Annotated in this window: 102 protein-coding genes and 4 pseudogenes (2 of these 106 running past the window's edge); 62 read left to right on the top strand and 44 right to left on the bottom strand. The window is 56.5% G+C overall.

The features are described 5' to 3' along the window. Both ACSQ3H_RS29420 and ACSQ3H_RS29425 read left to right on the top strand, forming a co-directional pair. On the top strand, positions 1-2,371 hold the 3' portion of the coding sequence (locus tag ACSQ3H_RS29420) for a phosphoketolase family protein (RefSeq protein WP_436120574.1). 62 nt of this gene lie to the left of the window's left edge; only the last 2,371 of its 2,433 coding nucleotides appear in the window; the start codon falls outside the window, past its left edge; it ends in the stop codon at positions 2,369-2,371. Positions 2,372-2,430: 59 nt separating this feature from the next. Further along, entirely contained in the window at positions 2,431-3,618 is a 1,188-nt protein-coding gene (locus ACSQ3H_RS29425; protein ID WP_436120575.1) for an acetate/propionate family kinase, read from the top strand. A 140-nt stretch (positions 3,619-3,758) separates the two neighbouring features. Here the strand turns inward: ACSQ3H_RS29425 and ACSQ3H_RS29430 are convergent, their stop codons facing one another. From ACSQ3H_RS29430 to arcD, 5 genes are all read right to left on the bottom strand, one after another. Continuing rightward, positions 3,759-4,592 carry a universal stress protein gene (locus ACSQ3H_RS29430; RefSeq protein WP_436120576.1) on the bottom strand — a complete coding sequence of 278 codons (834 nt, stop codon included), beginning with the start codon at positions 4,590-4,592 and terminating at the stop codon, positions 3,759-3,761. 325 nt (positions 4,593-4,917) lie between these two features. After that, entirely contained in the window at positions 4,918-5,844 is a 927-nt protein-coding gene (gene arcC, locus ACSQ3H_RS29435; RefSeq protein ID WP_436120577.1) for a carbamate kinase, read from the bottom strand. 2 nt (positions 5,845-5,846) lie between these two features. Continuing rightward, positions 5,847-6,848, bottom strand: a complete 1,002-nt coding sequence (gene argF / locus ACSQ3H_RS29440; RefSeq protein WP_436120578.1) for an ornithine carbamoyltransferase — start codon at positions 6,846-6,848, stop codon at positions 5,847-5,849. Between the two features lie 13 nt (positions 6,849-6,861). Further along, complete coding sequence (locus ACSQ3H_RS29445) at positions 6,862-8,079, bottom strand: arginine deiminase (RefSeq protein WP_436120579.1); 1,218 nt, start codon at positions 8,077-8,079, stop codon at positions 6,862-6,864. An 11-nt stretch (positions 8,080-8,090) separates the two neighbouring features. Continuing rightward, on the bottom strand, positions 8,091-9,557 hold the full coding sequence (arcD, locus tag ACSQ3H_RS29450) for an arginine-ornithine antiporter (protein WP_436120580.1): 1,467 nt from the start codon (positions 9,555-9,557) through the stop codon (positions 8,091-8,093). Positions 9,558-9,810: 253 nt separating this feature from the next. Between arcD and ACSQ3H_RS29455 the strand changes: the two genes are divergently transcribed. Genes ACSQ3H_RS29455 through ACSQ3H_RS29470 form a run of 4 tightly spaced genes read left to right on the top strand, consistent with a single transcriptional unit; the run spans position 9,811 to position 15,979 of the window. Further along, positions 9,811-10,845, top strand: coding sequence for an HlyD family secretion protein (locus tag ACSQ3H_RS29455; RefSeq protein WP_436120581.1), 1,035 nt, complete (start codon positions 9,811-9,813; stop codon positions 10,843-10,845). Next, positions 10,845-13,556, top strand: coding sequence for a ribosome-associated ATPase/putative transporter RbbA (gene rbbA / locus ACSQ3H_RS29460; RefSeq protein ID WP_436120582.1), 2,712 nt, complete (start codon positions 10,845-10,847; stop codon positions 13,554-13,556). Before ACSQ3H_RS29455 ends, rbbA begins: the two co-directional genes overlap by 1 nt. Positions 13,557-13,560: 4 nt before the next feature. Then, positions 13,561-14,679, top strand: coding sequence for an ABC transporter permease (locus ACSQ3H_RS29465; protein WP_436120583.1), 1,119 nt, complete (start codon positions 13,561-13,563; stop codon positions 14,677-14,679). A 58-nt stretch (positions 14,680-14,737) separates the two neighbouring features. Then, complete coding sequence (locus tag ACSQ3H_RS29470; protein WP_436120584.1) at positions 14,738-15,979, top strand: MgtC/SapB family protein; 1,242 nt, start codon at positions 14,738-14,740, stop codon at positions 15,977-15,979. A gap of 41 nt (positions 15,980-16,020) precedes the next feature. On the opposite strand, the gene ACSQ3H_RS29475 is transcribed toward ACSQ3H_RS29470, so the two are convergent. After that, entirely contained in the window at positions 16,021-16,425 is a 405-nt protein-coding gene (locus ACSQ3H_RS29475) for a c-type cytochrome (RefSeq protein ID WP_436120585.1), read from the bottom strand. Positions 16,426-16,428: 3 nt separating this feature from the next. Next, entirely contained in the window at positions 16,429-17,994 is a 1,566-nt protein-coding gene (locus ACSQ3H_RS29480) for an AAA family ATPase (RefSeq protein ID WP_436120586.1), read from the bottom strand. 203 nt (positions 17,995-18,197) lie between these two features. On the opposite strand from ACSQ3H_RS29480, the gene ACSQ3H_RS29485 reads away from it, so the two are divergent. The 3 genes from ACSQ3H_RS29485 (at position 18,198) to ACSQ3H_RS29495 (ending at position 20,854) form a co-directional block, all read left to right on the top strand. Beyond that, positions 18,198-19,034 carry a universal stress protein gene (locus ACSQ3H_RS29485; protein WP_436120587.1) on the top strand — a complete coding sequence of 279 codons (837 nt, stop codon included), beginning with the start codon at positions 18,198-18,200 and terminating at the stop codon, positions 19,032-19,034. A gap of 98 nt (positions 19,035-19,132) precedes the next feature. Continuing rightward, positions 19,133-19,783, top strand: coding sequence for a BON domain-containing protein (locus ACSQ3H_RS29490; RefSeq protein WP_436120588.1), 651 nt, complete (start codon positions 19,133-19,135; stop codon positions 19,781-19,783). A 66-nt stretch (positions 19,784-19,849) separates the two neighbouring features. After that, the gene (locus tag ACSQ3H_RS29495; protein WP_436120824.1) at positions 19,850-20,854 is read left to right on the top strand and encodes a zinc-dependent alcohol dehydrogenase family protein; all 1,005 of its coding nucleotides are present in this window, start codon (positions 19,850-19,852) and stop codon (positions 20,852-20,854) included. Between the two features lie 54 nt (positions 20,855-20,908). Here the strand turns inward: ACSQ3H_RS29495 and ACSQ3H_RS29500 are convergent, their stop codons facing one another. Together ACSQ3H_RS29500 and ACSQ3H_RS29505 are read right to left on the bottom strand one after the other, a co-directional pair. Then, positions 20,909-21,097, bottom strand: a complete 189-nt coding sequence (locus tag ACSQ3H_RS29500) for a hypothetical protein (RefSeq protein ID WP_436120589.1) — start codon at positions 21,095-21,097, stop codon at positions 20,909-20,911. Between the two features lie 54 nt (positions 21,098-21,151). Further along, positions 21,152-21,682 carry an Hsp20/alpha crystallin family protein gene (locus ACSQ3H_RS29505; RefSeq protein ID WP_436120590.1) on the bottom strand — a complete coding sequence of 177 codons (531 nt, stop codon included), beginning with the start codon at positions 21,680-21,682 and terminating at the stop codon, positions 21,152-21,154. Positions 21,683-22,628: 946 nt separating this feature from the next. Here ACSQ3H_RS29505 and ACSQ3H_RS29510 point away from each other — a divergent pair. Together ACSQ3H_RS29510 and ACSQ3H_RS29515 are read left to right on the top strand one after the other, a co-directional pair. Then, positions 22,629-24,488, top strand: coding sequence for a heavy metal translocating P-type ATPase (locus tag ACSQ3H_RS29510; protein ID WP_436120591.1), 1,860 nt, complete (start codon positions 22,629-22,631; stop codon positions 24,486-24,488). A gap of 79 nt (positions 24,489-24,567) precedes the next feature. Then, positions 24,568-24,765: a hypothetical protein gene (locus tag ACSQ3H_RS29515; RefSeq protein WP_436120592.1), complete on the top strand. Its 198-nt coding sequence runs from the start codon at positions 24,568-24,570 to the stop codon at positions 24,763-24,765. A 53-nt stretch (positions 24,766-24,818) separates the two neighbouring features. On the opposite strand, the pseudogene ACSQ3H_RS29520 reads toward ACSQ3H_RS29515, so the two are convergent. Beyond that, a pseudogene (locus ACSQ3H_RS29520) lies at positions 24,819-25,480 on the bottom strand (type IV secretion system protein VirB10); the annotation flags it as partial. Positions 25,481-25,744: 264 nt separating this feature from the next. On the opposite strand from ACSQ3H_RS29520, the gene ACSQ3H_RS29525 reads away from it, so the two are divergent. Beyond that, positions 25,745-25,966: a hypothetical protein gene (locus ACSQ3H_RS29525; protein ID WP_436120593.1), complete on the top strand. Its 222-nt coding sequence runs from the start codon at positions 25,745-25,747 to the stop codon at positions 25,964-25,966. 196 nt (positions 25,967-26,162) lie between these two features. Beyond that, on the top strand, positions 26,163-27,188 hold the full coding sequence (locus tag ACSQ3H_RS29530) for a DUF1194 domain-containing protein (RefSeq protein WP_436120594.1): 1,026 nt from the start codon (positions 26,163-26,165) through the stop codon (positions 27,186-27,188). A 38-nt stretch (positions 27,189-27,226) separates the two neighbouring features. On the opposite strand, the gene ACSQ3H_RS29535 is transcribed toward ACSQ3H_RS29530, so the two are convergent. The 3 genes from ACSQ3H_RS29535 to ACSQ3H_RS29545 all read right to left on the bottom strand — a co-directional run bounded on the left by ACSQ3H_RS29535 (position 27,227) and on the right by ACSQ3H_RS29545 (position 29,716). Beyond that, a complete protein-coding gene (locus ACSQ3H_RS29535) occupies positions 27,227-27,850 on the bottom strand; it encodes a methyltransferase family protein (RefSeq protein ID WP_436120595.1) in 624 nt (207 codons plus the stop codon). A 215-nt stretch (positions 27,851-28,065) separates the two neighbouring features. Next, positions 28,066-29,541, bottom strand: a complete 1,476-nt coding sequence (locus ACSQ3H_RS29540; protein WP_436120596.1) for a cation diffusion facilitator family transporter — start codon at positions 29,539-29,541, stop codon at positions 28,066-28,068. Further along, positions 29,450-29,716, bottom strand: a complete 267-nt coding sequence (locus ACSQ3H_RS29545; RefSeq protein WP_436120597.1) for a metal-sensing transcriptional repressor — start codon at positions 29,714-29,716, stop codon at positions 29,450-29,452. The genes ACSQ3H_RS29540 and ACSQ3H_RS29545 overlap by 92 nt, the downstream gene beginning before the upstream one ends. A gap of 1,091 nt (positions 29,717-30,807) precedes the next feature. On the opposite strand from ACSQ3H_RS29545, the gene ACSQ3H_RS29550 reads away from it, so the two are divergent. From ACSQ3H_RS29550 to ACSQ3H_RS29560, 3 genes are all read left to right on the top strand, one after another. Then, positions 30,808-32,541 (top strand): ABC transporter permease, encoded by a 1,734-nt coding sequence (locus ACSQ3H_RS29550; RefSeq protein WP_436120598.1) that lies wholly within the window; start codon positions 30,808-30,810, stop codon positions 32,539-32,541. 30 nt (positions 32,542-32,571) lie between these two features. Further along, positions 32,572-33,882: an ABC transporter ATP-binding protein gene (locus ACSQ3H_RS29555; protein ID WP_436120599.1), complete on the top strand. Its 1,311-nt coding sequence runs from the start codon at positions 32,572-32,574 to the stop codon at positions 33,880-33,882. A 370-nt stretch (positions 33,883-34,252) separates the two neighbouring features. Next, entirely contained in the window at positions 34,253-34,336 is an 84-nt protein-coding gene (locus ACSQ3H_RS29560) for a hypothetical protein (RefSeq protein WP_436120825.1), read from the top strand. Here the strand turns inward: ACSQ3H_RS29560 and ACSQ3H_RS29565 are convergent. After that, on the bottom strand, positions 34,309-35,307 hold the full coding sequence (locus ACSQ3H_RS29565; RefSeq protein WP_436120600.1) for a magnesium transporter CorA family protein: 999 nt from the start codon (positions 35,305-35,307) through the stop codon (positions 34,309-34,311). The genes ACSQ3H_RS29560 and ACSQ3H_RS29565 overlap by 28 nt on opposite strands. Positions 35,308-35,698: 391 nt before the next feature. Between ACSQ3H_RS29565 and ACSQ3H_RS29570 the strand changes: the two genes are divergently transcribed. Together ACSQ3H_RS29570 and ACSQ3H_RS29575 are read left to right on the top strand one after the other, a co-directional pair. Further along, on the top strand, positions 35,699-36,985 hold the full coding sequence (locus ACSQ3H_RS29570; protein ID WP_436120601.1) for an NRAMP family divalent metal transporter: 1,287 nt from the start codon (positions 35,699-35,701) through the stop codon (positions 36,983-36,985). Positions 36,986-37,042: 57 nt separating this feature from the next. Then, positions 37,043-37,237 (top strand): hypothetical protein, encoded by a 195-nt coding sequence (locus ACSQ3H_RS29575; protein ID WP_436120602.1) that lies wholly within the window; start codon positions 37,043-37,045, stop codon positions 37,235-37,237. 184 nt (positions 37,238-37,421) lie between these two features. On the opposite strand, the gene ACSQ3H_RS29580 is transcribed toward ACSQ3H_RS29575, so the two are convergent. Both ACSQ3H_RS29580 and ACSQ3H_RS29585 read right to left on the bottom strand, forming a co-directional pair. Continuing rightward, positions 37,422-37,907 (bottom strand): sodium-independent anion transporter, encoded by a 486-nt coding sequence (locus ACSQ3H_RS29580; protein ID WP_436120603.1) that lies wholly within the window; start codon positions 37,905-37,907, stop codon positions 37,422-37,424. A 70-nt stretch (positions 37,908-37,977) separates the two neighbouring features. Next, the gene (locus tag ACSQ3H_RS29585) at positions 37,978-38,682 is read right to left on the bottom strand and encodes an IS6 family transposase (RefSeq protein ID WP_436120604.1); all 705 of its coding nucleotides are present in this window, start codon (positions 38,680-38,682) and stop codon (positions 37,978-37,980) included. Between the two features lie 205 nt (positions 38,683-38,887). On the opposite strand from ACSQ3H_RS29585, the gene ACSQ3H_RS29590 reads away from it, so the two are divergent. Next, complete coding sequence (locus tag ACSQ3H_RS29590) at positions 38,888-39,265, top strand: hypothetical protein (RefSeq protein WP_436120605.1); 378 nt, start codon at positions 38,888-38,890, stop codon at positions 39,263-39,265. A 460-nt stretch (positions 39,266-39,725) separates the two neighbouring features. Here ACSQ3H_RS29590 and ACSQ3H_RS29595 read toward each other — a convergent pair whose 3' ends face one another. Next, positions 39,726-39,926, bottom strand: a complete 201-nt coding sequence (locus tag ACSQ3H_RS29595) for a hypothetical protein (protein ID WP_436120606.1) — start codon at positions 39,924-39,926, stop codon at positions 39,726-39,728. 537 nt (positions 39,927-40,463) lie between these two features. Continuing rightward, entirely contained in the window at positions 40,464-40,826 is a 363-nt protein-coding gene (locus ACSQ3H_RS29600; protein WP_436120607.1) for a hypothetical protein, read from the bottom strand. 79 nt (positions 40,827-40,905) lie between these two features. On the opposite strand from ACSQ3H_RS29600, the gene ACSQ3H_RS29605 reads away from it, so the two are divergent. The 5 genes from ACSQ3H_RS29605 (at position 40,906) to ACSQ3H_RS29625 (ending at position 45,196) form a co-directional block, all read left to right on the top strand. Further along, a complete protein-coding gene (locus ACSQ3H_RS29605) occupies positions 40,906-41,610 on the top strand; it encodes an IS6 family transposase (RefSeq protein ID WP_436120604.1) in 705 nt (234 codons plus the stop codon). A 180-nt stretch (positions 41,611-41,790) separates the two neighbouring features. Continuing rightward, on the top strand, positions 41,791-42,441 hold the full coding sequence (locus tag ACSQ3H_RS29610; protein ID WP_436120608.1) for a hypothetical protein: 651 nt from the start codon (positions 41,791-41,793) through the stop codon (positions 42,439-42,441). 15 nt (positions 42,442-42,456) lie between these two features. Next, positions 42,457-43,002, top strand: coding sequence for a hypothetical protein (locus tag ACSQ3H_RS29615; RefSeq protein ID WP_436120609.1), 546 nt, complete (start codon positions 42,457-42,459; stop codon positions 43,000-43,002). Positions 43,003-43,100: 98 nt separating this feature from the next. Continuing rightward, positions 43,101-44,387 carry an ATP-binding protein gene (locus ACSQ3H_RS29620; RefSeq protein ID WP_436120610.1) on the top strand — a complete coding sequence of 429 codons (1,287 nt, stop codon included), beginning with the start codon at positions 43,101-43,103 and terminating at the stop codon, positions 44,385-44,387. A gap of 134 nt (positions 44,388-44,521) precedes the next feature. Beyond that, positions 44,522-45,196: an FkbM family methyltransferase gene (locus tag ACSQ3H_RS29625; RefSeq protein ID WP_436120611.1), complete on the top strand. Its 675-nt coding sequence runs from the start codon at positions 44,522-44,524 to the stop codon at positions 45,194-45,196. Here the strand turns inward: ACSQ3H_RS29625 and ACSQ3H_RS29630 are convergent. The 3 genes from ACSQ3H_RS29630 to ACSQ3H_RS29640 form a co-directional block, all read right to left on the bottom strand. Continuing rightward, a complete protein-coding gene (locus ACSQ3H_RS29630) occupies positions 45,165-45,683 on the bottom strand; it encodes a hypothetical protein (protein WP_436120612.1) in 519 nt (172 codons plus the stop codon). The genes ACSQ3H_RS29625 and ACSQ3H_RS29630 overlap by 32 nt on opposite strands. A gap of 593 nt (positions 45,684-46,276) precedes the next feature. Beyond that, positions 46,277-46,726 carry a hypothetical protein gene (locus ACSQ3H_RS29635; protein ID WP_436120613.1) on the bottom strand — a complete coding sequence of 150 codons (450 nt, stop codon included), beginning with the start codon at positions 46,724-46,726 and terminating at the stop codon, positions 46,277-46,279. Further along, positions 46,716-46,916: a hypothetical protein gene (locus ACSQ3H_RS29640; protein WP_436120614.1), complete on the bottom strand. Its 201-nt coding sequence runs from the start codon at positions 46,914-46,916 to the stop codon at positions 46,716-46,718. Before ACSQ3H_RS29640 ends, ACSQ3H_RS29635 begins: the two co-directional genes overlap by 11 nt. A 431-nt stretch (positions 46,917-47,347) precedes the next feature. Here ACSQ3H_RS29640 and ACSQ3H_RS29645 point away from each other — a divergent pair, with 431 nt between their 5' ends. Continuing rightward, positions 47,348-48,229 carry a hypothetical protein gene (locus tag ACSQ3H_RS29645; RefSeq protein WP_436120615.1) on the top strand — a complete coding sequence of 294 codons (882 nt, stop codon included), beginning with the start codon at positions 47,348-47,350 and terminating at the stop codon, positions 48,227-48,229. 107 nt (positions 48,230-48,336) lie between these two features. Here ACSQ3H_RS29645 and ACSQ3H_RS29650 read toward each other — a convergent pair whose 3' ends face one another. Continuing rightward, positions 48,337-48,801 carry a helix-turn-helix domain-containing protein gene (locus ACSQ3H_RS29650; RefSeq protein ID WP_436120616.1) on the bottom strand — a complete coding sequence of 155 codons (465 nt, stop codon included), beginning with the start codon at positions 48,799-48,801 and terminating at the stop codon, positions 48,337-48,339. Positions 48,802-48,937: 136 nt separating this feature from the next. On the opposite strand from ACSQ3H_RS29650, the gene ACSQ3H_RS29655 reads away from it, so the two are divergent. The 4 genes from ACSQ3H_RS29655 to ACSQ3H_RS29670 all read left to right on the top strand — a co-directional run bounded on the left by ACSQ3H_RS29655 (position 48,938) and on the right by ACSQ3H_RS29670 (position 50,724). After that, the gene (locus ACSQ3H_RS29655) at positions 48,938-49,477 is read left to right on the top strand and encodes a hypothetical protein (RefSeq protein ID WP_436120617.1); all 540 of its coding nucleotides are present in this window, start codon (positions 48,938-48,940) and stop codon (positions 49,475-49,477) included. Positions 49,478-49,580: 103 nt separating this feature from the next. Then, complete coding sequence (locus tag ACSQ3H_RS29660; protein WP_436120618.1) at positions 49,581-49,910, top strand: single-stranded DNA-binding protein; 330 nt, start codon at positions 49,581-49,583, stop codon at positions 49,908-49,910. A 131-nt stretch (positions 49,911-50,041) separates the two neighbouring features. Continuing rightward, positions 50,042-50,287, top strand: a complete 246-nt coding sequence (locus tag ACSQ3H_RS29665; protein ID WP_436120619.1) for a type II toxin-antitoxin system VapB family antitoxin — start codon at positions 50,042-50,044, stop codon at positions 50,285-50,287. Continuing rightward, complete coding sequence (locus ACSQ3H_RS29670) at positions 50,287-50,724, top strand: type II toxin-antitoxin system VapC family toxin (protein ID WP_436120620.1); 438 nt, start codon at positions 50,287-50,289, stop codon at positions 50,722-50,724. Before ACSQ3H_RS29665 ends, ACSQ3H_RS29670 begins: the two co-directional genes overlap by 1 nt. Positions 50,725-50,779: 55 nt before the next feature. Here the strand turns inward: ACSQ3H_RS29670 and ACSQ3H_RS29675 are convergent, their stop codons facing one another. After that, complete coding sequence (locus tag ACSQ3H_RS29675; protein ID WP_436120621.1) at positions 50,780-50,941, bottom strand: hypothetical protein; 162 nt, start codon at positions 50,939-50,941, stop codon at positions 50,780-50,782. 752 nt (positions 50,942-51,693) lie between these two features. On the opposite strand from ACSQ3H_RS29675, the gene repA reads away from it, so the two are divergent. The 3 genes from repA to repC all read left to right on the top strand — a co-directional run bounded on the left by repA (position 51,694) and on the right by repC (position 55,366). Continuing rightward, positions 51,694-52,917 carry a plasmid partitioning protein RepA gene (gene repA / locus ACSQ3H_RS29680; RefSeq protein ID WP_436120622.1) on the top strand — a complete coding sequence of 408 codons (1,224 nt, stop codon included), beginning with the start codon at positions 51,694-51,696 and terminating at the stop codon, positions 52,915-52,917. Then, on the top strand, positions 52,914-53,930 hold the full coding sequence (gene repB, locus ACSQ3H_RS29685) for a plasmid partitioning protein RepB (RefSeq protein WP_436120623.1): 1,017 nt from the start codon (positions 52,914-52,916) through the stop codon (positions 53,928-53,930). Before repA ends, repB begins: the two co-directional genes overlap by 4 nt. Before the next feature lie 218 nt (positions 53,931-54,148). Further along, positions 54,149-55,366: a plasmid replication protein RepC gene (gene repC / locus ACSQ3H_RS29690; protein ID WP_436120624.1), complete on the top strand. Its 1,218-nt coding sequence runs from the start codon at positions 54,149-54,151 to the stop codon at positions 55,364-55,366. Positions 55,367-55,399: 33 nt separating this feature from the next. Here the strand turns inward: repC and ACSQ3H_RS29695 are convergent, their stop codons facing one another. Both ACSQ3H_RS29695 and ACSQ3H_RS29700 read right to left on the bottom strand, forming a co-directional pair. Next, a complete protein-coding gene (locus ACSQ3H_RS29695) occupies positions 55,400-55,549 on the bottom strand; it encodes a hypothetical protein (protein ID WP_436120625.1) in 150 nt (49 codons plus the stop codon). Positions 55,550-56,217: 668 nt separating this feature from the next. Further along, positions 56,218-57,117 carry a recombinase family protein gene (locus ACSQ3H_RS29700; protein ID WP_436120626.1) on the bottom strand — a complete coding sequence of 300 codons (900 nt, stop codon included), beginning with the start codon at positions 57,115-57,117 and terminating at the stop codon, positions 56,218-56,220. Between the two features lie 1,235 nt (positions 57,118-58,352). Here ACSQ3H_RS29700 and ACSQ3H_RS29705 point away from each other — a divergent pair. Continuing rightward, positions 58,353-59,050, top strand: a protein-coding gene (locus ACSQ3H_RS29705) for an IS6 family transposase (RefSeq protein WP_436120627.1) whose coding sequence is annotated in 2 segments (ribosomal slippage) — positions 58,353-58,380 and positions 58,380-59,050 — 699 coding nt in all. Because the reading frame shifts where the segments join, the coding sequence is not laid out codon by codon here. 61 nt (positions 59,051-59,111) lie between these two features. Beyond that, positions 59,112-59,450, top strand: a pseudogene (locus ACSQ3H_RS29710) (isocitrate lyase/phosphoenolpyruvate mutase family protein); the annotation flags it as partial. Positions 59,451-59,683: 233 nt separating this feature from the next. Here the strand turns inward: ACSQ3H_RS29710 and hisD are convergent. Beyond that, positions 59,684-60,967 carry a histidinol dehydrogenase gene (hisD, locus tag ACSQ3H_RS29715; protein ID WP_436120628.1) on the bottom strand — a complete coding sequence of 428 codons (1,284 nt, stop codon included), beginning with the start codon at positions 60,965-60,967 and terminating at the stop codon, positions 59,684-59,686. A 179-nt stretch (positions 60,968-61,146) separates the two neighbouring features. Between hisD and ACSQ3H_RS29720 the strand changes: the two genes are divergently transcribed. The 9 genes from ACSQ3H_RS29720 (at position 61,147) to ACSQ3H_RS29760 (ending at position 69,016) form a co-directional block, all read left to right on the top strand. Beyond that, on the top strand, positions 61,147-61,695 hold the full coding sequence (locus ACSQ3H_RS29720) for a cupin domain-containing protein (RefSeq protein ID WP_436120629.1): 549 nt from the start codon (positions 61,147-61,149) through the stop codon (positions 61,693-61,695). A 111-nt stretch (positions 61,696-61,806) separates the two neighbouring features. Continuing rightward, on the top strand, positions 61,807-62,847 hold the full coding sequence (locus ACSQ3H_RS29725; RefSeq protein ID WP_436120630.1) for an ABC transporter substrate-binding protein: 1,041 nt from the start codon (positions 61,807-61,809) through the stop codon (positions 62,845-62,847). Between the two features lie 123 nt (positions 62,848-62,970). Further along, positions 62,971-64,038, top strand: a complete 1,068-nt coding sequence (locus tag ACSQ3H_RS29730; RefSeq protein WP_436120631.1) for an ABC transporter ATP-binding protein — start codon at positions 62,971-62,973, stop codon at positions 64,036-64,038. Between the two features lie 95 nt (positions 64,039-64,133). After that, positions 64,134-65,216, top strand: coding sequence for an ABC transporter permease (locus ACSQ3H_RS29735; protein WP_436120826.1), 1,083 nt, complete (start codon positions 64,134-64,136; stop codon positions 65,214-65,216). Next, positions 65,213-66,001: an ABC transporter permease gene (locus ACSQ3H_RS29740; protein ID WP_436120632.1), complete on the top strand. Its 789-nt coding sequence runs from the start codon at positions 65,213-65,215 to the stop codon at positions 65,999-66,001. The genes ACSQ3H_RS29735 and ACSQ3H_RS29740 overlap by 4 nt, the downstream gene beginning before the upstream one ends. A gap of 86 nt (positions 66,002-66,087) precedes the next feature. Continuing rightward, a complete protein-coding gene (locus tag ACSQ3H_RS29745; protein ID WP_436120633.1) occupies positions 66,088-66,789 on the top strand; it encodes an IS6 family transposase in 702 nt (233 codons plus the stop codon). A 172-nt stretch (positions 66,790-66,961) separates the two neighbouring features. Beyond that, positions 66,962-67,552 (top strand): TetR/AcrR family transcriptional regulator, encoded by a 591-nt coding sequence (locus ACSQ3H_RS29750; protein ID WP_436120634.1) that lies wholly within the window; start codon positions 66,962-66,964, stop codon positions 67,550-67,552. Between the two features lie 75 nt (positions 67,553-67,627). Further along, positions 67,628-68,257: a hypothetical protein gene (locus tag ACSQ3H_RS29755; RefSeq protein WP_436120635.1), complete on the top strand. Its 630-nt coding sequence runs from the start codon at positions 67,628-67,630 to the stop codon at positions 68,255-68,257. Positions 68,258-68,440: 183 nt separating this feature from the next. Next, the gene (locus tag ACSQ3H_RS29760) at positions 68,441-69,016 is read left to right on the top strand and encodes a DUF308 domain-containing protein (RefSeq protein WP_436120636.1); all 576 of its coding nucleotides are present in this window, start codon (positions 68,441-68,443) and stop codon (positions 69,014-69,016) included. 274 nt (positions 69,017-69,290) lie between these two features. Here ACSQ3H_RS29760 and ACSQ3H_RS29765 read toward each other — a convergent pair whose 3' ends face one another. Next, the gene (locus tag ACSQ3H_RS29765) at positions 69,291-69,443 is read right to left on the bottom strand and encodes a WGR domain-containing protein (protein WP_436120637.1); all 153 of its coding nucleotides are present in this window, start codon (positions 69,441-69,443) and stop codon (positions 69,291-69,293) included. A gap of 682 nt (positions 69,444-70,125) precedes the next feature. Between ACSQ3H_RS29765 and ACSQ3H_RS29770 the strand changes: the two genes are divergently transcribed. The 4 genes from ACSQ3H_RS29770 to ACSQ3H_RS29785 are packed head-to-tail and all read left to right on the top strand — an operon-like array spanning position 70,126 to position 73,083. Next, positions 70,126-70,944 carry a transporter substrate-binding domain-containing protein gene (locus ACSQ3H_RS29770; protein WP_100001857.1) on the top strand — a complete coding sequence of 273 codons (819 nt, stop codon included), beginning with the start codon at positions 70,126-70,128 and terminating at the stop codon, positions 70,942-70,944. A gap of 54 nt (positions 70,945-70,998) precedes the next feature. Next, positions 70,999-71,646: an amino acid ABC transporter permease gene (locus ACSQ3H_RS29775; RefSeq protein WP_100001856.1), complete on the top strand. Its 648-nt coding sequence runs from the start codon at positions 70,999-71,001 to the stop codon at positions 71,644-71,646. Then, the gene (locus ACSQ3H_RS29780; protein WP_436120638.1) at positions 71,646-72,308 is read left to right on the top strand and encodes an amino acid ABC transporter permease; all 663 of its coding nucleotides are present in this window, start codon (positions 71,646-71,648) and stop codon (positions 72,306-72,308) included. The genes ACSQ3H_RS29775 and ACSQ3H_RS29780 overlap by 1 nt, the downstream gene beginning before the upstream one ends. A 1-nt stretch (position 72,309) precedes the next feature. Further along, positions 72,310-73,083, top strand: coding sequence for an amino acid ABC transporter ATP-binding protein (locus ACSQ3H_RS29785; protein WP_100001854.1), 774 nt, complete (start codon positions 72,310-72,312; stop codon positions 73,081-73,083). A gap of 545 nt (positions 73,084-73,628) precedes the next feature. On the opposite strand, the gene ACSQ3H_RS29790 is transcribed toward ACSQ3H_RS29785, so the two are convergent. Both ACSQ3H_RS29790 and ACSQ3H_RS29795 read right to left on the bottom strand, forming a co-directional pair. Beyond that, positions 73,629-74,648 (bottom strand): IS110 family transposase, encoded by a 1,020-nt coding sequence (locus ACSQ3H_RS29790; RefSeq protein WP_436120639.1) that lies wholly within the window; start codon positions 74,646-74,648, stop codon positions 73,629-73,631. Between the two features lie 140 nt (positions 74,649-74,788). Beyond that, on the bottom strand, positions 74,789-74,983 hold the full coding sequence (locus ACSQ3H_RS29795; RefSeq protein WP_436120640.1) for a hypothetical protein: 195 nt from the start codon (positions 74,981-74,983) through the stop codon (positions 74,789-74,791). A gap of 492 nt (positions 74,984-75,475) precedes the next feature. Here ACSQ3H_RS29795 and ACSQ3H_RS29800 point away from each other — a divergent pair, with 492 nt between their 5' ends. Both ACSQ3H_RS29800 and ACSQ3H_RS29805 read left to right on the top strand, forming a co-directional pair. Continuing rightward, positions 75,476-76,120, top strand: a complete 645-nt coding sequence (locus tag ACSQ3H_RS29800) for a DUF47 domain-containing protein (protein WP_436120641.1) — start codon at positions 75,476-75,478, stop codon at positions 76,118-76,120. Continuing rightward, positions 76,120-77,124 carry an anion permease gene (locus ACSQ3H_RS29805; protein ID WP_436120642.1) on the top strand — a complete coding sequence of 335 codons (1,005 nt, stop codon included), beginning with the start codon at positions 76,120-76,122 and terminating at the stop codon, positions 77,122-77,124. The genes ACSQ3H_RS29800 and ACSQ3H_RS29805 overlap by 1 nt, the downstream gene beginning before the upstream one ends. An 83-nt stretch (positions 77,125-77,207) precedes the next feature. On the opposite strand, the gene ACSQ3H_RS29810 is transcribed toward ACSQ3H_RS29805, so the two are convergent. Next, positions 77,208-78,260, bottom strand: a complete 1,053-nt coding sequence (locus ACSQ3H_RS29810; protein WP_436120643.1) for a LacI family DNA-binding transcriptional regulator — start codon at positions 78,258-78,260, stop codon at positions 77,208-77,210. 163 nt (positions 78,261-78,423) lie between these two features. Between ACSQ3H_RS29810 and ACSQ3H_RS29815 the strand changes: the two genes are divergently transcribed. The 6 genes from ACSQ3H_RS29815 (at position 78,424) to ACSQ3H_RS29840 (ending at position 85,715) form a co-directional block, all read left to right on the top strand. After that, the gene (locus tag ACSQ3H_RS29815) at positions 78,424-79,452 is read left to right on the top strand and encodes an ABC transporter substrate-binding protein (protein WP_436120644.1); all 1,029 of its coding nucleotides are present in this window, start codon (positions 78,424-78,426) and stop codon (positions 79,450-79,452) included. 94 nt (positions 79,453-79,546) lie between these two features. Continuing rightward, the gene (locus ACSQ3H_RS29820) at positions 79,547-81,775 is read left to right on the top strand and encodes an ABC transporter permease (RefSeq protein WP_436120827.1); all 2,229 of its coding nucleotides are present in this window, start codon (positions 79,547-79,549) and stop codon (positions 81,773-81,775) included. Continuing rightward, entirely contained in the window at positions 81,772-82,833 is a 1,062-nt protein-coding gene (locus tag ACSQ3H_RS29825; protein ID WP_436120645.1) for an ABC transporter ATP-binding protein, read from the top strand. The genes ACSQ3H_RS29820 and ACSQ3H_RS29825 overlap by 4 nt, the downstream gene beginning before the upstream one ends. 28 nt (positions 82,834-82,861) lie before the next feature. Further along, positions 82,862-83,662 carry an inositol monophosphatase family protein gene (locus ACSQ3H_RS29830; protein ID WP_436120646.1) on the top strand — a complete coding sequence of 267 codons (801 nt, stop codon included), beginning with the start codon at positions 82,862-82,864 and terminating at the stop codon, positions 83,660-83,662. Between the two features lie 395 nt (positions 83,663-84,057). Then, positions 84,058-84,621, top strand: coding sequence for a nucleotidyltransferase family protein (locus ACSQ3H_RS29835; protein ID WP_436120647.1), 564 nt, complete (start codon positions 84,058-84,060; stop codon positions 84,619-84,621). A 170-nt stretch (positions 84,622-84,791) separates the two neighbouring features. Then, the gene (locus ACSQ3H_RS29840) at positions 84,792-85,715 is read left to right on the top strand and encodes a DMT family transporter (RefSeq protein ID WP_436120648.1); all 924 of its coding nucleotides are present in this window, start codon (positions 84,792-84,794) and stop codon (positions 85,713-85,715) included. 254 nt (positions 85,716-85,969) lie between these two features. On the opposite strand, the gene ACSQ3H_RS29845 is transcribed toward ACSQ3H_RS29840, so the two are convergent. Further along, positions 85,970-87,079 (bottom strand): ElyC/SanA/YdcF family protein, encoded by a 1,110-nt coding sequence (locus ACSQ3H_RS29845; RefSeq protein WP_436120649.1) that lies wholly within the window; start codon positions 87,077-87,079, stop codon positions 85,970-85,972. A 576-nt stretch (positions 87,080-87,655) separates the two neighbouring features. Here ACSQ3H_RS29845 and ACSQ3H_RS29850 point away from each other — a divergent pair. Beyond that, positions 87,656-87,864 (top strand): annotated as a pseudogene (locus ACSQ3H_RS29850) (cold-shock protein). Between the two features lie 271 nt (positions 87,865-88,135). Here the strand turns inward: ACSQ3H_RS29850 and ACSQ3H_RS29855 are convergent. From ACSQ3H_RS29855 to ACSQ3H_RS29905, 11 genes are all read right to left on the bottom strand, one after another. Then, entirely contained in the window at positions 88,136-90,502 is a 2,367-nt protein-coding gene (locus ACSQ3H_RS29855) for a beta-glucosidase family protein (protein ID WP_436120650.1), read from the bottom strand. Positions 90,503-90,554: 52 nt separating this feature from the next. After that, positions 90,555-91,046, bottom strand: a complete 492-nt coding sequence (locus ACSQ3H_RS29860) for a MarR family winged helix-turn-helix transcriptional regulator (RefSeq protein WP_436120651.1) — start codon at positions 91,044-91,046, stop codon at positions 90,555-90,557. 55 nt (positions 91,047-91,101) lie between these two features. Further along, positions 91,102-91,704 (bottom strand): cysteine hydrolase family protein, encoded by a 603-nt coding sequence (locus ACSQ3H_RS29865; RefSeq protein ID WP_436120652.1) that lies wholly within the window; start codon positions 91,702-91,704, stop codon positions 91,102-91,104. A 4-nt stretch (positions 91,705-91,708) separates the two neighbouring features. Next, the gene (locus ACSQ3H_RS29870) at positions 91,709-92,758 is read right to left on the bottom strand and encodes an ABC transporter ATP-binding protein (protein ID WP_436120653.1); all 1,050 of its coding nucleotides are present in this window, start codon (positions 92,756-92,758) and stop codon (positions 91,709-91,711) included. After that, positions 92,745-93,524 carry an ABC transporter permease gene (locus ACSQ3H_RS29875; RefSeq protein WP_436120654.1) on the bottom strand — a complete coding sequence of 260 codons (780 nt, stop codon included), beginning with the start codon at positions 93,522-93,524 and terminating at the stop codon, positions 92,745-92,747. Before ACSQ3H_RS29875 ends, ACSQ3H_RS29870 begins: the two co-directional genes overlap by 14 nt. An 8-nt stretch (positions 93,525-93,532) precedes the next feature. Next, positions 93,533-94,447 carry an ABC transporter permease gene (locus ACSQ3H_RS29880; protein ID WP_436120655.1) on the bottom strand — a complete coding sequence of 305 codons (915 nt, stop codon included), beginning with the start codon at positions 94,445-94,447 and terminating at the stop codon, positions 93,533-93,535. Beyond that, complete coding sequence (locus ACSQ3H_RS29885) at positions 94,437-95,513, bottom strand: ABC transporter substrate-binding protein (protein ID WP_436120656.1); 1,077 nt, start codon at positions 95,511-95,513, stop codon at positions 94,437-94,439. The genes ACSQ3H_RS29880 and ACSQ3H_RS29885 overlap by 11 nt, the downstream gene beginning before the upstream one ends. Before the next feature lie 367 nt (positions 95,514-95,880). Continuing rightward, positions 95,881-98,136 carry an MGH1-like glycoside hydrolase domain-containing protein gene (locus ACSQ3H_RS29890; protein WP_436120657.1) on the bottom strand — a complete coding sequence of 752 codons (2,256 nt, stop codon included), beginning with the start codon at positions 98,134-98,136 and terminating at the stop codon, positions 95,881-95,883. Between the two features lie 7 nt (positions 98,137-98,143). Further along, positions 98,144-100,837, bottom strand: coding sequence for a carbohydrate-binding protein (locus ACSQ3H_RS29895; protein ID WP_436120658.1), 2,694 nt, complete (start codon positions 100,835-100,837; stop codon positions 98,144-98,146). Positions 100,838-100,851: 14 nt separating this feature from the next. Next, positions 100,852-104,400, bottom strand: coding sequence for a molybdopterin cofactor-binding domain-containing protein (locus ACSQ3H_RS29900; protein ID WP_436120659.1), 3,549 nt, complete (start codon positions 104,398-104,400; stop codon positions 100,852-100,854). Next, positions 104,397-104,966: a (2Fe-2S)-binding protein gene (locus ACSQ3H_RS29905; protein WP_436120660.1), complete on the bottom strand. Its 570-nt coding sequence runs from the start codon at positions 104,964-104,966 to the stop codon at positions 104,397-104,399. The genes ACSQ3H_RS29900 and ACSQ3H_RS29905 overlap by 4 nt, the downstream gene beginning before the upstream one ends. Before the next feature lie 362 nt (positions 104,967-105,328). Between ACSQ3H_RS29905 and ACSQ3H_RS29910 the strand changes: the two genes are divergently transcribed. The 6 genes from ACSQ3H_RS29910 (at position 105,329) to ACSQ3H_RS29935 (ending at position 110,486) form a co-directional block, all read left to right on the top strand. After that, positions 105,329-106,465, top strand: a complete 1,137-nt coding sequence (locus ACSQ3H_RS29910; RefSeq protein ID WP_436120661.1) for an FAD-dependent monooxygenase — start codon at positions 105,329-105,331, stop codon at positions 106,463-106,465. Beyond that, on the top strand, positions 106,462-107,262 hold the full coding sequence (locus ACSQ3H_RS29915) for an alpha/beta fold hydrolase (protein WP_436120662.1): 801 nt from the start codon (positions 106,462-106,464) through the stop codon (positions 107,260-107,262). Before ACSQ3H_RS29910 ends, ACSQ3H_RS29915 begins: the two co-directional genes overlap by 4 nt. Positions 107,263-107,356: 94 nt before the next feature. Beyond that, the gene (locus ACSQ3H_RS29920; RefSeq protein WP_436120663.1) at positions 107,357-108,109 is read left to right on the top strand and encodes a maleate cis-trans isomerase family protein; all 753 of its coding nucleotides are present in this window, start codon (positions 107,357-107,359) and stop codon (positions 108,107-108,109) included. A gap of 12 nt (positions 108,110-108,121) precedes the next feature. Further along, on the top strand, positions 108,122-108,775 hold the full coding sequence (locus tag ACSQ3H_RS29925; RefSeq protein WP_436120664.1) for an N-carbamoylsarcosine amidohydrolase: 654 nt from the start codon (positions 108,122-108,124) through the stop codon (positions 108,773-108,775). 51 nt (positions 108,776-108,826) lie between these two features. After that, positions 108,827-109,855 (top strand): leucyl aminopeptidase, encoded by a 1,029-nt coding sequence (locus ACSQ3H_RS29930; RefSeq protein ID WP_436120665.1) that lies wholly within the window; start codon positions 108,827-108,829, stop codon positions 109,853-109,855. A 160-nt stretch (positions 109,856-110,015) separates the two neighbouring features. After that, on the top strand, positions 110,016-110,486 hold the full coding sequence (locus tag ACSQ3H_RS29935) for a MarR family winged helix-turn-helix transcriptional regulator (RefSeq protein ID WP_436120828.1): 471 nt from the start codon (positions 110,016-110,018) through the stop codon (positions 110,484-110,486). Positions 110,487-111,006: 520 nt separating this feature from the next. Here ACSQ3H_RS29935 and ACSQ3H_RS29940 read toward each other — a convergent pair. Further along, on the bottom strand, positions 111,007-112,908 hold the full coding sequence (locus ACSQ3H_RS29940) for an ABC transporter ATP-binding protein (protein ID WP_436120666.1): 1,902 nt from the start codon (positions 112,906-112,908) through the stop codon (positions 111,007-111,009). Beyond that, positions 112,905-114,507 (bottom strand): annotated as a pseudogene (locus ACSQ3H_RS29945) (ABC transporter ATP-binding protein); it runs 270 nt beyond the window's last position. The gene ACSQ3H_RS29940 and the pseudogene ACSQ3H_RS29945 overlap by 4 nt, the downstream one beginning before the upstream one ends.

The following is a 114,507-nucleotide window of genomic DNA, read 5'->3' on the forward strand; positions in this document are numbered from 1 at the left end:
TGTGTATTGGCGGGCCGCCAATTATTTGACGGTGGGGCAGATATACCTCCTCGACAATCCTTTGCTTAGAAAGCCGCTGAAACTTGAGCATGTAAAGCCGCGGCTGCTCGGTCACTGGGGAACGTCCCCGGGCTTGAGTTTCATCTACGCTCACCTGAACCGGATCATCCGAAAGCAGGACGCCAATATAGTTTATATATGCGGGCCGGGGCACGGTGGGCCCGCAATGGTTGCGAACGCCTATCTCGAAGGGAGCTATACCGCCCGTTACCCGGACGTCACCCTCAACGAAAAAGGCATGGGCAAGCTGTTCCGGCAGTTTTCGTTTCCCGGCGGCATTCCGAGCCACGCCGCGCCGGACGTGCCGGGTTCCATTAATGAAGGCGGCGAGCTGGGGTATTCATTGTCCCACGCCTTCGGCGCGGCCTTCGACAATCCGGATATTGTCGTCGCGTGCGTCGTGGGGGACGGCGAAGCTGAAACAGGACCGCTCGCCGCAGCTTGGCACTCCAACAAGTTCCTGAATCCGCAGCGCGACGGTGCCGTTCTGCCTATACTGCACCTGAACGGCTATAAGATCGCCAACCCGACGGTACTGGCGAGAATTCCGCATGAAGAACTACGTTCGCTTTTTGTCGGATATGGCTACGATCCGATTTTTGTGGAGGGAGACGATCCGGCGCTGACGCATGAGCTGATGGCGGCGGCGCTCGATGAGGCTATGGACAAAATCCGGTCGATCCAGACAGCATCGAGGCAAGACTACGATGCCCATGCGAAACGTCCGATTTGGCCGATGATCGTACTGCGCAGTCCCAAGGGATGGACAGGACCCAAAGAGGTCGACGGCTTGAAGACCGAAGGGTTCTGGCGTTCCCACCAGGTCCCGCTGTCCGGGTTCGTCGACAATCCGGAACACCTCAGGCTTCTCGAGGAATGGTTGCTCAGCTATCGGCCGGAAGAACTCTTTGATGCGAGGGGAGCGCCCATCGCCGAGATTGTTGAAACCACCCCTCGTGGCAGCCGCAGGATGGGCTGCAACCCCCATGCCAACGGCGGAATGTTGCGCCAGTCGCTCGAGATGCCCGACCTCGAAACCCATGCGGTGTCCTTGTCGGAGCCAGGCGCTGTGAAGGCGGAAGGCACTAAAGTGATGGGTGCGTTTTTGCGCGACGTGATGCAGGCAAACGTAACATCAAGAAACTTCCGGATGGTAGGGCCCGACGAAACCGCGTCGAACCGCCTTCAGAACGTGTTCGAAGTCACAGACCGCACCTGGATGGCTACGGTATTGCCGGAGGACACCAATCTTGGTCCCAACGGGAGGGTGATGGAAATCCTGTCCGAGCACACCTGCCAAGGATGGCTTGAGGGTTATCTTCTCACGGGAAGGCACGGCTTTTTTTCGTGTTACGAGGCCTTCGTCCACATCGTCGATTCAATGTTCAACCAGCACGCAAAATGGTTGGACGCGGCTCGAGACATTCCTTGGCGTCAACCGATCTCCTCCCTCAACTATCTCCTCACCAGCCATGTTTGGCACCAGGAGCACAACGGCTTCAGTCACCAGGATCCGGGTTTCATCGACGTCGCCCTCAACAAGAAGGCCGATGTCGTGCGCGTTTATCTTCCCCCGGACGCCAACACGTTGCTTTGCATAACCGATCACGTGTTGCGCACCTGGGATCGGATCAACATCATCGTCGCGGGAAAGCCGCCACTGTGGCAGTGGCTGTCGCTGGAGGAGGCTCGTGTCCACTGCAAAGCAGGCCTGGGGATATGGCACTGGGCTTCGAATGAGGGCGGCCTTGAGCCCGACGTTGTCATGGCATGTGCGGGCGATGTGCCGACGCTCGAAACACTTGCGGCCGTCAGCATCTTGCGGGTGTTCATGCCCGAGCTTCGTGTTCGGGTGGTCAATGTTGTTGACCTCATGGCGCTGCAGCCAAAGGAACGCCATCCGCACGGGCTTGCCGACGACGAGTTCGATGCAATGTTCACCAAGGACAGGCCTGTCATCTTCTCCTATCACGGCTATCCATGGACGATCCATCGTCTGACCTACCGCAGGACCAATCACGACAACTTCCATGTGCGCGGCTATAACGAGGAGGGCACGACGACGACGCCGTTCGACATGACGGTGTTGAACGGCCTCGACAGGTTCAGCCTTGTTCTGAGCGTGATCGAACAGGTTGCTTCATTTGACCCTCAAGCAGCGGAACTGAAACAACTCATGCAAGCAAATTTGTTGGCCCATCATGACTATATCCGCGAGCATGGTCAGGACATGCCGGAAATCCTGAACTGGAAATGGAGCACAAATGTCGACCAAGCGGTGCCTGCATCACCGTCCTCCAATCCGCATTGAAAAACCGTCAGTCTGCTACTGTGAGGACAAACCGCAATAACCCCGATACTGCTGACATCATGGCCAACGCGATCCTCATTCTCAATGCCGGGTCTTCAAGCCTGAAATTCGCAGTCTTCCAACAGAAGAAAGGGTTGCCGGCCCTTCTGCGCGGTAACATTTCGTCCTTGGGCAAGAATCCGCAGATGAAGGTTATGGTTGGCGACAACACGCAAGCGGAACACGTTCGGCTGGATATGGAATCGAGCGACATCAAGGGTGCGATGGAGCTTGCCGTTGACGATATTTCCAACCGCAGCCTCACCCCTGCCATCAAGGCGGTTGGACACCGGATTGTCCACGGAGGTTCGGAGTTCACCCGGCCCACAGTGCTAGACGCTTCGGTGATCGAAAAATTGCTTAGCCTTGTGCCGCTGGCACCTATGCACCAGCCGCGAAACCTCGAGATTATCGATGGCGCAGCAAAAGCTTTCCCGAAAGCCGTCCAATTCGGATGCTTCGATACGTCTTTTCACTTCGGCCGTCCAAGATTGGCGACACTCTACGGCCTTCCACGCGCGCTGGAACAGGAGGGCTTGAAGGCCTACGGGTTCCACGGGATTTCCTACGCCTATATCGCGTCGCGGCTGAAATCGCGACACGGCGCGAATGCTGGAGGAAGGGTCATTGTTGCCCATCTCGGCAGTGGTTCGAGCTTGTGCGCCATGGAAGGCGGCAAGAGCGTTGCAACGACGATGGGTTTCTCGACCTTGGATGGTCTTGTAATGAGTACGCGCTGCGGATCGGTTGATCCTGGGCTTGTCTTGCATTTGTTGCAGCAGCGCGGCATGTCGATCGAACAGGTCGTTCAGATGCTCTACAATGAATCCGGCATGCTTGGCGTCTCCGGCGTCTCGGGAGACATGCAGGCGCTGATTGAGTCCGATGAACCATCTGCCAAAGAAGCAGTCGATCTCTTTGTCTACCGAGCGGGCAGGGAGATTGGATCCATGGCCGCCGCTTTGTCCGGATTAGACACATTGGTTTTCTGCGCGGGCATAGGCGAGAACTCACCGCTTATCCGCCAAAGGATCGGAGAGGCTGCTCGATGGCTTGGCGTGGAGATCGATGCGCAACGCAACTGGCGCGGCGATGAATTGATCAGCGCCTCACACTCCGCAGTCCAGGTGCTCGTCATCCCAACCGATGAAGAAAGGGCCGTGGCCGTTCAACTGATGAAATTGCCGTCAGACAAACTCGGTGCTTGATGTGTGACCAGGGTCTATAGGGGCGACCCATCCGCGTCCATCTCTATTGGCGATGATCACACCGCCGATCGCGGAACCACCTCCAGCGCGGGTAGGCCGCTGTCACGCGCAGGGTGCCTGGTCTCGCCCCACGCAACCAATCAGTGTGAAAGCAGGATTGGCAGGCGCACATGGTTGAAAACGTCCGCAGTCGCGCCACCCAGGACGAAATCTCTGATCCGCGAATGACCAAACCCGCCCATGACCAGAAGCTGCGCTCCAAATTCCAGCGCATGTGCCTGAAGGGCCTCGCCTATCGCGCGGCCCCCGATGTTGAGAGTGAGAACCTCAGCGGCGAGACCACGCCGTTGTAATGCAAGCGCTAGTCGTTCGCCGATGTTTTTGTCGATGGGCTTTTCATCCAACACCGTCGCAACCGAGATTCGCTTCGCGCGCAGCAAGAATGGCGTTGCGTCGGCGAGGGCACGCGCGGCGACCCGGCTCCCGTCCCAAGCGATCATTATATGGTCGATAACTCCAACCGTCATGGAAGTAGGAAGGAGAACGACAGGACGGCCGGAGCTGAAGAGGACTTCCTCAGCTACTACCCGTGCCGAAGAGCCAGCGGTATCCCATTCCATCATCGAAAGATCACCGTAGCGTGCCTGTGAGGCAGCAACCTCGCCGATCCCATAAGGAGGCGCGTTGGTTTCTTCTGTCGTTACGGATACATCCGCTTCTGTGGCGGCCTTCGCCACGGCCTCCAGCAACTTTTCTCCCGCCTTTCGGCTCTTGTTTTCGGCTTCCCGGATCATCTCAGGTACGTTCAACAAAACGCCGGAGAACGCATTGGAAACGTCAGGAATGTCCACGTAAATGCATTGTGCATACACATCCGCATCAAGGTGTTTCGCAACCGCCATGGCGTTCATCACGAACTTTTCTGAACTCGCATCGGGGTGAGTCAACAACGGCACAAATCCCAGTGTACGCATTTTTTTGTCCTATTCGGTCAGGCGACCGACGACCGCAATACGGTACGCGTCGTTTCCTTTAAGTGTGAGCTTATGACGTGCCATTTGCCTGTGCTTTGATCTATCGCAATTGCCACAACGGACATGATTGTTACGGATGAGCGAAGTGATCGGACTATCGATTATCGGGTTGTTTCATTCACCGGAGCTGGAGGGCAGCCATTCAGTCAGGTCGTTGCGCCAGCTGAATAACTATGAAGCGGTCCCAAGGATACATGTGCAAGGGGTTCGAACGCTCGGCCCCTTCCACATTGTGTCAGGCGTATGAACGGGTGCGGCGGCTCGCTCAAGATGGGCAAGAAGGTGCTCGAGGGGCGATGCGCGTGCCGTCCTCACCTTGCAGGATGGCGACAGCGTCTCCAAGAGAACCAATGTATGCGGATTTTCCGGTGGTCTGGGCGAATTCGGCGGCCGCGGCGATTTTGGGACCCATTGATCCGGACGCGAAGTCTGCGGCTTTCACTGACCCAGCATCAATGGTTTCAAGCTTGCGAGCATGTATTGTCCCATAATCGGCATAAACCGCGTCGACATCCGTCAACATCAGCAAAGCGTCTGCGCGAAGTTGCCGAGCCAACAAAGCACTGGCCAAATCCTTGTCGATCACCGCCTCCACACCCACCAGGCTGCCGTCCGGTTTTTTAACGACAGGAATACCGCCTCCACCCGCGCAGATGACAATGACGTCATGTTCGACGAGGATACTGATCACTTCGGTTCCGAGGATGGTCAGAGGTTTTGGGGAGGGAACCACGCGTCGCCATCCTGAACCGTCCGGTGCGATTCTCCAATGGCGGGTTGCCGCCAGCGCCCTGGCAGCTGCTTCATCGTACATTGGACCGATGGGTTTGGTCGGTGTGGAGAACGCCGGATCGCCGGAATCGACCTTCACCTGGGTAAGCAGGGTTGCAAACCGTCTGTCTTTCAGAACATTGCCGAGTTCCTGTTCAATGACATAGCCGATCATGCCTGCACTTTCGGCGTCCAGCACGTCGAGTGGAAACTGGCCTTCCTCCGGCGTGGCGGCCGCCTGCATGGCGAGCAGTCCAACCTGCGGGCCATTACCGTGCGTGATCACAAGCATATGTCCTTTGGCAATGACGTCTGCCAGGGCCAGCGCGGCACCCCGAATGTTGGTGCGTTGGTTTGCGGCCGTCATCGGTTCCCCACGTTTCATCAGCGCGTTCCCGCCGAGCGCAACCACGATCAACATGGTCAGTTTCCGATTGTGGCGACGAGAATCGCCTTGATCGAGTGCATGCGGTTCTCGGCCTGGTCGAAGACGATTGAAGCCTTCGACTCGAAAACCTCATCGGTGACTTCCATGCAATTGATACCGTATTCCTTCGAGATGCGCGCACCGACCTCCGTGTTGGTGTCGTGGAACGCGGGAAGGCAGTGCATGAATTTTGCGTAGGGGTTGTTGGTCGCCTCCATCACTGAAGCGGTGACTCGATAGGGCGAGAGCAGCCTTATGCGCTCCGTCCATGCGGCTTCGTCCTCTCCCATGGAAAGCCAGACGTCGGTATAGATGAAATCAGCTGCTGACACGCCGGACCTTACGTCTTCGTGCAGCGTCAACCGACCGCCGTTGGATATGGCAAGGGATTTGACGTGGTCGACGAACGACGAGTCCGGCCAGAGTTCGCTCGGAGAGACGATGCGGAAATCCATTCCGACCTTTGCCGCTCCGATCGCGAGCGACAGGGCAACGTTGTCGCGGCCGTCACCGACAAACGCCACTGACATGTCCGAAAGATGCTTATGGGTGAACTCCCGCATCGTCATGAAGTCTGCCAGGATTTGCGTTGGATGCGCTTCGTCGGTGAGGCCGTTGTAGACCGGGACTCCGGCGAACTTGGCCAGCTCCTCCGCAGACTTCTGGGAAAAACCACGGTACTCGATGGCATCGTACATTCGTCCGAGCACCCGCGCTGTGTCTTTCATCGACTCCTTGTGTCCTATGTGGCTTCCCGAGGGGCCGAGATAGGTGACATGGGCACCCTGATCGTAGGCCGCCACCTCGAAACCGGACCGGGTGCGCGTCGAATCCTTCTCGAAGATCAAGGCGATGTTCTTGCGCACAAGCCGCGGTACTTCCGTTCCGGCCAACCTGGCCGATTTGAGATCGGCAGCGAGCTTCAACAGAAAGCGGATTTCGTCCGGCGTGAAGTCGTCGAGCGTCAGTACGCTGCGGCCGTGAAGATTGTTTGGCATGGTGATTTCCTTTTCAGACTGCGTCACGGACAAGGGGGCAGGTCATGCAATGACCGCCGCCGCGGCCGCGGCTGAGTTCGGCCCCGTCGATCGTGATGACTTCCACACCGGCGCGCCGCAGCAGTGTGTTGGTGTAGACGTTGCGGTCATAACCAATGACGACGCCGGGCTCGACGGCGATGACGTTGTTGCCGTCGTCCCACTGTTCGCGTTCGGCTTCATATCGGTCTCCTCCCGTGGCGACGACGCGCAGGGACTTTAGTCCCATGGCTTCAGCTACCACATCAACAAACGGCCTGGCCTCTTCTGCGACGAGAATACCGTCGCCTGTACCGACGGGGCGCAGCGAAAACGTCCGCAGACGATCGACCACCGGCGGATACATCGTCACGAGATCCCGATCGCAAAACGTGAAAACGGTGTCGAGATGCATGAAGCTGCGCTCGCGCGGCATCAAAGCGGCGATCACATGTGTTACTGTCCCGTTGGCGAAGAGGCGTCGAGCAAGTCCGCCCACGGCCTGCGGCGTGGTGCGCTCCCCCATGCCCACCAACACCACACCTTTGCCGACCGGCATGACGTCGCCGCCCTCAAGACTGGACGACGAGACCGGATCGTCCGAGGAAACGAAGGGGAAATTGGCCCCGCTGAAGCGAGGATGATATCGGTACACGGCAGATACGTTGGCGGCCTCGGGCCGCCTGGCTGGCCAGTACATCGAGTTGACGGAGAGGGCATCGTAGATCCAGCATGAGCTGTCCCGCGTGAAAAGCTGGTTGGGGAGCGGAGGAAGAACGAAGTCCTCCGGAAGGAGGGTTCGACCTGTGAGCCCCAATGGTTGAAACGGCAGCTCTGCACGGGCTATGCCTCCGACCAAAAGCGACGACAACTGTTCGGACGGCATTTCATCGAGCCATCCACGCAGTTCGCCGACCATGTCGAGACCAACCGTCGAGGCAACCACGCGGCGATCAAGAAGCCAGCTCCGGGCTTCCGGCAACTCCATCGTCTCGGCGAGGAGGTCGCCGAAAGAACGGACGACGACGTCGCTTTCGCGCAAGGCATCGACAAAAACGTCATGTTCCTGACGGGCGCGCTTGACCCACAGAACGTCGTCAAAAAGCAGGCTTCTGCAATTTTCTGGTGTCAGCCGGCGCAGGCTGAGATCGGGACGATGCACCATCACTTCACGCAGGCGGCCGGTTTCGGAATGGACTCCGAGAGAGTTCATGATTGGTCCTTTCACAAGGGGCTGATGGTACCGGTCCACATCTCATAGGCGGCGAGCATGCCGACCAAGACGAGGGCGATGGCGAGGAAAGCTTCGATGGGATGGAAAACCCTTTGGCCAGTTTCGCGGCGGGCCAACACATAGAACAGGAGTCCCGGTGCGTAGAGGATGGCGCACATGAACAGGTAGGATGGGCCGGCGGCGTAAACCAGCCACAGTCCGTAGACTGTCGCCAGAAGGCCGGCTAACAGCGGGCCGGTTCGCTGTTCGCCGACCCGATAGCTTTCGCCGGTTATCGCCAGCTTTGCGGCGTAGGCACCTGAAAAGATGTAGGGTACCAGGATGGCCGCGGAGGCGATCGAGAAGAGGGCCTGATAGGTGCTGTGGGCGAAGAGAGTGATCAAAAGAAAAGCCTGCACGAGCAAATTGGTGAGCAAAAGCGATGCCGATGGCACTCCCCGGCTGCTTTCACGCGCAAGAAACTTCGGCATTGTCCCGTCCTTGCCCGCAGCGAACGGAATTTCCGCCGCCAACAACGTCCAGCTGAGAAATGCGCCGACAACCGAAACGACGAGGGCAACGTTGATGAGAATGGCTCCCCATGGCCCAACCACCGCTTCAAGCACACCCGCCATGGACGGATTCTTCAGGGCCGCAAGCTCAGGCTGACTAAGAATTCCGAGGGAAAGGAGGGAAACGAGTGCGTAGAGGGCAAGACAGGTGAAGAAGCCGAGAACCGTCGCCATGGCGATGTCGCGGCGGCGCTCCGCCCGCGCCGAGAAGACGCTTGCCCCCTCGATGCCAATGAACACCCAGAGCGTCACCAGCATGGTACTCTTCACCTGGGCGGTAATGGAACCAAGGCCGGCATTTCCCAGAGAGGTAAAATCGAGCGAGAACACATCGATTTTGAACGCGACGGCCACAAGGCCGATGAACAGGAAAATCGGGGCGATCTTCGCCACCGTGACGATGAGGTTGACGATGGCCGCCTGGCGGATACCGCTGAGGATCAGAACATGAAGCAGCCACAAGAGTACCGACGCGCCCAGAACCGCTTGCCAGGTGTTGCCGTCGCCGAAGGACGGAAAGAAGTAGGATAAAGCGCTGAACACGATCACGGCATAGGAGACATTGCCGACCCATGCGCTTATCCAGTATCCCCAGGCGCTGTTGAACCCGACGAATGGTCCGAACCCGGCTTTCGCATACGCGTAGGGCCCGGCTTCGAGATCCGGTTTGCGCACGGCAAGCGATTGGTAGACGAAGACCAGCGCCAGCATGCCGATGGCCGTGATGCCCCAGCCGATCATGATCGCAAGCGAACCTGCGCCAGCAGCCATATTCTGCGGCAGGCTGAATACGCCTGAACCAACCATGGAGCCGATGACCAGAGCGGTCAGGGCTCCAACGCGAAGTTTGCCGCTCGCCATTTCAGGCGCACTCGCGGTGGCAAGTCGGATTTCGGTCGAAGCCATCGCTTCCTCCCGGGGTTTGAGGTCCTTAAGCGGGACTAGACCCGAAATCACGTCGACCGGCTTTGATCCTGGTCAAGGTGATCGTTCATTCTCAGGAATGTCCCGCAGAAGGGCTCACCGCGGCGGCGAGTTGCCTTGCCGATCAGGGAAATGATCTAGATCAAAGAGCTTGCAGCGCTGAAACGCTATGAGGTTTGCGCGGAGATGATTCATCGCTTGCCGCGGCACTGAAATCTTTCCTTGGAGCAAACTCTTGCGTCGTCATCAAACCTCATCGTTGCTGCTCGCAGTTCTGGCGATTTCGACAATATTGGCAAACAACGCAAACGCCGAAAGCGGTGCCTCGGCTCTGGGTAATCGCATCCAGACCTTTTGGAACGATGTCACCGGCAAAACAATTCCAACCGGCATTAGCTCATCGAACGGGCGTGTGGAAGCCGAACAGGTTCTTATATCGGCGAAATTTGCTGGTCGCGTCAGCGAAGTTCTCGTAGACGAAGGGCAAACCGTCGACGCGGGGACCGTCATAGCGAGGATGGATGTCTCTGATCTCGAAGCACAGCTTGCCGGTGCGGAAGCGCAAGTGCGGCGTGCCGATAAAGCAGCGACCGAAGCCAAAGCGGCAATAGAGCAGCGCGAGAGTGAGCTTGTTCTCGCCCAACAGGAACTTGAACGGGCTTCAGCTCTGCGGGAGGGAGGATTTGGCACGACGCAGGCCTTGGATTTGAGGCGCAGTCAGCTCAATGTGGCCCAGGCGTCGCGTGCCGCGGCAGTCGCCAATCTCGACGCCGCAAATGCATCGACGGATGCTGCTAGTGCCGACGTCGCTCGTATCCGTTCACTGCTTGACGACTCTGTGCTGAAGGCTCCCCGACGTGGCAGAGTGGAGTACAAGCTCGTGCAATCGGGAGAGGTTGTCGCAGCCGGGGCTCCTGTCGTTACGCTTTTGGATCTTTCAGACGTGTATATGACAATCTTCTTACCCGCGCACGCGGCCGGACGCATTGCATTAGGCGATGACGCCCGGATCATACTCGATCCCGCGCCCGATTATGTTGTTCCAGCGACTGTATCCTTCATTGCGACGGAGGCACAGTTCACACCAAAGACTGTAGAAACAACGGACGAACGCGAAAAGCTCATGTTCAGGGTGAAGCTGCGGATCGCGCCTAGCCTGCTCAGAGAATACGAGACCAGGGTGAAGGCCGGGGTACGCGGCGTCGGTTATGTTCGGACCAGCCAAACGGCCGAGTGGCCAAACAATCTTACAGTGAAGCTGCCAAACTGATGGATGCCGCAATCCGTTTTGAGGGTGTCGTACACAGATACGGCAGGACCGCTGCTCTGGATGGGATTGATCTTGCTATTCCGCCAGGCTGCATGGCGGGATTGATTGGTCCGGACGGCGTCGGCAAGTCAACACTGCTTGGGCTTGCGGCAGGAGTGACCGCTATCCAGCAGGGTGAGGTCACCGTGCTGGCTGGCGACATGGCCGATCCATCGGCACGTCGAACGGTCTGTGCGCTGGTGGCGTACATGCCCCAGGGTCTTGGCCGGAACCTCTATCCGACCCTGAGCGTTGCCGAGAACCTTAATTTTTTTGGGATGCTTTTCGGCCAGGGCAGCGCGGAACGAAAGGCGAGGATCGACGAGCTTCTGGAGGCGACAGGGCTCTCAGATTTCTCCAGCCGGCCAGTCGGCAAGCTGTCGGGCGGGATGAAACAGAAGCTCGGGATTTGTGCGGCTCTGATTCACGACCCGGACCTCCTCATTCTTGATGAGCCCACCACTGGCATCGACCCGCTGTCGCGTCGGCAGTTTTGGGAGCTGATCGCCCGCATGCGCCGCCGGCGACCGGCGATGAGTGTCGTCGTGGCCACGGCATCTATGGTGGAAGCCGAGCAGTTTGATTGGATCGCCGCAATGCATGCGGGTCGCGTGATCGCCGCGGGGTCCCCGGCCGAGTTGATACGCGGCTCCGGACAGCAGAGTCTCGAAGGTGCGTTCACCGCCTTGATGCCGAGCGCAGAGTCCGAACGTGGTCAGGTCGTACCGCCCCCGCAACGCGTGGTTTCCGAAAGCAAACCCGCGATAGAAGCCCAGAACCTGACCCGCCGTTTCGGTTCATTTACAGCCGTCGACCACGTCAGTTTCAGTATCGGCAAGGGGGAGATATTCGGTTTTCTTGGGTCGAACGGCAGCGGCAAGACCACGACCATGAAAATGCTGACGGGCTTGCTGCCCGCCAGCGACGGTGAGGTGCAGCTGTTCGGGCGGCCGCTGGATGCGCGGGACATGGAGACCCGCAAACGCGTCGGATACATGTCCCAGTCCTTTTCCTTGTACGGTGAACTCACGGTGCGGCAGAACCTCTTGCTGCACGGGCAATTGTTCGGGATACCCAGCGAAAGACTTGATGCACGGATCACGGAAACGATCGACAGGTTTGATCTGGCGGCTGTCGCGGACGAGTTGCCGGAGAGCTTGCCTCTCGGAATCCGGCAACGGCTCCAGTTGGCGGTGGCGGTTCTCCATCGGCCGGACATTCTCATCCTTGACGAACCGACTTCCGGCGTCGATCCGATCGCGCGCGACCGCTTCTGGCGGCTTCTGATTGAATTGTCGCGTGCCGATGGGGTCACGATTTTTCTTTCAACACATTTCATGAACGAAGCGGAACGGTGTGACCGCATTTCCCTGATGCATGACGGCAGGGTTCTGGCAATAGGCAGTCCCTCAGAACTCAAGACCAAACGCAGGAAGAGCACTTTGGAGGAAGTTTTCATCGACGTGCTCGACGAGGCGGGAGCGCGCCGTCAAGCCGGTGCCGAACCGACATCCGTTCCTGCTTCGACGCGATCCGCCTCACGTTCCGTAGATGCGCGTCGGATGTGGGCCTACTCATGGCGCGAAACGCTCGAAATCATCCGCGATCCCGCAAGACTGGCTTTCGCGTTTCTGGGGCCAGTTCTGCTGCTCCTGACCTTCGGTTATGGAATCTCGTTCGACGTCGAGCATCTCCCTTTCGCCGTGTTCGATCAGGACCAGTCCGCCCAGAGCAGGCAACTCGTCGAAAGCTTCCAGGGCTCGCGATATTTCACCGAACGTTCGGCCATAGCTTCTGCAGACGAAATGGAAAGACGTCTCAAGGAGGGTGAGCTGAAGCTCGCGATCGAGGTGCCGCCGGGTTTCGGCAAAGATTTGCTGCGGGGGATGAAGCCGGAAGTCGCGGTCTGGCTGGACGGCGCGATGCCCTTTCGGGCCGAGACGGCTCGAGGGTACATCTCCGGACTTGCCCTGGGATATCTCAGTGACGCAGCAATGCGAAAGAGCGGCCACGACAGTCCAGCCTACCCCTTCGGCATCGAAGAGCGTTTCCGGTACAATCAGGCATTCAGGAGCGTCAACGCCATCGTGCCCAGCGTGATTGTGTTGATGCTTGTTTTGATCCCTGCCATCATGACCGCGATCGGCATCGTCAAGGAAAAGGAGACGGGCTCGATCTCAAACTTCCAATCAACTCCAGTCAGGAAACTGGAGTTTCTCCTTGGCAAGCAGCTGCCCTATGTCGGCATTGCGTTCGTAAGCTTTCTGACGCTCGTCATGCTGGCGCGTGTCGTCTTTGACGTTCCTCTTAAAGGTTCGTTTGCGATACTCGCCGTAGCTTCGCTGGTCTATGTCGTGGCCACGACCGGTTTCGGACTGCTCGTGTCGAGTTTTGTCCGCAGCCAGGTCGCGGCAATCTTTGCCACGGCAATCATAGCGATGATTCCCGCGGTGAACTTTTCCGGCCTCCTCGTCCCCGTCTCCTCTTTGTCGGGCGGCGGGCGATTCATGGGGCTGTCGTTCCCCGCGGCATGGTATCAACCGATCAGTGTGGGGATATTTGCCAAGGGGCTTGGCTTTGCGGAACTTTGGTCCAACCTTGCTGTTCTCGGAGCCTTCGGTGTGGCGTTCATCGCCGCGGCCGCAGTCGCCCTGCGCAAGCAGGGGGCGTGACGTGATGGACCGCCTCTCTAAAATCTTTCGGCTCGGGGTTAAGGAGCTTCATAGCCTCAGGGCGGACCCCGTACTGATCGTACTCATCGTCTACACCTTCACTGTCGCCATCTATGCCGTCGCGACGGGGGCGAATTTCGAAGTCGAGAACGCAGCGGTCGCGGTCGTCGACGAGGATCGTTCGATGCTCTCTTCGCGATTGCGTGACGCTTTGATCGAGCCGTTTTTCAAAAAGCCCGTCTTGGTCAATGCGAATGAAATCGACGAGGTGATGGATGCTGGCCGGTTCGTCTTCGTGATCGAGATCCCACCGAAATTCGAGCGAGACCTGATTGCCGGGCGTCGCCCAACGGTACAGATCGACGTCGACGCGACGGCCATGTCACAGGCAGGAAACGGAGCTTCGTACATTCAGAACATCATCACGCAAGAGGTTGCCACCGCGTTTCCGGTCTCCTCCAGCGCACAGCCGTTGAGCCTTGTCGTCCGGGCCAAGTTCAATCCCAATTTGCGCTCCGCTTGGTTCACTGCGGTGATGCAGGTGATCAACAACGTCACGATGCTGGCGGTCATTTTGAGTGGTGCGGCGCTTATCCGGGAACGCGAACACGGTACCATCGAACATTTGCTCGTCATGCCGGTGACCCCGATCGAAATCATGCTGGCCAAAATCTGGGCGAACGGCCTGGTGATCGTCGCGGCGGCTTCGCTTTCGCTCATCGTGGTCGTCGAGCGTCTCCTCGGGGTCCCAGTCGCGGGATCGCTTGCGTTGTTTGTCGCCGCGACGGTACTCTACCAGTTTTCGGTGACGGCTCTCGGTATCCTTGTGGCGACCTTCTCCACGTCGATGGCGCAATTCGGTTTGCTGGTCATGCCGATGCTCGTCATGATGAACCTGCTTTCGGGAAGCACAACCCCCATGGAAAGCATGCCGGGTTGGCTGCAGAACATGATGCAGATTTCCCCGTCCACCCATTTTGTTGCGTTGTCACAGGCGATACTTTACCGCGGCGCGGACATCGGAATTGTGTGGCGCGAAATGATAATTCTGATTGCGATCGGCGCTGCTTTTTTTTCAATCGCCGCGCTTCGATTCCGCAAGTCACTATTGAACGTCCGATAGCCTCGGAGGCGCAAATGGCATCTCACTACGAATGGCGATCACTCCGCAGGACCCGACGATGGATGAGCTGATCCTACGACTGGGCCTTGCACTGGCAATCGGCACGTTGATCGGCCTCGAACGAGGCTGGCGCGAACGGGATGCACCTGGCGGAAGCAGGACTGCTGGTATTCGAACCTTTGGCCTGGCGGGACTTTTTGGTGGGATACTGGCTGCTGTAGCCTCGGCCTTCGCGGCTCCTTCAGTTTTTATCGGAGGCTTTGTCGGTTTCTCGGCAATCTTTGCCGTGTTCGAGTATCGCGAGACACAAAGAGACAATGTCTTTTCGGTGACCAGCACCATCGCGGCAATGTCAGCCGCTGCTTTAGGAGGATTGGCGGTCGCCGGCGATTTTCGGGCAGCAGCTGCAGGAGGAGCAGCCATTGCATGTATTCTGGCTAGCCGGGAAGTCCTGCATGGACTACTTAAGCGATTGTCGTGGAACGAGCTCAGGTCAACGCTGACGCTTGCAGCCATGACCGCAATTGGATTACCGCTACTCCCTAACCATCCCATCGATCCGTGGGGAGGGTTCAACCCATTCGATATATGGCTCTTGACCGTGCTGAGCGGTGCGATTTCCTACGTCGGCTACATCGCGGTCCGGATCCTTGGTCCTAAAGGGATTATTCTGGCGAGTTTACTTGGCGCGGTTGTCTCATCGATGGCGGTCACCGCTGCCCTCGGACGGCGGGTCGGATCTGGCGAACCCGTTTCCCTGCTGGCAGCCGGTGCGAGTTTTGCCGGTATGATTTCGATCATTCGCGTTGGTCTGCTGACAATATTGATCAAGCCTGCACTCATCACCATCATCCTTGTACCATTGTTCGTGGCTGCCACCGTTTTTGGTATAAGTGGTGGGGTCTTGTCGTTTCGCGCGCAACCTGCTGTTGCAGAGCATCAACCTCGAAATCCCTTCGACCTTGTATCACTTTTGATTTTTGCGGCGGCTTTCGCGGTGATCTCGACTTTGAGCGCAGGACTCGTGCAGCACTTCGGTATTGGGAGCATTCTGTTGACGTCGGCCTTGGCAGGTATTGCCGATGTGGACATCGCGGTCCTGAGCGCGCTGCGACTAAATATAGATCCGAGCAATCAAATAGTCATTCGCAATGCTATTTTGATTGCACTGGCCACCAACGGCGGCGCGCGCGTGATCTTGGCGGCAGCTACAGGTGGTCCGAAATATGCATTTCCCCTGATGGGGATCACCTTGCTGGCACTTGGACTCAGCGCGGCATCGCTATTGATCTATTATTGACGAGCCCGGGTATCATGGACGCCTTTGGGTTCGCCTCTCGTTCATTTTTCTTGGATCGCATCGAGGTATCTGATGATGCTTGAGATTTCGTTCGGCCTAACCTGAAATTCCGGCATGTCAGGATGGCCAGTGGATATGCCTTCGGCCAATGACTCCTCAAGATTGATCAGCGGATAGCGTTTTGAAAGGGTACGAAATTCAGGAGCGTCGGGATGCCTGCTTTTGCCACTCCGCCCGACTGCATGGCAGCCGGAACAGTATCTCTCCACCAAAGATTTGCCGCCTGCCACTGCGGATCGTTCGTTAGCTGCGTTTGCTGGCGTTAAGCTCGACACTAGGAAAACGACCAACGAGATCCGTACGACACAGGTACCATTTCGAGGCAATTGAGGCAAAATCCGCTTTCCGCCATGCGGAGTAAGGAGCAGCCGTTTGATAGTGGACATGGCCTAACACCCCACGCATGTTGGTGTTGGCAAAGTAACAAGCTTACACGCGGTCTCAATCTCCTCAAGGACCAGCTGGACAACGGTATCAACTGATTGGCCGGCGTCAATGTGCCGCCAATGGACGGTACCGGCATCCTGGGCCTCCTGCATCTCCAGTACCTTGACGGTTGCATCTGACGCACTGTTCCTCCGCGCTTCTATTCGTGACGTTAATGTTGAATGGTCCGCCTTGAGCCAAATCCCCGCGAACGGGACTCCAAGTGCCTTCCCAACACGTTCGATCAAAATACGATTTCGGGGCTTGTCAAAAACAGCGTCGACAATGACAGAACCCCGGCAGGTCAGTGCGGCTCCGGCCTTATCGCACAGGCTTTTGTAGACGACTTCTGAAATTTCCGGTCGATAGGCCTCAGTGGCAAGTCTTTCGGTTGCTCTAACACCGAATAGAGCCTTGCGGATGCGATCGCTTTCAAAAATTCGCGCGCCTGGAGCGCACCCGACATATGGGGCCAGTGCCTCTGCGATGGTTGACTTGCCGGATCCGCTCAACCCGCCGATCGCGATCAGAAGCGGTGAGGGCGGACCCAGCAGAGCAATCGCAAGATTGAAGTACGAGCGAGCCTCTTGTCGCAGCCTGGTGGACTTATCTGCACCCAATTCCACCTGGCTCGCGGTGACGTGGGCACGAACCGCAGCACGCAGCGCCATGAAGAAAGGAAGGACTGCAATGCCCTCGTCGTCACCCGCTATGTCGAGATAGCGGTTCATGACCAGATTTGCGTGGTCGCGCAGGTCACGATGCCAAAGGTCCATCAAGAGGAACGCCAGATCATAGAGGACATCGACAGTCGCAATCTGGTCGCTGAATTCGATGCAATCGAAAAGCCTGGGCCCATCCTCGGTAAGATAGATATTTCGCAGATGAAGATCTCCGTGACAGCGCCTGATCATCCCCGCAATTTCGCGGCGGTCCAGCTGTTTGCGATGCGCTGCCAGTGCTGTCCGGAATGCTCCGCTGAACGCCTCAACTTCGGGCTCGGAAAACACGTGACTTGTTGCAAAACCACGCTCGTTGATGTCGAGCACCGCTTCGATATTGGACGAACCGCTATTGGCGTGGACAGGAGCAATCGTCCGATGGAATTTTGCGATCTCTAGCGCGATAGTGTCCATCAGCCCCGGCGTAAGTTGGCCCGCTCCAGCCATCTTGTCGAACAAATGTTCTTGGGAGAACCGCTGCATTTCAACGACAGCATCGATCATTTCATTCGTATCATCAAAACACAGCTTTCCATTAGCACCGCGGGTAATCCGGCGAACGCCGAGATAGAGTTCTGGTGCTGTCTTGCGGTTGAGCTCGACCTCTTTCAAACAATAGGCCAACCGCAATGCCGGCGTTGAGAAATCGGCGTATGGAAGTTTGACAGCGCGCTTAAGTTTGAACGCTCTGTTCGCGATGAGGAAGACTAGCGATATGTGCGTTTCAATCAGCTCGACCGTGCCATCCAGGCCGTAGCTTTCGGCACGTTTTAAAAACTCAATTGTCTCGCTTTGATCATGACACATTGTGTCGGCTTTCCAGCAGTTGCCCTTGTGCACTCACGCATCACGCTAACGCATTCAATGTTCCGAATTTGTGCGCAATCCTATCATGCCGACGCTTGTGTGAGTTGATTTGGATCAAGGCATTCGTACGCAGGACTACATATCCTGTGACTTCAAATGTCCGAACTTCGCTCTTGCGCAGAGCAGCATTCAGGGGAAAGCAAATGTCTTTTAAAACGATAATGTGTATCGTCGGCATGAAGGTGGGTGATGATGATCTCAAATCTGCCATTGACCTTTGTGCGGAAAACAATGCCCACCTTTCGGTCCTTGTCATCTCATTGGCTTCGCCACCTCCGATCGGTGACTACGCATCCACAATATCGGATGCGTGGCTGGAGGAGCGGCAACATGGCCTTCAGCAGCTGGAAAAAAGAACAACGAGAATCAAGATGTTCCTGAGTGAAGCCGGAATTTCCGCCTCGGTCAGCAGTGAATATGCCGAGTTCGTCTGGGCAGCCGGCGAGATCGGCCGCCACGCCCGTTATTCCGATCTGATTTTTATCGGCCCCGAGGTCCTGAAATCCGAGGGACTCAAATCCAAGGTAGTGGAGGGTGCTTTGTTCGAATCCGGAAGGCCCGTTCTGATAGCACCTTCCGGAACGACACCGACGCTAACTCCGAAGCATGTGCTCTTGGCATGGGATTCGCGCGTGGAAGCTGCCCGCGCGGCCCGGGAGGCGCTGGATATGCTGATCGGAGCGGACGATGTTCACGTCACGCTTGTCGATCCGGATACGAGCTCGACGATGAATGGACCAGAACCCGGAGCCGATGTTGGCGCTTACCTGGCTCATCATGGGGTGAAGGTGATTGTGGACCGGCTGCCGAGCGGCGGCAATCCGGTCGCGGATGTTCTCAATCAGCACGCCGTGGACGTTGCTGCCGACCTGATCGTGATGGGCGGTTATGGGCATTCGCGTCTGCGTGAACGCGTGTTCGGCGGCGTGACCAAATCGATGATTGACGCTCCGAAATTTCCCATCCTCATGGCGCGCTGAGTTGATCCGCATCAATGCCGAGACCCCGCCACAAGACCATACTTGATCGTTGGAAGGAACGGCGGTCCCGCCTGCTTCGAAAAGAAAGGACATCAACAATGAGCGATATCATTCTAAGACAGAACGTCATTGACGAGCTCGACTTCGAACCGAGCATAGATGGTGCCCACATCGGCGTCACTGCCGAAAATGGAGTGGTCACACTTTCCGGTCATGTCAAAACATATGCCGAGAAGAACAAGATTGCCGACGTGGTTTGCAGGGTAAAAGGCGTTCGCGGAATCGCCCAGGAAATCGAGGTTCGGCCACGTGGGGAACATCGTACCGCCGACGATGAAATCGCCAGGCGGGCACTGAGCGTGATCCGGTGGAACACAGTAATTCCCGAAGGAGCCGTTCTGGTCAAAGTGCAAAATGGCCTTGTGACGCTTACGGGAAAAGTAGAGTGGTACTATCAGAAGAATGCCGCTGCCGAAGCCGTTCGCGGTCTGAGTGGTGTAGTAGACGTCTACAACCACATCGAGGTCCAACCACGTGCCACTGCCTATGATGTCAAGAAACGGATCGAGGATGCGCTGAAAAGGGCAGCGGAAGTTGAAGCGAAGAGCATCATTGTGGATGTTGACGGCTTTGGGAAGGTGAAACTCGAGGGAAGCGTGAAAGCTTGGTCGGAACGCAAGGCCGTCGAGCGGGCAGCCTGGTCAGCGCCCGGAGTGAAAATTGTGGACGACCGCATCGTCGTTGTATGATGGTTCGTGGGACGCAGAATTTGAAGACGCGTTTCACTCATGATGGAAACGGCCATGATAACGCAAATGCAAGCAATGGTTCTCCATAAAATTGGAGAACCATTGCTGCTCGAAAAACGCGAAATTCCGCGGCCGGGCATGGGCGAACTGCTGATCGAAGTCGAAGCCTGCGCCGTGTGCCGCACAGACCTCCATGTCGTCGACGGCGATCTCAAAGATGTACAATTGCCGCTTATCCCCGGACATGAAATCGTCGGCAAAGTCGTTGACATCGGAGAGGGTGTTATTGCAACCCGTCTCGGGCAGCGTGTCGGCGTCCCGTGGCTCGGACACACGTGCGGGCGATGCAATTATTGCAGGCACGGGACTGAGAACCTTTGCGACGACCCTGTATTCACTGGGTACACCCGTGACGGCGGGTTCGCGACGCACGTGATTGCCGACGACAATTTCTCTTTCGAACTTGATCCGACTGCAGATCCAGTTTCTCTGGCACCGCTTTTGTGCGCCGGCCTGATCGGTTGGCGTTCGCTCAAAAAGGCCGGTGAAGCCAGGAAAATCGGACTTTATGGCTTCGGTGCTGCAGCTCATATCATCGCGCAGATCTGCACGTGGGAGGGCCGGGAGGTTTATGCATTTACTCGCGAGGGAGATTTGCAAGCACAAAGCTTCGCCATGAAACTCGGCGTCGCTTGGGCCGGCGGATCAGGCGAAACTCCACCGCAGGCGCTGGATGCGGCAATCATCTTCGCTCCGATCGGCGATCTTGTGCCAAAAGCCTTAAGAGCCGTGCGCAAAGGCGGCCGTGTTGTTTGCGGCGGTATTCATATGAGCGACATTCCAAGCATGCCATATGCGGCAATCTGGGGCGAACGCGAACTCGTTTCCGTCGCAAACCTGACGCGTCAGGACGCCAGGGATTTCTTTCCAATTGCTGCCAAAGCCGGTGTGCGGACCACTACCACTCGCTATTTGTTGGAAGAGGCGAATATCGCGCTGGAGGATCTACGATCCGGACATTTGAGCGGAGCGGCGGTAATTATTCCTTGCGGACGTCCGCAGGTATCATAGTGGTGCAATCCGCGGCTGACGGAGCACGCTCAGAATTTCGGACAGAAGATCATGCTAGATCATTCGGATTCCGTATCGTTCGCGCAACTGTCCGACGAAACCCTCATCGACAGCGAGATATTTTGCGATCTTATCGTCGCCCATGCCCAAATCGACCAATGTTGCAAGCGCTGTCTGAGGCCAAGGCTTCAGACAGCGTTCCGCACGACAACGGCGCATTTCTACATTAGAAGGTTCATTCATAGTGTTCCCTTATGAATCACTCGAGTCTTGGCACCGCGGGTGCGCAGGCGCAGTTCACGCTGCCTTGATGGCAATCTTCTTATTGGTTTTCTGCGCCTGAGCGGTTTTGGGCAGCTTTAGCTTGAGCACGCCTTTGGAAAAGCTCGCCTCGATCTTGTCCGCATCCACCCCTTCAGGCAGCTGGAAGACGCGGTGAAACGATCCATAGTGCCGTTCAGAAAGATAATAATCCTTTTCGCGCTCTTCCCTCTCCTCGCTTTTCTCGCCTTTGATGGACAAGGTATGGTTTGAAAGTTTGATCTCGATGTCCTTTTCATCCATGCCGGGAAGTTCTGCCGAAATCTCGTACTCCTTGTCCTTCTCGACCATATCGGTCGCTGGCGCGATCTGCCACGCAGCGGGATGAGGAACTTCAAGCCCGAAGATCGACCGTCCGAACGGGAAGCGCCACGAGGAAGGACTGAAGTCATCGAAAATCCGGTCGATTTCGTGCCGCAAGTTCTCGAATGTTGATCGAGGCGAACTTGAAGTGACACTCGTTTTCTTGTCGGACTTGATGGGAAGTTTGTTCATTTTATCGGCCATATTCTTTCTCCTTTATCTAAGGTTGCAGGGAACTTGTTGCCGCCCACGCTTGGACACATGCTTGAAACGCACAAGACAACTCGCCCAATGTCCGGACGTCGCGTTACTCGCTGATGAGATGCCCTTCCGGTTTCCTGCCAGAAGGCTTGGCGCGACAGCAGACAATGAATTCATCAAACCAAGATCTCGACCCCGCAGCATTGATTCGGATCAATGTGCCGCGCCGTTGCGATTGATCGGTCCAGACTTCATCGTTGGTGATAAATTTACCCATCTACATTGAGCTGGATCAATGACCGTCTCCGATAGGTGGCACATAAATGTCGAAGATTTCGCTGGTAGGGGAGGGTTTCGTGTCGGACCGTTCTTTAAGACAAGATATCATCGACAAGCTTGACTATGAACCGAGCATCGATGCAGCCAATCCCCGCCGGGTGTAAGGGCAGCCGAAAATCATATCGCCCTGGTCTGACCTGAAAGGTCGAAATCAAGCCAGAAATGCGCTTGTGCGCCATGAAACGTCGTTTGCAATAGGAGGAGGATTGACGATGAAGAGTGAGTCTCCTGAAAAGCGTGTGTCACGCAACGTGGCGCCTTCAGATTTATTGCGGCTAGTGCACTGGGACATGCCAAAGCCACCAGGAAAGCCGAACGGATTGTCGGAAATTCTCCGCAAGGCCAAGGGGGGATTTTCCCACCTGCGTTTGCGGCGAGGCATTAAGTAGCTCCGACGTTTGCATTATTGCCAGAAGTTGAGGGCCCCGGCTGATCGTTTCGACCGTCACTCCGAGATTGGACGCAAGATCACATCTGTCTATCGGGATTTGTGATAATGGGTTTGCTTGTCTTGGTTTTCGGCTAAAGCGGCGGGCTTCGGTATCATTCGACACTGCCGTTCATCAGGGTCCTAGGGCTCACGGAGACCTCTCCAGGATTAATGTGAGTCATGCGCACAAAACCCACCACAAGCCGTTTTTTTGGTGCTCTCGCTGATCACTTGGATCAAATTCTGGTCGTCGTTGCAGTTAGCGGGCTCTTTGCCGGATTTGCAGTAAGTTGGACGAACTGGCCACCAGCGCCGCAGCTTGTATGGGCCGCCGCAACAATTCCAGTCTTGACCGCGCTGCTTGTGCAGGCAGGACATTCAATGCTTCACGGCGATTTCGGATTGGACATTGTTGCTGCCTTGTCCATGACGGTTGCACTGGTCTTTGGCGAAACACTTGCGGCCAATATCGTTGCACTGATGTACGCTGGAGGACAGCTGCTTGAAGCCTTCGCATCCGGTCGAGCAGCAAAAGAAATGACGGCGTTGCTGGGCAGAGTAGCGAAAACTGCAATGCGCTACCGCAGCAATCGGTTGGAAGAAGTCCCCATTGAGATATTGTCTCCAGGAGACCGGCTACTGATCCGACACGGCGAAGTTCTCCCGGTCGACGGGGTTGTCTTCTCCGGCTCTGCTTTGTTGGACCAATCGGCGCTGACCGGGGAAGCGATCCCCATTGAACGCCGGACTTCAGAAGAAGTCCTGAGCGGTAGCACATCAGTGGGTACCGCCTTCGAGCTTAAGACCCTCCATCGGGCGTCTGAAAGCACATATGCGGGCATCGTTCGATTGGTCGAAGCTGCCCAGCGCAGCAAAGCGCCAATGGCCAGTCTGGCAGATCGCTACGCAATCGGGTTTCTGTTTCTCACGATTAGCTTGGCAATTGCGGCCTGGCTGCTTTCCGGCAATTCCCGCCGGGCGCTCGCAGTTCTCGTCGTCGCCACACCCTGTCCGCTAATCCTGGCAGTGCCTGTCGCTCTCGTCTCCGGACTTTCACGGTCCGCAAGGGCTGGTGTCCTGGTAAAAGGAGGCGACGTTCTGGAAGCGCTCAGCCGCGTGCGCGTGGCGTTGCTCGACAAGACCGGCACGGTGACCCATGGTTCTGCAGAAATTGTCCAAATTCGTTCCGCTAGTTGGGTGCCGGAGACCGAATTGTTGCGGCTTGCCGCATCGCTCGACCAGGCTTCCAACCACGTCATGGCCGCGGCTCTTGTTGCCGCAGCGCAAAAGCGTGGCATCGCGCTTTCGTCTCCAATTGATGTCCGGGAGGACGCGGGCGCAGGACTTGAGGGCCAGATCGATGGCAAGAGGGTCGTTATCGGCGGCAGCGGATTCGTCCAGAACTGCAGCAACGAGGGTGATCCGAGGACATTCCGGCTCGGTGTCAAGCCCGGGCAAGTTGTCGTCGCAGTGGCCATCGATGGTGTGGTCGCTGGCATCATCGTTATGGCGGACCAAATCAGAAGTGATGCCTCTCAGGCCATCAAGGAACTCAGACGGGCAGGAGTAGCGAAGATCATTCTCGCGACAGGTGACCGCCTCGATGTTGCAACTGCCATCAGTGACAGGCTCGGGATTGACGAGATATTGGGCGATCTTACGCCAGAAGCGAAAGTCGAAGCGGTGGTCGCCGCGAGGAAGTTTGGTCCTGTCATGATGGTCGGAGACGGAATAAATGATGCACCTGCTTTAGCATCTGCAGACGCAGGCATAGCCATGGGAGCGCGGGGTGCTGCCGCATCGTCGGAAGCCGCCGGTGTGGTGCTGTTGGTCGATAAGCTCGCGCCTCTAGCGCAGGCTATCGCGATCGCACATCGAACAATCACAATTGCAAAGCAAAGTGTGATCGTGGGCCTTGGTCTATCCTTGGTGGCGATGTGTTTCGCGGCTTTCGGCTATCTTCCTCCCGTGCAGGGTGCGCTGCTACAGGAGTTGATCGATCTGGTCGTTATCCTCAATGCTATGCGCGCCCTGAGATGAGCCAGCAGCAAAGCACAAGACTGCTTCGCTACGTGTATTGTAGCTCAAAGCACAAAGAAACCCGATAGAAGCCAAAGCCATGACCAGCGTAGCTAGGATGCCGCCGAATGTCATCCACCGTGGCGGCGTGAGCCGGCCCATGATCCGCGGATTCATGGCGATTGCCATCATGGTTGTGTCGCAAATTTTGATGCTAGACGCGATGGATTTTGTTTGGCAGCCAACAGTCACGCTGCCAGCATGTCGAATTGTTCGGCCAGAGACGGATTTGGATTAAAGGCAAATCTTGCCTCAGTTCGACTCCGGACAGGATAATCTCTGCCGTCTTTAGTAGACGTCCTGCGAAGTGATCGCACGAATTTGGCCCGGGAGGTCGCTGTTGATCGCCGTCTCAAGAATGCCGGGAATTAACGTGCCTTCAGGGATCATTGCGTCGATACGCTTGATCTGTGTCGCTTTGGCGCCTCGATCAGCGAGGCTCGACGCCGCGGCAAGGAACTTGCTGTTGCGGTCCTCGCCGGCGACAGTCATTCCCGGGCCGTCCTCGCCAGTCAGGTTCCGGCGCCATCATCGCCTTTTTTGGCATCGAGAGTGATCAAGCCCGACTTGAACCGCGCCGGAAATTCTTCTGCTGGCGGCGCAGCCTCCGGAGTCGTTTCAATGGCTTCTGGCGGCGGTGGGACCTTGAATTCAGTCGTATCGACTTCTTCGACCACCTCAGGAGGTGGCGGCAAATTGATGACATTGTTGTCGGGCGCCGGCTCCGGCTTTTCCTCCTCGCGGACAAATGACGGCGGCCGGAATGTCGTGGTCCTGCCGTCTGTCACGTCACGCGGCCGTTCCTGCGGGGCGGCCAGGACGAAATAGGCCGCTACGGCTCCGGAGAGAAGCAGAGCAGACATGCCCAGGAGCTGGTTGCGTTTGACGTGCTTGTTGCTGACTGCCGTTTCATCGGCCGACAGCATGGCCTCCAATTCGGGTGTCCGGTTCATTTGTTGCCGCTCCTCCAACGCTTGGACGCTTGTTGATCCGGAGCCGGCCCGAGGACATCCGGGTCCGGTGCGCCAAAATCATGTGATCTATGGTTTCCATTCGACAATTCCTTGATCTGGCTACGGATCGTTAAATTGCCCGCAGCCTCATTATCGTTGCCTGGAATCTTGCGAGGCACCAATCGGCCAAATGGCCGGCGACCATAAGCGTTGCCTTGAATCGGCCGACGCCGCGCTTACATCGAAAGCAGAAGGGAGCCCATCATGGACTATAAGCGTATTCGAATCGCCGCATTGGTTTTCGCCGTCTCTGGCGCCATGGTGCTAATCGGCGCGACCATGCTTCCGCGCTACATGGACGCCATAGCGTCCGGGCGCGGGCATGGCATCGCGGTCGATACATTGTTCATGATGCTGCCGATTCTGGCATTCGCCGTCGGTAGCTTCGGCGTTGCGCTCGCGCGATCCGAGCTCAAACGCTCCTGATCCCCACGTCGAGCGCCGCGCGGTCTAGGGCTTTGCCAAAAGGCGCTCGGCAATCGCTCCGCCTAGCGCCGGCAAAATGCAAAGACCAACAGTCTGCCGGGCCGCACGGCAAGAGGCGAAAGAAGAGCACGAGCCATTGTTCCGTTCGCTGACGGCCCGGATGTGTCAGCTTTGCGCTACGCCAGCGGATCGCTGAGTGCGGATCCTCGCCAAATTAAATGGAACCGATGACAAGGGTGCTGCGAGCGGCTTCAACCACATCGTCGGTAATGACCGTCAAGTCATTGATCTTGGATCGGCTGCTGTTCAACAGGCAGTGAACCGGATCGAAGTCGCTTTGTGTTCCTGCGATTTGCGCTACACTTCAGCCATGTCATCGCGAAGGAAAGCTCTCTCCAGTTTCCTGTCACTGGCGGTTCTGTTGGCCAGTTCATTCACGCGTGCAGAATCCGCCGAAACTGACGTCGATGTAGAACTTGTTCTGGCCGTGGACGCATCACGTTCCATGGAGCCCTTCGAACAAAAAATCCAGCGTGACGGCTACATTGCCGCCTTCCGCCGCAAGGAGGTGGTTGACGCCATTCGCGAGGGTGTCAACGGGCGTGTAGCGATTACTTATGTGGAGTGGTCCGGGTCCACCATGCAACGGATTATCGTACCGTGGACGCTGGTTGACAGCGCTGAATCTGCAGAACGGCTCGCGACTGAACTTAGCCAGCCAATCCTACCGACACTGAGCCGGACTTCAATTTCCGGGGCGATCGATTTCAGCAGTGCATTGTTCGACAACAATGGCTTCAAGGGATTGCGAAAAGTCATCGATATCTCGGGAGATGGCGCGAATAATAATGGACGGTCTGTGGCAGACGCACGCAATGAGGCTGTGGCGAAGGGCATTACCATCAACGGCCTGCCGCTGATGACTCGTGGGGACTTCTATTCCGACTGGGCGGTGGCGGATCTTGATATTTACTACAGCAATTGTGTTATCGGAGGACCGGGCGCTTTCATGATCCCGGTCAATTCCTGGGACCAATTTCCCGAGGCCGTTCACCGCAAACTTGTCCTGGAGCTCGCCGGTGATACGCCCGTCATGCAAAAGGCCGATAGGGCGCCATCAGAAGGAGCACCTATCATCCTTGCCCAGAACAAGCCAGAATATGATTGCCTGTCCGGCGAACGGATATGGCAAAAGCGTATGCAGGATTGGGAAGCTCGCTAGATCATGCCGCCATTTGCTAAATGATGCGACCAGCAATCTCAATAAAACCGGAACAGCACAGGCAGAATATTGACCGATTGCAGATATGCGACAAATTCGAGCAAGGGATAGGGGATGAAGAAGACCAGCCCGTCGAACAATGTCTTGTAGAGTATTGATGACTTTACGCTGAGAACGTCCGCTTCCCGGTACAGTTTCAGGTTCGGAAAGAAACGCGGCACTTCGTGCTTGTAGACGAGATAGGTTTCACCAAAGACATTGTCCAGATAACCTTCCTCGGCCTGTATGACAAAATGGAAGGCAATAGAACAGAGCACGGCCAGCATAAACGCCACGGTCAAGCTGCCGACCATCATGCCAATGCCGAAGGCACCCAGCGAACTGAAAACATAGAGCGGATTGCGGCTCATCGAATACGGGCCAAGGCGGACGATTTCCGCACTCTTGCGCCCACCAATATAAAGCGTGCACCACATCCGGCCCAAAATCGTCAAAACAATCACGCCGATGCCGAAATCCTCGATAGATTCATGCGTCCAGTTATCGGTCCAGGCGGAACGGACTGTCAGCAATGCGCCGAGGATCAAGAAAATGGCGCAGGCCATTGCGATGCGTCGGCGCCGCTGAAACCGGGCCATTCCCGTTGGAGATGTCAACGCCATATCAGCTCTCAAATCCGATTCAATCGAGACAAAACCGCCCGACGGCGGCCCGTGTTCGACAAATGGGATTATTTTAGCCAAGTGCCAACTATTTTCATTCAATAGCTGGTCGGTAGATAATGCCGCCTACTGGGTGGGCCCTAATGGCATTTACCTGCATAGCGGATTTTTCGATTGGCCTTTTGAAACCAGACTGAGGCTTACGAGCAGTTACCTCAGTGACCATGCCCTTGCGGCTCCTTCATCGCAAAAGGCAATGATTCCTGCCGGCCCGGGGCCATCAGATGCAGCGCCGCTGTAAATTCGTGCGGCTCTGCCGGCGCAACCTGGCTCTCAAAAATGTGATGGTCGGTTGGAAGTGGCTTCAGGGACAGCGCCTCGTTGCCATTCGGTCGAGTGATCACAACGACGGCCTCCAGACCATCTTCATGATTTGTCACCGTGAGACGAAAGCGCCCTCCGGCAGGTGTGTCGACAATCGCCAGCTTGCCTTTCGCCAAATCGCCATTCACGACGAACGGTTCGGGTGCATGATGATTGCCGTGGCCATGATCATGCCCGTGGGCATGTGGCAGGACCTCGAAGACGTTGGCGTCATCGGGTGTGGCGAAGGTAATGGTGGCTGTGCGGAGAGCCGGCATATGGGCCATCAACTCCCCGCGCAGTTGGTCCGCCAAGCGCGTCGCTTCGCTGAGCGGCAGAGTCTCGTCGACGGCGATCGCCACGTCGGCGTGCAGCCGATGGCCCAGCCAGCGGGCACGGGCATCGACGATCGTCACACCTGCGACATGTTCGGCCGCATGAATGATTTCATCGGCGAGCCCCGGCTCGACGCCATCGAGGGCGCGCGTGATGACGGCACGGGCCGACTGCCAGACGATGCCGAAGATGGCGATGGTGATCAGCAAGCCGATGATCGGATCGGCCAAGGGAAAGCCGGCCCAAACGCCGAAAGCGCCGAGAACAACCGCCAGACTGGTAAGACCGTCGGTACGGGCATGATAGCCGTCGGCGATCAGAGCGGCGCTCTCGATCGCACGTCCCACCCGAATACGGAACACCGCGACAATTTCATTGCCGAGAAAGCCGATGACGCCAGCGGCAGCCACCCAGCCGAGCTGCATTATCGGTTGCGGATGAATCAGGCGATTAATGGCCTCATAACCGGCAACGATAGCGCTGAACAGGATGATGAGGACGATCATCATGCCCGCGAGATCTTCGACCCGCCCAAGACCGTAGTTGAACACTTTGGTGGGCGGGCGCCGCACCAACACGAACGCTATCCACAGTGGGATGGCAGTTGTTGCATCTCCCACATTGTGAATCGTGTCGGCCAGTAGAGCCACCGAACCCGAGACGAACACCACGATCAGCTGTAGGATGGCTGTAATCGCCAGGATGACGAACGACCACTTGATGGCCCAAATGCCTCGGTTGGTCGTGGCAATCGACGGATCGATGACGCCGTGGGTGTGGCCGTGCCCGCCGGCGCCATGATCGTGCCCATGTCCGCCATGGGAATGGCCGTGATCCTGGCCGCCAAAGCCGAACCAATCGCGAAGAGTTTGGTTGAGAGCGGCTAACGATTCGACTTGCTCATAGGAATTTCGTGATCGCCTTGAGTTCAGAGAGTTGATCGCGCTGATCGGAGCCGGCTGCGCCAACCAGACAATGGTCGATATGATCACGGATGAACGTATCCTTGGCGCTCGCCAGCGCGCTGGTCGCGGCCGCGAGCTGTTGGGCGACATCCACACAAGAGCGTTTGGATTCAATCATCGCGGCAATGCTCCGCACCTGCCCTTCGATGCGGCGCAGCCGCTTGACGATCTCAGGATGTGATTGATGTTCATGTTGGGCCATGTATACTCACCTCCAGTATAGGTTAGCGTTAAAGACTGGTCACATGCAAGGCCCCTGGAATTCCGGCATGCGGAAGGCCCAAGGGGTCCAGTCTACGGGCGATGGGTGCCGGCGTCCGGGTTTCTGCTTGCTTGCAGGCTGTAGCTTGAATGAACAGAAGGGCAGCCTTGCGTAACGGCGCAATCACGCCAGGGATGATCCTGGTACGATAGTTCAGGCTGCAAGGCGGATTGGCCATGCTAAAGGGCAATGAAGAACTTGAGCGGATCGTGGCAAAACACCACCAACTGCGCGTGGGCGCCACAGACGAATTCGAACGTGTGCTGATTGTGCACCATCGGTTGCGCAGGGAGCGCAACGTCCAACGATCATTCGGTGATCAAATTAGGCCGTGGCTACAGGCTCGCCTGCGATTCGCGGAGAGCCACGTGTTTTCGCTTCTGTTGGGGATTTTGACCTGGTGTGCCACGCGTCTCCTCTGGTTCGCTCTCCTGCGACTATCCACGGGTCGTCTGTCGAAGCGGCGAGCCCGCTCGCTCTCGCGTGTCGTCAAGCAACTGAACCGGGCCTCAGTCGCCATCCTGCATTGGCGGCTGCGCCGACAGATCCAAAAATTGGGTTAGGGGGACACGGCCATGACCTTTCGGATCAAATCAAACCGCACGCAACCAGGACAGCTATTTTGGCGTTCGCAAGTGCCTTGCTGCGTCGCAATAAATGCCCTTGACAGATGCTCTGAACGGGAGCATTGGCGTTTTCACGATGCGCGGAAGCAAAAATGGCTTTCGGCATCCCCCACAAATTGAACAGGTCATGGACAGTTACAGTCGATCTACCACCAAGGGTGTTCCGCAAGTAACCGACTGAGCCTTTCCGGGTTCATCCGTCGGATCTTCGGGACCGCGAAAGGATGAGCCGTTGCGCAGCAATCACAGCTTCGCGTCTATCGGTCTTGGCGCGCCCTGCGCCGGACGTCATGACGCTGTCATCTCTTTCCAGATAAGCCCCTCGCAAGTGTTTCGACAACGATGGCAAAGCGCCTCGTTCAAGAGCGTTTCATGTGTTGCACCAAGGCATTAGGGGCCGTTCTCATGGCATCTCAGAAATATACACCGCCTGCCATCGGCCGTTCTGTGCTGCCGAGCCTCTGGGACCTGATGGCCTTGCTGCTGGTGGTCGGCGCCATTGTCCTGGTGGCCTATGGCGCTCGCGTCACGACAGTTCCCTTGTCGACACTCGATGTCACGCCGCTTTCGCTCGATCCCATCAATCTGCCGATTTATGCGCTACGGACCATGCTGCGCATGTTGCTGGCCATCGTCCTGTCGCTGATCTTCACCTTCATCTATGCCGCGACCGCCGCCAAAAGCCGGCGCGCGGAGATGGTGATGATTCCCATCCTCGACATTCTCCAATCGGTGCCTATCCTCGGCTTCTTGACCTTCACGGTGACCTTCTTCCTCAACCTGTTTCCGGGCAGTGTTCTCGGCGCCGAATTGGCCTCAGTGTTCGCGATCTTCACCAGTCAGGCCTGGAACATGACGTTCAGCATGTATCAGTCCATGCGCAATCAGCCGAAAGACCTGGAGGAGGCAACGCAGAGCTTTCACTTGACCGGATGGCAGCGCTTCTGGCGTCTCGACGTCCCCTTTGCCATGCCGGGCCTCGTCTGGAACACCATGATGTCGATGTCGGGCGGCTGGTTCTTCGTTGTCGCTTCGGAAGCGATCACGGTCGGCGATACCACCGTTACGCTGCCAGGCGTCGGATCCTATGTTGCTCTTGCCATCCAGCAGCAGAATATCCTGGCGATCTTCTACGCCGTCGTCGCCATGCTGGCGGTCATCATCCTCTATGACCAGTTTCTGTTTCGTCCGCTTGTGGCCTGGGCCGATAAATTCCGCTTCGAGACGACCTCCTCGGGGATCGCCCCGACATCCTGGATGCTCGACCTTTTCCGGCGCGCGCGGATCACCCGCTGGCTGGCCGCCCCGCTCGCGCTGCTCACGCGCCTGATTTGGAACCTGCGCCTGCCGGCCTTGCCGAGAATAGGCTCCGGCAAGGCCAATCCGGCGACGTCGCGTGTCATAGACTGGCTCTGGATAGGCCTCATCGCGGTGAGTGCTGCCTATTCGGCCTATGTGAGCATTACCTATCTTCGTACCAATATTGGCTGGTCCGACGTTGCGCTCGCAATTCGCGACGGCTTCATCACGCTGCTTCGGGTGATCGTCCTGATGGCGCTCGCGACCCTGATCTGGGTGCCGATCGGCGTGTGGATTGGCCTGCGACCGAAACTCGCTGAAAAAGTACAGCCACTCGCGCAGTTTCTGGCTGCCTTTCCAGCGAACATCGCCTTCCCGGCGTTTGTTTTGCTGATCGTCCATTACGGGCTCAACGCCAATATCTGGCTCAGCCCGCTGATGATCCTTGGCACGCAGTGGTACATTCTCTTCAACGTCATCGCCGGAGCGAGCGCCTTTCCAAGCGATCTTAAGGAAGCGGCACGCAGCTTCCGTCTCGGTGGCTGGCGCTGGTGGTTCAAGGTGATCCTGCCAGGTATTTTCCCCTATTACATCACCGGCGCCATCACCGCGTCCGGCGGTTCGTGGAACGCGAGCATCGTCGCTGAGGTCGCAAGCTGGGGTGATACGCACCTCACGACCCCGGGACTTGGGTCCTATATCGCCAATGCGACCACGGCCGGGGACTTCCCGCGCGTCGTGCTCGGCATTGCCGTGATGTGCATCTTCGTCACCCTGTTCAACCGCCTGCTCTGGCGCCCGCTCTACGCCTTCGGTGAACGCCGCCTGCGTCTCGGCTAATTCCGATTATCTGATCAGAGGAATGTTTCCATGCTTGATCTAGTTGAAAAAACCCCGCTCATCGACATCCGCAACGTTTGCCGCTCCTTCAAGAAGGGCAGCGGCAACGAAATGGTGGTGCTCGATGATGTCGACCTCAGCATCAAGGAAGGCGAAATCGTCGGCCTGCTCGGCCGCTCGGGCTCGGGCAAGTCCACACTGCTGCGCATCATTGCCGGTCTGATTTCGCCGTCCTCTGGTGAGGCGAAATGCCGTGGTGCGGCCATTCAGGGGCCCCCGATCGGCATTTCGATGGTATTCCAGTCCTTTGCCTTGTTTCCCTGGCTGACCGTCCTCCAGAATGTGGAACTCGGCCTTGAGGCACAGAATGTCGATCGAGCAGAGCGGCGCAAGCGGGCGCTTGCCGCGATTGATCTCATTGGCCTCGACGGCTTCGAAAACGCCTATCCCAAGGAGCTCTCGGGCGGCATGCGCCAGCGTGTCGGCTTTGCCCGGGCGCTGGTTGTCCACCCCGATCTGTTGCTGATGGACGAACCCTTCTCTGCTCTTGACGTGCTCACCGCCGAGACCCTGCGCACCGACATGATCGATCTGTGGATCGAAGGGCGGCTGCCGATCAAATCGGTGCTGATCGTCACCCACAATATCGAGGAGGCGGTGCTGATGTGCGACCGCGTCCTCATCTTTTCCTCGAACCCCGGCCGTGTGGCGCAAGAACTCAAGGTCGGCCTTCCGCATCCGCGCAATCGTCTCGATCCGCTGTTCCGGCAGCTTGTCGACAACATCTATGCGCGCATGACACAGCGCGCCGAGCCTCGCGCGCCCTCAATGGAGGGCATCCCGGGCACCGGCATGGGCATGATTTTGAACCATGTCTCAACCAACGTTCTGGCCGGCCTGATTGAAGCTTTGGCAGGGGCCCCATACAATGGCCGCGCCGATCTTCCGGTTCTCGCGGGAACCCTCCAATTGGAAGCCGATGAGCTTTTTCATCTCGGCGAGGCCCTTCAATTGCTGAGGTTCGCCCAGCTGAGTGAAGGCGACCTTGTTTTGACCGAAGCGGGCAAGCGGTTCGCTCATCTCGAAACCGATGCGCGCAAAAAACTCTTTGCCGAGCACCTCATCACCTATGTGCCGTTGATGGGCTTGATCCGCCGCGTCCTCGACGAGCGTCCAACTCATACCGCCCCGGCAGCACGGTTTCGCAATGAATTGGAGGATTTCATGACCGAATACTATGCCGACGAGACGTTGAAGACGGTCGTATCATGGGCGCGCTACGCTGAACTGTTTGCATACGATGAACAGGCGGAGCTCTTCAGCTTAGAAAACCCACAATAGGACGGGGTCCCAGTGGCACAAGAGAACCAAGCGGGCCGTCTCATTTAGTCCAAACAAGAGCCGATGATGCTCAAGGAAACCGACGAACTCGGTAGCGCGCTTGCCGCGCCCCATCAACAATCGAATGGTGACCAAAAGCGGGGCAAACGTCGTGGACCTTTGGAGGAGTTGCTCTCAACATTTGCGGCACAGGTGGATCTGTGGGCTATGCATCTTCTTGATTGTACCGCCGATTGCGTTTTGCTGACCACATTGAAAACGCTCCGCCAAGGTATTCTGCCGTATAAAGCCGCGAAGGCGCTCTTGCGCCTCGGCGGATCTCTGAACCAGATTTCCCTGTCCATTCTGCGCCGTCAGCTGCGGCATTACATTGACAAGCGTTGCCGCCAGGAAAACGAAGATAACAGAACCTGAACGGCACTTGCCTCAGAGCCAGCCGCGCCGCTTGAAATAGAGATAGGGCAGAATCGCCGACAGGATCATCAGGAAAAACGCAAAGGGATAGCCGAGTTCCCATTTCAATTCGGGCATAAAGTCGAAATTCATTCCGTAGATCGAGGCGACGAGCGTCGGCGGCAGGAAGACCACGGCAGCAACGGAAAAGATCTTGATGATCTGGTTCTGTTCGAGATTGATCAGGCCGAGTGTGGCGTCGAGCAGGAAATTGATCTTGTTGGTCAGGAACGCCGCATGATCGGTCAGCGAGCCAACGTCGCGCTGGAGGATTTTCATCTTTTGCCGCACGTCCTTGCCGGCCTTTGTCGTGCCTTTGGCAATCGCCTGGTGGTAAGAAAGCAGCCGCGTGAAGCTGACGAGGCTTTCCCGGATCATCGACAGCATGTCGCCCTTTCGCCCGATCTGTTCAATGACAGCATTGAGGTTGAGCGTCTTCTGGGTGGCATTGCGAACTTTGCTGCGGAACACCTTGTGCGAGAATCTGTCTACGGCTCCGCCCACGCGCTCCAGAATATCGGCGATCCGATTGATCATCGCTTCGAGGATACCGAGCATGGCCATTTCGCCAGTCGTGCAGGCGGGGCCGCCGGGCTTCTGGATCCTGCTGGCGAAGGTGGTGAAGGGCAGCGGCTCGGAATAGCGAACCGTGACCAGGCTGCTGCCCTTCAACACGAAGGTGATCGGCGTCTTGACTGGCTCGTCCGTGTCGAGCTCGCTCAAAGCGGTGACCGTCATGAACTCCGCGTCTTCCTCATTGTAGAGGCGCGCTGAGGGTTCGATTTCATCCATTTCCGCCCGTGTTGGAATGGAAAGCGACAGGCATTGCTCGACATAATTGTCTTCATTGCGCGTTGGATTGTAGAGATCATACCAGACGGCCCCCAGTTGGCATGCCGGCAATACCTCGCCTTCAGTGTGGATTGTGGAAGACAGGATGCGGTCGTTCTCTTGCGTATAGATGCTCAGCATACAAAACTCCTTTTCGGCGGGGCTTAAGGCCAGCCGGCAGGAGCCCTGCTGATCAGGCGTCCCACAGTGCCAGCGAATGTGTCAATCGACTTCGACAGTCGGCGTCCATTGTCTATATCCTTAAATTCGGTGACGATCATAAGACCGTTGCCTGATCGTGCTATGGGGCGATGGCGCGCCCAAGTCAATGCATATGGCTGCGCAGTCGGTTACGCGGGATTTCGCCCTGCATCGCCCGAAATCCCGATAAGCTCAATAAGCTTGTTGAACGACGAAGATTATGACAGTCTCTGGCCGTCCGGCGAATAGCAGCGGTCCATTCTTGGGATGGTCATGATGCATATCAACGTGGAAGCACCCGTCTTGCATGCTGTTTTTGGAGGTGAGCATCATGGAGCCCTCGACGCCGGTCTCGTCTGCCGAACCGCTCCAGCGCCCGCGTACGAGCTTTTTGCGAACATTGGGCCCCGGGCTCATCACTGGCGCAGCCGATGACGATCCGAGCGGTATAGCCACCTACAGTCAGGTCGGTGCCCAGTTTGGCTATTCGCTCGCCTGGACGATACCGTTCAGCTATCCCCTCCTGGCGGTGACACAGGGGATCAGCGCCGGCATTGGTGCTGTGACCGGGCAAGGCATCGCTCAGAATCTCCGCCGACACTATTCGCCTTGGGTGCTGCGCTTTGCGGTGCTCCTTTTGCTCACCGCCAACGTTATCAACCTTGGCGCGGACCTCGGCGCCATGGGGGCGGCACTGGAACTGCTGATAGGCGGCGCGCATCATCTCTATGCTGTGCTCTTTGCCCTCATCTGCGTTTTTCTTGAAATCTTCATCAGCTACCAGCGCTATGTTAAGGTCCTCAAGTGGCTGACTTTGTCCCTTCTGGCCTACGTGGCAGTGGTTCTATCGGTGCATGTGCCATGGGGCGAGGCGCTCTATGGTGTGCTTGTTCCACAAATCGCCTTCGACAGTGATCATGCCATGGCTTTGATCGCCGTCCTTGGTACCACCATCAGTCCCTACCTCTTTTTCTGGCAAGCGGGGGAGGAGGTCGAAGAGCAGCATCGGCAACACCGGCTACGCCTGGGTGCAAACTCTCACGCCGCCGGGCCGGAGCTTGCACGCATTCGGGGCGATACCCTGTTCGGGATGGGTTTTTCCCACCTTGTGGCCCTGGTCATCATCATTGCCACCGCGGCGACGCTTAATGCCAATGGGATAACGCAGATTGAGACGTCATCCCAAGCCGCCGAGGCACTTCGTCCGATTGCCGGCGACTTTGCGTTCGCCGTTTTCGCCATCGGCATCATCGGAACCGGGATGTTGGCCGTGCCAGTGCTCGCCGGTTCCGCAGCCTATGCCGTTGCGGAAATGTTTAGGTGGCCTGAGGGACTCGATCGACGTCCGCGCGAAGCCAAGGCATTCTATGCCACCATCGCGGTCGCGACGCTGGGCGGCGTCACCCTGACTTTCGTTGGTCTGGATCCGATCAGGGCGCTTTACTGGAGTGCGGTCGTCAATGGCATTCTCGCTGCTCCTCTGATGGCAATTATGATGGCAATCGCCATGAATCCGCGGATCATGGGCCGACTCACCTTGCCCCGTTGGATGGTGTTCGGTGGCATCGTTGCAACGCTCGTCATGGCGTTGGCCTCTATCGGATTTTTCGTACTGTGAGCTGCTGTTTCGCCATAGACATGTCGAGAAGGACCTAACCATTTCGCGGTGCGCCCGATGATCAAACTCAAGGCATTACTGATTTTCGGCATCGCCTGGTTTCTCCTGCACCTCGCCGTGGCTGTCATCCGTTTGATGCAAATGCTTTACCGCCACCATTTGATCAACGCGCGGCAGGCTGATTATTTCTGCCGCACTGCCAAGTCGTTGGAGCGGCGTGCGGATCGGCTCGGCTTACATGAGCGAAGGTAGTCAACTCACAGCAGCGTAAAGTTAGGGCCACCGGGTTCATACGGCGGCCAAGAGGTCGGTCGCGTTGCGCCAGTTTTGCGCCATTCGGCACGTTTGCGGGTAATCTTGCACATCGATGATCATCACCAGATTGGCCACAGGGTGGCGATCTAGATCGCATGTCGCCGCGGTTTGAACCTGTATGTCATCGGGTTGCCTCAGAATCCACGGCGAGCGCTTGCGCCGCAACCACGGCGTCATTGACACTGTAGCTGCTGCGGGCCAGCAGATGGTCAGCACGCCCGGACATCAACAGGTCACGGACATGGTCGTGCACGCGGGCGTACTGCACCGGCAATCCTGCCGCATACATTGCGGCGTCGAACTCGATCAGGGCATCCAGCCCGGTGCTGTCGAGATCGAAACACTCTTCGAGGCTGACGACAACCGCTTTCGTCGCCGGATCGGCACGCGAACGTGCGGCGATCAGCGCCAGAACCCGTTCGGCATTGGCGAAAAAGAGCGGTTCGGCCGGACGCCAGATGACGATACCGGGAGGACTGTCGGCGTCTGCATGGCGTGCGCGATCGACATAATTGCGTGTGGCTCCCAGTTGTCCCAGTTGCGCGATATAGGGCGTCGCCAGACGCCGCACAAAGGCTGCCAGCGATAGGGCTATCGCCAACAGCATACCGTTCAGCACCCCCAGCGGTGATGTCAGGTTAAGTTTTCAGGTTACAAGGATGGTCGCCCTGTTGATTTCAGGCGAGTGCTTCCGTCACGGCTTGCCACTCTGCCATGGCGTTCAGGCGGTGGAAATAAATCTGGCATGCCGAACGTTGTGAATGGGGTGGAACGAAGAGGTTGCGGACGGTCGAGAAGATCGAGATAAACCGTTGCAAGCTTCCTGATGATCGGAAGCCCTGCATTATTCTCTCGCGTTTTCGCAGCGGCAGATGTGAATTCTCCGCCCGGTTGTTCAATCCTTTGTGTGACCGATGCTCAACGTTGGGCATGACCTGGCGTCTGGCGGCTCCATAGGAGCGCAACTTGTCGGTGATCATGCGCTTCGGCAGGATACCTTGCTTCCTCACAAGCCGTGTCAGCAACCGCCGTGCAGCCTTGGTGTTGCGCCGGTTTTGAACGATTTCGTCGAGGACATATCCATCCTGATCGACGGCACGCCAGAGCCAGTGTCTTTTACCATTGATGCTGACGACGGCTTCGTCCAGATACCAGATATCTTGTGATGATGGAGGCTTTCTTCGAATGCGTCGAGCATATTCCGGCCCGAACTTTCGTGCCCACTGTCGGATCGTCTCATACGACACCTTGATTCCACGCTCGAGCAGCAATTCCTCGACGTGCCGCAGGCTCAAGGGAAAACGATAGTACAGCCACACCGCATGAGCGATGATGGAAGCAGGAAATCGATGGCGTTTGTAACGAATGGAAGGAACATTCATCCTGCGGCGATTACATCCGAAACCGATGACGAAACGTTAACCTGACATCACCCACTGGTTATCTACTGCAACGCGGCATGCAACAGTAAACGGCAAACATCTCACTGCGAATCGAGTCCGGTGACGGGCGCCGTGAAGATACCGTTAGGCAAAAAAGATCAGCACTGTGCCTTTTTCAAATCAATTCGTGTGCGAGGTTGAAAAGTTGACGTTAACGATCGTGACTATTGATGGGATTCAAGTCGAAAGGCTTGATCGGACCAGGCCGATTATGACAGCGCTTTGGCGTCATCGGCAGGCAAGGCGCGAAATCAGCTGCATTATCAGCGCTCATGATGAATTCGAAAAGTCTGGCAAAGATTGCTCCCGGTTAGAGATGCGTCTGGCTGCAGCAATCGGCGCTGAACAATCAGCCCGCGCCGCGGTGCTTCAAATTCCTGTTGAAACTTTGCAAGACGTTGCCGCCAAGGCTGAACACATACACTCGCTGCTCTTGGAGGGAGAGGACGCTTTTGATAGAGCCGAGTTGGACATGCTTTTGCGTTCGCTAATCCAGGCTGAACAGCCTTCGCAGTTCCTTTGAGAACCCGCTCAAGGGGAAAGATATCCTTCCATTGTCGAGAGAGCTTGTCCCCGAATTTTTGGGCTCGGGCATTTCTGTGGCGCTGCCTTAGGGGCAGACCAAGCCGCTTCGCGGAAGAAGGTGCCTTGTCTATTATCTCAAATAGTGGTGTTCGCGTGGACGATCCAGATAATGAGCGGCCACTCGTCGCTTTGGTTCGCGAGCACGTAGCTGGGCAGGACGTTGCGTGGATTGTCAGCACACATGCCGAACGTGAGAAGCGGAGATGAGGGTGAGGATAGTTTCAGTGAAAGGATTGGGATAGACCCATACCGGAATAACTGGACGACCGCACTGAGTAGACTGATATGTGCTTGGCGCACATTGAAAACTCTAGCATTTTCAATTAGTTAACGAAAATCGCATAACGCCAATTATGGAACTGAGGCTTGCAAGTTCACGTTCATATAAAGTCGGCCGGTCAGAGACTTCCAAGCCATGCGAACAAGCCGGGGAACCTGATCGAAAGCCAGTTGATGGCAAGCAATAGAACGACAGCAACGACACCGGAAACCACCATTCCATCGGTGTTCTTGCGTGGCGCCTTATTCAGCTCTTCATAGCCAACCATGTCGGAAGTGATCCTATTGCGGTCGAGATTATAATCATAACGCTCGGTCATTGGTTCGTTCCCTGCTTGGACGTTTGCTCAGAATTGAGCAACGTCTGAACGGGGTGCGGGAACCGATAGGCCCACAAGCCCTCGCCGGACGATTTTGCGGTCAATTCGGCAACAAGGTAATTCATGTCAACAGGTTTGCCATCTGGAAACGCGGCAGAAAACGCGTACCCCGACGATATAAGAGCGGTGCCTATATCGATTGTGGCTCCGGACATGTTAACTGCGCAAACGCTGAATATTGCGTTGTCGCGCGCTTTGCCTATCGGCTGGCACGAAACGGCTCCCGTGGAAAGGATCGCGCCAAGTCGAGCAAGCGACAGCGAACCGCAATCCACTTGCTTGCCATCTCTGGCCAAGGCGATTGTGCCGCTCAAACAGGATTGCACGCCATAGAGGCGGTACAATTGACCGCCTGTTTCCCAACTATCGCCCGTTTCAAGGGTGACGGCCTGAGGCACGACAAAGCTTCTCAAAGTCGCTTGATCCTGGGCGAATGCGCTTGTTGGTAAAACCGCAACCAATAGTGCAGCGAGTCGGTTATTGGCCCACATTGCCCAATCCCATCTGCTTGCCCATGACGGCTGATTTGAGAAGGTCGGGACGAAGCGGCTTGCCGTCTTTGGTAAGGCCGATGCTGGCCAATCCCTGAAAGACCATGGAATCATCATCGTTCGATACCGCGTAGGGATCAAGGTTCGTACCTGTGCCAACGAGCGCGTAGCACGATACAGGATCGGGCGTTCCGGGTGTCGGCGTCAAGACAAGCGTCTTGCACAAAACAACGCTTGCGCGGTCGTTGTAGACAGCGCCGGCATAGTCCTTTGCGGCGTCTTTACAATTCCATGTCTGTTGTGCGTTATAGATGACCTTTTGAGAAGGACAGGAATCGAGGCCACGCAAGACGTACGCCTTGCCATTGATTTTGCGGGTGATGTCAGGTTAACGTTTCGTCATCGGTTTCGGATGTAATCGCCGCAGGATGAATGTTCCTTCCATTCGTTACAAACGCCATCGATTTCCTGCTTCCATCATCGCTCATGCGGTGTGGCTGTACTATCGTTTTCCCTTGAGCCTGCGGCACGTCGAGGAATTGCTGCTCGAGCGTGGAATCAAGGTGTCGTATGAGACGATCCGACAGTGGGCACGAAAGTTCGGGCCGGAATATGCTCGACGCATTCGAAGAAAGCCTCCATCATCACAAGATATCTGGTATCTGGACGAAGCCGTCGTCAGCATCAATGGTAAAAGACACTGGCTCTGGCGTGCCGTCGATCAGGATGGATATGTCCTCGACGAAATCGTTCAAAACCGGCGCAACACCAAGGCTGCACGGCGGTTGCTGACACGGCTTGTGAGGAAGCAAGGTATCCTGCCGAAGCGCATGATCACCGACAAGTTGCGCTCCTATGGAGCCGCCAGACGCCAGGTCATGCCCAACGTTGAGCATCGGTCACACAAAGGATTGAACAACCGGGCGGAGAATTCACATCTGCCGCTGCGAAAACGCGAGAGAATAATGCAGGGCTTCCGATCATCAGGAAGCTTGCAACGGTTTATCTCGATCTTCTCGACCGTCCGCAACCTCTTCGTTCCACCCCATTCACAACGTTCGGCATGCCAGATTTATTTCCACCGCCTGAACGCCATGGCAGAGTGGCAAGCCGTGACGGAAGCACTCGCCTGAAATCAACAGGGCGACCATCCTTGTAACCTGAAAACTTAACCTGACATCACCAACCAGTGCTATGCAGTGTCATCCGTCCAGTCACAGCACGAATCTGTTGGCAATCCTAGGTATCAGGTTGATACCTATATTGACATTTTTCGTTGTGTTACCCGTTTTCGATGCAGCTATGAGACGAACATGCAAAACAAAATATTGATCATCGAAGACGATGATTTCTACAAGGACGCGCTTGTTGAACATTTCAAAACGGCATTCAAGGGTTATGTCGTCTTGAGCGCCGCTACGTTCGAGATCACGAAGGTGGCTCTAAAAGACCATTCGTTTGCACTCATCGTTATCGATCCCGGCTTGCCAGATTTCGGCGGCACCGTAGAATCGGAAGACGTTCGACTTAACGTTGTCGAACACATCATCAATGCAAGTCCCACGGCCATCCATATTGTTATAACGGGGCGCTTTTCCAGCAAGGAAGCCGAGAAATGCCGAAGGCTCGGCGCGAGGGCTTATCTTGGGAAATTTGGGCTCAATGCACCCACCCTCGCCGATGTAAAGGACAAGCTGCCCACTACTGATTTCCTGCTTCATCGGGGAACAATGACTTCCAGTGTAGGCAAACCGGACGTACATTATCCCGAACTCACCGCAGTTGAGGAACAATGCTTGAATTGGGTCGCATCGCGCCCAGTTGGCATGAAGAGAAAAGAATTATTCGACCTGATGGCAAAGCACTTTCATATGAAAGGCCCTGAAATAGCTGAGCAAAAGTACAAGCGGGCCCGAAGCAAATTTATCGCCATCCCCGCCATTACCACCACCGCCGACGGTTGATCATAAGGAAATCTCATGCGCCAAAGCAAGGTCCCTCTCATCGTGAGCCTTCTGCTCGTTTCCGGTTTATCGCTAGCGAACGCGGCCTATGACGATCCGAATGTCCTTTCTGTGGAAAAGGAAGGGGGTAAATCTGTCGCCACATATAGCGCTCAAGAGTTGACCAAAACGTTCCCGCCTAAGATCATTGAAACGAATACACCGTGGACCAATGGAGCAATACGCCGATATCGCGGCGCTTCCCTTAAGGAAGTTCTAGCTAAGAATGGTTTATCCGATGCCACGATCATCGAGGGCATCGCACTCGATGATTATCAAGCCAAGTTAGAGATGAACGAGATCAATACCTTCGATCCTATCATCGCAACCGAGATCGGTTGCACGGACGCAGATCGATCAACGACGGTTTGTGCAACTGGACAGGAATTCAGGCCACTGACTGATGCAGATCGCGGTCCCTATTATGTCGTGTGGCCGTACGATCAGTTACCTAAGGCGTCGGATCCCGGCGATAACTCCCGTTGGATCTGGTTCCTTGTTGCCCTACGACCAGAATCCTGACGTTTTCTCTCCGTCAAATTCGTCCGCTCCGAGTCACAGGTCCGGAGCAGTTTTTGTGCTGCCAACGGCGAAGACTGTGGTGTCGATAGTGTCGAAACATGTTCGGGGCTTATGGCCTCTACCTACTGTATCTGGCTTTCCCGGTCTTTATCGCGGTCGCCTGCTGGTCGTTGCTGCAAACTGACATCTACAGGCGCGAAGCCTACCGCATCATCTCCGAAGTCAATGAAGTTCAATGGAGAGCTTCGCAGATTCGCGAAAAGACTGTTTCGGCCATGGGATGGACGCGCCTGGCACAGGAAACAGGCAAGAACGACTATCTGCAGCGCATCAAGCGGGAAACCAGTTTCCTGAGCATAAACATTCAAGACCTCATATCGCAGGATTACGCCACCCACATCCTACCCCAGGAGGATATTGATCATCTCAATGGCATGCTGGATCTCGTTAACAACGCGATCAAGCCGCAATTGTCCGAAGGTGCCGAGTACGCAACGATTCTTTCTGAATTTGATACGATCTGGACCAACGTTGTGCCGATCACGACCACAGCGGCCAGTCTTGGCCGGACCTACAAACGGACGGCCGACCTCGACCAGCAGGCATTCCGCAACAGTTTCCTGTTGGCGTCAGCCTCGGCGATGGCGATTGCTGTCATGATCTTCTTGATCCTGCGCAACCGCAGCCAAGCTCGTTTCGACAGTCATGTGCGCCATTTCGCACTTCTCTTCTCGCACATGACCTACACACGCATCAATTCCCTCCACACGTACGTCCATGATACGTTGAATCATACATCCTTTCCGGATTTCACCCGGTTGAGCAAGGCGCGGCAGAGGACGACGGACCTTTCCATCGTCAATGATTGGCTGGCGCGAATTGCCTACCCGAAATACGACCCGGACGGAACACCGATCGTTTCCTTGGACACCATCCTCATGGATGTGTGCAAACCGGACGGCAATACAATCTCGCCAACGGTCGTCTCTGATGGTACGGCGCGTCAATCACTCGTTCCGCATGCTCAGTTCTTCCTCATGGTGCAGGAGCTCGTTCGAAACGCGAAAGACTCAGTGGCCGACAGAGATATGCCGGAAATCTACGTTCGTGCCAACGTCAGAAATGGGCCGTTTTTCGGCAAAAATTTGGTGGTGTCGGTTGAAGACAATGGCGTCGGCATGTCACCGGACCACATCAAGAAGGCGACGACGCCATTTTTCTCGTCCAAAGGCGAATCCCGACGCAACAGTGGTCTCGGCCTCACTGGCTGCGCTCGGCTCGTGGAAACTATGCATGGGCGACTGACCATCCAGTCTAAGTTGGACAAGGGGACGACTGTCACAATCTCTTTGCCTATGGGCAGTCTGAAGAATTTCATTCGATAATCGATCGGTGGCAACATCATCAACAGACGCGTCATGACCCCTTTTGCGGGTTCTCAGCGCGTGACCGATGCACTAGAGAAGTGAATGCTCGAGCTCAAAGTGACATTAATTGGATTGGCAGAGGTAATCTCAATATGGGTTTTTTGAACGTCCATGGCCTTGAAGTGCCGGTTTCACAAAGTGATGTACCCGCAGCTATCTGGTCCAGCCTAATCGATGATTCCTATCGCGCAAATGCTGCAAATTTGGTGGTTAAAACGGTCCAGCCCAACGATCGCGTGCTCGAACTTGGAACCGGACTTGGCATTATTTGCTCGCTCCTTGCTGGTTCCGATGGCGTCCAAGTCTGGTCGTTCGAGGCAAATCCAGAGGTCGCAAGTCTTGCTGAAAGGGTCATCCGTGCGAACAACCGCACGAATGTCATCGTTGCCCAAGGACTTCCAATGCCTGGCCCTTCGAGGCAAATCACTTACTACGCCCGTGCAGAGACTTGGATGTCATCTTTTGCAAAAGAACACGGCCCATATGCGAAAGCTCATTCGTTCTCTTCAATCGACGTCAATGATTTCATCCAGCAGCACAACATCAACTTTATTGTCATGAACATTGGCGGTGCCGAACTAGAGTTTGTGAAGCATGCCCACCTGAAGAACATAGAACGGATTTTTTTGGAACTGCACGACCATCTCTATGGACTGGATGGCATTAGAAAAATTACCGATGAGTTGATGGATAAAGGCTTTGTGTATAACCCGCGATTATCAGACGGTACCGGCGTTACCTATTCGCGCCTCCGGGAGTATCACTGAAATCGCCGGCGCGTGAGCCCTTCGAAACTCTCCAGACCACCTCTACAAAAATCCGTTTGGTAAGGTGCGATTTCGGCTTATCCGCCAACACGAGTTCAAGCTTCTCGAGCGATCCTGCTCTTCCCAACGCTCGGTAAAACTGAGCCGCAGCCTGGCGGCTCAAACCAAGCTCATTAGCGACATCCCACACATAAGGGTACTTCACCTTCATCTGTGAGGAAGCATTTGGCACTTTGGATTGCTTCCCATTGATAACTCCGCCGCCGATCTTAGCATCCGCATTGTGAAGGATTTGGTTCACTCTTGAGGTCGTCAGCGCATGGGTTTGAGCTATCGCAGCCATGGTTTCCCCGCTGAGATAACTCTTAACGATAGCGATGTTTCGTCTGAAATTTGGGCTCTGCCTCAATAGCGCTGGCAGCTTTTCAATGATGGCCGATTTTTTCGGAGTGGTCAGAGCGCGATCCATTTCATTGCGATTAAACATTTCCCCATCCTAACCGAAAGTTCCAGAAAACCCCAATTATTGCGGGTTTTCACATTCTGCGCCTCACTGTTTAGAATGCGGCTTTATTCTCCCGCTCTTGATCGCCTCGACCAGCATTTCAAAATCGTCAAAGTTCCTCAAGAACCGTATGCCCTGGTCTGCTTAAGGCTTCCTTCAGATCCAACATCCCTTGCAACTCCGATTTGTCCCCACATTGGCTAGCTTGCTTGAGATACCGAATAGGTCACAAGCCTCTTTCCTGCTGGTCGTCGCGACAAGAAATTCACGGCGTCCGTCGTCCAGCGCGTAAATCTTGAGCTTTGCCATTGCATTTCCTGCCATCGCGAACTTGTCCCCTGCCCCTGATCCAAAGCAACACCTCGAACGTTTGCCGAAGGACAATTCATCTGTCTCAATCAATCCCGGACTGCAATCACGCCAGAATCGCCCTCGGCTTTGCCGTCCGGATACCCATAGCATCAGCCAGATCGGCTATTTATACGGCATCGCCAGTCTCGTGCGCGGGTATTTTTTCTAACGAACCTATTTGATCCGAGTGTAATGTTTCCCACCGCACAACAGGTCTCAAAGCCTCACTTCTTGTCGGCGGGACTGCAATACACGCTTTGCGTGACGGTCAGGACCACGCCTGCCTTGGGCTCAATCATCGCCCCCGTCCATGTCTGTGAGTAGGTGCGGCTTGCATCGACCGGCGTCAGCCAGAGAACACGATTGTCTGCCAGTTCGATTTTCACCTCGGCCTGCAGCGGACTGTCGACAACTGTCTGTTTGTAATGGCGCTTGATCTTCACTGGTCCTGTCGGAAACACGACGCTGCTGTTTTCATAGTCGAGTTGGAATCCGTCGGTGGCGGCTTCGATGCTGTCACATTTTCCGCCGCGTTCACACACGGTGTTTGAGGTTGCCTTACAGACCCAAAGATAGCCAGACGCCCACATAGGATTGCTCGATTGTGCCATCACAGGTGCCGCGCCGGCGGCGGCGCCAATCGCAATCATCATGACGAAACGCTTATGTTTCATTAGTCGGACTGACCTCCTTCAGCCCTACCAGCAAGGGACGGCCATCACGAATCATGCCGCCGCTTGAATGCGCGAAGTAAAACGCGATGGTTGAAGCTGCGACCCGCAACGCTTCCTCCATTCCGTCCCGCTCCGCTAAGTCACGAAGGGCAATCGCGTAGGTGTCTATGATGGAGTCAAGATTGTTCATTCTGTGATATTATAGTATCAATTTCTGATGTGCAACGTGATCGATTTTTATACGAAGACCTGAAGAAGTTAGAGCACGACTTTATTCCGGCTGGTACGTTCACGAACATGCTGACGAAGATCGCTGATCTAGTAGCCTCCCCTCCCCCGCAGCGCGCCGCCCTTAACCAATCGATATTCAATGGCCGTGACCGCGATCCATGCCGGGATCTCGTCGTTAAACCTGCGTGCAATTCGCTGGCCCCGAGAAAACACGCCTTGCAGTGTCAACGAAGTGATATTTTAATATCGTTTATTTTGATATTTTAATATCATCTTGAGGCTATGGTCCATATGTGCCTATGCTGGCTAATCATCGACTCATGGAGGTTCATGAAGAATACAAAAAAACCGGCGCGGAGGCCGGGTTTTTCTTAAGGGGTAAGATAGGAATTGGCGTTCCCGATATCGCACCCAACAAACTTTACCGCGATACTAATCACATCCCCAAATCGAAGCAATAGAAAAATGCGCGTTCGCGCCACGGATTTTCTTTGCCTACCGCAAGGGGAAAGTGTGGTGACAATTCATAGTGAAATGAGCCAGTGGCTTGCCGACATTACGACGGTGAAGCAGGTTGAGCATTTTGTCAGTTTGCTATGGCGAGGACATGCCGAACAGCAATTAGACGACGATCAGGCGCAGGCGCTCGCCGAGGCCGCACGCATGGTCCGGTCGAAGCTATTGGCGGCGCGGGAGCAACGTTTGCCCCCTGCCCGGACCTATTTTCCGCAACGACCGCAATCGGAAAGATCGCGCGAGCAAGCGGCCAGTGGACCGCGGTGCCCTGCCCGGTGGGCAAGGAAGCGGCGTCTTGGTGATATGGCGGCATTACCGCCCCACGTTCGCGATAGCTTCACAGAAGGCGAGCGGGCGGCACTCTATATCATCGCCGCTGATTGCCGACAGCATGGTTCTTGCCAATGCAGCATCAAGGAAATAGGTGATCGGGCGGGTGTCGGCATCACGACGGTTCGCAATGCTTTGCGGCGTGCACGGCTAATGCGTCTCATCGGCACAACGGAGCGCCCTCAGTGGCGCGCGAAACACCTTACAAATGTCGTGAAAATCATCTGCCCCCGCTGGACTTCATGGCTTCGAAAATTTCGCCCGAACCTTGGTCTTAAATTCTATCCAATAGGGTTCAATAAACCAAAGCCCTCAGGAACCGGTGGTAACAAAAAAACAACAAACGGACAGCCGACTTACAACCGTTCAGATGGCCCTTCGGGCGGCTTCCAGCCGTTTGCTAGGCGCAAACCATCTTCCGGTTGACGGCTGAAGCGCTTAACCAGAAAAGACAACACCTGGTCGAACCGACAAAGGGGCTTTGAAGAAAGCCTCTCGAAAACGCCTGCGCCCCGGCAAGGGGAAATGAGAGCCTAGATTTTACCGAAGAAGAGTTGTTGAGGTGTCAGCCGCAAGCGGTCGGCCATCTGCTCGATCGTATCGAGCGTCAGATTCTGTTCCGCCCGTTCCGTCTTGACGAAGGTAACGACAGTCACACCGATGTGCTGTGCCAGTTCCTTCTTGTGGAGATTGTGCTTGCGCCGGTAGTGGTCGACCGCGCGGGCAATGTGTTCTTTTATCTGCTGTTCGTTTTGTGATCTGGTCCACTTCTCAGTTTTCGGGAACAGCAATTCGGCAATGCTGATATCAAGGGCGCGGCTGAAGAGTGATAACGTCTTCAGCGTGAGATTGTTGTCGCGGCGCATGGTTTTGAAGTAGGTCCGGTAGCTGAACTTTTCGTCCTCGGCAAATGACGTTATGAGCGCCACGAAATCCTGCATCGAAAGGTGTCTTCGGGCACGCTCGGCAGCTAAAACCGAAGCGATCTGTGCCCTCATGGGACTATCAGAATGATCGACCACTGCTAACCTTTGTCTGCCACGCACCACTTTTAGGACCTCATAAAAATCACCTCTTGCAAAACCGAGAAAGATATTAAAGTATCATTTATCGGATCAGCGTAAGGGCAAACCGTTGAACAAATCTCTGATATTCGCCGCCGCTGCTATTGCGGGGCTCACCTTGCATTCCAATGCAGCGTCAGCCGATGATTGGGGCTGCCAAGTTCTCCTGTGTGTTTCCGGTGACTGGCGGGGAACGCCAAGTTGCCACCCACCTATGTATAAACTCATTGCCGCAATGAAACTTCCCGGTTTCTCTTGGCCCACCTGCCCTTCCGCCAACTCGTCCGGAGCGAGACTGGAACCTTACGAAGATTGCCCCGCTGGCTGGTCTCCTGCAAGTGGAGGAGACACCGGTGGAGATAGTGTGCGTCAGCGAGAACACGACATCTGCAAGCGATCGCTTGGTGTATGCTCGAAGGCATCTCGAAAAGCAGCATCATTTGCAGTCGGGAATGGCATCGAAACCAAGTATGAAGCCTATGGCCACGACGGCAACCAGTGCCGCATTGTCCAAACCCGACCGCGCAATCAGCGCGAGAAGCCTTATTACATCGAATACACCGATGCTCACGACCTACGTCAGCGAGCTTGGTTCAACCTGAATAATTAAGGTTGCCAGGTACCTTTCACCCCTCCCCTTTTGGCTAGGATAATACAATTATTTTAAGATTAACAAGGACCTAACTCACACTTTCCTTCGGAGGTTTATACCTATGCGCAGCATCAATCGGTTCACAGTTAACGGGAATGTTGGTTCAGTCACTTCATTCGAGAAAGCGGCGAAAGTGAATGTCGCCACTGATCGGTCCTGGACCAACGACGCAGGCGAGAAACAGACAAAGACAGATTGGGTGACGGTCACGATTCTTGATGAACGGCAGGCCGCCTGGGTGGTCGAGAACGTTAAGAAGGGTCAGCCGGTCATTGCGGAAGGACGGATCGGCAATTCGTCTTATGAGAAGGCGGGTCAAACCGTATATTCTACCGATCTGATTGCAACGATCTTCAATGCGTTTCCTGCCACAAGCGACGCAAGCGAGTAAGCTCGGGCGGTTTCACACCGCCCTCCCCTTCTGTTTGTAAAGTTTGCCGCTGACACTCTTGTTCCGCCTTAATATTCATTATAGAATATACGAATATACGTATCATGAATATACGAGAGTGGAAAAACGCTATGTCCCTTTATATCCGAGACAGCGACGTTGATGCGCTGGCGAAACAAGTCCAGAAGGTGATCAAGGCCCCGAATAAAACTGAAGCCGTGCGGATAGCCCTGCAACATGAGCTTGATCGCGCGCAAAAGGTATTGCCACTACGCGACCGCATCAAAAGATTTCAGGATATGGGGAAAGAGTTAGGGCCAGACGACGCCAGCTTGGACATGAAAAAATTCATGGATGATATGTGGGACGGCATCTAATGTTCCTGGACGCATCTGCCATTATCGCAATCATCGGCGATGAGCCGGAAGCCGGCTACCTCATCGCCAAGATCGAAATGACGACGAAGCCGATTTATTATTCGTCACTGTCGGCATACGAGGCCATTATCGGTTTTGCCAGAAAGAAACGAGATGAGACGATCGGCGATCAGCATCCGATTCCACCGCAATTGATTGACCAAGCCCAAAAGATCGTTGAAGGATTTCTTGCCGAACTTAAAGCGAAGGAAATAGCAATCGAAATAGCCATGCATCGCAAGGCTGTCGAAGCCTGCCGCACGTATGGCCGTGTCGTGGCGCATCCAGCAAGACTCAATTTTGGCGATTGCTTTGCTTACGCCTGCGCTAAGACTCACCACATCCCCCTGCTCTACAAAGGCGATGATTTTTCGCAGACGGACATCGAGGCGGCTTGACGCAAATCCCGACTTAGGTCGGCTGTAATTATTGCCATTCGGCCCGCTACTGCATCTAGACTCCAGGCAAGCTGCCCGTTGCTTGTTGTGCGATGAACAATATGGGGTACAGAAAACTAAAGAGCATCAAAATAAAAAATCCGAAACAAACTGCCGCAGCAACATTGCGGAGGAAGGCATTCCCAAAAGATTCGGCGATGACGTTGGTGAAGAGCATCGAAATCTCAAATGCTAACAGAACCAATGAGAGGAAAAGTAGTACGATTCTGTCACACCGCCAGAGCTGGCAAACGCACCTTTTGCTAGATATACGTATTTGAAAATCAATGCTAAAAATCCCAAGCGCGTCAGCGCGCCGGCGAAATCTGAGATGATCTTCATGAAGCCGTAAGGTCGTTTGACGTTTTCTCTATTCATAGAATGTCCGGTGAACGTTGGTTTCATCGAATATGTACGACTGACATTTCTTTCCACTTCGGCATCTAAGGCTATGCGGGGATCCGCTGCAACCGAAGCGTCAACTTGTTTCCCGGACTGGTCAGCGTGCGGTGCAGTTTGAAGCAAACCTTCAGTGGCGAACCAAGAGATAACTGGATCTATCCGACCAGTGGGTAATTAAGCGGGACAACTGGCTTTGCCGTCGAACGGCAACCAGGATCGCCTGACTATCGGAGGCGAAAGCATCCGCCGACATCGAAGGCGCGTGCTGGCAACAATCTTGAGGTGGGCATTTTGAAAAGTCTTCCCCTGAGGCACAGTCACATCCATGCTCTAGTAGGTCTGCGGTCTAGCTAAGACTGCCGCCCTGTGGATTGTCAGCTGACAATTGTTGAAAACAGTCCACCAAATCAATAGGCTAATAGTAGTTCGAGTATCGAGTTAAGACTTTGTTAACTTAATAGTTCTTGACCGGATCAAGGACTCAGTTCAATTTGCGCGAAAATCGTCATTTAACTCGTTTTTGCGTGAATGCCAGTGAACAGCACCGAAGCACTAAAAGCACGGCAGTCGAACCAGCCGGCAATAGATGAAACGATCTGGGCGGATTCGCAGGCGCTCGGATCGCAGTTGCAGTTGCTTCGGGAACGCCTGTTTCCGCCGGAGGCCGCAAAACAATTACGGCGTTTTTCGAGCGCAGAAGTTGCAAAGCTTATAGGAGTGACAGAAAGTTATGTTCGCCACTTGGCGCTTGCAGAAGATGGCCCCGTCCCCGAGAAGGCTCCGAATGGCAAACGTGCATATACGCTCGATCAGATTCACGCGTTAAGGCGCCATCTGACTAAAGGCAAGACATGTTACGTGCCCGGCCGTACCTTGGGTGAACACCTACAAGTTTTAGCGGTTACAAATTTCAAAGGCGGCTCGGGGAAAACTACTAGTGCGGCACATCTTGCCCAATATTTTGCATTGCGCGGATACCGAGTTTTGGCGGTAGATCTTGATCCGCAGGCGTCCATGTCAGCCTTATATGGATATCAGCCAGAATTTGATGTCGGTGACAACGGCACACTATATGGTGCGATCCGTTATGACGACGAGCGGCGTCCTCTGAGCGAAATAGTCCGGCATACATACTTTCCTGGTCTCGATCTTGTGCCCGGGAACCTCGAACTTCATGAGTTTGAACACGATACACCACGCGTGTTGTCGGACAGAAATCGCGATCCCGATGGCCTCTTTTTCATGCGGGTGTCCAACGCGTTGGAAAGCGTGGGAGATAATTACGACATTGTCGTCATCGATTGCCCGCCGCAACTTGGTTTCCTGACCATGTCTGCATTGTGTGCGGCGACGTCTGTATTAATCACGGTACATCCGCAGATGTTGGATATTGCCTCGATGAATCAGTTCCTTGCAATGACTTCACAGCTTCTGTCAGTCGTAAGAGAGGCGGGCGGCAACCTACAGTATGATTGGATGAGGTATCTCGTGACTCGCTACGAGCCTCATGACGGCCCGCAGGCACAAATAGTGGCGTTCCTTCGCAATTTGTTCAGTGAGCGAGTTTTGACTTCTATGATGGTAAAATCGACGGCCATTTCCGATGCCGGCTTATCCAAGCAAACAATCTACGAAGCCGGGCGCGAAACGATGAACCGGCAGACCTATGATCGGGCTGTTGAATCCATGGACAGCGTAAATGCTGAAATCGAAAGCCTCGTGAAACTAGCTTGGGGGAGGGCAGTGACATGAAGGGAAGGGACGTACTCCGTGATCTCGTTGGCGCTGGCAGGCCCTCGCCCACCACAGTAGAAATGCCTCACGCACGGCCAGCAGGAGCGGTCAAGGCGATGAGCCTTGGTTTAGATCGTCTTACCGAAGAGGCGGCTGCTGCAAAACATCTTCGCGAAGCGCTCGCTAGCGGCGATAATGTTGTCGAGCTTGAACCGGCATTGATCGATTCCGCAACGATCCTCGATCGAATCCCATTTGATAGTGACCCCGAATTCAGCGAATTGAAATCGGCGATCGAAATAAATGGCCAGCAAGTGCCCATCCTCGTCAGACCACATCCACACGACGCGAAAAGGTTTCAGGCGGCGTACGGCCATAGACGAATTAGAGTCTCGTTGGAGCTTGGCTGCAAAGTTAAGGCGATCGTCAAACAACTGTCTGATCATGAACTGGTGGTGGCACAAGGCCAAGAGAATGGCCCTCGTCTCGACCTAAGTTTCATTGAGCGGGCGCTATTCGCTTCGCGCATGGAGGAGAACGGCTTCGATCGTGAAACCGTATGTGCTGCTTTGGGGATAGACAAGCCGGAGGCGTCTCGTTTGCTGTCAGTGGCGAACGCTATCGACACCGAGATAATACTTGCGATTGGCCCTGCACCCAAAGTCGGCCGACCACGGTGGTTGGCTTTGGTGTCAAATTTGCAAAAAGACGAGGCGAAATCACGCGCCTACGTCACTGTGAGTACCTCGACATTCAAGGAAGCCAATTCAAACGCGCGATTTGGACTCGTGTTCAACGCTGCTGGCAGTAAGCCCATTGTCGCTAAGGTAAAGCCAAAATCTGAACTCAGAGTGCGTGGTGAGAGAATTGCCTGGCTCGAAAGGAAAGGCAAGCAACTTCGCCTTACCAGCGACCAAGCTGCGTTCAACTCTTTTCTCGAGCGGAAAATCCCGCAACTTTTGTCGGAATTCGAAGCTGAGTCATCATCAACTATGCCGAAATCAAAAAAGGGAGATGTCATTGAAAAATAGAAGTTTTCGATAAATTGTCAGCTGACAATTGCATTGAATGATACTTCGTATGGGATAACCGCAAAAGAAAAAAGCCCACCAAAACATCGCTGCTCGGAAGGCTTCTCTCATATCGTGTCGCAGCGTTGAGAATCGCATTTCCAAGAATCAGTGTCAAGAGTCTTGATCGTCGTTTTGGCGAGCGGAAGTCTTTTGCCTTTTTGAAAAGGTGAACGGAGATGCTTGGGAATATGATAACGACGCCCTTTGGGCGGCGAGCGATGTCGTTTGCGCATTTGAAGGCACAAACACAGGCGCAGGAGATCGATGAAGGCAAGACAGCCGACAAGTGGCAGGTCTATCGCTGGTTGTGCGAAGGCAAGGAAATCGTCGGCGTCGGCGACCGCTCTCTGGCTGTCCTCAACGCCTTGTTGTCGTTCCTGCCCGACAATGAACTGTCTGCGGAAAACGGCTTGGTGGTCTTTCCCTCAAATGTCCAGCTCTCCATGCGTGCCCACGGCATGGCCAACGCGACCTTGCGCCGCCATCTCGCAGCATTGCTGGAATGCGGCCTGATCACCCGCAAGGACAGCCCGAACGGCAAACGCTATTCGCGCAAGGGCAGGGGAGGGGAGATCACCGACGCGTTCGGCTTCTCCTTGGCGCCGCTGCTGGCACGCGCAGAAGAGCTGCAGCGGGCCGCGGAGAGCGTGCGCGCTGCGTTCATGGCACTCAAGCTCGTCCGCGAGCGCATCACGCTTCACAGGCGCGATATAGGAAAGCTCATCGAGGTTGCCGTCGAGGAAGATGTTCCCGGCGACTGGCGAACGATCTGGAAGCGGTTTCGGGCAATTGTCGAGGCAATCCCGCGTCAGGCGGTGCTTGCGGCCCTGCAGCCGGTTCTGAGCGATTTGGCGGCTCTGCACGACGAAGTAGTTATCCTGTTGGAAAAACACGTAAATGCTGAGAATCCGAGCGCCAATGAGTCTCAGAATGAACCGCAGCAACAGAATTCAAACACCGACTCTAATTCTGACTTTGAACCTCGCTTCGAAAAGAACCAAGGGACAAAACTCGAGCTGGTAAAAGCCAGGGCTGAGGATGCAGCAAAAGCCTATCCGCTGGGATTAGTGATGAAGGCCTGCCCGGAAATCGCCGATTATGCCGCGAGCGGGATCAGCAACTGGCGGGAGTTGATGGCCACTGCAGCACAGGTGAGGGGGTATCTAGGCATTTCGCCCTCGGCCTATGAGGATGCCCTTGATGTCTTTGGCCAGGAGAACACCGCCATCGTCATTGCCTGCATCCTGCAGCGAGCCCAAAACATCAATTCCGCCGGGGGTTATCTGCGGACTTTGACCGAAAAGGCGAGGGCAGGGGAGTTTTCCGTCGGGCCGATGCTGATGGCGGCTTTGAAGGCAAATGGCGTGCAGCCGCAGCTGGTGACGGCGACATGACGGATCCAACGGGATATCGGTTTGCCGGCGCCCCTAGTTACCGTTCAGAGCAGGCGGCGCCGCTTCAACCGCTCCGGGAGGCGCCTGGTTCGGCAGCGGATCATCCCTCGAGAACAATGCCAATGTTCCCAACAGCGCGAAAAAGATCAAAAGCGCGCCGACTACACCGCATTGGTGTATCATCGTGCATCTCCGTTCTTGCCATAACCGGCATAGGCACGAAGGGTTACCTATCTTTTAAATTTTCCGAGATTGACGGACATCGGTGAAGGCTACCGCATAGGTTCCAAATGTCAGAGCATGAACTTGGCAACTGGATGGTAGTGCGCCACAGCCGGAAGGAGTTGCGCTTGATGGGCGCTTGCAAATTGTGGTTTGGATCAGACTGTGCGGTTTTGGTTTGAATGCTTCTTGGCCGGTATCCGGCTTTGTCCGCCGCCGTTGCTTCCCGGTGTTTCGAGATAGCTCTCGTATGTCTTCCGCACTTGACCTGCGGCCCGTTGCTTCGATGTCTGGTCACCGCTCACTATACCTTGGCGGAATTGGGAATGGCCAAGCAGAAAAATCCAGCGCCAGCGGCCGCTAAGTGAGCCTCCATCGATGCGATAGATCCGACCGATATCAATTCCATTAGGCGCTACGGCTGTGAATTCGTGCGACTCTTCATCTGATCCAATGCAGGTTTTTTGCCAAACGATGTCATCCATAAATCTCAAACTCCGTTTGGGCCAAATTGTTTCACACACGGCGAGGCGCCGGTAAATCGTTATATCGAGGGACGGAGATGGCGTCGCTAAGATCAACCGGATCGCATCTGCAGATGGTGCCGAAATGATTAGACAATGCAGCTGCTATGGCAGAACAAGCCCGAGCTTCTTTGCCCTGTCGAGCAGGTTTTTGACCGACGAGGCTGCCCAGGTGGAAGAGCCTCGCGGCGTGCGTTCATGCATCGCCTCGAGCTGACTGGCAATATCGCGCATGGCTAGATCCGGATTGGCGTTGGCGATGCCTGTAATCAGCATCATTAGCCGGTCTTGAGGTGTGCGGCGAGGGGAGGGGCGTATCAGCCCGGGATCAGCCAGGCCCTCACTGACAAGGCGTTTAACCGAATGACGCAGGCGATCGACCGACCATTTCTGACCGCTCTCCCGGTTGAGGCTGCGCGCCACGTCTTCCCACGGATGGTCGGGCCGCATGCGCTGGACGACAGGCAGCCAGGACGGCATGGTCGCGGTCAGATCCGCCAGATGGCCGCGCTGGCGAGCCCGCGATGCTTTCGCAATGGCTTCAGGCCTCCGCTCGCGCAGCCCGGGATTGCCGGGCAGTTTGCCACGCGCCTTGGCGGCGTTGATCCCTGCCTTGGTGCGCTCGGAAATCAGCGCGCGCTCCAACTGGGCGACAGCACCCAGAACCTGCAGCGAGAACATTCCCTGCGGCGTCGATGTATCGATCGGATCGTGCAACGAACGGAAATGCGCACCCTTGTCCTCCAGTTGCTCGATGACATGCAGCAAATGGCTCACCGAACGGGCCAGCCGATCGAGCCTCACCACGATCAGGACCTCGCCGGCATTGATTTCGCGCACAAGTCTCGCCAGCACCGGTCGGGCGCGCGAAGCGCCCGAGCCCTGCTCCTCGAAAATTGTGTGACAGCCAGCGGCTTTCAGCTCGATCAGCTGCGCTTCATTGGTCTGCTCGTCCGTGGACACACGCGCATAGCCAATCAGACGCGGCTTTGGTGGGAGTTTCATTCCCAGATTCTAGCTACAGAGTGGCGTTTGTACAATATCGGAAGTTGTGAGTAAACGGTCGTTTGAAAATGCCGATAATAGGCGAGCTGGCATCTCTACAGGCGGCAAAACGCCCGAAATACAAGGAAAACGGGCGTCTGGGCAGCGGGCGAGAGGCGCTATCCCTCGATCACTGTTCAGCCGGCAGTAAGTTTCGTGGCTGCTTCCAGTGTGCTGAGTTTACAGTCCGATAAGATGAAGCTAAGCTGCAGTTAAGTGCTGTTGGATGAAAAACATTAACGTAAACAATGGATTAATGGACGGAGAGTGCTCGCCATTGCAATAGTATCGGAATGGGCGCAGCTTTATGCGGTCTGTGGCTTCTGACTAACGATTTCAAGTTGAAGCGCTTAGCCAGAAATTGGGTGTCGATTTCGGGCTAAGGACTTCAATTCTCAGCGTGCAGGCGGTGCGTAAACCTATGTAGAACAATGAATTGCTCGCAAATGACCAGGAACAATGGTCAATCTCGATTTTTCTGCAGCAGTATCCGATGTGCTACCAATTCGCTGCCCTTCGCCTGAGCTACTTTCTAACGATCTCAATGGCTTGTCGAATTGAAATGCCTAACCAGAAAATTGAAATCCTTAGCCCGAAATCAGCCTCAGAATACCCGAAAAATCCAACAACCATATGACGTTTTCCGGATTGAAATGCTTAGTCAGAAGCCACACCCGGTGTGGCTTCTGACTAAGCATTTCAATTTGAAACGGTAAGTCAGAAATCCGGCGTTGATTTCTGACTTAGGATTTCAAATCGGACAGCGGGATGCGGGGAGGCTGGAAACCTTAACTTCTGTGAATCCAATGTGTTAGGGGTAGGACGGGTTGAAAGCTGAGGAATTGGCCCCGAGCGGCGGTGCTTCGGAAAAAATGCCAAATTGTAGGCCATAGCGCAAAGCTGCTGCGCGAGAAACTGTTGGAATCACAATGGCTTGTAAAGATGCAATAGCTAACCGGAAATCTGAAATTAATAGCCCGAAATCAGCCGGCAAATATCACCTAACATCAACAGGCATATGACGTTTCCGGAATTGAAATCCTTGGTCAGAAGCCACACCCGGTGTGGCTTCTGACCAAGGATTTCAATTTGAAGCGGTAAGCCAGAAATCGGGTGCAGATTTCTGGGCTTTGTCGCAAACTCTTCGGTAAGAGCGCGCGATCTATCTATCTCCGGTGAAACTTCGGAGATGTCAGATGTTCAAAGGACGTCATTTCGACCAGTCGTGATCCTGCTGTGTGTACGCTGGTATCTGGCTTACAATCTTAGCCTGCGCGATCTCGAAGAAATGATGGCTGAACGCGGCTTGAGCGTTGACCATTCCACTGTGCATCGCTGGATTATACACTTCTCGCCAAAGTTGCTTGAGTCCTTCAATCGGCGCAAACGCGCCGTTACCGGCAAATGGCACGTCGATGAGACGTATATCAAGGTCCGCGGTCAATGGATGTATTTGTATCGTGCCATCGACAGCGTCGGGGACACAGTTGAGTTCTTCTTCAGCAAAAGCCGTGATCTGCCTGCGGCCAAGCGCTTCTTCAAACGAGCATTGGAACGGCATGGCCGGCCGGATCGCGTTGTTATCGACGGCAGCCAGACAAATCGCGAAGCGATCCGTTCCTGTGATACGACTAACCGATTGAAGGCAAAGGCCAGCAGCAGGACCAAGTCTATCAGGATCAGGTCGAGTAAATACCTCAACAACCGGATCGAGCAGGATCATCGGCGCATCAAGCGTCGTGTACGATCAATGCTTGGTTTTAAGTCTGAGGCAACGGCGGCCATTATCTTGGCAGGCATCGAGATGATCCACATGATGCGCAAGCGACAGGCGAGGTATGCCTACAATCCCAGTCCGTCCATCGCCGAGCAATTCACCATCCTTGCTGCATGACAATAGGTCATCGCTCCGTTCATTGTACCCATAGGGAAAATTTGCGACGGAACCTCTCGGCGACACCATCCTGCGACTGCAAGCTTTCGAAAGGGCCGGGGCTGACGTACTCTACGCGCCTGGCCTTAATGACCTCAGCACGATCCGGTTGGTTTGTGAGGCAGTGACGAAGCCGGTCAATATAGTAATGGGAATGCCGGGAGCAACATTCGGCGTGTCGGAGCTGGCGGATGCGGGCGTTAAGCGCATCAGCGTCGGTTCGGCTCCGGCGAGGCTATCCTTCGGCTTGTTCGTGAATGTGGCGCGGGAAATGCGATCAGCAGGGACCTTCTGCTTCTCAGAGCAGGCGATGGGATTCGCGGAATTGGAGGGGTTTTTCACCGGAGCGACGAAGGCATGAGAAGTTGCGGAATTCCAAAAACCGCTACGTGTCGGGAGTTAACCCGAAGCGGAAGTTCGTGTGATCCGGTCCGTTGCGGACAGACACGTGTACTGAGTTTGAGCAAAAGCCTGATTCCGGCTAGTTGAAGGACCGAAGGTCACTGGTCGATCTTTGAAGGAGTTTGAAGTTGCAAAGGCCCGCTCGGCTAATGAGCTGTGGCGACCCGATGCGCGATCCTCAGACGGAAGCCATTATTGCCGGCTCAGTCGAAGCGCCGCTGCCCGGCGATGGCCCTCCATACCCTCTGTGCGACTTTGCCGTACCGAAGGGGGAGCGACCGCAGCCACACCGCGCTCATCGAGCCATTGGTGGGTGCACACCTTGACGTATGAACCTACCCAGAGACCTCCGGTGTAACGTCCTGCGGCCATGGTCGGAAGCGTGTGATTCGTCCCGCAGCACTTGTCAGAGTACACAACGCTCGCAAGTTTCCCGATGAAGAGAGAGCCATAGTTGCGCAATTTTGCTGCCGTGGAATGGGCATCGCGTGTGTGAACCTCAAGGTGTTCCGCCGCGATATGGTCCGAATACTCAATCATTGCGGCTTCATCAGCACAAACGGTGATCTCACCATAGTCACGCCAGGCGGCGCCGGCGACGTCGGCCGTAGGCAGTGTTGCCAGCTGGCGTTCGACCGCCTCCAGTGCAGCCTCCGCGAGTTTTTGATCGGTTGTGATAAGGCCAACGCGGGTCCTGACATCGTGCTCGGCTTGCGCCAGAAGGTCGGTGGCGATCATCTCCGCGTCGCCTGTTTCGTCGGCAACGATATAAATTTCGCTAGGGCCGGCTAATTGGTCGATGCCCACCTGGCCGAACACCTGCCGCTTGGCCTCATTGACGTAGGCGTTGCCGGGCCCGACGATCTTGTCGACGGCGGGAATGGTTTCGGTACCGAACGCCATGGCGGCAATGGCCTGCGCGCCGCCAACTTTGAAAACCCTGTCCGCACCCGACAAATGGCAGCCGGCAATCATGGCCGGATGGGCATTGGGCGGCAGGCAGGCGATAACCTGATCGCAGCCGGCGACCTTTGCCGGCACGATGGTCATGACGGGCGCAGACAGGATCGGGTACCGACCCCCGGGCACGTAGGCTCCAACGATCTCGACCGGAATGATCCGATGTCCGAGGTGCAGTCCCGGAAGGGCGTCGAATTCGAGGGGAAGTATGGTTTGGAGTTGCGCTTCGGCGAACGCCTTCACCCGCTCGATGGCAAACTCCGTGTCTTTCCGGGTCTGGGGGTCGAGGTTGGCAACGGCTTCCAGGCGGTCCTCGATGCTCACTTCGAACGTTGCAATATCGGACCTGTCGTAGGTGCGTGCATATTCTCCTACGGCGTCGTCTCCACGTGCACGGACATTCGCAATGATGTCCTTGACGGTGGCCTCGATTGCAGCAGTGTCCGTAGTCGAGAGGAGGCTTGGCTGCTTGAGATGCTTGATCTTGTCGTCCGTTTGGTTGAAGCGGTTTACCATTTGAATCTCTGGGTTACTCGTGGGAGGAATGTCGGCACAATCGCGCACCCGCCGGTTGACTGCAATTACTCCCGGTGCTTCTGTTCAGTATATTCACCAAAGGCGAGCGGTCTTATTTGGACTTCCGGCGGCAGAAAGTTTTGTTTTCGACGAGGCACTCCAACACTGAAAAGGAATCCATGCCAAAGATCGGCGTCAAATTGAGGGAGATGCGGCGCAGGCGCGATTTGGGCGTGCGTGAGCTGGCAGCGAGGTCCGGGATTTCTCATTCCACCATTTCCTTGATCGAACGGGACAAGATGAGTCCGTCGATCGACACGCTGAGTGCGGTGCTGGACGCTCTCGGAACGACGCTGCCAGGGTTCTTCAGCGATCTTCAGTCGAGCCTGCCGTACACGCCGTTTTATGGAGCGGAGGAATTGGTGGAGATCGGCAAGGTCGAAACAATCTCCTACCGCGTCATTGGCCTTAACCATCCCAACAGGCAACTTCTTATGCTGCACGAGACCTACGCGGTCGGTGCTGATACCGGGGAAGCGTTCGCCCATGCCGCGCAGGAGGCGGGAATGGTGATTAGCGGAGCAGTCGAAGTGACGGTCGGGGGCCAGAAAAAGATCCTGAAAAAGGGCGATGGGTACTATTTCGACAGCCGGCTCCCCCATCGCTTCCGCAATGTAGGCGAGGAGAGAAGCGAGATCTTAAGCGCGATAACCCCACCGACATATTGACGGGACGGGTTCCAATACGGTGATTTTAATCACCGCTTTGCTAAATCGGGCTTTCAATCAAGTCAAACTGTGATTTGTTAGGCTTTGTTATAAAAAACAAGGGGAATGACGATGAAAATATTGAACGCAGCGTTGATTGCATGCGCGCTGGCCACCATCGGAGCGGCGACGGCTGAAGCCCGTGATCTGACGGTCGTGTCCTGGGGCGGCAACTACCAGGACGCCCAGCGCAAAATCTATTTCGAGCCGTTTGCAAAGCAGACCGGAAAGCCGGTGCTGGATGAGAGTTGGGACGGCGGCTACGGCGTGCTTCAGGCCAAGGTGAAAGCGGGCGTTCCAAACTGGGATGCGGTCCAGGTTGAGGCCGAGGAACTTGCGCTTGGCTGCGCGGACGGCATTTACGAAAAGGTCGACTGGGACAAGCTCGGCGGCAAGTCCAAGTTCTTGCCCGCTGCCGTCAGCGATTGCGGCGTCGGCGCGATCGTTTGGTCGACCGGAATTTCCTACGATGGCGACAAGCTCAAACAAGCGCCGGCATCGTGGGCCGACTTTTGGGACACGAAGAAGATTCCCGGCAAGCGCGGACTGCGCAAAGGCGCGAAATACGCGCTTGAATTCGCCTTGATGGCGGATGGCGTGGCCGCCGATCAGGTTTACTCCGTTCTTGCCACCCCGGAAGGCGTCGACAAGGCCTTCAAGAAACTCGATGAGCTGAAGCCGAACATTGTCTGGTGGGAGGCCGGAGCACAGCCGCTTCAATTGCTCTCTTCAGGAGAGGTGGTAATGACGACTGCTTATAACGGTCGTATCAGCGGTTTGAACAGGTCCGAAGGCAAGCACTTCGGCTTTGTGTTTCCGGGCAGCATCTATGCTATCGACAGTTGGGTAGTGCTGAAGGATAGTCCGAACAAGGACACGGCGATGGACTTCATCGCCTATGCCAGCAAGGCGGACAACCAGTCCAAATTGCCCGAATACATCGCCTACGGACTTCCCAACATCGAGGCGGGCAAACTCGTGCCTGCAAAATTCCAGACCGAGCTTCCGACTTCGCCGGACAACCTCAAGGGAGCGATTTCCCTGGATGTTGATTTCTGGACCGACAATTCCGAGGCTCTGACGCAGCGGTTCAATGCCTGGCTCGCGCAATGACTTTGTTCTGCATGAGCGCTTAGACATAGGCGGTCCTGCCTTCGCCGTCGTGACGAGCAGGCTCGTGGTTTGTCGGAGCCGCCGCCGTTGCGCATTGCTTCCCAAGAGCTGAGGTGATCGACGTTGAGCAATCCATTCATCCGCTTGGAGGAGGTCAGCAAATCCTTCGGGCTCCTCACCGTTGTCGAGGGACTGAATCTTGAGATCGGCAAGGGGGAGTTCATCAGCCTGCTTGGTCCGTCCGGTTCTGGCAAGACAACAATACTCATGATGCTTGCGGGTTTCGAGAATCCGACAAGCGGCGCAATCTGGGCGGGCGGCAAACGAATTGACCGTTTGCCGCCCCACAGACGCAATATGGGTGTCGTCTTCCAGAATTATGCGCTCTTCCCGCACATGACGGTGTCGGAGAACGTCGCCTTCCCCTTGAAAATGCGCGGCCTCCCGCGTGCGGAGGTGACCGAGCGTGTGCGAAGAGCGCTCGATATGGTGCAGCTTGGTTCACTTGCCGAGCGGCATCCGTCACAGCTCTCGGGCGGACAACAGCAACGAGTTGCCTTGGCACGTGCCCTGATCTTCGAGCCTGAAGTGGTCTTGATGGATGAGCCGCTCGGCGCGCTGGACAAGCAACTGCGCGAACAAATGCAATTGGACATCAGGGATCTGCATCGGCGGCTCGAGCTGACGATCGTCTTTGTGACGCACGATCAATCGGAGGCGCTGACGATGTCGGATCGCATCGCGATTTTCAATCGCGGAAAAATAGAACAGATTGGCAAACCCTCGGATATCTACGACCATCCGAGCACGCAATTCGTCGCGGAGTTCATTGGCGAGACAAATCTGGTCTGGGGTTCCGTACAAAGCATCGAAGGCGGTACGGCCCGTGTCCAGTTGCCCGGCGGCCAGCAGGTTTTCGTTAAAACAGCCACGGACCTTCGTCCAAACAGCAGTGTTTGCCTGTCGATAAGACCCGAGCGGATAAAGGTGGGACGCCGGGAGGCTGCGGGAAACAACATCACCGCCGCCGTCTCCGATATCGTCTATCACGGGGATCATTTGCGGCTGGTTGCACGGAGCGACAGCCAGTCGCTGATCGTCAAGACGGACCGCAGCCAGCCCACGCTTTCGATCGGTGAAGAGGTGCAACTTTCCTTCCTGTCGTCCGATTGCTGGGTGGTCAGCCCGTGAATCCGCCAAGGCTCAGCAAACAGGTGATTTCCCTGGCGCTTGTCGCGCCGCTGTTGCTGTTCCTTATTGTTTTTTTTGCGTTGCCGCTCGTCACGATGATGAAGTCCGCTGTGTCCGACCCAGTGGCGGCACGCACACTCCCCGCCACCGCGAGATCGGTTTCGAGCTGGGATCGCACCAGCCCCCCAACCGTTGAAATGCAAGCTGCTTTCGTTGCCGACCTGCGCCAGATCAGCGACGACCAATTGTTCGGTGATCTTATCCGGCGGCTGAACAGTGCCAAATCCGGCTTTCGCACCTTGATGCCCAAAACACGTAAGGCTGCTTTGGACACTGCCGGAAGCATTGATCTTGTTGCGCTGGACAAGCGATGGGGTGACATTTCCTACTGGCAGGCCGTCAGCGCGGCAGCATCTTCGAGAATCACAGACCGCAATCTTTTGGCAGCAGTTGATCTGCAACGGGACGCGTCCGGCGCAATTGCCTCTCTTCCGGCTGATACTTCGGCGAACAAGGCCATAATGCTGCGGACGTTTGTGATGGCTTTGACGGTGACAGGGGCGTGCGTTTTGATTGGTTTTCCCTTTGCCATGATCGCTGCCTCCGTCGATGGCTGGAAGCGGCAATTGTTGCTGGGTGCGGTGCTGTTACCGCTCTGGACGTCACTGCTGGTGCGAACCGCGGCATGGTTCATCTTGTTGCAGGACCGGGGGCTGATCAATTCGGTCTTGATGCAATCGGGCGTAACGTCAAGTCCGATACCGCTGATCTTCAACCGAGCCGGCGTCATCATCGCCATGACCCATGTCCTGCTTCCCTTCATGGTGCTTCCGATCTTCAGTGTGCTGATCGGTATCCCCAAAAACCTGATGCCGGCCGCGGCGTCGCTGGGCGCTCATCCCGTCAGGGCATTCTTGAATGTCTTGCTGCCGCTCGGGCTGCGCGGCGTCGTTTCTGGTTCGCTTCTGGTATTCATGAGCGCGCTCGGTTACTACATCACGCCCGCCTTGATCGGCGGTGCGAAGGATCAGATGATCAGTTCGGTGATCGCCTACTACGCCACGGGCGCGGCCAACTGGGGCATGGCAGGGGCGCTTGGACTGGTCCTCCTGGCGGCCACGATGATCCTCTATGCGATATATCTCAGGCTTTCGTCAGAACGGGAGACGAGTCCGTGAACGTGTTGCGTTTTTCGAAACTGATTTTCGGTTCTGCGACCGTCTTCTTTCTGATCGCACCGCTGATTGCGATCCTGCCGCTCGCTTTCACCGACAGTGTCTTTCTCAACTATCCCATTCCAGGTTACTCAACCCGATGGTTCGTTGAGCTGTTGACCGCCAGTGTGTGGCAGCGGTCCATCATCAACAGCCTCATCATCGGTTGCGGCACCACCGCGCTTGCGACATTCCTGGGAACCGTTGGTGCCCTCGGACTGCGGGACAAGCAGCTTTCGCTTGTCCTTACGACCATCAAGACGATTTTTCTCTTGCCGATGGTGGTGCCGGCAGTGGTGCTGGGCGTCGGCATGCAGCTCATGTTTGCTCGATATGCTTTGACCAACACCTATCTTGGGGTGATCATCGCCCACACTGTGGTGGCCGTGCCCTTTGTCGTCGTCAACGTCCTGGCGGTATTGCAGGGGATTGATCGCCGGTTGGAGCAGGCGGCAGCCAGCCTCGGTGCAGCACCCGTTACGGTGCTGAAACAAGTAACCTTGCCGCTGGCGCTCCCCGGTATCGTATCTGGGGCTGTTTTCGCCTTTGCGACGTCGTTGGACGAAGTCGTGCTAACGCTGTTTGTGGCGGGCCCAAACCAGCGGACGCTAGCACGGCAAATGTTCTCGACGATACGGGAAAACATTAGCCCCGCGATCGCGGCCGCGGCCTTCGTTTTCATTGTCGGCACGATGTTGATTGCGATGGTTGTGAACTTTTCGCGAGGTACCAAACGGGCGAATGGATAGCCATCGTTAGGCAATGGGCTTTGTCGCAAACCCTTCGGTAAGGGAGCGTAATCTATGTATCTCCGGTGAAACTTCGGAGACATTGGATGTTCAAAGGGCGTCATTTCGATCGATCGGTCATTCTGCTGTGTGTGCGCTGGTATCTTGCCTATGGGCTGAGCCTGCGCGATCTGGAAGAAATGATGCAAGAACGCAATATCCATGTCGATCATTCCACTGTGCATCGATGGGTATTGCGCTTTTCGCCGCTATTGCTTGAACGGTTCAACAGGCGCAAACGCGCTGTGACCCACAAATGGCATGTCGACGAGACATACGTCAAAGTCCGGGGCAAATGGATGTACTTCTACCGGGCGATCGACAGCGTTGGCGATACGGTCGAGTTTTTCTTCAGCGAACACCGCGATCTTGCTGCGGCAAAGCTGTTCTTCAACAAGGCTCTCAACCGTCATGGCCGCCCTGATCGCGTCGTCATCGATGGCAGCCAGACAAATCGGGAAGCAATCCTTTCCTGTGATACGACCGACAGGCTGAAGGGCGGATATGGCAGGAATGAACAAAACCCGATCACGATCAGGTCGAGCAAATATCTCAACAACCGAATCGAGCAGGACCATAGAAGGATCAAACGCCGCATCCGGCTGATGCTCGGGTTCAAGACGCAGAAGACTGCTGATATCATTCTGTCCGGGATCGAACTGGTCCATATGACGCGCAAACGACAGGCGAGATTTGCCTATAATCCAGCACCAACACTTGCAGAACAGTTTACGGTCCTTGCTGCATAGTGGTGGAGCGAAGGCTCTGGTCATTTCCACCGATCACGTAAAAATTTGCGACGGAACCTCTCCGAGACAGTCTTAAGACGAAAGCGGTGTCAGTGGCAACAGGTGATGGGTGACGGCGCCGGAGCTCCGCCTTTCTGCTTGACAATCTTCCTACTAGAAGGTAGATAAATTTATGAGCAATCTTTTGATGACATCCGACGAAATCCTGGCCTCTGCGCGAACACTAATCATGAGCGGAGGATATAACGGCTTCAGTTATGCCGATATTGCTGGAGTCGTCGGGATCCGCAAGGCCAGCATCCATCACCATTTTCCGAGCAAGGTCGATTTGGTCCGCACGCTTGTAACGCGATATCGTGAAGATGCCGAGGTGGCGGTGGCGGGTCTGGAGCAAAACGTACAGGACCCCCTCGAGCTGCTCAAGACCTACGCTGGCCACTGGGCCAAGTGCATTGAGGACGCAAGCAGGCCCTTTTGCGTGTGCGCTCTGCTTGCGAGTGAACTGCCAGCGCTGCCGCCGGAAGTCGCGCTGGAGGTGAAGGCTTTTTTCCGCTTTCTCTCGACATGGCTGATCTCAGTCATGGAACGAGGCTCCAGGGAGGGAGCTTTGAACCTGTCAAGCCAACCTCGCGTTGAGGCCGAGGCGTTCATGGCGTCCGTCCACGGAGCCATGCTCTCAGCGCGGGCCTACGGGACCCCGGAAGTGTTCGCCACCATTCTGGCGCCCACCCTGCAGCGGCTGTCACCAACCGGCGCTCATTAAGCTTGGGACGAACTAAACCGCCCCGAGCGACAACTGTCGTTTAGAAAAACTACCAACCAGTAGGAAGAAAATCAGATGATCAAGAACATTCTCCCCGCGCTCATGCTGGGGCTATCCGGTATCGCGTCGACGGCTATTTTAGCGTCGCCAGTACATGCCGAAGATAAGAAGGCCGAGCAGGTCCATGTCCGGGGCAGCATCGTCAGCTACAGTGCGTCCACCCTCAAGGTGAAAACGCGCGAAGGAGAGACCGTCGATGTCGCTCTCGCCGACGACTGGAAAGTTTCCAGCGTGGCAAACGCAAAGGTAACTGACATCAAGCCTGGCGACTTCGTTGGGATCGCATCTCTGCCGAAAGAAGGCGGTGGTGACGGTGCGCTTGAAGTGCTCATCTTCCCGCCGGCACTGAAAGGTGCAGGTGAGGGCAGCTACGGTTGGGACCTTAAGCCTAACAGCAACATGACCAATGCTAGCGTGGCAGATGCAGTTAAGGACGTCGACGGCCGGACGGTCACCGTTTCCTATCATGGCAAGGAAAAGAAGATTTCCATTCCGGACGGCACGCCGGTCGTGACCTTTGCTCCGGCGACCAAGGACGATCTCGTTCCCGGCGCCGTCGTCTTCGTACCTGCCGAGAAGGCTGCAACCGGCACCATCGCACATCAGGTCCTTGTCGGTAAGAATGGCGTGGTTCCGCCCATGTGAGCCACGTCGTCCCCGGGCGGCTCGGCCCACCGGTTCGACCTGCGATTACTACGGCGCATACGAAGACCCGCTGGCATTTCTTGTTTGCCTGGCTTTTTCTTCTCAACGGCATCCTTTACGGCGGCTTTAGCGTGCTGAGCGGCCGTTTTCATGACCTCACTCAACAGTAGGACAGATATCTCTATGGCCCACCACCACACTACCGTCGCTTCTCGCGAGAAGGAGCAGTGGCTGACGCGATACTATTTCGCGCGAACAGCGTTTTCTGCCGTTTGGGTCGCAGCTGCGTTGACTGCCAGTCGCCAGTCGTTTTCGGTGGCGGCCGCCTTGCTGATCATCTACCCTGCCTGGGACGCCGCCGCCAATTTCGTTGATGCATCGCGTAATGGCGGGCTGGGCAATAACCGAACACAGGCAATTAATGTCGCCGTCAGTTCCGTCATGACGGCCCTCGTCGTCGTTGCGCTCTCAATGAGCATGAATTGGGTTCTGGGCGCTTTTGGTCTCTGGGCCATCTTCTCGGGTCTCTTACAGCTTGGCACGGCCCTTCGCCGCTGGAGGACAATTGGTGGCCAGTGGGCAATGATCCTCAGCGGCGGCCAATCCGCTGTGGCGGGCGCATTCTTCATCGCTCAGGCGCGAATGCTCGAACCGCCTTCCATTGCTAATATTGCGGGGTACGCTGGCCTCGGCGCCTTCTATTTCCTCGTATCGGCAGTATGGCTAAGCGTAAGTCACATGCGGCGGAAGACTGCCTGACTTAGCGGGGGGAGAGCGGGTTCTCCAGCTCGCTGACTCTATGATTAACGGGAGGATAATATTGCCCGACGTCCTTCTGTCCCAAGGCTGACATTCGAAAGCTAAACACCCGTACTGCTGATTATCGATCGTAGAATTTTTGGTACGCACGGGAGTCAACAGAAAAGCTTCTCATCGGAATTTTCAAAGGTAGGGTTGCAGATAGCCTTTGCGAAGCTTTTCCGAACAAGGTCTTGTAAACAGTCGCCGGCATAATCGCATTTTGAGAACAGCTCTATCTTTTGTTGTCCGGCGGTCCGATACGTCCCCGGTTCCGAACGAGAGACACATTGCCAAACAAAGTTGGCTGTAGTGAATGCGGGTAGTAGCTCGCCATATTGCGTGCTACGTCGACCCGCCCGAATTGAAAATCGAGCTCGTCAGCCATAGGCTCAGAATCTGACTTTTCCGTCGACGCGTCCAACGAAAAAAATGAAACGGATTATCGATTCATCAATTTTGATGATTGGGCTTGCCGGGACAATGTGAAGAGCACTAGGCACAGGTCACAGAAGTGGTTCGTTCCTGTTTCGTGCTTCGAAAATCGCATAATGCCTCATCGGGAACCGCACTCACTAAGGTACAAGAGCGAACATAGCGGCTCGGATTTCCTATGAATTCACGAACGAATTGGTAAACGTCTGATTTTCGACTACAGCACTATTGGTGCCTCAATCCCGAGCAAACCGATCAGCCTGAGAGTAACCGCTGCGGATTTGGAGTTTTGGCCGTTGTACGGCGTCAATTTTCTTGCCTTCTCGCTGGGCTGAAACGTATGAGTAGACTTGCAGGTTCGGTCGCTTTGCCGAATCGCGGAAACAAGGACTTCTCGTAGCGTTCAGGCATGGCAGTCTTGCGCGGCGAAGCAGAATATGCAGGGGCGGTGCCCCTGTCGCTGTGGAGTGACCGGGCGATGGACGTGATGCGTCACGCTGACGCCAGCTCGAAGGTGGGAGCAGCTGATTGCGCGCAAAACACGTACATCGGTCCGGTACTCTCCGATCTAGAATACGGCGACGCAGTGCGTGTTGGCCGTATCCATCCCGTTGGTTCAAAAAGGAGCAACTGCAATGAACATTCACATGACCGTCAAAGGCGCGCTTCTCGGCTTAGCCGCACTTTGTCTTGCCAGCGCCGCCGGGGCCGACCAGCTTGCGGATATCAAGGCGGCCGGCAAGATCGTCACTGCCACCGACATGCACTACGCGCCATTCGACATGTTGAACAACGGCACCTATGAGGGCATGACCAAGGACTTGTTCGATGAGGTTGCCAAGGAAATCGGGGCCGAGCCAGTGTATCAGGATATCCCCTGGACTGCCGAGCTGCCGGGACTTGAGGTCAAGAAGTTCGACATCGTGATCGCCCCGGTGACCATTACGCCGGAGCGGCTGGAGCGTTACGGCTTTACCTTGCCTATTGCTGATGCAACCGTCTCGCTGCTCAAGGCCGCGAACAACAGCGAACTTACCAAACCTGAAGACATCAAGGGCAAGACCGTCGGCGTCCAACAGGGCACCGCGCAGTTCAAGCAGCTTGAGGCCTATGGCCAGAAGCTGGGCGGTGTGACGATCAAGGAATACGGCACCACGGACGAAGCTTATGCCGATCTCGCCGCCGGCCGCCTAGATGCGGTCGCGGGGTCACTTCCAAACCTCACCTATCTTGTGAAGAGCCGCCCGGAGAGCTTTGCTCTCTTCACGCCAGCCCAGTTCGGTGAACCGAAATATTTCGCATGGGTGGTGCGCAAGAATGCAGATAGCGAAAGCTTCAACAAGGCCATCAACGATGCGATGATCAAGATGACCGACGACGGCCGCGTCAAGGCTATCCAGGAAAAGTGGCTGGGCAGCTATACCGAATTGCCCCGCGAAGTTCCGGCCAAATAAGTCGCTCGCGGGCGGAGGTGGCTCCGCCCGCGCGCTTGGGCATAGTGAGGGTGGATGTTTTCCCTAGCGGTATTCTTTCAAAGCTTCGGGCCGTTGTTCTGGGCAGCGCGATATACACTGCTGATCTCGGTTCTGGGCATCGGGTTGGGTGTTGTGATTGGCACGCTGATTTGTGCCGCTCGCCTGTCGCCGTACCCGCCACTGCGCCGTTTTGCGGCCATTTGGGTAAGTTTCTTGCGCGGCGTGCCACTGCTGGTGCAATTGCTGGTGTTCTACTATGCCTTGCCGGTTATCGGCCTGGACGTGCCAGCAATGGTCGCCGCCGTGGTGACCGTGGGCATCTGCGCCAGCGCTTATATCTCCGAAATCTGGCGTGGCGCGATCGCGGCGTTACCGAAAGGACAAGCGGAGGCCGCGGTCGCCATCGGCATGACGCCCGTCGACGTATGGACCCGGGTTATCCTTCCACAAGCCGTGACGCTTTCGCTGCCGGCGTTGATCAATGAACTCATCTTGCTTGTGAAGGCGTCTTCCTTGGTTTCGGTCGTCGGGATTCTCGAAATCACTCGCGCCAGCCAAGCGCAGGCCGCCACCACCTTCCGTCCGCTTGAAGTCTATATAGCGGCGGCCTGCATCTATCTGCTGATCAATCTGTGCCTGGCGGCGCTGGGACGTTATCTCGAACACAGGACGGCCGTCTGATGGAATGGAGCGTTCTGCAGCAATACGGCCCCTCGCTGCTGAAGGGCTTTGGCAATACCATCCTATGCTGGGCGCTTGGCACGGTCTTCGGCATGGCGCTTGGCCTCGTCATTGCGCTCATTCAACGCTATGCGCCACGCTGGGTGACATGGATCGTCCAGGCCTATATCGAAGTGATCCGCGGCACGCCCTTCCTCGTCCAGTTGTTCGTGCTCTACTATGGCGGCCCACTCGTCGGCCTGCGCCTTGACGCGCTGCCTGCGGGCCTGCTGGGTCTGACGATCTATGGCAGTCCCTACTTCGCGGAGATATTTCGTTCGGGCTTCCGCGCCGTACCCGATGGCCAGATCGAGGCGGCCCGTGCGATCGGCATGTCCGAATCGGATATCGTGCGACGAATCCTACTGCCTCTGAGCCTGGTCTCTGCTCTGCCAGCGCTGGTAAATTTCTCGATTATCCTCACCAAGGAAACGGTCATTCTGTCGATTATAACGGTTCCCGAACTGCTGTATCAGGTGCAGCGCATGTCCGCCGAAACCTTCCGCTACGTGGAGGCAAACCTGGTACTGGCGTTGTTCTTCTGGGGCCTGGTCGAGACGATCTCGCGCGTCGGACTCAGATTGGAAGCGCGCATCACGAAACATCTGATCGAAAGGACGTAAGATGCTTGCTGCGTCATCAGTCGAAATGCGCAAGGTCAACAAGTACTACGGCAAGTTTCAGGCGTTGAAAGACATCGATCTATCGATACTGCCGGGCAAGGTCACCTGTCTCATTGGCCCTTCGGGTTCGGGAAAGTCGACCCTCCTTCGCTGCATAAATTTCCTTGAGGAGTATGATTCCGGTGAAGTCCGCATTGACGGTCAGCTTATCGGCTATGATGCGCCTAACAAGAAGATGTCGGGCCGCAGGCTCCGCGAGATGCGCCGATCGATCGGCATGGTGTTCCAGCAGTTCAACCTCTGGCCGCACATGACCGCTAAAGAGAATGTGGCTGAGGGGTTGATCCGCGTGCGCCGAATGTCGAAAGCCGATGCGGATCGGCGTGCCAGCGAGGCGCTGGCCAAGGTTGGGCTGGCAGACAAGATCGCAAGCCATCCATCGCGGCTTTCCGGCGGTCAGCAACAGCGCGTTGCAATTGCCCGCGCAATCGCCATGGAACCCAAGCTGATGCTTTTCGATGAGCCGACATCCGCGCTTGACCCGGAGCTTGTGGGCGAGGTGCTGAGCGTAATGAGGACGTTGGCCGGCGAGGGGATGACGATGGTGGTTGTGACGCATGAAATGGGTTTCGCTGCCCATGTTGCCGATCAGGTGGGCTTCATGGAAAAAGGCGAACTGGTCGGCGTGGACAGCCCCGATCGCATCCTGCATCGTCCCGAGGACGCGCGTATTCAGTCGTTCCTGCGTACCTATCACGAGCGCAACAGCTTCTGAGTGTGAACGAGCATCAAGGCTTCCCAGCTGAGGCTGACGTCCCGTCGGCTTGCTTCCACGGGCGACGTCACCACACATGATCAGCCAGCGAATGAGCGAATTCAGCTGACGAGAAGGTCAAGAGCGTTCCGGCCGAATACTGACAGTGCCTTTTTGGTGGAAATGAGCGAGGAATTTGAGTCCATCGCGGCAGTTCGTGATTGTGACCTTTTGGGTACATTAAGAATCGGGCCAGCACTCCCGTTATCGGCATTTTCAAAGGAACATGTGTGGACGCCCCGCCGGATGCAAGCAGAATCTTACGGGTGGCGATGAACAAAGTGGTCGGGTGCTGACGTGTGTCCGGCCTCGTGTTGCGGCCATCAACGCCGCGGGCCCATATGGGAGTGCGCGGATCAGGTCCAACTCGGTTACTCGCACGCGAAGTGCATGTTCCTTTTCGTGGTTTTCCTGACCCCGTCTCATTGACCGTTTGTCCATATCCTCCATTCGACCTGCCTCCATCCGCAATGGCAGTCAGATTAACCTTTCTGCCAGAGCTGATCTCATGCGGCTGCTACCTCGTAGCGACCGCCCTTTGTCATCAGCGCCCAAGCGATGCGTGCCATTCGATTGGCAAGTGCCACGATGACAAGCATGGGCGGTTTTCTCCCGATCATCCGCGACAGCCACGATCCTTCAGGACAGCCACGGCGTGCGGCCCAGCGCACGACAGTCGCGGCTCCATTGATTAACAATCGCCGCAAATCCCGTTGCCCCATTTTCGAGGTTTTCCCAAGGCGGGCCTTGCCACCAGTGGAATGCTGCCGCGGTGTCAGCCCCATCCATGCCGAGAAATCCCTGCCACGGGCAAAGGTCTCCAAAGGAGGCGCCAAAGCTTCAAGAGCCGTCGCAACGATCGGTCCAACGCCGGGGATCGTCATCAGCCGTCTGGCGACATCATCCTGTTGTGCTCTCCCGGCGATCTCCTGATCCAGTTCCCGAATCCTGTCGATTAGCGAGCGCAGCGTGGAAACAAGGGCCAGGCACGGAAGGCGTGCTGGCTCCGGTAGCGCGGAGTGGGGATCCTCAACATCGGCGATCAGTGTGCCGACATGTGCCGATCCTTGTGGCACCACCACCCCGAACTCGGCCATGTGGCCGCGCAGGGCATTGATAATCTGCGTCTTTTGCCGCACCAGCAGATCGCGTACCTTGAAGACAGCGGCGGACGCCTGCCGGGTTTCGCTTTTAACCGCCACAAAGCGCATGGTCGGGCGCATTGCAGCTTCGCAAATCGCCTCCGCATCCGCAGCATCGTTCTTTTGCCGCTTGACGAAGGGCTTTACATATATCGGCGCGATCAGCCGAACCGTGTGTCCGAGTTTCGCAATCTCCCGTCCCCAGTGGTGGCTACCGGCACAGGCCTCCATCGCCACTGTGCACCGATCGATCGTCGATAGGAACTGCAGCAGCTTGCCACGCGATATCCTTCGGCGAAGGCTCACCGAGCCGTCCGCGCAAGCTGCATGCAGCTGGATGGTATTCTTGGCCAGGTCCAGGCCGACTATGCTAATCTTTTCCATGGACGCTTCCTCTCTTGATGGTTCCAACACAACCATTCTGGCACATGATGCCGTCCGAGTGGGGGCGTCCACCCCATCGGTTATCGATGGGTATCGATTTCGAACAGTGCCGGTAGGAAAGACGAGCGTCTTAAACGATTTCATTTAGAGTTCACCGATATTTCCGGAAACTGTTGCACCTCCTTGATGAACGAAATGAGAGCTCGATCGCTGACCATGACTGCCGCCCGGTCCGGATGTACCCATATTCTCGTGCGTTCGCCTTGCTCGGGCCATTGCCACAATTGCTCGCAGACCGCCAAGGCATAAACTGAAACCCTGATCTGGATAGACATTCTTGAAAGCTCTTTCCAGTAAAGTATTGTCCAATCGGATGTTTCGAGACCGTGCCGAGAACGCCCGCCTCTTCCCTGGCCTCCTGCGCGGCAGCCTCTGCGTCGCTCCGCCCCTTCATTCGCCATCCTTTGGGAAAGATATAGCGTTTGGTACGTCGGGTTGTAATCAGGAGAATTTCGACCTGCCCATCGTCCCCGATACGGTAGGGTAGGGCGGCGACCTGCGGCATGAACCCTTTCTTCCCCGGGCTTTGGACATTACGCAGTTCTCTTTTGGGCGACATCTCGTTCTCTGATATTGGTGACCAATGTGGCCTGAAGTTTAACAACCGGCGAAAGGTTCACTATGGTCAGATTCTACTTATCCGTCTAACCAATTTCGACGCTTCTGGTTCCGAATTTGCCTTAGTCCGATTGAAGTGGCGGGCTGATCCAGCTATGACGGAACAGGCCGCCGCGGATCGGAAGGTCACCAATGGGAATGTGCCTGTTATGTTGAAGTGGTTTCGTGCTTTATTGCCACGTGAAGACCGCTTCTTTGACCTTTTTGCACAACATTCGCGTGTTGTCGTCGAGGCAGCCAATTCCCTCAAAGCCCTTCTCGCCGGTGAAGGTGACATCGAACGTCACTGCGATCGCATCATCGAACTTGAAAACGAAGCCGATGAGATTACGCGGGAAGTGTTGCTTGCCGTGCGCCGCAGTTTCATCACGCCATTCGACCGCGGCGACATCAAGGATTTGATACAGTCGATGGACGATGCCATCGACATGATGCACAAGACAGTCAAGACAATACGGCTTTTCGAGCAGAGCAGTTTCGATCCTCGCATGCGCGAAATGGGGGTTCTTATCGTCGATGCAGCGGGCCTGATTGCGGAGGCAATTCCACTTCTCAACCGCGTCGGCACGCATTCGGCCCGGCTCAGTGCTATTGCCGAAGAAGTCGTGCGCGTTGAAGGTCGAGCCGATGATCTGCACGATGAAGGGCTGAAAGATCTTTTCCAACGCTACGGCAAGTCCGATTCCATGGCCTATATCATCGGCAGCGAGATTTATGGCGAATTGGAAAAGGTGGTCGACCGCTTCGAGGACGTCGCGGACGAGATCAGCGGCATCGTGATCGAGAACGTTTGATGGACACAGCGCTCAGCTTTCCCCTGCTGGCGGGTCTGATTGCGGTCGCCTTGTTCTTTGATTTTCTCAATGGCCTGCACGATGCCGCCAATTCGATCGCCACCATCGTCTCCACGCGCGTGCTTCGCCCTCAATATGCGGTTCTATGGGCGGCCTTCTTCAATTTCATAGCGTTCCTGTTCTTCGGTCTGCACGTTGCCGAGACCTTGGGGACCGGCATTATCGATCCCAATATCGTTACACCACGGCTGATCTTTGCCGCGCTCATCGGAGCGATCATCTGGAACATTGTCACCTGGGTATTCGGGATTCCTTCAAGCTCGTCCCACGCGCTTGTCGGTGGTCTCGTCGGTGCAGGCCTTGTCAGAGCTGGCGGAGACGCCATCGTCTGGACCGGGCTGTTAAAAACGGTCGGCGCCATCTTCATGTCGCCGATGATCGGGTTTTTCCTGGCGCTTTTGCTCGTGCTTATTGTTTCCTGGATTTTTGTCCGGCAGACACCTTTTGGTGTCGATCGCACATTTCGTGGTCTGCAATTCATTTCCGCCTCGCTGTATTCCCTCGGCCATGGCGGCAATGATGCACAGAAGACGATGGGCATCATTGCGGTATTGCTGTTCTCGCAGGGCTATCTCGGGACTGAGTTCAGTGTTCCGTTCTGGGTCGTCATTGCCTGTCAATCGGCGATGGCGCTGGGCACACTTTTCGGCGGGTGGCGTATCGTTCACACGATGGGATCCAAAATCACCAGGCTCAATCCGATGCAAGGGTTCTGTGCTGAAACTGGCGGCGCACTGACGCTGTTCGCCGCAACATGGCTCGGCATTCCCGTCTCTACAACCCATACTATCACGGGCGCTATTATCGGTGTCGGCGCAGCGCGGCGTGTCTCGGCGGTGCGCTGGGGACTGGCCAGCAATATCGTCATTGCCTGGCTGATAACCATGCCGGCAGCCGCAATCATTTCAGCATTCTTTTATGTCGTTGCCGGGTTTACCCTGTAATCTTTCTGCAGAATGACAGGCCACTATTCGTCAAGGCCCCTAGTTGTAGCTGTTTATCAGACAGTGAAAACGGGTTTCCTTTTTTAAGCCCAAAGTGTTTTGTTCCGGATGGATTTTCTCCAGATCAACGGTGCGTGGAGATTGACGGATCGGATCTCTTCATTGGCCGGCTCGCGTTGCAGCCACGCGATGCTGTTCTCTACGATCTCGTTGACCGGCTGGCAGAACGTCGTCAGTGCATAGGACGCCCATGCGGATTGTTCGATATCGTCAAAACCGACAACGCAAAGGTCTTCCGGGATGCGCAGCCCAAAATCGTGACGTGCGCCATCCATCAGCCCGAATGCCATAAGATCGTTGACGCAAAACACCGCATCCGGTCGCGTGGATTCGGTAAACAGTGTCTGGGCGATCTTACGACCGCTTTCATAGACTGTGTTGCCGTGCCGAGTGACTGTCACCTCAAGCCCGAATTCTGCCGCGGCTGCAACAAAGCCCCGTTCTCGCGCCATCAGGCTTGGCGTTCCAACTTCGGAATTGGCGAAGGCGAGGTGGCGGCATCCAGCGCGCAAAAATGCATTTACCGCCACTCTCGCGGCACGGCCATCATCAAGGTTGATGCGGAAGGGACCATCGATATCATCATCGCGGTTGATCAGGACAATTCGCTGCCCGCTATCGAGACAAAGCTTGGTTATGGCCTTGTCGGGTAGGCCGGAAAGCAGAATAGAGGCATCGGCGCGGTAATTCAGGGTCTGGCGCAGCGCGGCATCGACGCTGCCGTCCGAACGATCCGTATTGATGAGCATCGAGATCTTGCCGGCCTTCTGCAACTCATGGGTGAGGGCGCGCACCAGCCGGGCGCGGTAGGGTGTATCCAGCTCCGATACGACGAGGCAGACGATGCCACTCTCACTGCGCATCAGGCCGCGCGCCAGCTGATTGACATGGTAGCCGAGAGCCTGCGACGCCTCCATCACCTTTTGGCGGGTCTCGTCCGAAACGCTGGCGCCGGGCGTGAATGTACGCGATACGGCGGAGCGGGAAACCCCCGCCCGCTTCGCCACATCGTCGGCGCTGACAAATGTCTTGTTCACTCGCTTGATTCCGCCGATTAACTGTCTCCCTCCGCTCATCTTGCACGCGTTTGCGGAAACCTGCAATCCACTCTTCACATTAAATAGAAGCGATTAAAGTTGTAGGCCGACTTGACAGGTTGTCCCACTATATGAAATCTTTGCACACGCTTGCAAAATGGCGTGCGGCATGGAGGTGCCGCTTTTTTCAGGGAGGAAAATCATGCGTTCTGGATTCGCACTCGCTGCCGCTTTTGCTGTTGGTCTTCAGATGATGCCAACCGAAGTGCGCGCTGCGGAAAATCTCAATCTGATCTGTTCGGCCGATGTCGTCATCTGCGAGTTGATGGAGGGCATGTTCGAGAAGGAAACCGGTATTCAGGTCAACATGGTGCGCCTGTCGTCGGGCGAGACCTATGCGAAGATCCGCGCTGAGGCGCGCAATCCAAAAACCGATATCTGGTGGGCCGGTACCGGTGATCCGCATTTGCAGGCGGCTTCCGAAGGGCTGACGCAGGAGTACAAGTCGCCCATGCTCGACCAGTTGCAGGATTGGGCGAAGAAGCAGGCTGAGAGTGCCGGCTACAAGACTGTCGGCGTTTATGCCGGAGCGCTTGGCTGGGGCTATAATACCGAGATCGTCAAGAAGAAGGGTCTGAAGGAAGCCAAATGCTGGGCCGACTTGATCGATCCGTCCTTCAAGGGAGAAATACAGATCGCTAATCCAAATTCATCCGGCACGGCCTACACGGCACTTGCTTCCCTTGTGCAGATCATGGGCGAAGACAAGGCGTTCGACTATTTGAAACAGCTCAATGCAAACGTTTCCCAGTATACGAAGTCGGGCTCTGCGCCGGTCAAAGCGGCAGCGCGCGGTGAAACGGCGCTCGGTATCGTGTTCATGCACGACGCTGTCGCGCAGATTGCCGAAGGCTTCCCGGTAAAGGCAGTCGCGCCTTGTGAAGGTACGGGCTACGAAATCGGATCAATGTCCATCATCAAAGGCGCGCGCAATCTGGATGCCGCCAAGAAATGGTACGATTGGGCGCTGACCGCTGAGGTTCAATCGCACATGAAGGACGCGAAATCGTTCCAATTGCCTTCGAACAAGTCCGCTACCATTCCACCTGAAGCGCCGAAATTCGAGGACATCAAGCTCATCGATTACGACTTCAAGACCTATGGGGACCCGGCCAAGCGCAAGCAATTGCTTGATCGCTGGGACAAGGAGATTGGCGCGAGCGCCAATTGACCGCTCGCTTCTGATGCACGGTATGTCCGAACCAATTGTTCGGGCATACCGGCAGCGCAAGCAATTATCTTTCATGAAGACGGCGGGTGGCGTGATGGGACGTAGCGACCGGAGGTTGAATATTGCTCTCGGCATCGGGGTCACCGGTTTCGCCCTCGTGCCGTGGTACAGGATCGAAAGCGGTTTTTTCAACCTCGATTGGCTCGGCAATTTTCCTACTGGTTCCGCAGAAGCGCCCGGGCTGTTACAAATTTTCCAGTACGGCCGCTGGAGCCTGGCGATCATTGTGCTGTTCTTCGTTGCTGGTTTGGGCGCGCGGGCCTTCAAGGTTTCGCAGCTCCGTTCAAATCTACTGATCACGGCGGGCGCAATCGGTATCGCCTTCCTCGTTCTGCAAGGTCTTGCGATCGGCTCCACCGCCTGGACCTGGACAATCAGTGATACGCTGTTCGGGCCCTTGGCGGATGGGCAATCATCCATGGGTGCCGGGGCAGGGCTCGTCGCGTTGTCCTTTGTCCTGATGGTTTCCTTCGGCCTCGCCGAACGCGGCGTTCTCAGGGGCGATGCCTTCGTCGTTGCTTCGATCGCGCTGCTTGTCTTCCTTGTCAGCATTTTCGTGTTCTATCCGGTCGGCAGTATGTTCGTGGGCGCGTTCCAGAGCTTCGATGGGTCGTTCGATCCCTCCGGATTTGTCCGCAACATTCAGGACCCCTCGATCTGGAGTCTTGATTGTGTCGTTGGTGGCAATCGCTGCGGCATTGCCTGGCGCACGCTGCTTCTCGCGATCCTTGCCGCCTTCGGCTCGACCTTGCTCGGACTTTGCTTTGCTCTGGTCGCCACCCGCACGCGTTTTCCCTTCAAGAAAGGTCTGCGGCTACTGACGATCCTGCCGATCATCACACCACCTTTTGTTATTGGTCTCGCACTTATCCTTCTTTTCGGCCGCGCCGGTGTGGTGACACAGCAGCTTTCCGATCTTTTCGGCATCGAGCCCGGGCGCTGGCTTTACGGCCTGACCGGTATCTGGATCGCGCAGGTATTGTCTTTCACGCCCATCTCGTTTCTCGTGCTCATCGGTGTCGTTGAGGGTGTCAGTCCGTCGATGGAGGAAGCGTCGCAAACCCTACGCGCGGACCGCTGGCGCACATTCTGGAAGATATCGCTGCCTTTGATGAAACCCGGGCTCGCGAACGCGTTTCTGATCGGATTCATCGAAAGCATGGCGGATTTCGGCAATCCGCTGGTTCTTGGCGGCAGCCATGGTGTGCTGTCGACAGAAATCTTCTTCGCCGTCGTCGGCTCACAGAATGACCCGTCACGGGCCGCCGTACTGGCAATCATCCTTCTGACCTTCACGCTCTCGGCGTTCCTTGCGCAGCGTGTGTGGCTCGCCGGGAAGAACTTTGCGACCGTCACCGGAAAGGGCGACTCTGGTGCGCATATTGCTCTACCGCGGTCGCTATCGATCGGTGTGCACGCCATTGTTATACCCTGGATCCTGTTCACGCTCGTCATCTACGGCATGATCTTGTTCGGCGGGTTCGTCCGTACCTGGGGCCTCGATAACACGCTGACCTTTGAACATTACCAGCGCGCCTTCTCATTCAGCTTCGAAAATGGTGCTATCGCCTGGACCGGTGTCGCATGGAATTCCTTCTGGACGACCATCAAGATCGCACTGATCTCGGCACCGCTCACCGCAGTCGTCGGACTGCTCACGGCCTATCTGATCGTTAGGCAGCGTTTCGTCGGTCGCAATGTCTTCGAATTCGCCCTGATGATGAGCTTTGCCATTCCCGGCACAGTTATCGGTATCAGCTACATCATGGCGTTCAACTTGCCGCCGCTGGAAATGACCGGCACGGCCCTGATCCTTGTTGCCTGCTTCGTCTTCCGCAATATGCCCGTCGGCGTGCGCGGCGGTGTGGCGGCGATGAGCCAGCTCGACAAGAGCCTTGATGAGGCATCGCTGACCTTGCGTGCGACCAGCTTCCGGACAATCCGTAAGGTCATTCTGCCGTTACTTCGTCCGGCGATCGTTGCCGCTTTGGTTTATTCCTTCGTGCGGGCGATCACCTCGATCAGCGCCGTCATATTTCTGGTCAGTGCTGAGTACAATATGGCGACCTCCTACATTGTCGGCCTTGTCGAGAACGGCGAATACGGCGTTGCCGTGGCGTACTCTTCCGTGCTGATCGTTGTCATGATCGTCATCATCACCTGTTTCCAGCTACTGGTAGGAGAACGGAGACTGCGCCGCGAGAACCGCGTTGCGACCGCCTTCGTTCCATCTGCCGCACCTCAAGAAAAGGCCGTATCATGACGACAAATCTTACTGGCTCTGTTAATTTCACCAATATCAAAAAGCAGTTCGGAACCTTCACCGCCATCCACGATCTGTCGCTAGATATCGAGCCCGGAACGCTCGTGACTTTGCTTGGCCCGTCAGGCTGCGGCAAGACGACGACATTGCGCATGCTTGCGGGACTTGAGCACCCGACTTCGGGACGCATCCTCATCGGCGGCAAGGATGTCACCATGCTTCCGGCGAATGAACGCGATGTCTCGATGGTGTTTCAATCCTATGCGCTTTTCCCGCACATGTCGGTGCTGGAGAATGTCGCCTACGGACTTGAATCGTCGAAGATGAAAAAGAGCGAGGCGCGCGAGCGGGCGGAAGAAGGGTTGAAGCAGGTTGGTCTGGCCGGCTATGGCCAGAGATTGCCAGCGGAACTCTCCGGCGGCCAGCAGCAGCGCGTTGCCGTCGCCCGTGCACTGGTGCTTGAGCCGCAGGTGCTGCTCCTCGATGAACCGCTTTCCAATCTGGATGCTCGCCTGCGCCGCCGCGTGCGCACGGAAATTCGCGAGTTGCAACAGAGGCTCGGCTTCACCGCCGTTTATGTCACGCATGATCAAGAAGAGGCACTTGCGGTTTCGGACCGGATCATCGTCATGCAGGACGGTGTCGTTGCCCAGCAGGGTTCACCACGCGAGCTCTACGAGGCTCCGGCCTCCTCCTTCATCGCCGACTTCATCGGCGAGGCCAATGTAGTGCCCTGCGAAGTTCTGCGCAGTGATGGGGGGCAAGCGATCATCCGCGTTGCCAGGCTCGAGCATTCGGTTCCTGGTCGCAGCGCCCGCCCGGGACCCGCCAAGATTGCCGTGAGACCCAATGCGATAACACTGGAAGCGGCCGAGAGTGGGGCCTTTCCCGGAAGCATCAGGCACGCCGCCTATCTCGGCGACCATGTGGAGTATGAAGTCGAAACTGAGGCGGGCACGCTTTTCGTAGTGGATCCAGCTGTCGACAGGAACCTCGCGCCTGCCACCACTGTCAGCATCGGGTTTCATCATCGCGGCATCGCCATCATCAACAATTGAAGCCTGCATTCATACCGAAGGAACTAACATGACATCGCATGTCGCCGCTGATCTTCAGGATCGCTTCGCCCTGGCTCAGAAGATGGCAACCGAGGCCGGAGCAGCAGCTCTCGCCCATTTCAACGCGCGCGAAGGGCTGATCATCGAAACCAAGGCCGATCCGCACGATGTTGTTTCGATTGCCGACCGCGAAGTGGAAGAATTGATCCGCGCACGCATCGCTGCGGCCTTTCCGGGTGATGCGGTTCTCGGCGAAGAATATGGCGTCAGCTCAGGCACATCCGACTATACCTGGGTCATCGATCCGATCGACGGCACCAGCCCCTTTGTCAACGGCATGCCGACATGGTGCATCTCTATTGCTGCCTTGCGCGGGGAGGAAATAGCCATCGGCGTTATCTACGTGCCGTGCAATGAAGAGCTCTACGCTGCAGCCGATGGTATGGGTGCTACACTGAACGGCAAAACCCTGAAGCTCGATGCCAGCCGCACCATCCGCAACGCGGTGACAGGCATCGGTGCCAACAACCACGTGACACCGGCTGCGGTTGCCTCCGTCGTGGAAAGGCTGCTCGACGCGGGCGGCAATTTCATCCGCAATGGTTCTGGCGCCTTGATGCTGGCCTATGTCGCCGCTGGCCGGCTCGTCGGCTATTACGAACCATACATGCATGCCTGGGATTGCATGGCGGGCTATTGCCTCGTCAAGGAAGCTGGTGGCTGGCATCTTCCCTTCCCGGTCAAGGGCGACGACCTGACCAAAGGATCGCCGGTGCTTGCCGCCGCTAACGGGGCTGTGAGCGATCTGCGTGCGATCGCCGGGCTCTAAACTTGCGTCCCTCGCGGGTATGACGCTCGCTCTGCCTGGAACGTTTGACATGCACTTATTTGTTCGTTCGCAAGGCGCGTTCAGCTTTTTCACCGCGTCACCCTGACAAAAGCCAGCACCTTCCTGTCAGACCGCTAACACAGAGAGCGTCGTTTCCCGTCTGGCCGTCACACGGCCAAAACCCGCCGCCTGTAAGTCCAGTCCGTCAACGAAGCCTCGATGAATCATACCGGGTCGTGTGCACTGACGTAATCATTCACTGCTTCAGGAAGAAGCAGCATTTGCGAGCGACCTGTTCATGATAGATGTGTGATAGCAAAATCTATCATGAATGTTTTCGTCCCGGCTTCGCTGTGTCTTCTACCAGGATGTATAAGGTATCGGGGACTTGATTCATGCCGAAGGAATGGATTTTGGGTACGAGCGATCAGAATGATATGGCATTGCTGCAGTCGATAATTTCCGAAAGCCCGTTGCTATCTCCAATCCTGCATGATTGGGAGAAATTAGCGCTTCCCGACTGTTGGCTCGTGGCCGGCGCGATTGCGCAGACGGTCTGGAACCATTCCTTTGGCCTTCCCGCGACACATGGCATCGCAGACATCGATATCGGTTACTTCGATGCTGCGGATCTTTCGGAGCGCGGCGAGGCGGAACACCGTTCTCGAATTCGAGCCGCGTTTTCGCACTTGCCTGCCTGGATCGACGTCAAGAACGAAGCCAGGGTGCATCTCTGGTACGAGGCCAAGTTTGCTTGCTCCATCGAGCCGTACACCTCGGCGACCGACGCAATTACAACGTTCCCAACAAGTGCGACGGCTGTCGGGCTGCAGCCTCGCCCTGAAAAATGGGAATTGTGCGCGCCGTACGGAACTTCCGATTTGCTCGGTCTGATCGTGCGGCCGAACAAGAAGCAGATCACTCGCGAAATCTACAAGCAAAAGTCAACCGGCGGATAGCTGTTTGGCCAGAACTCACGGTGATAGATTGGGATGAATAATCCCCGGAATGCTACCGATTTTTTGCGATGCTGGCGACTGTGCTTGAGGAACGGGACGTCGTATCTCACGTAGCGAGCAATGACTTATACTGATGTTCCTAACCAGAGAGCGTTGCAAAGGAAAACAGTTTGCTCATTTCCGGCCACTTCCGAGCAGTCTTGCAGGCAGTCTTGGTCACAGTGCTCTGGTCGAGCTCTTGGGTCCTGATAAAAGAGGGCCTTAACGACATACCACCCTTAACGTTCGCGGGCCTGCGTTATGTACTTGCAGCTGCATTCCTCATTCCAATTGCAATTCACCGGTCAGGGCTGGCTGCCGTTCGCCAAATCACGCAACATGATTGGGGATATCTCGCGATCTTTGGGATTGTTCAGTATACGCTGACCCAGGGTGCGCAGTTCCTGAGCCTGACCTATTTGCCCGCGACAACGGCCAGTCTCCTTCTGGCCTTTACGCCTGCACTGGTCGCGCTGTTGGGAATAGTTATTCTTCAGGAACAGCTCAGCAGGATTCAATGGGCTGGAGTAATAGTTTTCTTGGCAGGTGCGTTCATCTATTTCGGTCCGGTTCGCCTATCCGAAGGCGAGCAGTATGGGCTGCTAATTGGAGCGCTTGGAGTGCTTGCAAATGCCGCGCAACAGCTGCTGGGGCGTCATATCAATCGTGCCCAGATGCTCTCAGCCCTTCCTATTACAGCGATCTCAATGACCTTTGGATCTGTTATCCTTCTGGCTGCCGGAATTGCCTCCGAAGGCTTTCCGTCCATAGCTTTCAAATCCTGGGCGACAATAATCTGGCTTGCCGTGATCAATACAGCCTTTGGGTTTTGGCTGTGGAACCACACACAACGGAGCCTGCTTGCTGTGGAATCGAGTGTGATCAACAACACGATGCTGATTCAAATTGCGCTTTTGGCATGGATTTACCTTGGTGAACGCCCGACCCTGGTTCAATTAACCGGCATTGGCTTGGCATTTCTAGGTGCCCTTGTTGTTCAAATTGTTGAAGTGCAAAATGCTCGACGCCGGAGTCCGTCGGGCCGGTCTTTGTGACGACGTCAAAATGTGAAACCTGATGGGTCTTGACGTCGCTTGGTGTCGTCGGCACGGAGGGCATTGCGTTGGTCCGCTACGCAAACCGGACCTGCGTCGCCGGCCACCCCAACTCCAAGCGCTTCAACCAGCACGTTCTAACATTAACCTTGGATCCACCCGATGGGGGCAGACCAGTTCTCGTTACAGAAAGCACAGCCGCTCTAGACTTGGTTGTGGCTCTTGAAACAGGTGGCTCAAGTGCTTACTGAGCTTTACTGTTGCAACCCTGGGTAGGCCCAGAGGCCCGAGACGCGCATCAGATCGCGATAGATCACCAGCCGCTCATCGGATGACACCTTCGCTGCTTCCTCGACTGAAGGCGCATCAAGCGCCACCACCGGCAACACGTTTGCGGAAATGTCGTATTGCTTCAGCGCATCCTCAAGCAGCGTGCGGGCGCGGCGCATATGGCTGGAGCTCGTCACGAGAATGACGCTGTCTGCCGTATGCCGCTTGAGCAGGTTCGCGACATTCAACACATTGCCGACCGTGTCCTTTGACTTGTCCTCGATCAGTATCCGGTCGCGGTCAACCCCGTGCTCGACAAGCCATTTCATCATCACATCACCTTCGGTGACGCCCGCCTGCGGCTGCCCTCCGGTAACCATGACCCGCGCGGTTGGATTTGCCTGTGCGGCCCTGAGTGCCACATCCAGCCGGTCGAGCAACGGCTTGTCGGCGGTGCCATCCTTGGCCAATGCATAGCCGAGAGCGACGATCATCACCTTGCCGGGCACAGCAGGAACTTCGATATTCGGCTTTTCTGCCATGATCTGTTCGGCGCGCACAAAGCGCTGGCGGTAGGCCTCGGCCCCGTCGCGGTCAAGCCCAGACAGGCCCTGATGGGCGAGGGCAGCCCCGGTTTCATCATTGCCGACTCGCGCCAGAGCCTCAAGCCATGCCTGTGCGTCGAACGAGGTCTGATCCTTGGCAAGGATGTCCTCATAAGTTGCACGCGCTCCATCGACATTCTTCTGCAGGATCTGCGACGAGGCGACCGCAAAGCGGAAATCCAACCGTTCCGGCGCCAGTTTCGAAGCCTCGGCGAAGGATTGCTCGACCACATCATAGCGGCCATGCAGCGTGATGCCCTTGAAAATCTCAGCTTCGGCCTTTTTGACGTCGCCGCCGGTCCAGTAATACTGCATCCCGGTGTCAACGAGCGTCTTGATCCTCTCCGCATTCTGCGGATCGAAGGCAAAGGATTGTACGGATGTGGCAAGGAAGAGGAGGCCGGCAAATGCCAGAGGAACAGTTGCGTTGCCGCCAGCAATCATCAGCGCTTTGATTTTGAGTCGACGTTGAACAGTAGCTCTTGCCATGCAAAATCCCCTTAAATTTCCAGTAATACCAAAGTAAAGCCACTTTTTGAATATTGTCAACCAACGCATTGAAAATCGCCGATGTTGAGCGAGTTCCTAGAAACTTACTATATTTCACACACCAATATAATACCAAAAATTGTGACCAACTCTTCCTTACTAACCGGACCTTCTGAGGCGGATCGCGGAGGATGCTGCTCTAAATAAAGGCGACTTCGAGACCTATTGGTCGGATTTAGGGCCACGCCGATTATCTGGCCTGGATTCTACCAACGCATCAAGGGCAATCGCATCACGGGTGGGATTGGTAGACTTTTTGGCACCAATCAAAAGGTGCCTTTAACGGCATTTTTAAACGAACAGTTATCAATAGCGTGCGAATTTGAACAACACGGCGTTAGGTCTCCTTGCGTCGTCGGGCTACCATGACTCCTGTCAACGCTCGCTCAGGACGATCCCCTCTTCGTTAAGCATGCGACTGATTGACATTTACCGCCGCGACTATGAATCTCAAGCCCACACTATAACCGGGTTGTCTTCAATCCCGAACACCTCTACGCAGCAAGAAGGTAAAAAATGGCTACTGGCACTGTTAAATGGTTCAATTCGACCAAGGGTTTGGGCTTCATCAACCGGATGATGGCGGTACGGATGTCTTTTTCCACATCTCTGCCGTAGAGCGGGCGGGACTCCACGACCTCAATGACGGTCAGAAAATCAACTACGAAATGGTGCGGGACAAGAAATCGGGCAAGATGTCGGCCGATCAATTGAGCGCCGGCTAATTAACGCTCCGTCCGCACGACCGCGGGCCAGGGACCTCGAACGGTCGGCATGGGCGCCGACGATCCTGAACGGTGCCAAAATTGGCCGTAACCGTTTAATTGGCGCGAATGCGCTTGAAGGCGTGCGTAAGTCTGCAAAAACTTGGGTCGGAAAATGCGCGTCGTTTCTATCGAGGGTTAGTTTTGACAGCCAACGATTGATGCATCGCCACAAGGGATTCTTTAGCCTGCGACCCATCGATAAGCCCGTAACATTTGACGGAACTTTGTACTATTGGCCCAGCGGCCGCGTCTGTTTGAATGCCTCGTTGTTGATCTTCGTAAATAGCGATTGGATATCAGCTTCTGGGATGCTGTCCCCGATGAACCAACTGAGGCTCACATAGAAACCGAGAAACGAGTGCCGAACGGCGTCAATAATGGATTGCGTCTCGTTAGCGCTGATTTTCAAGCGGCCGCTAATGAAATCCATGAGGGCTGCCTCGGCACGGGGATGTGTGAAAACGACCGGAGGCGACAAGTCGGTACTAAGAATAGGCGGTCTGTGTTCGTTGGAAACGCAGGGCAGTGTCTGCGACAACCGTATATCGCGCGAAGATGCGGCAATCTCAATGGCAAATGCCTCAGCGCGCAAAGTCCAGCGACCCTCTTGTGTATCGAAATACTGAAAGTCGCGGGGGTGCAGCGTTATCGCGACCGTCGTTGCCTCGCCGGGCCGAAGTTCGACTTTAGCAAAGGACTTTAGCTCCCTGACAGGACGTCTCAATCCGGGTTGAATGGGCCGAACATACAGCTGGACGATCTCCTTGCCAGCGACGTTACCCGTGTTACGGATGGTCACCCGTGCCATTACGTTGCCTTCGTCCGTTACCTGATCGACATCAAGCCAAAGGTCTTCATAGCTGAAGCTTGTGAAAGATAGTCCGTGGCCGAAGGGAAAGAGCGGTTCAATGCCCTTCAGGTCATAGAAGCGATATCCAACAAAAATGCCCTCGGAGTAGCAGTGTCGGCCATGTTCTCCAGGATAGCTGTGGAAGCCTGGGATGTCTTCGATCCGCTTGGGGAAAGTTACCGACAGCTTGCCGCAGGGATTCTGCTCGCCGAAAAGAACGCGGGCGATTGCCTGTCCGCCTCCCTGGCCCGGATAGAAGCAGGCCAGGATCGAGTCCACGTCCTCCGCCCAGGGCATCTCCACAGCGTCTGGCATGGTGAGTACGACGACGGTTCGATGGCCGGCATGCGCAAGTGCCTGGATCAAATCGTCCTGTCCAGGCACTAGGCGAAGATTATCGCGGTCCGATCCCTCTCCGTCTTTTCCGGGGCAGTTGCTCGCAAAAACAACGACCGTGTCGGATTCCTGCGCGGCCGCTACGGCTTCGCTGATGGCGACATTGATCTGCGTCTGGGCTACCGGCGGAAACGGGAGATGGCGCACGCTGTTCTTTCCTGCGAGGCGCCGGATCTGCTCAAGCGGCACGTCGACGCGGAAAGGGTTGGTTGTCGCCGATCCAGAGCCTTGGATCACAGGCTTTACCGCGCCGTTGCCGATAACAAGCAGTCTTTCGCTTTTCTGTCGCGACAGGGGCAGGGCGGCTTGGTCGTTCTTGAGGAGCACGATCGATTCGGCCGCTATGTGGCGAGCCAGTTCATGATGGCTGTCGAGATCTATCGTGGAGCCAGTGGCAGCGCCAAGGCAACGGCGGACCAACTCCAAGACCCGCAGGCAGGCTTCGTCGAGTATGTCCTGGTCGATTTCCCCTGCCTCAATTGCCTTGAGCAGGGCTTCCTTGCGTGACTTGCTTTCCGGCATATCGAGGTCAGTTCCCGCACCAAGGGCAGCTGGACGATCCTTGATGGCGTGCCAGTCGGAAATTACAGCGCCTTTATAACCCCATTCCTCGCGTAGAACCCGGGTCAGCAGCCATGGGTTTTCAGCCGCCCCAACACCGTTCACCGGATTATAGGCACTCATGACGGTCCACGGAGAACTCTTGTCGATCGCGCGTTCGAAACCGGCGAGATAGATCTCGCGTAGCGCCCGCTCGCCCACTTCCGAGCTCGTATTCGTGCGATCGATTTCGGAGTTGTTGCAGGCAAAATGTTTCAACGAGGCGCCGACGCCCTTATCTTGCAGACCTCGAATGACTGCGGCTGCCAGCTCGCCGTTTATGATGGGATCCTCGGAATAGTACTCATAGGCACGTCCAGCGAGTGGCGTCCGGCGCGTATTGATCCCAGGTCCGAGCAGAAGATGCACACCAAAATTCAAGCATTCCGCGGCCAGCGCTTCTCCCATTCTATAGGCAAGTTCGACGTCCCAGGAGCAGCCGATGAGATTGCCGTTGGGGAAGCAAGTAGCCGCTCGTGTCGCCCCGAACATCCCTTGGTCATTGCCATCCGCGCGCTGGTTGACCACGGCAAGAAACTGACGGAGGCTCTCGCCGTCTTCATCGCCGGAACCAATCTGTGTGGAATAGCGCACCCCATATGTTCCGTCTGTCATAACGATCGCCGGCACACCAAGGCGATCGATTGCGCTTGTTTTCCAAAGACCGTGCCCGCTCAGCACATCGACCTTTTCAACGTTTGTCATTGACGCGACGATTGACGCCATGTCATCACCACGATCTTGAAACATTCAGGTCCTCTTTCGTGCGTTCTCGTGCCTGGCGATTGCAATACCGTCGCTCTCAGCAGATCTTCTGAAGCAGTTCCATGAGCATCATGCGTTCTCCGGCAGTCAGTGGATTCAAGGTTTGCTGCGATACATCAAGAGCGGCGGAGAGATTGCGATCGATCGTTTCTTTCCCGGCCTCGGTGAGGGTCAACACCAGGCGGCGCGCATCTGACGGGTCCGGTGCGGTGTTTACCAGCCCGCGTTTGACGAGCCGATCGACGACACCCTTGATCGTTGCCATGTCCATCGCCGTCTCCCGGCCGAGCTTGCCCTGCGAACAGGGCTGCAGATCCTTCAGTTTCACCAAGGCAGCCCATTGCGTGGTGGTGAGTTTTTCGGCAATCCGTTCGGAGAAGATCGCAACGTGGCGCTGGTTGGCCTGACGCAGGTAAAAACCAATCTGTTCACCGAGCGAATACTGTGTTGCCTTGGTCCTGCGATCGGCAGGCCCTTCTCTATGCCCCAAAGGCGGTGCGATCTGCTCTTCCAGAGGGCTGTTCATCATTTCTCTCGTTTGTTGTCGTTGCGCTCGTGGGTTGATATCTGAAAACGCGTAACGATTAATCTCCGCGCATCCAGGCGTCCACAATGGTTTGCGTTGTGGCAACTTCCAATTGTTCGCTGAGACGGGGCGCAAGGTGCATCATGACCGCCTGGTGCGCCGCTTCATCGGCGCTGCCGATGGCATCCGTAGCCAGAATGACACGCAATCCGGCATCGATCGCGTCGAGAACGCTGGCATACACGCAGACATCTGTCTCGACGCCACTGAACACAACCGTGTCAATCTTATCGACCGCAAGTCGCTCCAAAAATCCGGATGAACCGAATACCGAATAGGTTTCCTTTTCGACCACGTCGTTCTTCCCTGCCAGGTCCCCAAGCGGCTCCATGAGATCGAGCATACCAGGTTCGAGGACATCACCAGTCATCGTTGACCAACGGTTATAGTAGTTTCTCCAACGCCCCCCGGCGTCCTCGGCGCGTGGCGGTACGATGAATTTCGCAAAAAGTGATCTATGGCGGGAGACTTCGCAGAGCTTGATTACATTTGGGAGAATTGTTTTGATCAGCGGCGTATGCCAAGCGGTATCTTCCGCGAACAGTCGTTGCATGTCGATGACGACATGCAACGTGTGAGGGGAAAGCTGAGGCAAGGACATCGTGTCAGTTCGCCACTGCAACCGTGTGTTCGCGTGACCAATTGAGCGTAACGGCTTGACCCTCGCGAAGCACCTGTCCGTCCCGGTTCTGCGAGAAAAGCTTGAGCGGCAAGCCATCAGCGGTTTCCAGGATGTAGGAAAGGACGGGTCCGGCGTAGATGACTGTATTGATGCGTGCGGTAATTCGATTGTCCGTGGTTTCCCCTGTCGAGACGGACATTTTCTCCGGGCGAACCGCAAGCGTCACGTCGGCACCGTTGCCGGGCAACCTTTCGCAAGCATGGATCACGGTGCCATCGGCAAGCCTCACTGCTCCATCTTCCACTTTGCCGGTCAGAAAGTTCGAATCCCCGAGGAACTCGGCAGCAAATCGTGTCAGTGGCTTTTCATAGACAGTTTCCGGTTCGCCGATCTGAACAATCCGACCTCTGTCGAGAATGGCGACCTTGTCGGAAAGCGTCAGCGCCTCTTCCTGGTCATGCGTGACGAAAATCGTGGTCAAGCCGCTTGCACGCTGGATACGGAGCAGTTCCACCTGCATTTCCTGCCGCAGTCGCCGGTCAAGTGCAGACAGCGGCTCGTCGAGCAAAAGCACGCTCGGCTTGATCACGATCGCGCGGGCGAGTGCGACGCGCTGCTGCTGACCACCTGAAAGCTGCTTCGGCGTACGGTCGCCAAAGCCGGGAAGGCGCACCATCTCCAGTGCCCGATCAACTTCCTTTCGGGCAGCTTCGCCTTTGATGCCGCGCCGTTCGAGGCCAAAGGCGACATTCTGGGCAATCGTCATATGGGGAAACAGTGCATAGGACTGGAACATCATCCCGATATTGCGACCCCAGACCGGCACGTGCGTAACATCATTGTTGCCGATGAATACGGCGCCTTGATCAGGATTTATGAAGCCCGCGATGATGCGCAGCAGCGTCGTCTTCCCCGAACCGGAGGGACCAAGGAGGCTCGTGAAGGAGCCTTCGGTGAACTCGGTTGAAATGTCGGTGAGAACAGGTACTGCGCCGTAGGTTTTTGCGACGGATTTGACTTTAACGTTTGTCACTGGTGTCTCCGGGTTTGGCGAAGCGCGCAAAGATGAGGATGGCGGCCATCGAACCCAGCAAAAGCAGGGTCGAGATTGCATTGATTTCGGGGGTGAAACCTTTGCGGATTGCGGAGTAAATTTGAACCGGCAGTGTCGTATAACCGGGTGTTGCGAGAAAGTACGAAATGACGAACTGATCAAGGGACACAGCAAAAGCGAACAGCGCTGCACCCAGTATGCTGGGGTAAAGGAGCGGTAGCGTTACCGAGAAGAATGCATGGATGGGCGTGGATCCGAGGCTCATTGCGGCTTCCTCGAGATCTGCGCGGATGGTGCGAAATCCCGTGCCGACGACAAGCACCACATAGGGAATGGCCAGCGCGACATGCCCGATCAAAAGCGCGTGCATTCCGCGGCCGATCCCACTCCAATAGAAGAAGATCAGCATTGCCGTCCCGGTGATGAGCCAAGGTATGGCGATCGGTGGCAGGAGCAGGACCTGCAGCAGGCTCTTGCCTCGGAACGTGCGACGTGACAGAGCGACTGAAGCCATTGTTCCCAGGGTCGTGGCGACCACCGATGTAATGACAGCAATGATAATGCTGTTCATGCCGGCGGTGAGCAGTTGCCGGTTGCCGAGAAGCGCCTCATACCAACGGGTCGAGAAGGTGAAGGGTAGCTCGTAGAGTGGGGACGCGTTGAAGCCCATCGCCATCATCACAAGGATGGGCGTGTACAGGAACATCAGCACGGCAATGAGGTAGAAGCGGCCAATCTGTTTCATGGTCTCTCCTATGCCGTGGTGCCGCGGCGCAGCACGCCGGAGAAGGTGGCAAATATGGCAAGCACAACGGCAAGCAGCGTAAACGAAAGGGACGCGCCAAGTGGCCAGTTGAATGCCTGGGTAAACTGGTCCTCAATCACGGTACCCATGGTAACGCCGACGCGGCCTCCGAGGATGCGTGGCTCCATAAATGATCCGATAACCGGAATGAAGATCAGCACAGCCCCGGAAATCAAACCAGGAGCAGCCATCGGCACGAGGATGCGGAACAGGATCGTCCACCAGCGGGCACCAAGGCTTGCCGCTGCCTCTATGATCGCGTCATCTATGGTGACAAGGGCGATGTAGCAGGTCAAAATCATGTATGGCAAGTAGCCGTGGACCAGGCCGACGACGATGGCGTAGCGGGTGTAGAGGAATCCGATCGATCCCGCGTCGGGTGCTACCATGTGGAGTATGCTGTCGAGAAAGCCGTTTTCACGAAGCACCATCGTCCAGGAGAAGACGCGGACAAGACCATTTGTCCAGAATGGCAAAAGGATGAGGATGAGCAGCACCTCGCGTGCCTTGCCAAGCGCCGAGCGCGCGAGTGCGACGGCCGCAAGGAAACCGAGCACAGCGCAAAGCAACGTTGTCCAGAATCCGATCATCAGCGACGTCAAGCCGATTCTCAGCAGGTACGGCTGATCGACAAAGGCCCGATATTGTTTCAGCGTGAAAACGATAGGGGCATTGCCCATCGGCGTAGCCGACATGAAGCTGAACACGAGCATGGTCAAAAGCGGCAGGAAAACAGCAAGCGTCAGCCAGCCATAGGTCGGCATCAACAGAGCCGTTGTTGCGACCCATGCGGGGAGTTGGCGCCGGCTGCGCGGGCCTTCCAGTCCGCGCACTGACGCTACAGTCAGCTGGTTATTCTGCATAGAAGGCTTTCACTTCCTGCCAGAGGTTGTTGAAAGCTTCACGACGGTCGTCCGGAAGCGCCGACATGATGCTCATGGACTTCAGATATTCCGCTTTGTGTATCTGGCGGCTGAGATCGTCTTCCGGAAGGCCCTTTAGAGCGGCGGAATTTGACGATGCCGGGGCGCCGGCCTTGGTCGCCCATTCGACGTAAAAGGCTGGAGCGATCAACCAGTTCGCGAACGCCAACGCAGCTTCTGCATTGGGGGCCGATGCCGGAATTCCAAGACCGTCAACCCATCCGATGGCGCCTTCCTTCGGGACAACGAACTCGACCGGAAGCTTCGAATTGCGCTTGGAACGTACCGAACCGCCCGACCAGAACATGGATAAATCGAATTCCTTGGCCGCGAAAGACTTGTTCCATTGGTCTTCGGTAGACCACAGCAGCTTCACATTCGGTTTGATCGACTTCAAAGCCTTGGTGACGGCGTCGAGATCCTTCGGATTGTTCATGTCCTGACCGGTCATCAGGGCGCCAAGCGCCACGTTGATAATCGCATCATCATCCATGGCCACGCGGCCCTTGAACGCTGGATCAGCGAGAGCGGCATAGCTATCGGGCTTCGGAAGTCCCTCACGTACAGCCAGCGAAGTCATGCCCCATACCCAGGGAACGGCGTAACCCTTACCGTCTTTGCTGAAGTTCGGGTTGGAACGCAGATTGTCGTCCACCGTCGCGACATTCGGTACCTTGGCAAAATCGATGGGCTGCAGCAGATTTTCAGCAACAGCCTGTGCACAACGGGCGGCATTGAGCACGACGAGGTCGTAGGCGCCGGGATTGGTCCGCAGCTTGGTCAGCATCTCCGATTCCGAGCTGTAATAGTCATGAACGACCTCAATACCGGTCTTTTCAGCAAAGGCTTTTACGGACCAGGCCTCGTCAGTGCCATAACCTTGCCAGTTCAGTACCGTGATCGTACCGGCGGAAAAAGCATTCCGCGGGAGGAGTGAAAAGCTGGCACCGGCAAACAGTGCGACGGACATCAGTTTGAGCGTATTGCGTCTTGTTATCTCGGTCATTTTAATTACCCCTCATTTTGGATGTTGGCGTTTATCGACGCTTATGACGGTGGCCAACAAGGCTCACGATAAGCGCCGCACATAGTCTGATTCCTACAACAAAAATCTTGCTGTATCATTTGTATACAAACTAATAGCAGTTCCAGTTGCGATAACGTCTAGCGACGAGTGCCCGGTTAAGAGAACAAGCTTGTCCTAGAGTGGAGACAAACCAACCGGCATTGCTACCCGTGCTAGGGACGGTATTTTCATTCGCCTGGAAAACTCAAATGCCCTGCATTGGCTCCTGTTCAATCCCTCTGGTTTTTCAGCATTCTTTTTTGTTTTTTCATTTGTATGCAAATTATTAATACGGATTTTTATTCTGTCAAGTTTTTCCTTGCGCCGACGCCGTCCCGATACTCGATGAGTAAACATCAAGTTGCCTTGGCTGATTGCCTTGCGGAATATCGAGACGTATTCCTCCCGCACAAGCGGTCCAGATAATCTCTTCGCCATTTAGCCGCGCAGTGACCACATCAGCGGAGTTGACGCCTGCGAGGGTGATGAAACCCTCCACGTCCAGCGGATCGACCAAGCAACTGAACTGCCCGTTCTGGATTATGATCTTCGAGAGTGTGCCGCGAATATCGGTTGAAATCAGTAATCTTCCGTTCACGGAGGCTTTCAGAACCGCATCTTCAATAGTCACATGCAAACGACCAGCAGCGGAAAGCATCGGTCCCAGAGTGACATCTTTGCCCACATTGGTGAGGGTCCATCCTTTCCAGGGATCGAAGTCACAAAGCTCGCCGACAGCCATCAGCGGCAATAGCGCCGCCCAGATGTAGAACGGATCGGTATCGCCCTGATCCATGGCTTCGCCGCTGACAGCGTTATAGTTCTCGGCGGCAATCCGGTCCTCGCGCCACGACTTCATGAAGAGGTCGTAGCTCTGGCCAGCGAGACGGCTCGCCTCGGTGGTAAAGCCATAGCGCCTGAGGCCAAGCCAGACCATGTAGTTGACATTCGGCCAGATGCGGCCGCGCCAGTAGACATTTTCTGCAAAGGCAGGGTCGTTGCGTGTTGCGTTTGGCAGCACGAACGCCCCTGCAAAGCTGTTTTCATCATTCAGGCGTTCGAGCAGCCGCACCGCCTGCTCTTGCGTGGCCGCACCGCACAAGAGCGGATAGAAACTTGTCGGGGACAACGAGCGGACGAAACCGCCCTTGCGCTGGCGATTGGCGAATATACCGCGACTTTCATCCCACAATTCCTCGGAAATCAGATTGCGGCTTCGGTTGGCGATCGCCTCGAACTCGCGGGCGTCCTCGTGACGCCCCAGTACCCCGGCTATTTTCGCCAGCATTTCCGCATCGAGCGCGGCGGCACAATTGAGCCCGAGATCGAAGGTGGACAACGTCCGCGTCCCGGAATCGTAAACCGCCTCATCATGGGTTGCGGAATTATCCATTCCTGTTTCGTTGCGAGCGCCAAAGGCGCTGCCCTTGTAGAGGCCTTCACCGACATCCGATGTTCCGCAGGAAAGAAGGCCAGCGCCATCGGGATCGCGATTGTCGCGCCACCAGCGCTGATTGCGGGCGAGGGCCTCGTAGGAGGTCTCGAGGAGGGAGCGTTCGCCGGTGCGCTGGTAGAGCTGCCAGACGACCAGCGCTCCGTGTGGGGGCTGGCTACGGTCAACCCAAGCGTCATTGGAAGTGACGATGCAGGCGATATTGCCCTGAGGGGTCGCTCCGGCCAGCGCTGTCATCATGTTCTCGCGGGCAAGGTCGGCGTCGAAGAGGCCTCCCAAAAGCGCAGCAAACGTCTGGTCGTTGTACCAGACGGCGAATTTGCCAAGGTTCCAGATGCGCGTGACGGCTGTGTAGGGCCGTGCGTTCGTTTCATCCCACACCGTATTCCAGGCGACGACATCGCGGATCGCGTCGAGTGCGTCCTCATATGTGCCTGCGTGCGAACCGAGGATTTCGGCCGGAACGTCTTTGATCAGTGAGGCGCGCGCCTTTTCGATAGCAAGTTCCGCACTGTCGGCAACCGCAGCCGCGTAGGCGCCCCGCCGCATCATCTCAAGGTTGAAACGCATCGCAATAACCGGTGCGTGATCGCTGCGGCTGGCGAGATAGAAATAGCCGTTATTCTCGAAATCCGTTCGCAATGCCTCGATGGTCTCATGACCAGTCACTTGAACGGGGGCTTCGCCGCTTGTCACTGCGACGAAACGGGTGCCGACCTTGACGAGGGCAATCCCCTTTTCCGCGTCGTAGCGGATGGTTTCACCACCCTCGGCCGAGATTGCGATCGTCACCCAAAAACGCAAGCCCCATTCACCCGACACCTTGCCTTCCCAGCTTCCACGGATCGCGAAGGGATCGGACTTTACGGTCGAAAAGGCGATGGTCGTGCCGCTGTGATCAGTCTCAAGTTCAATGCGCGAACCGTCTATCGCATGATGGCCAAGGCGCACCTTATCACGTCGCGGTTCGATGGCTGACGTTGTTCTGCTGCGGGTCGAATAGAGGATCGGCGTGATGCGAACGCCGAGTGGCAGGAACACCATTTCGGCCGGTCGGTCGGACCAGGTGTTCCAGGCGCGCTTCAGGGGAATGCTCGTGTTTTGCAGCATGGCGGTGTCAGCTCTCTCGCGTGAGCGGAACAAGGCGCGGCGCAGCCGTTAAACCGCTCTTGTCCAGCGTGCCGCCCAGATAGGGCGTATGGTCATAATATCGGTTCGCCGCTGTGTTGGAGACGGCGATCTCAAGTTCATGCGCCTCCTTCGTGAGATGGCCGAGCATGAAACGATAGGGCCGCCATGCGCGCCGTCCGACCTCGCGCCCATCGATGCGGACGGTTACGGCCGTATGAGCTTCCGGAATTTGCACTATCCAGTCGTCCTCGGCCGCGATCTTCATATCCAGGCGATAAATACCCGTTCCCGAAAAGGCGGCAAAGCCCTGTTCTTCCCAGCCCTTCAGGACGGAAATAGGGATAAAGGCAGCATCTGCGTCCGGCGCGAATGTCCAGCCCTCACCAAGGACGACCGCGCGTTCGTCATCGAAGACCAGGGTCGACGTGAGGTGTCCCAGCGTTTCAACCGGCTGGTCCGTTTCATACAACCGCAGGCAGCGCACTTCCTGCGGTTCAAGCGTTATTGTCAGGCATCCGTATGCGGATGTGCTCTTCGCAGTGCCGTCGGCTGTAGACCAGACTTCACAATTGAAACCTTTACCGAGCGTTATCTCGCAGTGACTGGTTTTTGCCGCGTCATTGAAGAGGACGACGCGCCAGTGGCCGCCTGGCTCCTCGCCCACCCATTGCCATGGCTTCGCGCCGGATAGGCTTCTGATCTGCGGCCCCGGAACCGCAATTGCGGCCAGAAGCTCTGCCATGGAGCGCGGCTCCGGCAGCCCGGGCAGGTGCGTCGTAGCGAGTTCGGTATAGGCCTCAAGGGAGCCCTCGCACAGGCTCATCAGCCGGTCGCCTGACGACCATATGCTCCCGCCTGCATCCTTGAATCGCGCAAGTTTTTTCAGCGCCGCGCCCGATTCCAGCACCGTGACGGAGGGCAGGACAACTGCTTGGAAGGCCAGCCCCGATGCAACGATACGGTCGCCGTCGATCTCGGCGTTTGCGACATCGCTCTCGCTGACCAGCATGAAATCGTAGCCAAGCGCCAGCAGATGCTCACACCATGCGCCGACATGGTGCGCGTGGCTGTGGCGCGGGCCTTCCGCCCAGGCGGTATGGAGCGGGTAGAAGATGGCGACCGACGTGCGGGGTTCAGCCAGTTCGATAAAGGTGGAGATCCGCGCCGATTCCTGCGCGAAGATATCGTGATACGTCCACCAGGGCTCGAAGTTGATCCCGGGACCATAGTCAAACCGCGGATTGGCAAAGGGTGTCGGGTCGCCGCTCCGCCCGTCTGTCTGGTAGACGCCATGCCAGAGGAACTGGCGCATACCGAGGCAATGGAGGCGGATCGCCTGCGCCCGCATCGTCTCCAATGTCAGCTCCCATTGTCCGGCGGCGCGCACCGGCGTGCGAACCGCACTGGCATAAGTCTCAACTACGCAGCGGCTGCGGCCATTGGAACGGGCGACGGAATCGCCGAGCTTGGGCGCGAGTTGCGGATCGAAGTTGTTGGAATCGACTGCAGTCTCGTGCCGGAAACTGTCGATGCCGAAGAAATCAACCGCTGGTGCCACGCGCGGATCGATGCTGGTAAAGCCGCCATTGAGAGACCAGGAACTGATATGGGGCAGGATTTCGTGCCCCGTGAGAGCGATGCCGTTGCGCTCCGCAAAGTTACGCAACGTACCGAAGAATGCTTCGTTCATAAGCGAGGAGTAGGCAGCATAGAATTGCGCGCGCAGCCGTCGTGTCTGCTCGCCAACATCGTGCAGTACGGCCATGAGCGATAGCGGGAATGGAACGCACGTTCGGGACGCCACGCTTTCGCAGAGCTTTGAAGAAAAGAGGAGGCTGTTGCCGGGATTCCCTTCGATCTGGTCCCAGCGATAGAAACCAGCTGCCGGCTGGTCGTAGAAGATGGAACCGAGCGGGTCCGGCAAGAGACCGTCGAGGGCTTCGGTAAAGGGGTCGAGACCCACTTCAATGAAGCGGGCCGCGGCTTCTGGCATCAGATAGTTGATGAGCCGCGATGTCGTTGAACGGGCGCTGACAAATACTGTGAGGGCCTGATCTGCCTGTACAGCACCGTCATATTCGAAGCGGCAGGAAACGGGATCGCTTGCCGTAATGCGGACCGCTTTCGTGACGTCAGTGATCTGGTCGAGGTCCGTGATCGCGCCCGCCGGATAAAGCAGCGCCGCTTCAAGCGTCCATTCGCACCATTCGACCTTGCTGCCTTCGTACTGCCAGCGGAAGATTTCCGGTCCCATCCTTTCTGTGAAAGGCGCCTGGATACCGCTGATTGCACCCTTGCCGTCCTTCGAGGAGGACCAGAAGAGATGGCGCTCGCGCAGTTCGTCGCGACCCTCAACCGTCCTGCCGCCGGCATGGCCGCTGATCCAGTTGTAATCGTCGTAGATTCCGGCTTTCAGGCCAAGTTCGGTGGCGACGCCGATGGCCAGACGGTAGGCGGCGAGATGGGCATCCGACATATAGTCTTCGCGCGGCAGGGCGATGCGGGCCTGGATGAGGATCGTGCCAAGGCCCCCTGCCTTGAAATCGACAAGCTGCCTTCGGCAAGTCTCCTCGTCCGGGATCGAATGCCAGAACCAGTAAGCGGACGGACGGAACTTATGGGTCGGGTCGAGAAAAAGCCCCCTTCCTTCGGTGTCAGTCGTGCCTTTGAGTTGCTCCACCCTGCCGTTCCTCCTCAATGCGCAGCCGAGGTCACGCGTTGCATCGCGCTGCCGACACCGTCCCATGCAGGCTTGTCGGGCGCGAAGCGCGCGCGCAGATAGACCGCCAGATCCTCGATCTGCTTTTCGTCCAGCACGTCGCGAAAGGCTGGCATCGACATGACCTCCGCTGTCGCGCGTCCGGTCGTTTCCGCCAGGATCGCCGGCGCCTCGACGCCGTGTAGTATCACCTGCAGGATGTTATCGGGCGTGTCGCTGTGCATGTTGGTATTGAGCGACAGCGCTGACAGGATCGACGTGCCGGTGTGGCAGGAAGCGCAGGCGCCGCTGAAGATGCGCGCTCCCCTTGGAGAGATCATCGCGCCCTTCGCCGCCGCCGCCTCGCTTGCCGCGATGGTGGACTGTGCTTGCATTGTCGTCTCAGCGCTGCGATCGGCCGTGTCGTTCAGGCTTGCGAGATAGGATGCCATGGCGCGGATGTCGGTGTCTGGAAGCGGTGCCAGCACTGATACGACATCGGCCATGGGCCCTGCGGCGCTGCCATGATCGCGTGAATGGCCAGTGCGAAGATAGTCGTAGAAGGCGGCCCTGGTCCAGTCCACAGGACCCTTGGCAAGAGCGTTTAGCGCCGGCGCCTCCCAACCCTCGGCGAAGCCACCGGAGAGGTGCGCCCTGCCGGTCTGTTCCGCCCCGAGCACGTTGCGCTGTGTATGGCACGCCGAGCAATGGCCGAGCGTCTCGACCAGATAGGCGCCGCGATTCCATTCTCCGTCGCGCGTCTTGTCGTATTTGAATGGCTCCGCCTTCAAGAACATAGCGTTCCAGGGCGCCATCATTGCGCGGACGTTGTAGGGGAATTTCAGCTTCGTCTCGGGCGATTTTTCAGCCACCGGCGCCTGTGTCATCAGATAGGCATAAAGCGCTTGGAGGTCGGCTTCCTCAGCGCCAGCGAAGGACGTATAGGGGTGGGCCGGATAGAGATGATGTCCGTCGCGGCTAATGCCCTCGCGCATGGAGCGTTCGAAAGCGGTGTAGGACCAATTGCCTATGCCAGTGTCAGGATCCGGTGTTATGTTGGTGGCATAGACCGCGCCGAACGGCGTATCGAACTTGCGTCCGCCCGCGAAAGCCTGGCCGTCACTGCCGATGTGGCAGACATTGCAGGCCCCTATGGCAGCAGCCATGCGGCCGCGCTCGATCGTGGCGGCGCTGTAGACGTTGGTATTCGGGCGTTCGATCGGGCTGATGGCGGGGCGCCACGGCGACGCCATGGTGACGAGCCCCGAAAGGGCGGCAATCGCTCCGGCGGCCGATAGGCCGATGTTCCGCCATTTTCGCCGCCGGGGTGTGGGGGCTGCTTTTTCGGGAGAGGTGCCGTTCAGGGCGGCAAGAACGATATCTGGCGTCAGCGGCAGCTCGCGGAAACGGATGCCGGTGGCATCGTATACGGCGTTGGCAATAGCGGCGGCGCTGGGCACCGAAGCGGACTCGCCGACACCGAGCGGTGGCTCGTCCGGGCGGGGTATCATCAGGACGTCGATTTCGGGGACTTCCGGGAACGTGATGAGCGGATAGCCGCCCCATTCCTTCGAAGCAACGGCGGTGGAAGAAAAATCCACGCGCTCCTTGAGCACCCGGCTGGTTGATTGGATGATGTTGCCGTGGATCTGGTGGCGGACCCCATCGGGATTGATCATCAGGCCGGAATCCTGGCCGCAGGTCACTTTGGTGACGGCGATATCACCGGTCTTCCGGTTGACAGCGACGTCCGCCACCCACGCCGCCCAGGCAGCAGCCGTGCCGGGGAACTTGCCATGCACATAGACGGCATAGGCGAAGCCGCGCCCATAGAGCAGATCGCCTTCACCACCAAGCGTGCCGAACCTGGTCCGGGGTACCCATTTGGCACGCTCAGCAACGGCGTGAACGAGATCAACCGCCCGCGGATCATGCAAATAACGCAGGCGATACTCGACAGGATCAACCTCGGCGGCCGAGGCCAGCTCGTCTATATAGCATTCGTGTGCGAAGGTGTTTGGCATGGCCGAGACGCCGCGAAACCATGAGGCGCGAGCGATCGGCGGCATGTCGTGCACTGTCACCCGCAGATTGCCATAGGCATAGGGGGGGATAGCGGTGCGGTCGCCCATGTGCATGACATCGGCGACAGGGGGAACCTTGCCGGTGAGGATCAGGGGTAGCGTAGGGGCGAGATTGGAAGGATAGCGCGTCTCGAAATCATAGGCGGCAGGGCCGCCCTCGAGGTCGAGGCCACCGCGCACGTCCATGACTTGCGCCGCGCCCTTCGGTTCCCAGGCATGTTCCTGCTCGCGCGTCAGCTGGACGCGCACAGGCTTGCCGGTTGCGCGCGACAGCAGCGCGGCATCCGCCGTCACATCGTCAGCGCAGTTGCGCCCGTAGCAACCCGCTGCTTCCAGCCTCTCGACGAGGATTGCTTCCTCCGGCATGTCGAGGAGGAGCGCAAGATCGCGGCGCATGGGGAAGGGGTTCTGCGTACCCGACCAGACCGTCAGCCCGCCGTCGCGATAGTCTGCGACCGCGCAGGAGGGGCCAATAGACGCGTGCATCTGGTACGGCCAAACATAGGTGCGTTCCATCGGATTGGCGCTGTTGGCCAACGCCAGATCGACATTGCCATGGTCCGCTAGCTTGCGCGGCGTTGAGGGATTGGCCCGCAGCGCCTTCTCCGGCGAATTGAGATCGGGCAACTCCGGCGGCGTTCGCCAGACGACCTTGAGGCGCCGTGCTGCTTCGGCGGCGTTTTCCTCACGCGTCGCAACGACACCAACGAAATCGCCGATAGCCACGACTGCGACCAGGCCGGGAATGTCGGCGACTGAGCTCTCATCTATCGATATGAGGCTCTTGCCGACATGGTCGCCATGGTCGAAGCCGGCGTAGGGCGGGCGTACGACTCTCCCGTGCAGCATGCCGGGCACGCGCACGTCATGCACATAGGTCGACTTGCCCGTCGCTTTTGCCGGGATATCGACGCGCGCCGGGGATGTACCAACGAGACGGTAGGCCGAGACCGGCTTCAGCGGCGCCTGCGGGTCGATGGTCAGGTGCGTCTGCCTGCCGGCCACAAGGTCCCCGAAGGTGAAGCTCCGATTGTCGCCCGTCCTAACGCGGATGATGCCGCCATCGATAACGAAGTTGTCTGCTGACAGCCCGAGGCGTGCGGCGGCCTGTGCCACGAGATAGTAACGCGCCGTCGCGGCGGCCTGACGCAGCGGGAGTGCCGTCACCTGGATGGTCTCGCTGGCGATGGTGGCACCCTGGTTCGGCGTCGCGGAGGTGGTGCCAAGCACCATCTCCACCTGTTCGAAGGGTGTGTCGAGTTCCTCCGCGACGATTTGGGCGAGGGCGGTCCTGATGCCGGTGCCGAGATCGACATGACCGTTGAAGGCTATGACCTTTCCGTCACGATGGATGGCAATGTAGATTTCTGCTGCCGCGGATGACGGCGCCTGCGATAGGACCGTCAAGATTTCCGGGGCCGCAAGATAGGCGGATCTGGGGGTTGCGCGAGCATCGCTCATTGCGGCGCCTCGGACAGTTCGCTTGATGAAGGTTCGCTGCCGGAATCGGCCTTTTGAAAATATGCCGCTTTCACGCCGGCGTCACATCCGCCATTCCCGGACCGGGAGAGGACCACGGCTTTGCGGGCGGCTGCAAGGATCTCGACATGAGTACCGCAACGGCAGAGGTGATGGCGCAGGGCGTCACGGATATCATCCTCGTGCGGCTCCGGATTGCGGCCAATGAGCGCCACCACCGCAATGACCATACCGTTCAGGCAGTAACCGCATTGTGCCGCCGCTTCTTCGATGAAGGCTCGCTGAACCGGGTGCAGTTGCTCCTCGCTGCCGAGACCCTCGAGTGTGGTGACGCTGCGCCTGCCGACTGCGCCGAGGGGAATGGTGCAGGAACGGACCGCGCGGCCGTCAATCAATACGGCGCAGGCGCCACATTCACCAAGGCCGCAGCCAAACTTCGGGCCGTTCAGCTCGAGATCGTTGCGCAGGATATAGAGCAGCGGAGTCTTTGCATCGGCTTCTACGATGTGCGTGCTGCCGTTGACGTCGAGACTGAAAGATGCGGTCATGGCCAAGTCTATCACCTGCCACGCTGAAAGAAATAACGGCCAATATCGCGCCATGCATGCGAGCGGCGACAATCTGCGATCGCCCCATTTCGCATAATGGTTTTCTCGCCTTGTCCGCTTGTCATGCGGTGTTCCCTTCGGCGTTTCGTATAAAAAGCGTATACACTTTATATTGGACGTGGGCAAGCGCAATAAGATGGGCACAAAGTTGGCCAAAGACGCAACAATTGATGGAATTTTAGGCCCATTTTCCCGCGTTAGTCTATTTTTTGGCCTTGCATTTTATAGTGTACACGCTTAAGAATATTACCATTCGGATGCTGGATTGAAGCATTTCCTCACCTCGCCGCGAAGGACTGCCCATGACGAACGACAGACAGACGATTGCAATCATCGGCGCAGGTCTTGGAGGGGCGGCAGCCGGCGCTCTGCTGCAGCGCGCGGGCTTCGATGTCCATGTTTACGAACAAGCCCCCAGTTTCTCCCGGCTGGGTGCGGGCATTCACATGGGCCCCAACGTTCTCAAGATTTTTGAGCGTATCGGTATCGACAAGAAGCTGCTCGAGATCAGCAGCAAGCCGACGCATTGGTTCAGCCGCGACGGCATCACCGGAGAATACCTCTCGCGCATCCCGCTCGGCGGCTACGGGACGCCATACTGCACCGTCCATCGCGGTGATCTGCACGCGCTGCAGATAACGGCGCTCAATGAGGGAACACTGCATTTCGACAAGAAGCTGAAGCAGATCGAGGATAGCGGGTCCGACGTTTATCTTGAGTTCGAGGACGGCATTTCGACTCGCGCAGACATCGTCATCGGTGCCGACGGTATCAATTCAAGGGTTCGCGAGACGCTGCTCGGCTTCGAGAAGCCGAACTATAGTGGCTGGGTCGGCCATCGCGCATTGATATCAGCCGACAAGCTGAAAAAGTACGATCTGGAATTCGAAGATTGCGTCAAGTGGTGGGGACCGGACCGCCACATGATGGTCTATTACACCACCGGCAACCGCGAAGAATATTACTACGTTACCGGCGTGCCGCATCCGGCGTGGGAATTCGACGCTGCCTTCGTGGAAAGCAGCCGTGAGGAGATGGCGGAAGCCTTCGCTGGCTATCATCCGGTGATAGGTGCGCTCATCGAGAACACCGACGAAGTCACGAAATGGCCGCTGTTCAATCGCAACCCCCTGCCGCTGTGGAGCAAGGGCAGGCTTGTCCTCCTTGGTGACGCCTGCCATCCCATGAAACCGCATATGGCACAGGGCGCAGCCATGGCCATAGAAGACGCGGCCATGCTCACCCGTTGCCTGCAGGAAAACGGCGTGAGCGACGTCAAGACCTCCTTCGCGCTCTATGAGGCGAACCGCCGCGATCGCGCTACACGTGTCCAGAGTGTCTCCAATGCCAACACCTTTCTGCTCACACAGGAAGATCCCTCCTGGGTATACGGCTACGATGTCTACGCGCAACCGTTGAAGAGCGAGAGTGCAGCATGACCGGGAACCTTCTTTACGGCGCGAACATCTTCGCAAATGATATCCGCCAGCATTATTTGCGCTATGGCGGCAAGGGCCGCCCCGTTATCCTGATCCCGGGCATCACCAGCCCTGCGGTCACCTGGGGCTTCGTTGCAGAGCGCCTCGCAGAGCGCTACGACGTGTACGCAGTCGACGTACGCGGCCGGGGCCTGTCTTCGACTGGTCCTGACCTCGACTACGGTCTCGATTCCATGGCCGAAGACGTTATCGCCTTCGCCCAGGCTCTGGATCTTGATAGTCCCGCACTTCTCGGCCATTCGATGGGCGCACGCATTGCCATGCGCGCCTCCACCTCCGCAGAGGCCTCGTTTTCACGCCTCGCGCTCATTGATCCCCCTGTCTCCGGACCCGGCCGCAGGCCATATCCGAGCAAGCTGCCGTGGTACGTTGATTCTATCCGGCTTTCGGTGAAGGGCATCGATGCCGAAGGAATGAGAGCCTTCTGCCCGACCTGGACGGATGAACAATTGAAGCTGCGCGCGGAGTGGCTGCACACTTGCTATGAACCGGCCATTGTCACGGCTTTCGAGGATTTCCACAAGGACGACATTTTCGCTGACCTGCCCAAGCTCGCCCGGCCCGCTATGTTGATGGTCGCCGGCCGCGGCGGTGTTATCGAACCGGTAGACGAGGATGAAGTCCGCTCGCTCTGCCCAACGATAGAGATCGTGCGGGTTCCCAATGCAGGACATATGATTCCATGGGACGATTTCGAGGGCTTCTTTACGGCTCTCGGGGACTTCTTGTCCCGTTAATAAAGACAGCGGACCTCTGGTCCGCGGTCTCTGTTTTATGCTGCCTCTACAGATGGAGGGGCCAACCAGTTTCAAGCAGCAGAGGATTGCGCTCGTGCAAAAGAACTATCGTATTGGTCAGATCGTTCCGAGTTCCAATACCACCATGGAAACCGAGATACCGGCGATGCTTATGGCACGCCAGTCGATACGGCCGGAGCGCTTCACCTTCCATTCCAGTCGCATGCGGATGAAAACCGTGAAAAAGGAAGAGCTTGCGGCGATGGATTCGGAATCCGATCGCTGCGCCATTGAGCTTTCCGACGCGCGCGTCGACGTACTCGGCTATGCTTGCCTGGTTGCAATTATGGCGATGGGCCTTGGCTACCACCGTGAATCGGAAAAACGCCTGACCAACCGCACGATCGAGAATGGCGTCAACATTCCCGTCGTGACCAGCGCCGGCGCCCTCATTGAGGGCCTGAAGGTGATGAAGGCGAAGCGCGTGGCTATCGTTGCGCCATACATGAAGCCGCTTACGGAACTCGTGGTCAACTACATCCGCGAAGAAGGCTTCGAAGTAAAGGACTGGCGCGCCCTCGAAATTCCGGACAATCTGGAAGTCGGCCGCCACGATCCGGAGAATCTCCCAGCCATCGTAAAGACGCTCGACCTTACGGACGTGGACGTCATCGTGCTGTCGGCCTGCGTTCAGATGCCGTCGCTGCGCGTGATTGCCAAGGTCGAGGCGATGACAGGCAAGCCGGTGGTCACGGCCGCCGTCGCCACCACCTATTGCATGCTGAAATCGCTTGGGCTGGAAGCCGTTGTCCCCGGTGCGGGCGCGCTTCTTTCCGGCGCCTACTAAGGATCGCACGACATGGAGAGCGTCGAAGCCAATTATCAGGGTGTCTGGGGCAACCGCATCGGCTTTGGAAAGCGGCCAGCCCTTCTCGTCATCGATTTTCTCAAAGCCTATACGATCGAGGGAGCGCCGCTCTATGCGCCCGGCGTCGTCAAAGCGGTGGCAGAGACCCCGTCGCTACTGGCGGCAGCCCGAATGGCGGGCATTCCTGTCATCCACACGCGCATCCTCTACCTTGCGGAAAACTGTGCTGATGGCGGCATGTGGGTGAAGAAATCGCCCGTGATGAAATCAATGGTGAGTGGCAATGAGCTCGCGGAATTCTGCGAGCAGGTAGAGCCAGCCGATGGCGAACTCATCATCGTCAAACAGTATGCCAGCGCCTTCTTCGGCACCAGCCTTGCCCCGCTCCTGCACACGCAAGGGATCGATACGGTCGTCATGGCCGGATGTTCGACCAGCGGCTGTATCCGGGCAAGCGCCGTCGATGCCGTCCAGCACGGCTTCCGTACTATCGTGGTACGGGATTGCGTCGGGGACCGACATCCCGACCCGCACAATGCCAGTCTCTTCGATATCGACAGCAAGTATGGTGACGTCGTCTCGAAGGCGGAAGCGATCGCCGCGATTGCATCGGCACAGCAGGGTGGAACGACAAGAACCGCATAGGTGGACATGACCAAGGTGGCATTTCCGTAGAATTCCAGAGGAGATAACGTTATGGATCGCAATGTCTTGACTGAAATGTGCCTTGAGCAGTTGAAGCTCAGCGGCGTTCACGAGGGTGAGAAGGTTATCGTCCTCTCGCAGGGCGACGAGCGTCTCGACTACGCCGACGCGTTCCTTGCTGCTGGCCAGCGACTTGGCGCCCGCATGTATCACATGCGTCTTCCGGCACCGCTGCCGACCACCGGTGCATGGGCAGTCGGCGAAACCGGCCTGGCCGCGAATCCGGATGCCGTTAACGCGCTGAAGCAGGCCGACATGGTCGTCGATCTGATTTTCCTTCTGTTCAGCGAGGAGCAGATGGCAATCCAGGCTGCCGGCACCCGTATACTCACGGCGGTGGAACCGGCTCCACTGCTGGCGCGGCTCATGCCGACCAGGCAACTGCGTGAGCGCGTCGAGATTGGCGCCGAATATCTGAAAAAAGCCAAGAGCATGCGCATAACCAGCAAACATGGCACCGACGTTGTCTACAAGCTCGGCGTCTATCCGACGATGAGCGAATATGGTTACACCGATGAGCCAGGTCGCTGGGACCACTGGCCGGCCGCCTTCGTATTCTCAGGGGGCGCGGATGATGGAGTCGACGGCCAGATCGTGCTGGCACCGGGCGACGTGCTTTTGCCGTTTAATATATATGTGCGCGAGCCGGTGATCTACACCATTGAGAAGGGCTTCATCCAGGACATTCGCGGCGGCCTCGAGGCCGAGCTTATCAAATCCTACATGGCGACCTTCAATGATCCGCGTGGTTTCGGCATGTCGCATGTCGGCTGGGGACTCGACCACCGCGCCAACTGGCACGGCCTGACCGATTTTGGCGGCGGCATGGGTATGGAACTGCGCTCGTTCTACGGCAACGTCATGTTCTCGACCGGCCCGAACAACGAGCTCGGAGGCCCGAACGATACGGCTTGCCATCTCGATATTCCGATGCGCAATTGCGGCCTTTTCCTGGACGACGAGCCGATGGTTCTCGACGGCAACATCGCGGTCAAGGAAATGCAGCACACATTCAAGTGATGGCTTCTGACTGTGGCACCGCCGACCACCGGCGGTTGCCTTGCGCAATCAAGTATGTACTTGGTAAAGCTTTGGGTGGCGAATCCTGTTTGGTGGATCGTTCGGCAGGTCCGGCACTAAAATTGAGCCGATTTGTCGCGACAGAGGTTTGACTGCTTATATGCCCAGGAACTACGACCAGGTTGAGGACGATTACCGATTTACAGAACAGGTGGGGCACCTGCTTCGCAAGGCGTACCAACGCCACCTATCTATCTTTCAGGACAATGCAAGCGACCCTAATTTGACTGCAGTGCAATTCGTTACCCTCTGCACGCTGCACGAGAGAGGGCCGAGCTCCCAAGCTGAGCTTGTAAAGGCCACCGCCGTCGATCAAGCGACAATTCGAGGTATTGTCGACCGATTGAGATCACGAGGCCTCATTGAAGTTTCCAAGGATGCCTCAGACGGCCGCAAGGTCATTATGTCTTTGCTGCCCGAGGGTGAGACGGTGCTGAAACAGATGTATCCGCGCGCGCATCTGATTACAGCGAAAACTATGGACAGGCTCAATCCGGCGGAACAAGTTGCGCTGCTGTTTCTTTTGCGCAAGATCGCGGAAGATGATCTGCCGAATGAAGAGATCGTGTGATTTGGCGCTATGCCTTCGCGGTATTTACAAACCAACGGTCACAGCTGCGCGCTCATATCCCTACAGTGCTGACTACGATCCGCCGTTCCGACTTAGTCCAATCCTATGAGGTCTCACGAAAACAGCTCCACTTGCGGCAATTATTAGGAGCGGATTCTTACGGGGTTACCCGCGAGCGCCAAGGTCAATGCCACCCTTGCGAGCCATCCACCGTCTAGCGCCTGATCCAAACGATAGTTAGAGCATTGAAGACTTTCTGGCCCCAATCAAAATCAACTATTATCGGCATTTTCAAACGAACGTTTGTTGCCGTCTGGCGACCTGTACACCTCCGATCTGGGACAAGGCGGTTAGTCGGTAATGTCGACGCGATTGCCTGGTAGCACCAATCGGCTCCAGCGAATGGCCATGCACACCTAGAACGCATCCGGGGCGGTCCGGCGTTAGATGTCGCCACCTTTTTTCCATTGTAGGGTGCACGTCCAACCGCTTGTAACTGTGCCGGTTGTGACGACTTCAATTATGTGTGGGATTCGCCGGGTGTGGTCGTTTGCAGTTCCTGATCCGGTATATCGTCGAATGACGAATAATTGAGATTGTACAGTTTGGCGTAAAGCTTGCCATTGGCCATCAGCTGGTCGTGGTTTCCCATCTCGATCAACTGCCCGTTCTGCAGCACGATAATATGATCAGCCTCGCGGATGGTCGCGAGCCGGTGGGCGATGACCAGCCCTGTGCGGTTTTCCAGAAGCTTGACGAGTGCCTTCTGGATCAGCATCTCGGTATAGCTGTCGATGTTGGCCGTGGCCTCATCGAGAACGAGGATTTTTGCATCTGCTACCAGTGCTCTGGCAAAGCTGATGAGCTGCCGCTGACCGAGAGACAGGTTTCCACCGCGCTCACCAAGCTCCGTGTCGTAGCCTTCGACAAGGTTCATGATGAAATCATGCGCGCCCACTGCCTTCGCCGCTTCTACTACATCTTCGTAGGTCGCCTCGCTCTTGTGATAGCGAATGTTTTCAAAGACCGAACCGGTGAACAGGAACGGCTCCTGCAGGACCATAGCGATCTGCTGGCCGAGGGAGTCCTGGGTGAGCTTGCGCACATCGTGGCCGCCGACCAGCACCTGACCGTGCTGGACATCATAGAAACGGTGGACCAGTGCCATAGCGCTCGACTTGCCAGATCCTGTCGGGCCGACCAGAGCGACGGTCTCGCCTGGGTTCACCTTGAAGTTGACGTTCTTCAGCACAGGATGTTTTGGATCATAGCCGAAAACGACATCGCGGAATTCCACCGATCCGTCCATGTCAGCAGTCAGGCTCCTTGCGTTCGGTGCGTCCGTGATATTGACTGGTACATCCAGCACTTCGGTCAGGCGCTGACCCGAGGCCATGGCACGCTGCATAACCGAATATTGCAAGGTCAACGAACGGATCGGGTCGAAGAAGCGCTGAATATAGAAGAGGAATGCGACCATGACGCCGACGTCCAGCTCTTGATTGAGCACCCGCGATCCGCCGACGACGATGACGAGGGCCATGGCGACGCCGGTAAGTGAATCGACGATGGGCACCATGACCTGTGCATATTTCGCCGCTGTCAGATGCGCCTTCAAATTGGCATGGGCCTTGTCATCATAAAGTGTGAAATTGATGCTTTGGCGGTCCATGCTCTGGACTGCGCGCACGCCATGGATTGCTTCAGCCAAGGCGCCGTTGGTCACCGAATTGGTTTCGTGCGCTGCCATGAACGCTACACGCGCCCGCGGGAGCCAATAAATGCGAACGATGAACAATACAGGAAGCACGACCAGCGTCATAAGGCCCAGGCGGAAGTCGAGGTAGAGCATCACGCCGACAATGCCGAAGAGCAGCGTGATATCGCCGACCGACAGCACGGAGGTTTCGAGAAACTCCTGCATCGAATTGACGTCGCCCTGCAGCCGCGACATCAGCCGGCCCACTTCGGTCTTGTCCATGAAGGATAGCGAGACGCGTTGGAGGGGTGAGAACATGGCACGGCGGATGTCGAAGAGCACTTCTTCCGCGACCCGGCCGACGACAGTCTCCTGCACGTAGCTGGCAGCGAAATTGATGAGGATGGCAATCCCGAACGCGATGATGGCGTAGAACAATGCAGAATGATTGCCGCCGCCGGGAGCAATACCATGATCGATGGCGTAGCGGATGATCAGCGGGATCATCAACTGCGTAGCCGTGAATGTCAGAACCGCAAAGACCGCCATGAGCATTTGCGCCTTGTAGGGTCTGACGAAAGCCCAGATTCGCTTGACGATGTTGCCATCGAAGACCTTGCCGAACATTTCCTCTTCGATGCGGTGCGACCCAACGACCGCCCGGGGAGGGCGACGCCCGTCTTCGCGCACGTCATTGCGCTCGGTTTCGATCTCATCGGTCACGCCCGCGCCTCCCTCTTCACCGCCACTGGCGTGCTGTCACCCGGACGGACCTGCAGATCGTAGAGCGCTCCATACCGCCCTCCAGCCGCAAGAAGGCTTTCATGGGTGCCGCGCTCTACGATCTGGCCGTCCTCGATGAACAGGATCTGGTCGGCATGCATCAGCGAACTCAGACGATGCGCGACGACGATCGTAACGCGATCGTTGGCATAGCGGCGCATGGCAATACGGATGCGCTGCTCGGTTCCGGCGTCGATCGCGGCGGTGGAGTCATCGAACACCATCACGGCAGGCTTAAGCATAAGCGTGCGGGCGATCGAAAGCCGCTGCCGCTGCCCGCCGGACAGCGACACGCCCCGTTCGCCGACGACGGTGCCGTATCCCATCGGCAGTCCCAGCACATAGTTGTGCAGCTGTGCCGATTCACTCGCGCGTTCGATGCGTGGCTCCTTGGCCCAAGGATCGCCATAGGCAATGTTGTTCTCGATGGTGGTTGTGAACAGGAAGGCGTCCTGCTGCACCACAGCGACGGCCTGGCGCAGCGAGCGGAGCGTCACGTCGCGGATATCCTGACCGTCAATGGTTATCCGGCCGCTGGTCACATCATAAAAACGCGGAATGAGATGGGCGATGGTGGATTTACCGCTGCCGGGTGGTCCGACGATGCCAATGGTTTCGCCGCGTCGCGCCTCGAAGCTCAGATGTTGCAGCACCGAACGCTTGGCGACTTGCGGATAGGCGAAACGCACATCTTCAAAGCGCAGCACGCCCGCCGAGATTTTCAAATCCTTGGCGTCCGGCGCATCCTTGATGGCAATGTCGAGATCCAGCAGGGCGAAAAGACGCGTTCCGCAGGTAGAGGCGCGCGCATAGGAATTGACCATCAGGCCGAGCTGGCGCACCGGCATCTGCAAGATGGTCATGAATGTCAGGAACGATGTAAGCGTGCCCACCGTAATTTCGCCAGCGATCACCTTGTTGCCCCCGACCCAGAGCACCAGGCCCATGGCGGTAAAGAAGGAGAGTGTCATCGCGCTGGTATTTTTAACGCGAATGCCGACGCGTTTATGCGCGAGTTCAAGCGCGCTGTGCGAGGCCTTGTCGAACTTCAAGAGTTCATAGGCCTGGGGGCGAAGGCTCGCACGACGCGGATGCCGCTGAGGTTTTCCTCCATCACACGCGTCAGCACAGAAAGCCGTTCCTGCAGTTCCAGCCAGGTGGCGCGAAGCCGCAACTGCGTCACCGAAGACCGCCAGGCGACGAAAGGCACGAAGCTCAGGGCCACCAGGCCCAGAACCAGATCGGTCGACACAAGTATATAGGCACCGAGGCCGATCAGCATGGTCAACAGAACCGTGCGCACCACCGCCGTCGAGAAATACATGCGCACGCCCTCAAGGTCGAGCATGCCGATTGTAATGAGATCGCCGGAATGAACGCTGTCATGGAAGCTGAAGCTCAGCCGCTGGATCTTTTCGTAGCAGGCAAGACGCAGTTCGTACCCGATATGGTGGCCGACGGCCTCGGCGAAATAGTTCTGTATCATGGTGAAAAGACCGCGCAGGATGCTGACGGCCAAAGTATGAGCGCCGTCGTTAT

Origin of the sequence: Phyllobacterium sp. LjRoot231, from assembly GCF_964253365.1 — a bacterium.
Classification (GTDB): Bacteria; Pseudomonadota; Alphaproteobacteria; order Rhizobiales; family Rhizobiaceae; genus Phyllobacterium.

Excerpts from the sequence above, each read along its gene's own strand:
- ACSQ3H_RS29875 (WP_436120654.1), bottom strand. The coding sequence starts at position 93,524 with ATGAAACAGATTGGCCGCTTCTACCTCATTGCCGTGCTGATGTTCCTG.
- ACSQ3H_RS29835 (WP_436120647.1), top strand. The coding sequence starts at position 84,058 with ATGCCGAAGGAATGGATTTTGGGTACGAGCGATCAGAATGATATGGCA.
- ACSQ3H_RS29525 (WP_436120593.1), top strand. The coding sequence starts at position 25,745 with ATGGACTATAAGCGTATTCGAATCGCCGCATTGGTTTTCGCCGTCTCT.
- ACSQ3H_RS29485 (WP_436120587.1), top strand. The coding sequence starts at position 18,198 with ATGTCTTTTAAAACGATAATGTGTATCGTCGGCATGAAGGTGGGTGAT.
- ACSQ3H_RS29905 (WP_436120660.1), bottom strand. The coding sequence starts at position 104,966 with ATGACCGCATCTTTCAGTCTCGACGTCAACGGCAGCACGCACATCGTA.
- ACSQ3H_RS29430 (WP_436120576.1), bottom strand. The coding sequence starts at position 4,592 with ATGCGTACACTGGGATTTGTGCCGTTGTTGACTCACCCCGATGCGAGT.
- ACSQ3H_RS29930 (WP_436120665.1), top strand. The coding sequence starts at position 108,827 with ATGGATCGCAATGTCTTGACTGAAATGTGCCTTGAGCAGTTGAAGCTC.
- arcD (WP_436120580.1), bottom strand. The coding sequence starts at position 9,557 with ATGGCTTCGACCGAAATCCGACTTGCCACCGCGAGTGCGCCTGAAATG.
- ACSQ3H_RS29550 (WP_436120598.1), top strand. The coding sequence starts at position 30,808 with ATGGCATCTCAGAAATATACACCGCCTGCCATCGGCCGTTCTGTGCTG.
- ACSQ3H_RS29535 (WP_436120595.1), bottom strand. The coding sequence starts at position 27,850 with ATGGCGTTGACATCTCCAACGGGAATGGCCCGGTTTCAGCGGCGCCGA.
- ACSQ3H_RS29800 (WP_436120641.1), top strand. The coding sequence starts at position 75,476 with ATGTTGAAGTGGTTTCGTGCTTTATTGCCACGTGAAGACCGCTTCTTT.
- ACSQ3H_RS29760 (WP_436120636.1), top strand. The coding sequence starts at position 68,441 with ATGGCCCACCACCACACTACCGTCGCTTCTCGCGAGAAGGAGCAGTGG.
- repA (WP_436120622.1), top strand. The coding sequence starts at position 51,694 with ATGCCAGTGAACAGCACCGAAGCACTAAAAGCACGGCAGTCGAACCAG.
- ACSQ3H_RS29880 (WP_436120655.1), bottom strand. The coding sequence starts at position 94,447 with ATGCAGAATAACCAGCTGACTGTAGCGTCAGTGCGCGGACTGGAAGGC.
- ACSQ3H_RS29860 (WP_436120651.1), bottom strand. The coding sequence starts at position 91,046 with ATGATGAACAGCCCTCTGGAAGAGCAGATCGCACCGCCTTTGGGGCAT.
- ACSQ3H_RS29700 (WP_436120626.1), bottom strand. The coding sequence starts at position 57,117 with ATGAAACTCCCACCAAAGCCGCGTCTGATTGGCTATGCGCGTGTGTCC.
- ACSQ3H_RS29570 (WP_436120601.1), top strand. The coding sequence starts at position 35,699 with ATGGAGCCCTCGACGCCGGTCTCGTCTGCCGAACCGCTCCAGCGCCCG.
- ACSQ3H_RS29660 (WP_436120618.1), top strand. The coding sequence starts at position 49,581 with ATGCGCAGCATCAATCGGTTCACAGTTAACGGGAATGTTGGTTCAGTC.
- ACSQ3H_RS29755 (WP_436120635.1), top strand. The coding sequence starts at position 67,628 with ATGATCAAGAACATTCTCCCCGCGCTCATGCTGGGGCTATCCGGTATC.
- ACSQ3H_RS29475 (WP_436120585.1), bottom strand. The coding sequence starts at position 16,425 with ATGTCCACTATCAAACGGCTGCTCCTTACTCCGCATGGCGGAAAGCGG.
- ACSQ3H_RS29790 (WP_436120639.1), bottom strand. The coding sequence starts at position 74,648 with ATGGAAAAGATTAGCATAGTCGGCCTGGACCTGGCCAAGAATACCATC.
- ACSQ3H_RS29625 (WP_436120611.1), top strand. The coding sequence starts at position 44,522 with ATGGGTTTTTTGAACGTCCATGGCCTTGAAGTGCCGGTTTCACAAAGT.
- ACSQ3H_RS29750 (WP_436120634.1), top strand. The coding sequence starts at position 66,962 with ATGAGCAATCTTTTGATGACATCCGACGAAATCCTGGCCTCTGCGCGA.
- ACSQ3H_RS29620 (WP_436120610.1), top strand. The coding sequence starts at position 43,101 with ATGTTCGGGGCTTATGGCCTCTACCTACTGTATCTGGCTTTCCCGGTC.
- ACSQ3H_RS29770 (WP_100001857.1), top strand. The coding sequence starts at position 70,126 with ATGAACATTCACATGACCGTCAAAGGCGCGCTTCTCGGCTTAGCCGCA.
- ACSQ3H_RS29725 (WP_436120630.1), top strand. The coding sequence starts at position 61,807 with ATGAAAATATTGAACGCAGCGTTGATTGCATGCGCGCTGGCCACCATC.
- ACSQ3H_RS29775 (WP_100001856.1), top strand. The coding sequence starts at position 70,999 with ATGTTTTCCCTAGCGGTATTCTTTCAAAGCTTCGGGCCGTTGTTCTGG.
- ACSQ3H_RS29845 (WP_436120649.1), bottom strand. The coding sequence starts at position 87,079 with ATGGCAAGAGCTACTGTTCAACGTCGACTCAAAATCAAAGCGCTGATG.
- ACSQ3H_RS29490 (WP_436120588.1), top strand. The coding sequence starts at position 19,133 with ATGAGCGATATCATTCTAAGACAGAACGTCATTGACGAGCTCGACTTC.
- ACSQ3H_RS29585 (WP_436120604.1), bottom strand. The coding sequence starts at position 38,682 with ATGAATGTTCCTTCCATTCGTTACAAACGCCATCGATTTCCTGCTTCC.
- ACSQ3H_RS29935 (WP_436120828.1), top strand. The coding sequence starts at position 110,016 with ATGCCCAGGAACTACGACCAGGTTGAGGACGATTACCGATTTACAGAA.
- ACSQ3H_RS29865 (WP_436120652.1), bottom strand. The coding sequence starts at position 91,704 with ATGTCCTTGCCTCAGCTTTCCCCTCACACGTTGCATGTCGTCATCGAC.
- ACSQ3H_RS29925 (WP_436120664.1), top strand. The coding sequence starts at position 108,122 with ATGGAGAGCGTCGAAGCCAATTATCAGGGTGTCTGGGGCAACCGCATC.
- ACSQ3H_RS29900 (WP_436120659.1), bottom strand. The coding sequence starts at position 104,400 with ATGAGCGATGCTCGCGCAACCCCCAGATCCGCCTATCTTGCGGCCCCG.
- ACSQ3H_RS29810 (WP_436120643.1), bottom strand. The coding sequence starts at position 78,260 with ATGAGCGGAGGGAGACAGTTAATCGGCGGAATCAAGCGAGTGAACAAG.
- ACSQ3H_RS29480 (WP_436120586.1), bottom strand. The coding sequence starts at position 17,994 with ATGTGTCATGATCAAAGCGAGACAATTGAGTTTTTAAAACGTGCCGAA.
- ACSQ3H_RS29795 (WP_436120640.1), bottom strand. The coding sequence starts at position 74,983 with ATGTCTATCCAGATCAGGGTTTCAGTTTATGCCTTGGCGGTCTGCGAG.
- rbbA (WP_436120582.1), top strand. The coding sequence starts at position 10,845 with ATGGATGCCGCAATCCGTTTTGAGGGTGTCGTACACAGATACGGCAGG.
- ACSQ3H_RS29735 (WP_436120826.1), top strand. The coding sequence starts at position 64,134 with ATGATGAAGTCCGCTGTGTCCGACCCAGTGGCGGCACGCACACTCCCC.
- ACSQ3H_RS29615 (WP_436120609.1), top strand. The coding sequence starts at position 42,457 with ATGCGCCAAAGCAAGGTCCCTCTCATCGTGAGCCTTCTGCTCGTTTCC.
- ACSQ3H_RS29555 (WP_436120599.1), top strand. The coding sequence starts at position 32,572 with ATGCTTGATCTAGTTGAAAAAACCCCGCTCATCGACATCCGCAACGTT.
- ACSQ3H_RS29890 (WP_436120657.1), bottom strand. The coding sequence starts at position 98,136 with ATGCTGCAAAACACGAGCATTCCCCTGAAGCGCGCCTGGAACACCTGG.
- ACSQ3H_RS29825 (WP_436120645.1), top strand. The coding sequence starts at position 81,772 with ATGACGACAAATCTTACTGGCTCTGTTAATTTCACCAATATCAAAAAG.
- ACSQ3H_RS29630 (WP_436120612.1), bottom strand. The coding sequence starts at position 45,683 with ATGTTTAATCGCAATGAAATGGATCGCGCTCTGACCACTCCGAAAAAA.
- ACSQ3H_RS29500 (WP_436120589.1), bottom strand. The coding sequence starts at position 21,097 with ATGAATGAACCTTCTAATGTAGAAATGCGCCGTTGTCGTGCGGAACGC.
- ACSQ3H_RS29765 (WP_436120637.1), bottom strand. The coding sequence starts at position 69,443 with ATGGCTGACGAGCTCGATTTTCAATTCGGGCGGGTCGACGTAGCACGC.
- ACSQ3H_RS29675 (WP_436120621.1), bottom strand. The coding sequence starts at position 50,941 with ATGCTCTTCACCAACGTCATCGCCGAATCTTTTGGGAATGCCTTCCTC.
- ACSQ3H_RS29745 (WP_436120633.1), top strand. The coding sequence starts at position 66,088 with ATGTTCAAAGGGCGTCATTTCGATCGATCGGTCATTCTGCTGTGTGTG.
- ACSQ3H_RS29545 (WP_436120597.1), bottom strand. The coding sequence starts at position 29,716 with ATGGCCCAACATGAACATCAATCACATCCTGAGATCGTCAAGCGGCTG.
- ACSQ3H_RS29510 (WP_436120591.1), top strand. The coding sequence starts at position 22,629 with ATGCGCACAAAACCCACCACAAGCCGTTTTTTTGGTGCTCTCGCTGAT.
- ACSQ3H_RS29720 (WP_436120629.1), top strand. The coding sequence starts at position 61,147 with ATGCCAAAGATCGGCGTCAAATTGAGGGAGATGCGGCGCAGGCGCGAT.
- ACSQ3H_RS29665 (WP_436120619.1), top strand. The coding sequence starts at position 50,042 with ATGTCCCTTTATATCCGAGACAGCGACGTTGATGCGCTGGCGAAACAA.
- ACSQ3H_RS29650 (WP_436120616.1), bottom strand. The coding sequence starts at position 48,801 with ATGAGGGCACAGATCGCTTCGGTTTTAGCTGCCGAGCGTGCCCGAAGA.
- ACSQ3H_RS29515 (WP_436120592.1), top strand. The coding sequence starts at position 24,568 with ATGACCAGCGTAGCTAGGATGCCGCCGAATGTCATCCACCGTGGCGGC.
- ACSQ3H_RS29505 (WP_436120590.1), bottom strand. The coding sequence starts at position 21,682 with ATGGCCGATAAAATGAACAAACTTCCCATCAAGTCCGACAAGAAAACG.
- ACSQ3H_RS29780 (WP_436120638.1), top strand. The coding sequence starts at position 71,646 with ATGGAATGGAGCGTTCTGCAGCAATACGGCCCCTCGCTGCTGAAGGGC.
- ACSQ3H_RS29445 (WP_436120579.1), bottom strand. The coding sequence starts at position 8,079 with ATGAACTCTCTCGGAGTCCATTCCGAAACCGGCCGCCTGCGTGAAGTG.
- ACSQ3H_RS29495 (WP_436120824.1), top strand. The coding sequence starts at position 19,850 with ATGCAAGCAATGGTTCTCCATAAAATTGGAGAACCATTGCTGCTCGAA.
- ACSQ3H_RS29565 (WP_436120600.1), bottom strand. The coding sequence starts at position 35,307 with ATGCTGAGCATCTATACGCAAGAGAACGACCGCATCCTGTCTTCCACA.
- ACSQ3H_RS29805 (WP_436120642.1), top strand. The coding sequence starts at position 76,120 with ATGGACACAGCGCTCAGCTTTCCCCTGCTGGCGGGTCTGATTGCGGTC.
- ACSQ3H_RS29640 (WP_436120614.1), bottom strand. The coding sequence starts at position 46,916 with ATGAACAATCTTGACTCCATCATAGACACCTACGCGATTGCCCTTCGT.
- ACSQ3H_RS29915 (WP_436120662.1), top strand. The coding sequence starts at position 106,462 with ATGACCGGGAACCTTCTTTACGGCGCGAACATCTTCGCAAATGATATC.
- ACSQ3H_RS29830 (WP_436120646.1), top strand. The coding sequence starts at position 82,862 with ATGACATCGCATGTCGCCGCTGATCTTCAGGATCGCTTCGCCCTGGCT.
- ACSQ3H_RS29470 (WP_436120584.1), top strand. The coding sequence starts at position 14,738 with ATGGATGAGCTGATCCTACGACTGGGCCTTGCACTGGCAATCGGCACG.
- repB (WP_436120623.1), top strand. The coding sequence starts at position 52,914 with ATGAAGGGAAGGGACGTACTCCGTGATCTCGTTGGCGCTGGCAGGCCC.
- ACSQ3H_RS29910 (WP_436120661.1), top strand. The coding sequence starts at position 105,329 with ATGACGAACGACAGACAGACGATTGCAATCATCGGCGCAGGTCTTGGA.
- arcC (WP_436120577.1), bottom strand. The coding sequence starts at position 5,844 with ATGTTGATCGTGGTTGCGCTCGGCGGGAACGCGCTGATGAAACGTGGG.
- ACSQ3H_RS29670 (WP_436120620.1), top strand. The coding sequence starts at position 50,287 with ATGTTCCTGGACGCATCTGCCATTATCGCAATCATCGGCGATGAGCCG.
- hisD (WP_436120628.1), bottom strand. The coding sequence starts at position 60,967 with ATGGTAAACCGCTTCAACCAAACGGACGACAAGATCAAGCATCTCAAG.
- ACSQ3H_RS29425 (WP_436120575.1), top strand. The coding sequence starts at position 2,431 with ATGGCCAACGCGATCCTCATTCTCAATGCCGGGTCTTCAAGCCTGAAA.
- ACSQ3H_RS29635 (WP_436120613.1), bottom strand. The coding sequence starts at position 46,726 with ATGAAACATAAGCGTTTCGTCATGATGATTGCGATTGGCGCCGCCGCC.
- ACSQ3H_RS29575 (WP_436120602.1), top strand. The coding sequence starts at position 37,043 with ATGATCAAACTCAAGGCATTACTGATTTTCGGCATCGCCTGGTTTCTC.
- repC (WP_436120624.1), top strand. The coding sequence starts at position 54,149 with ATGCTTGGGAATATGATAACGACGCCCTTTGGGCGGCGAGCGATGTCG.
- ACSQ3H_RS29605 (WP_436120604.1), top strand. The coding sequence starts at position 40,906 with ATGAATGTTCCTTCCATTCGTTACAAACGCCATCGATTTCCTGCTTCC.
- ACSQ3H_RS29580 (WP_436120603.1), bottom strand. The coding sequence starts at position 37,907 with ATGCTGTTGGCGATAGCCCTATCGCTGGCAGCCTTTGTGCGGCGTCTG.
- ACSQ3H_RS29695 (WP_436120625.1), bottom strand. The coding sequence starts at position 55,549 with ATGATACACCAATGCGGTGTAGTCGGCGCGCTTTTGATCTTTTTCGCG.
- argF (WP_436120578.1), bottom strand. The coding sequence starts at position 6,848 with ATGCCAAACAATCTTCACGGCCGCAGCGTACTGACGCTCGACGACTTC.
- ACSQ3H_RS29785 (WP_100001854.1), top strand. The coding sequence starts at position 72,310 with ATGCTTGCTGCGTCATCAGTCGAAATGCGCAAGGTCAACAAGTACTAC.
- ACSQ3H_RS29465 (WP_436120583.1), top strand. The coding sequence starts at position 13,561 with ATGGACCGCCTCTCTAAAATCTTTCGGCTCGGGGTTAAGGAGCTTCAT.
- ACSQ3H_RS29595 (WP_436120606.1), bottom strand. The coding sequence starts at position 39,926 with ATGACCGAGCGTTATGATTATAATCTCGACCGCAATAGGATCACTTCC.
- ACSQ3H_RS29855 (WP_436120650.1), bottom strand. The coding sequence starts at position 90,502 with ATGTTTCAAGATCGTGGTGATGACATGGCGTCAATCGTCGCGTCAATG.
- ACSQ3H_RS29815 (WP_436120644.1), top strand. The coding sequence starts at position 78,424 with ATGCGTTCTGGATTCGCACTCGCTGCCGCTTTTGCTGTTGGTCTTCAG.
- ACSQ3H_RS29820 (WP_436120827.1), top strand. The coding sequence starts at position 79,547 with ATGGGACGTAGCGACCGGAGGTTGAATATTGCTCTCGGCATCGGGGTC.
- ACSQ3H_RS29610 (WP_436120608.1), top strand. The coding sequence starts at position 41,791 with ATGCAAAACAAAATATTGATCATCGAAGACGATGATTTCTACAAGGAC.
- ACSQ3H_RS29885 (WP_436120656.1), bottom strand. The coding sequence starts at position 95,513 with ATGACCGAGATAACAAGACGCAATACGCTCAAACTGATGTCCGTCGCA.